Annotated in this window: 63 protein-coding genes and 8 pseudogenes; 26 read left to right on the top strand and 45 right to left on the bottom strand. The window is 60.4% G+C overall.

Annotated features, from left to right (window positions below; all coding sequences use genetic code 11):
- Positions 1 to 452: 452 nt before the first annotated feature.
- Positions 453 to 1295, top strand: a complete 843-nt coding sequence (locus AC2W7L_RS10815; RefSeq protein WP_486004472.1) for a formate/nitrite transporter family protein — start codon at positions 453 to 455, stop codon at positions 1293 to 1295.
- A gap of 9 nt (positions 1296 to 1304) precedes the next feature.
- Here the strand turns inward: AC2W7L_RS10815 and AC2W7L_RS10820 are convergent, their stop codons facing one another.
- Positions 1305 to 1706 (bottom strand): YccF domain-containing protein, encoded by a 402-nt coding sequence (locus tag AC2W7L_RS10820; RefSeq protein WP_062862869.1) that lies wholly within the window; start codon positions 1704 to 1706, stop codon positions 1305 to 1307.
- A gap of 276 nt (positions 1707 to 1982) precedes the next feature.
- On the bottom strand, positions 1983 to 3269 hold the full coding sequence (gene tyrS / locus AC2W7L_RS10825) for a tyrosine--tRNA ligase (RefSeq protein WP_486004473.1): 1287 nt from the start codon (positions 3267 to 3269) through the stop codon (positions 1983 to 1985).
- Positions 3270 to 3443: 174 nt separating this feature from the next.
- On the opposite strand from tyrS, the gene AC2W7L_RS10830 reads away from it, so the two are divergent.
- Complete coding sequence (locus tag AC2W7L_RS10830; protein ID WP_486004474.1) at positions 3444 to 3698, top strand: hypothetical protein; 255 nt, start codon at positions 3444 to 3446, stop codon at positions 3696 to 3698.
- A gap of 53 nt (positions 3699 to 3751) precedes the next feature.
- Here the strand turns inward: AC2W7L_RS10830 and argH are convergent.
- The 7 genes and pseudogenes from argH to argC form a co-directional block, all read right to left on the bottom strand.
- Positions 3752 to 5172 (bottom strand): annotated as a pseudogene (gene argH / locus AC2W7L_RS10835) (argininosuccinate lyase).
- Between the two features lie 159 nt (positions 5173 to 5331).
- A pseudogene (locus AC2W7L_RS10840) lies at positions 5332 to 5854 on the bottom strand (arginine repressor).
- Positions 5851 to 6771, bottom strand: a complete 921-nt coding sequence (argF, locus tag AC2W7L_RS10845) for an ornithine carbamoyltransferase (RefSeq protein ID WP_486004475.1) — start codon at positions 6769 to 6771, stop codon at positions 5851 to 5853. Before argF ends, AC2W7L_RS10840 begins: the two are co-directional and overlap by 4 nt.
- Before the next feature lie 29 nt (positions 6772 to 6800).
- On the bottom strand, positions 6801 to 8081 hold the full coding sequence (locus tag AC2W7L_RS10850; RefSeq protein ID WP_486004476.1) for an acetylornithine transaminase: 1281 nt from the start codon (positions 8079 to 8081) through the stop codon (positions 6801 to 6803).
- Positions 8078 to 9106, bottom strand: coding sequence for an acetylglutamate kinase (gene argB / locus AC2W7L_RS10855; protein WP_486004477.1), 1029 nt, complete (start codon positions 9104 to 9106; stop codon positions 8078 to 8080). Before argB ends, AC2W7L_RS10850 begins: the two co-directional genes overlap by 4 nt.
- A complete protein-coding gene (argJ, locus tag AC2W7L_RS10860) occupies positions 9103 to 10281 on the bottom strand; it encodes a bifunctional glutamate N-acetyltransferase/amino-acid acetyltransferase ArgJ (RefSeq protein ID WP_486004478.1) in 1179 nt (392 codons plus the stop codon). The genes argB and argJ overlap by 4 nt, the downstream gene beginning before the upstream one ends.
- Positions 10278 to 11387, bottom strand: a complete 1110-nt coding sequence (gene argC, locus AC2W7L_RS10865) for an N-acetyl-gamma-glutamyl-phosphate reductase (protein WP_486004479.1) — start codon at positions 11385 to 11387, stop codon at positions 10278 to 10280. Before argC ends, argJ begins: the two co-directional genes overlap by 4 nt.
- 44 nt (positions 11388 to 11431) lie before the next feature.
- Here argC and AC2W7L_RS10870 point away from each other — a divergent pair, with 44 nt between their 5' ends.
- Positions 11432 to 12406 carry a quinone oxidoreductase family protein gene (locus tag AC2W7L_RS10870; protein WP_486004480.1) on the top strand — a complete coding sequence of 325 codons (975 nt, stop codon included), beginning with the start codon at positions 11432 to 11434 and terminating at the stop codon, positions 12404 to 12406.
- A gap of 81 nt (positions 12407 to 12487) precedes the next feature.
- On the opposite strand, the gene AC2W7L_RS10875 is transcribed toward AC2W7L_RS10870, so the two are convergent.
- Positions 12488 to 12985, bottom strand: coding sequence for a DUF6308 family protein (locus tag AC2W7L_RS10875; RefSeq protein WP_486004525.1), 498 nt, complete (start codon positions 12983 to 12985; stop codon positions 12488 to 12490).
- 481 nt (positions 12986 to 13466) lie between these two features.
- Here AC2W7L_RS10875 and AC2W7L_RS10880 point away from each other — a divergent pair, with 481 nt between their 5' ends.
- The 7 genes and pseudogenes from AC2W7L_RS10880 (at position 13467) to AC2W7L_RS10910 (ending at position 25127) form a co-directional block, all read left to right on the top strand.
- Positions 13467 to 13709, top strand: coding sequence for a hypothetical protein (locus AC2W7L_RS10880; RefSeq protein ID WP_486004481.1), 243 nt, complete (start codon positions 13467 to 13469; stop codon positions 13707 to 13709).
- Between the two features lie 803 nt (positions 13710 to 14512).
- Entirely contained in the window at positions 14513 to 15658 is a 1146-nt protein-coding gene (locus AC2W7L_RS10885) for a hypothetical protein (protein WP_486004482.1), read from the top strand.
- On the top strand, positions 15651 to 16079 hold the full coding sequence (locus tag AC2W7L_RS10890) for a hypothetical protein (RefSeq protein ID WP_486004483.1): 429 nt from the start codon (positions 15651 to 15653) through the stop codon (positions 16077 to 16079). Before AC2W7L_RS10885 ends, AC2W7L_RS10890 begins: the two co-directional genes overlap by 8 nt.
- Before the next feature lie 445 nt (positions 16080 to 16524).
- Positions 16525 to 19285 (top strand): annotated as a pseudogene (locus tag AC2W7L_RS10895) (type I restriction-modification system subunit M).
- On the top strand, positions 19286 to 20497 hold the full coding sequence (locus AC2W7L_RS10900; protein WP_486004484.1) for a restriction endonuclease subunit S: 1212 nt from the start codon (positions 19286 to 19288) through the stop codon (positions 20495 to 20497).
- Positions 20494 to 23757 carry a type I restriction endonuclease subunit R, EcoR124 family gene (locus tag AC2W7L_RS10905; protein ID WP_486004485.1) on the top strand — a complete coding sequence of 1088 codons (3264 nt, stop codon included), beginning with the start codon at positions 20494 to 20496 and terminating at the stop codon, positions 23755 to 23757. Before AC2W7L_RS10900 ends, AC2W7L_RS10905 begins: the two co-directional genes overlap by 4 nt.
- 878 nt (positions 23758 to 24635) lie before the next feature.
- Positions 24636 to 25127: a helicase associated domain-containing protein gene (locus AC2W7L_RS10910; RefSeq protein WP_486004486.1), complete on the top strand. Its 492-nt coding sequence runs from the start codon at positions 24636 to 24638 to the stop codon at positions 25125 to 25127.
- A gap of 320 nt (positions 25128 to 25447) precedes the next feature.
- Here the strand turns inward: AC2W7L_RS10910 and AC2W7L_RS10915 are convergent, their stop codons facing one another.
- The 4 genes from AC2W7L_RS10915 to AC2W7L_RS10930 are packed head-to-tail and all read right to left on the bottom strand — an operon-like array spanning position 25448 to position 33526.
- A complete protein-coding gene (locus AC2W7L_RS10915; protein ID WP_486004487.1) occupies positions 25448 to 28843 on the bottom strand; it encodes a UvrD-helicase domain-containing protein in 3396 nt (1131 codons plus the stop codon).
- Complete coding sequence (locus AC2W7L_RS10920; RefSeq protein ID WP_486004488.1) at positions 28840 to 30768, bottom strand: PD-(D/E)XK nuclease family protein; 1929 nt, start codon at positions 30766 to 30768, stop codon at positions 28840 to 28842. Before AC2W7L_RS10920 ends, AC2W7L_RS10915 begins: the two co-directional genes overlap by 4 nt.
- Positions 30687 to 31688 (bottom strand): hypothetical protein, encoded by a 1002-nt coding sequence (locus AC2W7L_RS10925; protein ID WP_486004489.1) that lies wholly within the window; start codon positions 31686 to 31688, stop codon positions 30687 to 30689. Before AC2W7L_RS10925 ends, AC2W7L_RS10920 begins: the two co-directional genes overlap by 82 nt.
- Before the next feature lie 44 nt (positions 31689 to 31732).
- Positions 31733 to 33526 carry a GmrSD restriction endonuclease domain-containing protein gene (locus AC2W7L_RS10930; RefSeq protein ID WP_062861891.1) on the bottom strand — a complete coding sequence of 598 codons (1794 nt, stop codon included), beginning with the start codon at positions 33524 to 33526 and terminating at the stop codon, positions 31733 to 31735.
- A 379-nt stretch (positions 33527 to 33905) separates the two neighbouring features.
- On the opposite strand from AC2W7L_RS10930, the gene AC2W7L_RS10935 reads away from it, so the two are divergent.
- The 3 genes from AC2W7L_RS10935 to AC2W7L_RS10945 all read left to right on the top strand — a co-directional run bounded on the left by AC2W7L_RS10935 (position 33906) and on the right by AC2W7L_RS10945 (position 38839).
- Positions 33906 to 36692 (top strand): sigma-70 family RNA polymerase sigma factor, encoded by a 2787-nt coding sequence (locus tag AC2W7L_RS10935; protein ID WP_486004490.1) that lies wholly within the window; start codon positions 33906 to 33908, stop codon positions 36690 to 36692.
- A 174-nt stretch (positions 36693 to 36866) separates the two neighbouring features.
- Positions 36867 to 37331, top strand: coding sequence for a hypothetical protein (locus tag AC2W7L_RS10940; protein WP_486004491.1), 465 nt, complete (start codon positions 36867 to 36869; stop codon positions 37329 to 37331).
- A gap of 320 nt (positions 37332 to 37651) precedes the next feature.
- Positions 37652 to 38839 carry a PD-(D/E)XK nuclease family protein gene (locus tag AC2W7L_RS10945; RefSeq protein WP_486004492.1) on the top strand — a complete coding sequence of 396 codons (1188 nt, stop codon included), beginning with the start codon at positions 37652 to 37654 and terminating at the stop codon, positions 38837 to 38839.
- A gap of 46 nt (positions 38840 to 38885) precedes the next feature.
- On the opposite strand, the gene AC2W7L_RS10950 is transcribed toward AC2W7L_RS10945, so the two are convergent.
- The 8 genes from AC2W7L_RS10950 to AC2W7L_RS10985 form a co-directional block, all read right to left on the bottom strand.
- Positions 38886 to 39776: a patatin-like phospholipase family protein gene (locus AC2W7L_RS10950; RefSeq protein ID WP_486004493.1), complete on the bottom strand. Its 891-nt coding sequence runs from the start codon at positions 39774 to 39776 to the stop codon at positions 38886 to 38888.
- A gap of 17 nt (positions 39777 to 39793) precedes the next feature.
- On the bottom strand, positions 39794 to 41809 hold the full coding sequence (locus AC2W7L_RS10955) for an ABC1 kinase family protein (protein ID WP_486004494.1): 2016 nt from the start codon (positions 41807 to 41809) through the stop codon (positions 39794 to 39796).
- A gap of 183 nt (positions 41810 to 41992) precedes the next feature.
- A complete protein-coding gene (locus AC2W7L_RS10960) occupies positions 41993 to 43255 on the bottom strand; it encodes an AbiH family protein (RefSeq protein WP_486004495.1) in 1263 nt (420 codons plus the stop codon).
- Between the two features lie 246 nt (positions 43256 to 43501).
- On the bottom strand, positions 43502 to 44779 hold the full coding sequence (dctP, locus tag AC2W7L_RS10965) for a TRAP transporter substrate-binding protein DctP (RefSeq protein WP_486004496.1): 1278 nt from the start codon (positions 44777 to 44779) through the stop codon (positions 43502 to 43504).
- Positions 44780 to 44917: 138 nt separating this feature from the next.
- Complete coding sequence (locus tag AC2W7L_RS10970; RefSeq protein ID WP_486004497.1) at positions 44918 to 45613, bottom strand: TRAP transporter large permease subunit; 696 nt, start codon at positions 45611 to 45613, stop codon at positions 44918 to 44920.
- Positions 45610 to 46524 carry a TRAP transporter large permease subunit gene (locus AC2W7L_RS10975; protein WP_486004498.1) on the bottom strand — a complete coding sequence of 305 codons (915 nt, stop codon included), beginning with the start codon at positions 46522 to 46524 and terminating at the stop codon, positions 45610 to 45612. The genes AC2W7L_RS10970 and AC2W7L_RS10975 overlap by 4 nt, the downstream gene beginning before the upstream one ends.
- Positions 46521 to 47027 (bottom strand): TRAP transporter small permease, encoded by a 507-nt coding sequence (locus AC2W7L_RS10980; protein WP_486004499.1) that lies wholly within the window; start codon positions 47025 to 47027, stop codon positions 46521 to 46523. Before AC2W7L_RS10980 ends, AC2W7L_RS10975 begins: the two co-directional genes overlap by 4 nt.
- On the bottom strand, positions 47024 to 48055 hold the full coding sequence (locus AC2W7L_RS10985; RefSeq protein WP_486004500.1) for a LysR family transcriptional regulator: 1032 nt from the start codon (positions 48053 to 48055) through the stop codon (positions 47024 to 47026). The genes AC2W7L_RS10980 and AC2W7L_RS10985 overlap by 4 nt, the downstream gene beginning before the upstream one ends.
- Before the next feature lie 11 nt (positions 48056 to 48066).
- On the opposite strand from AC2W7L_RS10985, the gene AC2W7L_RS10990 reads away from it, so the two are divergent.
- Positions 48067 to 48879: an aspartate/glutamate racemase family protein gene (locus AC2W7L_RS10990; RefSeq protein ID WP_486004501.1), complete on the top strand. Its 813-nt coding sequence runs from the start codon at positions 48067 to 48069 to the stop codon at positions 48877 to 48879.
- Between the two features lie 365 nt (positions 48880 to 49244).
- On the opposite strand, the gene AC2W7L_RS10995 is transcribed toward AC2W7L_RS10990, so the two are convergent.
- On the bottom strand, positions 49245 to 50186 hold the full coding sequence (locus AC2W7L_RS10995; RefSeq protein ID WP_486004502.1) for a GlxA family transcriptional regulator: 942 nt from the start codon (positions 50184 to 50186) through the stop codon (positions 49245 to 49247).
- A gap of 107 nt (positions 50187 to 50293) precedes the next feature.
- On the opposite strand from AC2W7L_RS10995, the gene AC2W7L_RS11000 reads away from it, so the two are divergent.
- Both AC2W7L_RS11000 and AC2W7L_RS11005 read left to right on the top strand, forming a co-directional pair.
- The gene (locus AC2W7L_RS11000) at positions 50294 to 50605 is read left to right on the top strand and encodes a putative quinol monooxygenase (RefSeq protein ID WP_486004503.1); all 312 of its coding nucleotides are present in this window, start codon (positions 50294 to 50296) and stop codon (positions 50603 to 50605) included.
- A 558-nt stretch (positions 50606 to 51163) separates the two neighbouring features.
- Positions 51164 to 51724: pseudogene (locus tag AC2W7L_RS11005) on the top strand (transposase); the annotation flags it as partial.
- 24 nt (positions 51725 to 51748) lie between these two features.
- On the opposite strand, the gene AC2W7L_RS11010 reads toward AC2W7L_RS11005, so the two are convergent.
- The 6 genes and pseudogenes from AC2W7L_RS11010 to AC2W7L_RS11035 form a co-directional block, all read right to left on the bottom strand.
- Positions 51749 to 52570 (bottom strand): aminotransferase class IV, encoded by an 822-nt coding sequence (locus tag AC2W7L_RS11010; protein ID WP_486004526.1) that lies wholly within the window; start codon positions 52568 to 52570, stop codon positions 51749 to 51751.
- Entirely contained in the window at positions 52567 to 54993 is a 2427-nt protein-coding gene (pabB, locus tag AC2W7L_RS11015; protein ID WP_486004504.1) for an aminodeoxychorismate synthase component I, read from the bottom strand. The genes AC2W7L_RS11010 and pabB overlap by 4 nt, the downstream gene beginning before the upstream one ends.
- A 350-nt stretch (positions 54994 to 55343) precedes the next feature.
- Positions 55344 to 56282 (bottom strand): hypothetical protein, encoded by a 939-nt coding sequence (locus tag AC2W7L_RS11020; protein ID WP_486004505.1) that lies wholly within the window; start codon positions 56280 to 56282, stop codon positions 55344 to 55346.
- Between the two features lie 253 nt (positions 56283 to 56535).
- Positions 56536 to 57417, bottom strand: a complete 882-nt coding sequence (locus AC2W7L_RS11025; protein ID WP_486004506.1) for an SDR family NAD(P)-dependent oxidoreductase — start codon at positions 57415 to 57417, stop codon at positions 56536 to 56538.
- 179 nt (positions 57418 to 57596) lie between these two features.
- Positions 57597 to 60181, bottom strand: a pseudogene (gene pheT, locus AC2W7L_RS11030) (phenylalanine--tRNA ligase subunit beta).
- A 1-nt stretch (position 60182) separates the two neighbouring features.
- Positions 60183 to 61224: pseudogene (locus AC2W7L_RS11035) on the bottom strand (phenylalanine--tRNA ligase subunit alpha).
- Positions 61225 to 61405: 181 nt separating this feature from the next.
- Here AC2W7L_RS11035 and AC2W7L_RS11040 point away from each other — a divergent pair.
- The 4 genes from AC2W7L_RS11040 to AC2W7L_RS11055 are packed head-to-tail and all read left to right on the top strand — an operon-like array spanning position 61406 to position 64971.
- The gene (locus tag AC2W7L_RS11040) at positions 61406 to 63037 is read left to right on the top strand and encodes an acetolactate synthase large subunit (RefSeq protein ID WP_486004507.1); all 1632 of its coding nucleotides are present in this window, start codon (positions 61406 to 61408) and stop codon (positions 63035 to 63037) included.
- A gap of 46 nt (positions 63038 to 63083) precedes the next feature.
- Positions 63084 to 63497: a hypothetical protein gene (locus AC2W7L_RS11045; RefSeq protein ID WP_486004508.1), complete on the top strand. Its 414-nt coding sequence runs from the start codon at positions 63084 to 63086 to the stop codon at positions 63495 to 63497.
- A gap of 43 nt (positions 63498 to 63540) precedes the next feature.
- The gene (locus AC2W7L_RS11050; RefSeq protein ID WP_486004509.1) at positions 63541 to 64611 is read left to right on the top strand and encodes a DNA polymerase III subunit beta family protein; all 1071 of its coding nucleotides are present in this window, start codon (positions 63541 to 63543) and stop codon (positions 64609 to 64611) included.
- Between the two features lie 54 nt (positions 64612 to 64665).
- Positions 64666 to 64971: a hypothetical protein gene (locus tag AC2W7L_RS11055; protein ID WP_486004510.1), complete on the top strand. Its 306-nt coding sequence runs from the start codon at positions 64666 to 64668 to the stop codon at positions 64969 to 64971.
- Between the two features lie 189 nt (positions 64972 to 65160).
- Here AC2W7L_RS11055 and AC2W7L_RS11060 read toward each other — a convergent pair whose 3' ends face one another.
- A complete protein-coding gene (locus AC2W7L_RS11060) occupies positions 65161 to 65820 on the bottom strand; it encodes a pentapeptide repeat-containing protein (protein ID WP_486004511.1) in 660 nt (219 codons plus the stop codon).
- Between the two features lie 95 nt (positions 65821 to 65915).
- Between AC2W7L_RS11060 and AC2W7L_RS11065 the strand changes: the two genes are divergently transcribed.
- From AC2W7L_RS11065 to AC2W7L_RS11080, 4 genes are all read left to right on the top strand, one after another.
- Entirely contained in the window at positions 65916 to 66290 is a 375-nt protein-coding gene (locus AC2W7L_RS11065) for a hypothetical protein (protein ID WP_486004512.1), read from the top strand.
- A 38-nt stretch (positions 66291 to 66328) separates the two neighbouring features.
- A complete protein-coding gene (locus tag AC2W7L_RS11070) occupies positions 66329 to 66745 on the top strand; it encodes a VOC family protein (RefSeq protein WP_486004513.1) in 417 nt (138 codons plus the stop codon).
- A 72-nt stretch (positions 66746 to 66817) separates the two neighbouring features.
- The gene (locus tag AC2W7L_RS11075) at positions 66818 to 67198 is read left to right on the top strand and encodes a hypothetical protein (protein WP_486004514.1); all 381 of its coding nucleotides are present in this window, start codon (positions 66818 to 66820) and stop codon (positions 67196 to 67198) included.
- Complete coding sequence (locus tag AC2W7L_RS11080) at positions 67195 to 67656, top strand: MarR family winged helix-turn-helix transcriptional regulator (RefSeq protein ID WP_458311096.1); 462 nt, start codon at positions 67195 to 67197, stop codon at positions 67654 to 67656. Before AC2W7L_RS11075 ends, AC2W7L_RS11080 begins: the two co-directional genes overlap by 4 nt.
- 799 nt (positions 67657 to 68455) lie before the next feature.
- Here AC2W7L_RS11080 and AC2W7L_RS11085 read toward each other — a convergent pair.
- From AC2W7L_RS11085 to infC, 4 genes are all read right to left on the bottom strand, one after another.
- Positions 68456 to 69277 (bottom strand): TrmH family RNA methyltransferase, encoded by an 822-nt coding sequence (locus tag AC2W7L_RS11085; protein WP_486004515.1) that lies wholly within the window; start codon positions 69275 to 69277, stop codon positions 68456 to 68458.
- Between the two features lie 190 nt (positions 69278 to 69467).
- Positions 69468 to 69857, bottom strand: coding sequence for a 50S ribosomal protein L20 (gene rplT / locus AC2W7L_RS11090; RefSeq protein ID WP_025779787.1), 390 nt, complete (start codon positions 69855 to 69857; stop codon positions 69468 to 69470).
- A 128-nt stretch (positions 69858 to 69985) separates the two neighbouring features.
- A complete protein-coding gene (gene rpmI / locus AC2W7L_RS11095; protein ID WP_039206667.1) occupies positions 69986 to 70192 on the bottom strand; it encodes a 50S ribosomal protein L35 in 207 nt (68 codons plus the stop codon).
- Positions 70193 to 70292: 100 nt separating this feature from the next.
- Positions 70293 to 70943, bottom strand: a complete 651-nt coding sequence (infC, locus tag AC2W7L_RS11100; protein WP_229664191.1) for a translation initiation factor IF-3 — start codon at positions 70941 to 70943, stop codon at positions 70293 to 70295.
- Positions 70944 to 71221: 278 nt separating this feature from the next.
- Here infC and AC2W7L_RS11105 point away from each other — a divergent pair, with 278 nt between their 5' ends.
- Entirely contained in the window at positions 71222 to 71593 is a 372-nt protein-coding gene (locus AC2W7L_RS11105; RefSeq protein ID WP_039206663.1) for a DUF1844 domain-containing protein, read from the top strand.
- A gap of 159 nt (positions 71594 to 71752) precedes the next feature.
- On the opposite strand, the gene AC2W7L_RS11110 is transcribed toward AC2W7L_RS11105, so the two are convergent.
- The 3 genes from AC2W7L_RS11110 to AC2W7L_RS11120 all read right to left on the bottom strand — a co-directional run bounded on the left by AC2W7L_RS11110 (position 71753) and on the right by AC2W7L_RS11120 (position 73407).
- On the bottom strand, positions 71753 to 72115 hold the full coding sequence (locus AC2W7L_RS11110) for an ArsR/SmtB family transcription factor (protein WP_486004516.1): 363 nt from the start codon (positions 72113 to 72115) through the stop codon (positions 71753 to 71755).
- Entirely contained in the window at positions 72112 to 72585 is a 474-nt protein-coding gene (locus AC2W7L_RS11115) for an SRPBCC domain-containing protein (protein WP_025779778.1), read from the bottom strand. The genes AC2W7L_RS11110 and AC2W7L_RS11115 overlap by 4 nt, the downstream gene beginning before the upstream one ends.
- Positions 72586 to 72720: 135 nt before the next feature.
- Positions 72721 to 73407, bottom strand: coding sequence for a TetR/AcrR family transcriptional regulator (locus tag AC2W7L_RS11120; RefSeq protein WP_486004517.1), 687 nt, complete (start codon positions 73405 to 73407; stop codon positions 72721 to 72723).
- Positions 73408 to 73514: 107 nt separating this feature from the next.
- Here AC2W7L_RS11120 and AC2W7L_RS11125 point away from each other — a divergent pair.
- Positions 73515 to 73904: pseudogene (locus AC2W7L_RS11125) on the top strand (NAD(P)H-binding protein); the annotation flags it as partial.
- A 596-nt stretch (positions 73905 to 74500) separates the two neighbouring features.
- On the opposite strand, the gene AC2W7L_RS11130 reads toward AC2W7L_RS11125, so the two are convergent.
- The 8 genes and pseudogenes from AC2W7L_RS11130 to AC2W7L_RS11165 all read right to left on the bottom strand — a co-directional run bounded on the left by AC2W7L_RS11130 (position 74501) and on the right by AC2W7L_RS11165 (position 82247).
- Positions 74501 to 76150, bottom strand: coding sequence for an AbgT family transporter (locus tag AC2W7L_RS11130; protein WP_486004518.1), 1650 nt, complete (start codon positions 76148 to 76150; stop codon positions 74501 to 74503).
- Positions 76151 to 76199: 49 nt separating this feature from the next.
- Entirely contained in the window at positions 76200 to 77546 is a 1347-nt protein-coding gene (locus AC2W7L_RS11135) for an amidohydrolase (RefSeq protein ID WP_486004519.1), read from the bottom strand.
- A 46-nt stretch (positions 77547 to 77592) separates the two neighbouring features.
- A complete protein-coding gene (locus tag AC2W7L_RS11140) occupies positions 77593 to 78534 on the bottom strand; it encodes an SseB family protein (protein WP_486004520.1) in 942 nt (313 codons plus the stop codon).
- A pseudogene (priA, locus tag AC2W7L_RS11145) lies at positions 78416 to 79359 on the bottom strand (bifunctional 1-(5-phosphoribosyl)-5-((5-phosphoribosylamino)methylideneamino)imidazole-4-carboxamide isomerase/phosphoribosylanthranilate isomerase PriA). The gene AC2W7L_RS11140 and the pseudogene priA overlap by 119 nt, the downstream one beginning before the upstream one ends.
- Positions 79254 to 79886: an imidazole glycerol phosphate synthase subunit HisH gene (hisH, locus tag AC2W7L_RS11150; protein WP_486004521.1), complete on the bottom strand. Its 633-nt coding sequence runs from the start codon at positions 79884 to 79886 to the stop codon at positions 79254 to 79256. Before hisH ends, priA begins: the two are co-directional and overlap by 106 nt.
- On the bottom strand, positions 79883 to 80485 hold the full coding sequence (locus AC2W7L_RS11155; RefSeq protein ID WP_486004522.1) for a hypothetical protein: 603 nt from the start codon (positions 80483 to 80485) through the stop codon (positions 79883 to 79885). Before AC2W7L_RS11155 ends, hisH begins: the two co-directional genes overlap by 4 nt.
- The gene (gene hisB, locus AC2W7L_RS11160; RefSeq protein WP_486004523.1) at positions 80482 to 81078 is read right to left on the bottom strand and encodes an imidazoleglycerol-phosphate dehydratase HisB; all 597 of its coding nucleotides are present in this window, start codon (positions 81076 to 81078) and stop codon (positions 80482 to 80484) included. The genes AC2W7L_RS11155 and hisB overlap by 4 nt, the downstream gene beginning before the upstream one ends.
- A complete protein-coding gene (locus AC2W7L_RS11165; protein WP_486004524.1) occupies positions 81075 to 82247 on the bottom strand; it encodes a histidinol-phosphate transaminase in 1173 nt (390 codons plus the stop codon). The genes hisB and AC2W7L_RS11165 overlap by 4 nt, the downstream gene beginning before the upstream one ends.
- Between the last annotated feature and the right edge of the window lie 105 nt (positions 82248 to 82352).

Here is an 82352-nt window from a genome sequence, read left to right on the forward strand (position 1 = left end):
TAAATGTTCTGGCATCACAACTTGTTCAAACAAACACGCTATTGGATTCTCAAACCACAAACACACACCCATCACCACCACCCGAAAAAACGAGCGTGTTCACTGGGGGTATCAGTTCCTACTTATGTGTCACCCACCCGGTGTCCTGACGCTTGGACCAAACCGTGTTTGTCCTGGTCAGACCCGGTGGAAACGGTGTTCCGTGAACCTCGTTTCCGGCGGGGCAACGAGATATAACTCTAGACCACTCCATCCGCACCGTGCAACTCCAAACCGGAAATTGCGCTGTGACACCCGTCACCGGGTGCAAAGACCCGGGTCTACGCCCAACTTCGCTGGCACAGCCGCACGCTTCTCGATCCCCACCAGACGCTCGCCCGTTGAAGTCGTCTGCCATCACTGCGCAGGTGATTCCCAGCGTTTCAGCACGCCCCGGCCCCTACACTGACGGCATGACTCAGAAAGAGCAGCGAGAACGACTCGGCCGGAACGATCTCGATCTCGAAGACGCCCTCATCGACGAAGCGGCCAACACAGTCACTGAGGGTGCCAAGCGGCTCAATCGGAAGTGGCCGGAACTGATAGTCACCGGGCTCTTCGGCGGCATCGATGTCGGGCTCGGCATCTTGGCCATGGTGCTCGTCAAGCAAACGACCGGGTCGGAGATTCTCGCGGGGATGGCGTTCGGCATCGGCCTATTGGCTTTGAAGCTGGCGCATTCGGAGCTATTCACCGAAGAGTTCTTGCTGCCGATCAATGCCGTCATCGCAGGCCAGGCGAATTGGATACAGGTCTTTCGGCTCTGGTCGGTGACTCTCGTGACCAACCTGCTCGGCGGCGCGGTCTTCGCCTGGTTGATCGTCATCGCCCTCCCGGATTACCACAAGACGATTGCGGATATGGCGCTCGGCTATATCAACCAGTCGTCGCTCATCGTCATGCTCGCCCTCTCGCTTCTTGCCGGCGCAACGATCACATTGGCGACACGCATGCAGCAGGGAACAGAGAACGACACGGTCAAGGCGATCGTCTGCATGATCACCGGTCTGCTGGTGATCGGAGCCAGCATGTTGCATGGAGCCATCAATGCGATTCTCATCCTTGCTGCAATGATGACGGGCGCAGACATTTCGATCCTCGACTTCCTGCAGTGGTTCGCAATCGTGATCCCGTTAAATATGCTCGGTGGCCTGCTGATCATCACCTTGCCCCGAATCGTGCGCACTCGCCGCGTGCTCTGGGCAGTGCGCAGAGGCCGCATCTCGCTCGAGGAACTCGAGGAGCAGAGCGCTTGAGTCGTTGAGTCAGGCTCCGCGGTAACCGGGCATCATCCGGTCGCTGTCGACGATCTGTTTGCCCAGCGGCATGAGAGAGACGGGGATGAGCTTGATGTTCGCCCAGCCGAGCGGGATGCCGATGATCGAGATGAACAGCGGGATCGAGGTGACGACGTGTCCGATGGCGAGCCAGACGCCGGCGACGATGAGCCAGATGATGTTGCCCAAGGTGGTCGCCACTCCGGCCGGGCGGGTTTCGATGACCTCGCGGCCGAAGGGCCAGAGTGCGTAGTTGCCGATGCGGAAGGACGCGATTCCCCACGGGATGGTGACGATGAAGATGCAGGCGATGATGCCGGCGGCCCAGTATCCGAGTGCCAGCCAGAGGCCGGAGAAGATGAACCAGATGATGTTGAGCAGGGTGCGCATGTTCTCCTCGTGCGTTCTGTCGGTTGCTTTCGGATATCCGTCATCTGCCAGTCTGCTCGATCACCCAATGCTTTTCCATGGTGCTGGCCCCATGGTGCCGATCAGGTTGACCGCACGAACCCGCCGCCGAACCTCCCACAAACTATTTGCTTGTATTCGACGATGACAAGGATTCCCGTTGTCGCGCGGGCTCAGTCGCCCCGGACCGTGCACTTTGGAAACGACAATGCCGCGCCCTCCGAGAGTGGACGCGGCATTGTCTGAGTCTGTCGTTGATCAGCCGACGATGTCGACGGCGCCGAGGGTCTTCTTGCCTCGGCGCAGGAGGACGACTCCCCCGGCTTCCGTGGAGAGCACATCGTCTGCGGTCAGGGTCTGCTCCTGGTCAGCGACCTTGACGTTGTTGATGTAGGCGCCGCCGTCCTTGATGGCACGGCGGGCTTCGCCCTTGGACTTGACGATGCCGGCGGTGACGAAGGCGTCGGCGACAGGCAGGCCTTCGGCCAGCTGGGTCGCGGACGCCTCTCCGCGGGGCAGCTCGGAGGTTGCGGCACCGAGCGTGGAAGCGTCGAGGCCGGCAAGCTCTCCCCCGCCGAAGAGGGCGGAGGCCGCGGCGATGGCCTGTTCGTAAGCCTGGCGTCCGTGGACCAAGGTGGTGACATCCTCGGCGAGGGCCTTCTGCGCTACACGGGTATGCGGGGCAGCAGTGAACTCGGCTTCGATGGCGTCGATCTCGTCGAGCGGACGCAGCGAGAACACCTTGAGGTACTTCACCACGTCGCGGTCGTCGGCGTTGAGCCAGAACTGACTGAAGGCGTACGGGCTGGTCAGCGACGAGTCGAGCCACACGGTGCCGGATTCGGTCTTGCCGAACTTCGTGCCATCGGCCTTCGTGATCAGCGGGGTGGCCAGGGCGTGAACGGACTTCTGCTCGACGCGGCGGATGAGGTCGACGCCAGAGGTGAGGTTGCCCCACTGATCGGAGCCGCCGGTCTGCAGGGAGCAGCCGTAGCGGCGGTTGAGCTCGAGGTAGTCGTTGCCCTGGAGGATCTGGTACGAGAACTCGGTGAAGGAGATGCCGGCTTCGCTGTTGAGGCGCGCGGAGACGGATTCCTTCGCGAGCATCCGGTTGACCGGGAAGTGCTTGCCGATGTCGCGGAGGAAGTCGATGGCCGACAGCTGCGAAGTCCAGTCGAGGTTGTTGACGATCTGGGCGGCATTGGGTCCGTCGAAGTCGAGGAACTTCTCGACCTGGGTGCGGATCTTCGCCACCCATTCCTCGACGACTTCACGCGGGTTGAGCGTCCGCTCCCCCGACATGCGGGGGTCGCCGATGAGACCGGTGGCGCCGCCGACGAGGGCCAGCGGGTTGTGCCCGGCCTGCTGGAGGCGGGCGGCGGTGAGCAGCTGGACGAGGTTGCCCATGTGCAGGCTCGGGGCCGTCGGATCGAAACCGACATAATAGGTCAGCGACTCCTCGGCCAGGGCTTTCTGCAGGGCGGTCTCGTCAGTAGATACTGCGACGAGCCCGCGGGCCTTGAGTTCGCTGAAGATGTCGGTCACTTCGGTCCTTTCGAATCTTTGGTCTGTGCCGGCGCGGAGCCGACGGGGTCAATTCTACGTGCTCGCCGAGGCGGCACTTCCCTTGCCTGCCATCTGAGCAACAGCGACGGACTGAACAACCCACGGTTCGCCATCTCGTCCTCGGCGCAGGAGCACTATCCCTGCACCTGCGCCGTGGCCAAGGCCGTTCATGCGTCCGAGCAGAACCTTGCGGGAATCGTCTGGCACTCTCGCCAGACTGAGATCAGCCACCAGCCAGACGCCGAAGTCCTTGTCCTGTTCGCCGACCGATTGGCCAAAGGCCGTGATGGGCTGGTTCCCACACAGTCGCTGACGGCGGTCGGTTCGATCGGCGAAGGAGCCGGACGCATCGTATTGGACGAGCTGCTCGAGGATCTCGGCGTTACCGTAGTCTCGCCACTCAGCTGAGGCCGCATCCCGACTCACCGGCATTCCGAGGAGTGTTTCCTCAACCGAACCAGTCACACGCTGCGGGCAGACCCCGCGAACTCGCGCAGTCGAACAACCTCAGCCTTCGCGTTGGCGATCTGCTGATCGACAGCCGAACGCGCCGTGCCGCCCTTGGCGTTGCGCGAATCGATCGAACCGAGCGTCGTGAGCACTTCACGAACGGCCGGAGTCAAATGTGAAGAGATCCCCGCAAAATCGTCATCGGACAGATCCCACAGTTCGACATCCCGCGATTCGGCCAACTGCACGCATGCGCCGGAGAGTTCATGAGCCACACGGAACGGCACGCCTTCACGGACGAGCCATTCGGCGATGTCCGTGGCCAGGGCGAATCCGCGCGGAGCCAGGTAGGCCATCCGCTCGGTGTCGAACTTCAGGTCGCGACCATCCCGGTGAACGCCGGCAGCAGCAGCTCGAGGGTGTCGGTGGCGTCGAAGACCGGCTCCTTGTCCTCCTGGAGGTCCCGGTTGTACGCCAACGGCAGCGCCTTGAGCGTCGACAGCAGACCGGTGAGATCACCGATGAGACGACCGGACTTGCCGCGAGTGAGCTCGGCGACGTCCGGGTTCTTCTTCTGCGGCATGATCGACGACCCCGTCGAGTACGCATCGTGGAGGGTGACGAACGAGAACTCCTTCGTCGCCCACGCGATGACCTCCTCGGACAGACGCGAGAGGTCGATGCCGATCATCGTCGTGATGAACAGGTACTCGGCGAAGACATCGCGCGAGGCGGTGCCGTCGATGGAGTTCTCCACCGAATCGGTGAACCCGAGGTCGCCGGCCACGGCCTGCGGATCGAGCCCCAACGACGACCCGGCCAGAGCACCCGAACCATAGGCAGAGACACCGGCTCGCGCATCGAAGTCGACGAAGCGAGCGACATCACGCAGCAGCGGCCACGCATGAGCGAGCAGATGGTGAGCCAGCAGCACCGGCTGAGCGTGTTGGAGGTGGGTGCGTCCGGGCATCGGCGCCTCGGGGTGCTCTTCGGCCTGAGCGATGAGCACCTCGACGGTGTCGAGCACGAGACCGGCGACCTCACGAGCATGGTCACGCAGGTACATCCGACCCATCGTCGCGATCTGATCGTTGCGGGACCGGCCAGCACGCAGCTTCCCGCCGAGCTCGGGCCCGGCGATCTCGATGAGTCCGCGCTCGAGCGAGGAGTGCACGTCCTCATCGGACTCGGCGGCGACGTATTCGCCGGCTTCAACGCGACGCAGCAGCTCGTCGAGCGCCGAGTGCATTCCGGACAGCTCGTCATCGGAGAGCAGTCCCGCGTGGTGGAGGACCTTCGCGTGGGCCTTGGACCCGGCGATGTCGTACTTCGCAAGGCGCCAGTCGAAGTCCGTGGACTTGCTCAGCGCGGCCAGCGCATCGGCCGGACCGTCGGAGAATCGTCCGCCCCACAGGCTCAGTCGTTCGCTCACAGATCGTCCTTTCCCACCAGCACGGATGCGCCGGTCCGTTCATTGAAATGATGAAGCTCAGTTGTCATTGTTCCAGTTTTCCCTCGCCGAGGCGGCCGTCCGTCCCGTGGATTCCCCACCGAGACAACCGGCCCAGTTCCAGGCCACACCGACAGAAGTTCACCCTTCGGACAGCCCACCGGCCGCGTATTCGAGGAAGGTCTCGGCCAGTGCCGCTCCCCCGACCGCGGCATCGGCGATGACGAGCACGGTGTCGTCGCCGGCGAGCGTGCCGAAGATGCCGACCATCGACGACCGGTCGATCGCCGAGGCCAGGTACTGTGCGGCCCCGGGCGGGGTGCGCAGCACGACCGTGTTGTCCTGGGAGACTGCGGAGACGAGCAGCTCTTCAAGAATGCGCGGCAGCTTCGCGTCGAGGCTCTCCCCCGTCGACTGCTGCAAGGAACGGTCCCCGCCTTCACCGGGAACGGCGTACACGGATCCCGCTGTGGATCGGATCTTCACGGCCCCCACTCGCGAGGTCGCGCGACAGGGTCGCCTGGGTGACGGTGATGCCCTGCGTCGCGAGCGCCTCGGCGAGTTCGATCTGGGACCGCACGGATTGGCGGGTGATGAGATCGATGATCTTCTGCTGTCGGGCCGTCTTCGTCAGCGGCGCGCTGTTGTTCGTCTCGGTCATCATCGCTCCAGGAGGAAGGTCATGAGGGCCTTCTGCGCGTGGAGGCGGTTCTCGGCTTCGTCGAAGACCACCGAGGCGGGGCCGTCGATGACTTCGGCCGTGACCTCTTTGCCGCGGTAGGCGGGCAGGCAGTGGAGGAAGATCGCGTCGTTGCTCAAGCTCATGAGTTCCTGGCTGACCTGGAACTTCGTGAACGGAGAGGCCTCGTCGTCGCGTCCGGCAGAGTCCTGACCCATGGATACCCAGGTGTCGGTGACGAGGACGTCGGCGCCGGTGGCGGCGGCAACGGAGTCGTCGGTGACGGTGAGCGATCCCCCGGTCTGGGCGGCGAGTGCCTCGGCTTCGGCGACGATTGCGGCGTCGGGCTGGTAGTCAGCGGGGGCGGCGATGCGCACGTGCATTCCGGCGTTGACTCCGCCGAGGGCGTAGGAGTTCGCCATGTTGTTCGCCCCGTCGCCGAAGTACGTCATGGTCTGGCCCTTCACGTCGCCGCGGTGTTCGCGGATGGTGAGCAGGTCGGCGAGGATCTGGCACGGGTGGAAATCATCGGACAGGGAGTTGATGACGGGCACAGAGGAGTGCTCGGCCATCTCTTCGAGGCCTGACTGGGCGTAGGTGCGCCAGATGATCGCCGAGACCATGCGCGACATCACCTGGGCGGTGTCGGCGATGGATTCCTTGTGCCCGAGCTGCGCCTCACCGGGGTTGATAATGAGTGGCTGTCCGCCGAGCGCGGCGATGCCGGCGGCGAACGAGACGCGGGTGCGCGTCGAGGTCTTGTCGAAGATGACGGCGGCGGTCTGCGGGCCGGCCAGCGGGGTCCGCGAGTAGGGGGCGGCCTTGAGTTCGACGGCGAGGTCGAGGACTTGCGTCTGCTCGGCCGGACTGAGGTCCGTGTCCTTGAGGAAGTGGCGTGTCATGAGGTGTCCTTCGAAAGTCTCGGTGGGGCTCAGCCGGTGATGAGGCCGGGCAGGGCCTCGATGAACGGAGTGAGCTCGTCGGTGGTGATGGTCAGCGGCGGGGCGAGGCGGACGCGTCCCGGTGCGACGGGGTTGATGATGAATCCGGCCTCAAGCGCGCGAGCAGCCACGGCCTTCGAGTCCGGAACCTGAGCGTCGGCCGCTCCTGTTGCGCTGTCACCTGACGCACCGCCTGTCAGTTCGAGCCCGAGCAGCAGTCCCTTGCCGGTGATCTCTCCGATGCCGTCGACCTCCGCCAGCTGGGCCTTGAGCCAGTCGCTGACCTCGGTGACGTGGTCGAGCAACCCCTCCTTCTCGATGGTCTCGAGCACCGCAAGTCCGGCGGCGCAGGCGATCGGGTTGCCGCCGAAGGTCGTGCCGTGCTGACCGGCCTCGAGCAGCTTCGTGTTCGCATCGCCGACGGTGATGGTCGCGCCGATCGGCATGCCGCCGCCGAGTCCCTTCGCCGAGGTGATGATGTCCGGGGTGACGCCCTCGCCGATCTCGGGATCCTGGTGGGCGAACCAGGAGCCGGTGCGGCCGATGCCCGACTGCACCTCGTCGAGGACCATGAGCGCCCCGACCTTCTGCGTCAGTTCCCGCACCGCCGTGAGGTAGCCGGCGGGATGCGTCCGCACGCCGACCTCGCCTTGGACCGGTTCGATGAAGACGGCTGCGGTGTTCTCATTGATGGCCGCTTCCAGCGCTCCGACGTCGCCGTAGGGCACGTGGACGACTCCGGGAACGCCCGGGGCGAAGGGTTCGCGGTAGGCTTCCTTCGCTGTGAGCGCGAGCGCTCCCATGGTGCGGCCGTGGAAGGCACCGTCGATGGCGATGATGAAGGGCCGTCCCCCACCGGCGGCGCGGCGGGCCATCTTGAAGGCCGCCTCGTTGGCTTCGGTTCCCGAGTTCGAGAAGAACACGGCCGACCCATCAGGCAGGTCGAGGATCTCGTGGAGTTTCTCGGCCAGGCCGATCTGGGCCGGAGACGTGAAGAAGTTCGAAATGTGGCCGAGCGTCGAGGCTTGCTCGGTGATGGCGTTGACCCATGCGGGGTGGCAGTGGCCCAAGGCGTTGACGGCGATGCCGGCGAGCAGGTCGAGGTACTTCGTGCCCGCCGCATCCCACACGTAGGAGCCTTCACCGCGGACGATGTCGAGCTGCGGGGACCCGAACACCGGGGACAGCACACGGGAGAAATCGTCGCGCCACGTCTGGGCCTGGTCGGAAGCCTGCCCGGCCGAAGCCTGCGTACCCGTCTGATCACTCATGAACGTCCTCCGTTGCTGTCGTTGCTAGCGTTCAAACCGTCCGTCGGGGCCGCCTCGGCAGGGTTCGCCTGGTGGCCGTCGCCCAGTGGTGCGGGTTCGACGATGGTGTCCTCGACCATGGTGCCGATGCCCTCCGAGGTGAAGACCTCAAGGAGGAGGGAATGCGCCATCCGGCCGTCGATGATGTGGGCCTGCTTGACCCCGTGCTCGATCGCCTCGAGCGCCGCGGTCATCTTCGGGATCATCCCCGAATCGAGCGACGGCAGGAGTTCGCGCAGCTTGCCCGGATCGATGCGGGAGATGAGCGAGGACGTGTCCGGCCAGTTCGCGTAGAGGCCGGGTACATCAGTGAGCATGATGAGTTTGTGTGCCTTCAGTGCCTTCGCCACCGCCGAGGCGGCCAGGTCCGCGTTGATGTTCAGCGGCTTCCCTGCCTCTCCCCCGATCTCGGAGGCGATGGAGCAGATGACGGGGACTCGGCCGGCGTCGAGGAGTTCGGTGAGCACGGTGGTGTTGACCTGGGCGATCTCGCCCACCCGGCCGAGGTCGATCACTTCGCCGTCCACCTCGGCGGTCGTTTTGTTGGCGAGGAGGAGGTCGGCGTCTTCACCGGACAGGCCGATCGCGGCGTCGCCGTTCTGGTTGATCCGGGACACGATGTCGCGGTTGACCTGGCCGGACAGCACCATGCGGATGACTTCGGCGGCTTCCTCGGTGGTCACGCGCTGTCCGGCTTTGAACTCGGATTCGATGCCCAGACGTTTCAGCATGGCCGATATCTGGGGGCCGCCGCCGTGGACGACGACGGGGCGGATGCCGGCGAAGCGGAGGAACGCGATGTCGTCGGCGAAGGACTGCTGCAGCTCCGGGGAGACCATGGCGTTGCCGCCGTATTTGATGACGATCGTGGCGCCGGCGAAGGTCTTGATCCAGGGCAGTGCCTCGGTGAGCGCCTCTGCCTTGACTTGGGCGGCGGCGAGCCGGGCGGCCGTGGATTTCGTGGACATGTCTACGGGGGTGTTCATGAGGAGTAGGCGCTGTTCTCTTCGACGTAGTCGTGGGTGAGGTCCGAGGTCCACACGGTGGCGATGTCACTGCCTGCGTGGAGGTCGATGGTGACGTCGACGGTGCGATCGAAGGTCACTTTCGCGGGGTCTTCGTCGGGGCCCGACGCCGTGCACACTTGGACGCCGTTGATGATCACATCGATCTGGGTGGGATCGAAATCCGCCGAGGTGGTTCCCACCTGAGCGACGACACGACCCCAATTCGGGTCCTCCCCGAAGATCGCGGCCTTGAACAGGGCCGACCGTGCCACCGACCGGGAGACTTCGACGGCGTCGGCTTCGCTGGCGGCACCTCTTGTGGTGATGGCGATGTCGTGGTGGGCGCCTTCGGCGTCGACGTGGAGTTGGTGCATGAGGTCGAGGCAGAGTTCGCGCAGCAGGGTGGTGAATTCGTCTGCGTCGACGGCGGCGTCGTGGGCGCCGGAGGACATGAGGATGACGGTATCGTTCGTCGACATGCAGCCATCGGTGTCGAGGCGGTCGAAGGACTGGCTCGTCGAGGCACGCAGAGCCTGGTCGAGTGTGGTCTGGTCGAGTTTCGCGTCGGTCGTGATGACGACGAGCATCGTGGCCAGCCCCGGTGCGAGCATCCCCGCGCCCTTGGCCATGCCGCCAATGGTGTATCCGCTGGAGCCGGTGCGGGTGGAGGTCTTCGCGACGGTGTCGGTGGTCATGATCGCCTCGGCGGCGGACTGTCCGGCTTCGACACTTGTGTCGGCCGCGGCGACGAGTGGGGCGAGGTTGTTCACAATTGCGTCGCGGAAGTCCTGTCCGCCGACCCCGATCAGTCCGGTCGAGCACACGAGCACATCCTCGGCGGGGGTGTCGGTGCCGGCGTCGGTGAGGAGTTCGGCGGTGGTCTGCGCGGTCAGCGTCGTCGTCTCGTAACCGAAGTCGCCGGTGTAGCAGTTTGCTCCCCCGGAGTTGAGGACGACGGCGCGGGCTTGCCCGTTTGCCGAGGCTTTCTGGGACCAGAGGACGGGGTTGGCCTTGCACCGGTTGGAGGTGTAGACGGCGGCGACTGCGGTGTCGGGTCCGTTGTTGACCACGAGAGAGAGGTCTTTGGTGCCGGAGGGTTTGAGGCCGGCGGTGAGTCCGGCGGCGGTGAAGCCGAGTGGGGCGGTGACGCTCATGGGGCGACTCCTTCGAGGGGAAGGGCGGTGGTCTCGTCGAGACCGAGGGCCAGGTGGATGGATTGGATGGCTTGTCCGGCCGTGCCGCGGACGAGGTTGTCCAGTGCCACGACGACGAGGATTGTTGAGGCTCGTTCGTCGACGGTGAACTGGAGCTGCGCGACGTTCGATCCGGTCGTCGCCGCGGTCTGCGGCCACTGGCCCTCGGGCAGGACGCGGACGAAGGGTTCGTCGGCGTAGGCCCGGTCGAATGCAGCGGCGAGCTGCTCCTTGAGTGCGGCGGCGTCGAGGAGTCCTTCGGCATTTCGCGGTGCGGCTTCGCCTGCGTCGGCGGTGATGGTCGCGAGGATTCCGCGGGCCATCGGCACGAGCGTCGGGGTGAAGGAGATCCGAGTGGGACCGTCGGCTACGTCGGCACCGAGGACTCCGTTGAGGTTCTGTTCGATCTCTGGCACGTGCCGGTGAGTACCGCCGGTGCCATACGGCGAGGCATTGCCGAGGACCTCGGCGGCGGTGAGGTGCGGCTTGAGCGCCTTGCCCGCGCCCGAGACGCCATTGGCAAGAACTGCATTGAGCCCGGCCGGTGCAGCAAGGCCTGCTTGAATAAGTGGTGCAAGGCCGAGGGTCACGGCGGTGACATTGCACCCGGGCACGGCGATGCGCTTCGTGGACTTGAGTGCTTCGCGCTGCTTCGCGCCGGCGGCGGTGAGGAGTTCGGGCAACCCGTACGTCCAGGTGCCCTGGTGTGCGGAGCCGTAGAACTTCTCCCATGCTGCTGCGCTGATGAGGCGGTGGTCGGCGGCGAGGTCGACGATGAGGGTGTCGGGGCTCGTCTGTTCGAGTTCGGCGGCGATCTGTCCGGACTGGCCGTGTGGGAGCGCGAGGATGACGACATCGTGGCCGGCGAGCACCTCGGCGGTGGACTCCTGGACCACGAGGTCAGAGAATCGGGGAAGATGGGGTTGATGTCGGCCGAGTTTCTCACCCGCGGTGGAATGTCCGCACACCGTGGTGACGTTCAAGTGGGGGTGAGTGCTCAGCAGCCGGAGGACCTCTCCCCCGGCGTATCCGGTGGCACCGGAGACGGCAACCGTAAGATCGTTCATATGTATAACCATACCAGGCAATTAATTTATATGCAGGAGGCGTCATGACCCAGGCAGTTCGTGCGATGCAGGCCGGTGGACCGGAGGTTCTTGAGTTCGGTGAGATCGAGACTCCGAAGCCCGGCCCTGGTGAAGTGCTCGTCAACGTCGAGGCGGCGGGCGTGAACTTCATCGACACGTACCGTCGTTCCGGTGTGTACCCGATGGAGTACCCACATGTCGTCGGCGTTGAGGGCACCGGGTACATCGCCGAGGTGGGCGAGGGCATTGAGAGCTGGTCAGTTGGTGACCGTGTCGCGTGGCATGAGGGTCCGGGTTCATATGCGACGCAGGTCGTCGTGAAGTCTGATTTCCTTCTGCGTGTACCGGAGGGTGTGTCCGCTGATGTGGCTGCGGCGATGCCGCTGCAGGGTCTGACGGCGCAGTACCTCGCGACGAGTTCGCATGAGATCAAGCCGGGCCAGACGGCGCTCGTGCACGCCGGTGCTGGTGGAGTCGGATTGTTGCTGACGCAGATCATCAAGCACTTGGGTGGCAATGTCATCTCGACGGTGAGCACCGAGGAGAAGGCAGAGCTGTCGCGCAAGGCCGGCGCCGATGAGGTGTTCCTCTACGGTGAGGGCGTCGACATCACGGCGAAGGTCCAGGAGCTCACCGACGGCGAGGGTGTCGATGTCGCGTATGACGGTGTCGGCAAGGACACTTTCGATGCGTCGCTGGCATCGATCAAGCCGCTGGGGTCGATGGTGCTCTTCGGTGGGGCTTCGGGTCAGGTCCCGCCGTTCGACATTCAGCGCCTGAACTCCTCGGGCGGAATCTTCCTGTCCCGCCCGTCCCTGGCCTGGTTCGTTCGCAGCTCGGAGGAGCTGGCGAAGCGTTCGGCGATGCTCTTCAACGGCATCGAGCACGGCTGGCTCAACTTCCGCGTCGGCGCCACGTTCCCGCTGGCCGATGCGGCGGATGCGCATCGTGCGCTGGAGGGCCGTAAGACTACCGGCAAGGTTGTGCTGACTGCCTGATACAGACACGCAGACTGAATGAGGTCGGGGTTCTCCAAAATTGGAGCGCCCCGGCCTCACTCAATTGATACCGGCCCCGAGTCATGCGGACGGATTGGCTTTGCCCCACATCCACAGCATCACGTCAAAGACTCTCAACGTTGAGAGTTCGGGACGACCGATCTCAGCACGAAGCTTCGTGGCCCGCTCCTCAAGATAGTCGCCCTCAGCCTGGAACACTTCCCACCAAAGCCGCCACGAATCGCCTCGTCCAAGCCCAATCACTCGGTTCACCACTGCGTCTTCAATTGGGATGAGGTGAGGACGTTTGCGTGCCATAATTTTGCTCGTGGTCGTCGGCCCGATCCCCCACCGGCTGTCGCCCGGCCGATTACGTCGGAGAAGGTCCCACAAATCCATCGCTTTGGACTTCAAGCCCAGATGCTTTTCAAACTCTGACTTCGAGAGTGCACCAATGGCGACATTCGGGATTTGTTTAAGAACTCCATTGAAGACCGAAGACTCTCCACTGAGGATGGCGATACCGGCACGCGCTGGAACTCTGACAGCTAAAGTTTCAACTGAGTACAGATCCGCAATAGAGGGATGAGTCTCGCACGACCACTATGAAATGCTGTCCCAATTGCGTATTCTCGAAGCACCAGATCTTCAATTTCCTGATTGAGTCCGTCAAGCTCCTTCCGGTTCGCCACGGTGGCTTGTGAGATTGTCTCAACAGCGCCTCGCGTCTCCCGAACTTCGTCCAATTCCGGGAGACATCCATAGACGTTCGTACTTTCCGCGTGAAGATTGGCAGCCACTCGCCAGATTGGTTCATTTTGCATGGCTACTCCTCTGACAAAAACACAGGATCTAATCTCGCACCCGACAGCTAGTTTGCATTTTATGAGTCGGCACTGACACAGCTGACCATATGGAAATCATCCCGTACAAAATACGCTGACATGGAGTGAGTTTCGTTGACACAGTTTCGCTGGCTCGAAGCTGCTTTCTACACAAGTACACCGAGGCATATGCTCCGAAGCCAGGTCCTGGCCACGCGCTAGTCAACGTCGCAGCCGTGGGCATGCATTTCATCGACGCGCATTGTCGCCCGAGCCTCCATCCGATGAAATACCCACCTGTCATTGGAGTCAAGAGCACAGGATCCATCGCCGAGTTTGCCCCGGCGATGCCGTTGCAAGGCATTACACCGCTGAGCATCGCGACGAGTTCAGACGAACTGAAGCAGGACATACAGTACTCCTCCGCGCTGATGTTGACGGTGCCGGTCTTCTGCCGACCAAGATCAGCTGTCACCTGAGCAGGAATGCTTTCTCTGCGGTATGCAGCTACGAGAAGAGTGGTTGTCACGCATGGCCAGTACGAATGATTCGTTTCTCCATGACGAGAACGTCGACATCACAGCACTGGTCAAGGAGTCCTACTAACGGCGAGGTTGCGTGGCGCGTACGATGGAGTCATAAAAACGATCGTCGACGCGTCTCTCACGTCGTTCATCCGGCTCGCACTCATCGGCCAACTCGGTTGGACTACAAATTGGTTCCGCCCTTCGCCGTCCAGGTACTCAACTCATCGGGCCGCACCTTCCTCTCCTGTGCGTCGCTGGCATAGTTCGTCGGTTGTTTGGAAGAGTTAAAGAAGCGCTTGGGAATACCCTCAATGGACGTCGGACACGGTTGGCGCAACTTCGACCTCGGGGCGACGCTCGCGTTGGCTGAAGCCGCGAACGCGCTCTGAGCGTTGGAGGTAACCCAGATCCCCGGCAAGGTGGTCTAGACAGCGTGAACTCAAAATCTCCTCAGTCGCCAGTAAACAGAATGAACGCCAGCCAGCCACCACCTGACGATCGCACCTGCAACCTTTGCGACAGAAGGCGTAACACTTGGGAACCAAACGGGTAAAGACCGATGCGACACGTAAAAGAGTAGAGGCCAAGTAGACGATTTACTCCTGACACGCACTGGACCAGGGCATGTACGGTAAATATGGACCTGCCGGTTGGCGACAGCACGCATTTCATGGAGGCGGCTCAGAGTCCAAAGAGCTCCCAAAACCCCGGGTGCCCTAATTTGGTTACCCACCTTTCGTACCTATACTGCAACTATGACAAGAGAAGAGGTAGCCCCATTTGGGCACATGAGGCTCGCGGGCGGAAGATTCGAGAAAGCCGACGGACTGCCTGTCTCATCTGCAGCCGAATTGGAGCGGTACTCGAACCTCATAGGCGAAGTCGCCAGAGGCCTCTTCCTCAATGCGCATCCAGGCCGGAAACGTGTGCCCCGCGGCTTCGATGATTCTTTTGAACTCAGGCTCACTCGAATCACCCGCGGGAGTCAGATACCCGAGCTCGTGCGCCCAATTGACCCAAACCAAGCTACTCTGTTTGCCGAGATTGCCGACACCGATTGGCACGAAGAAGCGCGCAGACTGATAAACAGTGCCCTGGGAAGCATCACTGACGAAGACACGCTCCCTCCAGACTTCCCTCCCTCGGCATTAAAGCGCCTTGCACAGTTCGGCCGTGGCCTTCAAAAAAATGAAAAAATAGAGCTTGCGAATTCAGCGAACGATGAGCCGCTCGCGGTGCTCACAACTGAAACACGAAAGCGCATCCAACGTCTTGCTCAGCTCGACGAACTAGAAGTCGAAACTGTGCTGGTCGGCCAGGTGACTGGCCTGTCCTCAACTCCTCCAAGTGTCGACGTGACTACCAGCGACGGGCCTCACCAACGGACCATCAATGCGACTTTTTCAGACGACTCCGTTTGGGACGCACTGCGGACCCATCTTGGCTACGCATCCAAAGCACCATCGGTCGCGCTAAGCGTAATAGCAGTGCAAAATCGCTCCGGAGACATTGTCAAAATTACAGACATTATCCATGCCGAACCAGCACTACCGCCCTCATGGAATGATCGCCTCCAGCACCTCGCGGCTCTCAAAGCAGACTGGTTGTTTCCAGGTTCCGAAGCGCCTACTCCCAAAGTTATCGAACGAGTCGAATCGATATTACTAGCGATTTTAGACGCGGAGCTCACTGGCCCAGCAATCTATCCTTCTGGCGATGGCGGCATCCAACTTGAATGGCGCACCTCAACTCGAACCGCCGAAATTGAGATTCTCAACTCCGGAGTAATTGAAGCGATTTGGTACGAACAGACGCACGATGAAAACGGAGATGAGCTCACGCTGGACACCAACGATCCATACGCGGTAGCCGATTTCGTGAAAGGGGCAATTGATGAATGACGGCGGAGAAACTTTGGACGATGAAACTATTCTGACCGTGCAAAGTGAACTTCTATGGAGAAATGCACATCCAGACTGGATCGTCGACGGCAATTTGACCTCACAAGCTTTCCGTCCGACCCCAAAAGATCAGAAGAAACTTTCCAGTGCCAGAGAGTCCAAAGTGACTGTTGAGGACAACTACGAAGAGTACACTGAACGCTTCGGACTCACCTCTGCAGGAGTTTGGGCAGTCTCCGTTGAAGAGGTTAGTCAACAACGACTTCGCTCCATCTACGACGAACACTCTGATTCTTCGCCGTCTCCATGTTTAACTGGTCACACTTCAATAGATTTCACCTCTCTGACCGGCAATCAAGCGAAGCGGGTGGCAGGTCGACTACGGGACCAGGCAGAAGAACGAGGGAAACAACATCCTTGAACCAACCCCTCAGTGCCGAGAACCCAAGTGCCATTGAAAGCTAACAAAAAACGATTCGAATGTAAGTTACAGGACGTTCACAAATTGAACCTGAATTCAAGTCTCTCGCCGACCCTACCTACCGTACAGTTTGAGCTGACCAGCATTCATTTCAAAAGGCCTCCAAGTGATAACTGCATATCAAGCGGATCCTAATTCACTGTTTCAATTGGACGCATAAACCTACAAATCATCTCTGCTCAACAGCGACCGATCCCTCCAGTCATGACGACGCATTAGCAAAATACCCCCCCTAACGCCAATTCCGTCTTCTACCCGCATAGTGACTAGCGAACGAACGTGAAAACTGCTGCCATGTAGCAATATACGTCACTGGTTCTAGATTCAAGTACGTCAGGCTAAAGGACCTCGGACTCTTCCGAGTCGGACAATCAAGGAGTGCTACATGGACAAGCAAGATCTCGCGTCCAAGGTGTGGGCGATGGCCAACAAAATGCGCGGAAGCCTGGACGCCAACGACTACAAAGACTTCATCCTTGGCTTCCTGTTCTATAAGTTCCTCTCTGACCGCGAAGTGAACTTTCTTGTCGAATCGGGTCTACCCAAAGACCGAGTGGAAGAGGAACTTTCCGACCCAAAGAGCTTCGGTGCTACAGAAGTCAAGGACGAATTACACTATTTCATAGCACACGAGGATCTATTTACTACATGGCTGTCTAAAGGCAGCGATCTGCTCGCAAGTGATGTAGCCAACGGACTAAAACACTTCGATGAAAATCTCCACGGCAGCGGCAAACTACTATTCAAGAATATCTTTAAGTCTTTCCAAAATAGCATAGACAAACTTGGCGAAAACGCGTCAGTACAAGCAAGGAAACTCCGCCAGTTAATGAACATTATCAAACTGGTGCCGACAGGCAATAAGCAAAACTACGACGTCCTTGGTTACGTATACGAATACTTGATTGGTAAATTCGCGGCCAACGCTGGACGATCTGACGGAGAGTTCTATACTCCGCACCAAGTCGCCCTAGTGATGGCCGAGTTGGTAGCTGACCATCTTAAAGATCGTCAAAGTATCGATGTCTACGACCCAACGTCAGGGTCTGGCTCCCTGCTACTCAACATCGGAGAATCGGTGTCGCGTCAGACAAGCCGAAGCGATTTCATATCCTACTATGCCCAAGAACTGAAGGAAGACACATACAACATAACTCGAATGAATCTGATCATGCGCGGGATTGCCCCCGACCGTATCATTACCCGGCAGGCGGATTCCCTAGACCAAGACTGGCCCATCTTCGAAGACATAAAGAATCCGTCAACCTATAAATTGTTGCATGTCGACGCGGTAGTTTCCAACCCGCCTTATTCAGCTGAATGGGACCGCAACAGCAATTCTAGTGATCCACGTTTTGCCTACGGTCTTGCTCCCGCGAAAAAAGCTGATTTTGCTTTTCTATTGCACGAGCTTTATCATTTAAAGACCGACGGAATTCAAACTATAGTTCTTCCCCATGGCGTTCTTTTTCGGGGCGGTGACGAGAAGTCAATTCGTAGCAACCTCATTGAGAACAACCACATCGAAACAATCATTGGTTTTCCACCAAACATATTTTACGGTACTGGTATCGCAACCATCGTCGTGGTGCTTAAAAAATCCCGCGGCGATAGTCGTGGCGTATTATTCGTTGACGCTTCAAAAGGCTTCAAGAAGGTCGACAATAAAAAACGAGCTACGTGATCGTGATGTACGCAAGATTGTCGATACCGTTATAGCTCGACGGAGCGAACCTGGATATTCACGCCTGGTCGATCTTGATGAAATACGCTGCAATGACTACAATCTGAATATTCCGCGCTATATCGATAGCGCGGAGACGGTCGATTCCTGGGACCTATACGCCACAATGTTCGGTGGCATCCCGCAAACTGAAATTGATGAATTGGCGAATTTTTGGCAAGCGCTGCCTGGATTACGAGAAGCCCTCTTCGTTTCTGATAGCAACCCATACACAGAACTTATCGATGCCAACCACATTGGTGAAATCGTTTGTGAGCACGAAGTCACCCAGATGTTCCTTGCAGACTTTGAAAACGCGTTTAAGGGATTTAATGAGAAGCTTCGAGAAGATATAATTGACGGCGCGCTTTCTGTCGATCTGCATGTGTTCCAAGCCCGTTTGCGGGAAGACCTGTTCGCAAGGCTAAATCCAGTCCCAATTATCGACGACTATGAGGTTTACCAAATTTTCGCCGATCATTGGCAGATTGTTCAAGCTGATTTGGAGATCATACAGTCAGAAGGCTGGGATGCCACGCGTGTTGTGGACGAGCACCTAGTCATTAAGAAGAAGAATGGACAAGAGGAAGAAATTCCTGATGGTTGGAAAGGGCGTATCCTGCCTTTCGAAATAGTCCAGAGAAGTCTCCTTGCCAACGACTTAGCCGAGCTCAACCGTTTAAAGACTGCGCTGGACACAGCTGTGACTGCTCGAGATGAGCTTTTTGCTTCAATCAACGAAGACGACTATATCGCTGGAAATGTGTCTATCACCAACAAGGACGGTACAGCTTTCAACTCGACTGGTGTCACAAAGCGTTTGGATAATTTACTAGTCGACGTAACTTCACCCGAGATTGAAGCTCTGGAGGAGTATCGAACTTTGACCAAGGTCAAGGAGAGGAGACAGTTCGTTCAAGACCATCCTGAAGTCGATTGGTCGTCCCTTGAGTCAACGCAGAGTGGTTATCGGAAGGCATCTATCACCGCTCGAATTGCTGGATTGAAGAAACAGACTGAATTTGAAGAAGGATCACTTGAAGCCACGTTACTAGCTGCTGATGAAGCGCTGGCAGACATCTCGATCCTCAAAAGACAGGCTAAAGCGGCCGACGTTGCTCTACACGAAAAAACCAAAAGCACGGTCGAGAATCTGACCGATACCCAGATCAAGGATCTTCTGTACAGAAAATGGATTCTAGACTTCCGCGATGCGGCCAATGATGTCCCGGAACGTATGATCAGCCACCTGATCGATGCAGTCTCCAATCTCGGATCCAAATACGCAACCACGATGACTGACCTCAATGATGCTGTAAGTACATCAGAAACCCGATTGTCACATATGTTGGATGAGCTTACCGGCAGTGCACACGATAAGTTGGGGATGAACGCACTTCGCGAGTTACTGGGGCAAAAGTAGATGACACTGCCTGAGATTCGGTTCGGTGGATTCGAACGTAAATGGACTCGGCGCACGGTCCGAGAAATAGCCGGTGAAGTACGTGGCGGAGGCACCCCAGCTACTTCGGTGCCCGAATATTGGCAAGGAGAGATTCCTTGGATTCAATCCTCTGATACGAAAGAGGGCCAGCTATTTGGTCTCATTCCCAAGAAGGGCATCACAGCCGCAGGGATGGCTGCATCCGCTGCAGTGCGTGTACCTGCCGATTCAATCGCGGTAGTCAGCCGAGTTGGCGTCGGCAAACTGGCTCTCATGCCGTTCGAATATGCAACGAGTCAAGACTTCGTCAACCTATCTGGTCTGGGTGCAGAGCCAGAGTTCTTAGCTTACTCGCTTCAGTTGGCCCTCCGACATGCAGCCGCAAGTGCCCAAGGTTCCGTAATTAAAGGACTCACAACATCTGAAATACTCGATCTCGATTTGCTACTTCCCGAAATCACCGAACAACAGTACATCGGATCCTTCTTACGCGGACTCGACACTCTTATCGATGCACAGCGCAGCGAAACAGTGAAGTTGTTCAACGTCAAGCAAACGATGACGATCAAAATGTTCCCTCATACGAACGAGGCCGAACCTGAGATTCGGTTCGGTGGATTCGAACGTAAATGGACTCGGCGCACGGTCCGAGAAATAGCCGGTGAAGTACGTGGCGGAGGCACCCCAGCTACTTCGGTGCCCGAATATTGGCAAGGAGAGATTCCTTGGATTCAATCCTCTGATACGAAAGAGGGCCAGCTATTTGGTCTCATTCCCAAGAAGGGCATCACAGCCGCAGGGATGGCTGCATCCGCTGCAGTGCGTGTACCTGCCGATTCAATCGCGGTAGTCAGCCGAGTTGGCGTCGGCAAACTGGCTCTCATGCCGTTCGAATATGCAACGAGTCAAGACTTCGTCAACCTATCTGGTCTGGGTGCAGAGCCAGAGTTCTTAGCTTACTCGCTTCAGTTGGCCCTCCGACATGCAGCCGCAAGTGCCCAAGGTTCCGTAATTAAAGGACTCACAACATCTGAAATACTCGATCTCGATTTGCTACTTCCCGAAAGGACCGAACAACAGTACATCGGATCCTTCTTACGCGAGCTCGACACACTCATCACTCTCCGTCGCCAATTTCTGATTAAACTCGAGAATATTAAAAGCACGTTTCAGTCATTGATCTTTGCTTGACACGAAAGGCCCAATCGTTGAAAGGAAATCCGATTCAGTTCCGCGACGAGTCCGAATTTGAAGACGCTGTTATAGAAGCATTGACTTCGCGCCACGGTTGGAGCCCAGAGGTATTAACTAACTATTCAGAACGCGATTTAGTTCAAAATTGGACTCAGATCGTTTTCGAGAATAATATCCATAGAGATGGCTTGAATAACGTACCGCTCAACGAAGACGAGACGCGCCGGCTGGTCGACCAGATCGCACAAATGCGAACTCCAAGTCAAGTCTATGAGCTCATCCAGGGTAAAGAAATACCACTGAAGCGCTCCAACGAAGCCGATACAAACAACTGTGGGCAGATTGTTTATCTCAAGATCTTCGACCCTCGCCAGGTTGCTGGAGGAGCCAGTACCTACCAGATTGCCAAACAGCCCCGTTTCAGCAAACGCAGCATCGTTCAAAAAGACCGCCGAGGCGACTTCCTTCTGTTGATTTGGGGACTTCCCCTAATTCACGTCGAACTCAAAGGATCTAATCACGACACCACAGAAGCGATCGTCCAAGTACAAAAGTATATGAGCGAATCGGTCTTTTCTGGGTTCTTTAACGCCGTCCTTGTCTTTGTGGGCATGACCCCCGATGACATGCGATACTTCGCTCGCCCGAACAGCTACGAAGACCTCAAGACAGACTTCCAGTTCCGCTGGGCAGACCGCGAGAACGAGTGGTACCCGGATTGGACAGGCTTTGTTGCCAATTTCATCGGCATACCGCAGGCCCATCGCCTAATTGGCGACTATCTTATCGCCGACTCCGCAGACCATACCTTGAAGGTCATGCGGCCCTATCAAGCCCACGCTATTAATGCGATCTTGGACCGTATGTATTCGGTCAACAAGCTTCACCCAGATGAGTGGACCCGCAATACCCAGAAAGGAGGGTACATTTGGCACACAACAGGGTCGGGGAAGACAATGACTTCCTTCAAATCTGCAGCTCTGCTTCAACGTGACGATCTGTCCGATAAAGTCATTTTCGTGCTTGACCGAATTGATCTTTCAAAACAGTCGGCTGACGAGTACCTCGGATTCGCTGATGATTCGGTAGACATTGAACAACCGCGTAATGCTTTTCAGCTTCTTAAGTCGATGAAGAATGATCAACGCCTGTTGATTGTGACTTCACTTCAAAAATTGAACGTCTTGTGTAGCGAGGATTCGACTGTCAGCGAGTCTGATTTTTCGCACGTTCGCAATCAACGCCTACTTTTCGTCATTGACGAAGCCCACCGTTCGACGTTTGGCGAAATGTTTGCCAACCTCAAGAGGCGCTTTCCACATGCCATGTTTATCGGGTTCACCGGGACCCCGATTCAGGATGAGAACAAACGTAAGAATACCGTGACTGCCGAACTTTTCGGAAGCGAGCTTCATCGCTACTCAATCTATTACGGGTTGCGCGACGCCAATGTTCTAAAATTTGATACGAAACCCGTCGCTACCCTCAATTACGACCACTTACGCCGTAACATAGCGTTGGAGCGCGCGAGGGCTGCGAGCATCGCCGATGCTTTAGAGAACGATAAAAAGCGGGAGATCTATTTTCGTTACAACGACCCAAATCAAGTACCGTGGGCAGGATATTATAACCGTGACAGCGAAGGCAATAGAATCGCCTATGTTAAGGGTATTGAAGATTTGGCTGGGACTGAACCTTGGGATACCCAAGATCACCGGAACACGGTTGTGGCAAACATTATTAATGAGCAGTGGCCATCTCGTTCGTCGGGGGGAAAGTTTCACGCGCTCTTTGCAGTCAATTCTATCGAAGCTGCTATAGATTATTACAGAAAGTTTAAACTGCATAATCAGCAAGTCTCTGGCGTAAAGAGATTGAACGTAACTGCAGTCTTCACCGACGCAGACGAAAATTCGGAATTCAGCGTCGATCGCGGCTTGAGCGTGACAGAGATTCTCGAAGACTACAACGCCACATTCAATAAACAGTTCAGTCGTGAACGTTTTGATGATTTCCGAGATGACGTACGTAAACGACTGGCCCACAAAAATCCGTATCGCAGTATAGATTTCGACAAATCACAGCAATTAGACATCGTTATTGTTGTAAACCAGCTTCTAACCGGCTATGACTCCAAATGGGTTAACTCGCTATATTTGGACAGAGTGATGGCATACGACAACCTGGTCCAGGCCTTTTCTCGTACTAACCGTATCTTCGGTAAAGATAAGCCATTCGGATCGGTGGTTTACTACCGGCAAGTTCGAACGCTTGAACGTAACATCGAAGATGCTTTTGACCTATATTCTGGACACCAGGAGCAAGGGGTCTTTGTCGACTCGCTTCCAAGAACATTGCTCCAAATCAACAATGCTTTTATGGTCATTGACCAGGTTTTCCGTGCCGCGCGTATTAAGAATTTCTCTGAGTTGCCCACAGGTCTGGAGGAGCGTAGGCGGTTCGCAGTCGCATACTTGGACTTGGTTCATTCGCTTGACGCGGCTTTGATTCAGGGATTCAGCTGGGACACTTTGGCGTACGATTTTCCAGATAGCGGCAATGATACGGTTACGGTCGCACTGGACCGGGACATCTTCTCCGCCTTACAAGCTCGCTATGCCGACCTCGTAGATCAAACTGAAGTTGATCAGGAAGGTCAAGGGAACGACTCAGGACCAATCGCGTTCGACCTTGACTACGCGGCAGCGGCGCGGGACAGTCGACGTATTGATTTCAACTATCTTGATAAGAAGTTTGCGGACTACCGAAAGCTGCTAGCCTCTGACGCGATTGATGATGAGAATCGCAGGGCACTATTGGAAGCGATTCAGAGCTCATGGGCGAGCTTGCCCGCACAAGACCAAGAATTGTCTCGACAGATCTTGCGCGATCTTGAGGCTGGCAGGCTCGACATGCACTCAGATAAGACGTTACGCGAATATCTTTGTGACTATCAGGCTGACACTCGCGACGAATTTATCAGCAAGTTGAGTATTGCCACAGGTATTGAGTTCGACAAAGTATTGTCCCGAGTCACAACAGTCAACGGGAACGATTCGAGTCAAATAGATCAAGCTATGCGATATCTCCGTGATGCTGCTGATCTCTCTGTTTTCACAGAATGGCTAGAGATAGAAAAGGGCATTTTTACAACCCTGTTTGAAGCACGAGTTTATCTCAAGAGTCTCTTACGAACATTTCTACGTCAACCATTTGATGTCGAGTTTTGGCAAACTACTAACTTCGACCGTGACTAGTTCGGAACGTTCACGAATGTTTCTGGCGGATCTTCGAACGTACGCTGTGACGCTCTCCGCCGGTTGGGCCGCGGACACCACACTATCGCGGAATTTTGGAGCTCGTCGATGGCCCTTTCATGGATTTGTTCGGTTGGAGGAGCTGGGCATCGCTGGCCCAATGAACGGCCAGCGGCCGCGAGCCCCAAAACAATACGATGTGACGACCAAGCCGGTGTCGAGGGCCAAGGGATACTGTGCCATTCGGTCTTTATGTCTAAATGCAGTGAGTCTGGGAGCCAGTAACACCTCAGTGGCCACTGTGTACGATGGCCGAAGTACCTTGTGAAGTCCTGGAGAGGGCTACACAGAAGTCCTCCCACTGGTAACGAGCACTCACCGGGTGACGCTAACGATGTCTGGTTCTTTGCGTTCAAAGAGACGTTTGGGACTCACTTGTCCGTTCCAGGGCAGTTCTTGGGCATTAATTTGGATTAGGCTTCAGGCGTCCGTACTAAGTCGCACAAATATTCTGGACTGCCGTTGACAGCGTCCATCGGACTACTCGACTTCACCGTCTGATCGCAATTGGTTTGCTGAACGGGTTTTTGTGATCGCGCGCTGGAGAGGCGGCGACGATCCTTTGATTCTCTCAATCAGTCGGAGTTCCTCTGAACGTTTGGTGAAAGGAACAAGCTACTAGTTGGCAAATTGAATAGTTTAATTCGCCAGGTAGACGTGGTCCGATCTGAGCAAAACCGAGCTTGCTTTGCAGGCACCTAGTACTTGCATAGTTACTACAATTACGTGCTACGAGTGCTGCCATCGGTTCTTACGTGCCAATATTGCTGATTCCCGGATCCCTACACACACAACGGCATGTTAGCTACCATATATAGATGGGGAGAGGACGTGTCGACTTTGACCGCGGTATCGCTCGCTTGGCGTCTTATGCCCGGTATCATGGTCATGCCAACCCTAAGAACGTCGAGATTTGGCTCGGCTGGAGCATCGGACTTTGGGTGTCGAATTTGCGAGCAAAATTTCGTTCCGGTAAGTTGACTGACAGCCAGGTGGCAGAGGCCAAACGACTTGGTGTGAGATTTAGTCCCCCGTACCACGCGCTGAAACCAAGGCCACCGACGAGAGCCGAGCGTCGAGAACGCGACTATCTCAATTGTCTTAGTAAGCTTGAAGACTATTATCGCCAGCATGGACACATCAACGTCCCTCAGAATGAAGGCACGAACGATTGGCCCACCGCTGGCCGTTGGATCGCTCGCCTGCGTAGCGCTTATCGGCTGGGCACTCTGCCTACAACTGTCGTACGCGAAGCCACGAGATTGAACATCAATTGGAATCCGGGACGAGGCAAGCGCGTGTCAGGATGACGGGACGCTGTCACTTACTACTTCCTTGACGTCTGCTCGACCTCAGCCATAGCGATAAATGCCCGTGGACCTCATCTGGTCTTTTGCGTCATCCACCAGTGAGGATGTTTTGTCGCGTCGACACACATTTCGTGTTGTGAGTGACTCGAAAACGGCCCCGGAACACTCATGTAAGTGGGTGGCTCAGCGACTGGTGACGAAGTCTCGAACAAATGGACTGGTCTCGACACCTACCCGACCTTCGTCCATCAGGCGTCGCGAGTTTCCAATACACACATAGACGGGGCATCGTGCACCTTTGATTGACGGGCCACGTCTTCTCATTTGATTGTCCCTTGCATCATAGGACGCTGGACTTCGTAGATGGCACCCACTAGTGGCAGGTGGATGAGCACCTGGATCGGGGCAGTGCCGGCGGTCATTTGCAGTGCCTGATGGTAGACGGCCATCTGCCCGAGGTACTTGTCACGAATATGGTCGATCGGATCGGTTCCGGGGTAGGACTTGTGATCGACGAGAATGTGTTCTCCGTTGGGCAGCAGAATACGCGCGTCGATCCATCCTTGCATCACCTGTGCATCATCGTTGCGCAACGCGATTGGGGACTCCGTGACCACCTCCGCGCCGGGGTACGTCGTCTTAACCCATTCGTTCCATCGGTTGCCGACCTCGATGAGCAGATCCGCATTCAACACACCGTCGGCATCCCAGCGCGAGAGGATCCTCTCAGCTGCCGCACCCCTCAACTCATCCGTCAGCTTCGCCAACGGCAATCCCAAGTAGGCGTGGACTGCATCGCCGACCCGGTCCCAGTCCTTGTCGCCCCTCGCCACCAGCGGCTCCCCCAACTCGGCGAGAATCTTCACGTCCGCCTCAACTCCGTCTGAGGGCACATTGCTCGCGGTGAACCGTGCTGGCAATCCAGCACCTGTGGGCGCGGAGTTTCTGACGGGAATGTCTGTGCGGGCGAAGAATGAACGCGGCGGGCCAGCCGTATCAGTTGCCGATCTCTCTTCGACGTCAGTCGGGAAGGCACTGATCCGCATCGGCAGATCATGCACCGTGGTTCCGCCACCGTGGTCGCGCCGGTTGGCGATGCGCAGGATGCCATTCTCCTCGGTCGCTCCGACACTCTGGTCAGTGATCGTCGGCAGGTCCCACTCAAGGAGGTCTTCAGAAACAGACTTGGTGAGGACGTTGTCCTTCCCTGCAGGATCTCCGAACGCCACAATGCTGTACGTTTCAGCACGAGTGAGCGCAACGTAGAGCAGTCGCGCGGTCTCATCTTTTTCTGCCTGATTCGCGCGACTGACCGCGTCGAGGTGCCGCAATCGGTCCTTCAGCGGGTCGTAGCCTTTGAGCACGCGAGGCAGATACCGCAGAGCACGATTCGCCAAGGGGTACCGCGCGTCGAAGACAGATGCCTTCTCCACGGTGATCTCTCTGTGCCCATAGTCCTTATCTACAGGTACACCGACAATGACAACTGGCCACTGCAGACCCTTCGACTGGTGCATCGTCGTCACGAGCACGGCGTCATGGGCCGTCGTCTGCTCATAGGATCCGGCCGCCTCGGTGAGGTGATCGAGCAGGCCTGCCGGAGTGACCGGCGAACGCGTCTGTTCCGAAACGTCCGCATATTCACCGGCGATCTGGCACAGGGAATCAAGCGTTGCCAGACGGTTCTCCGGTGTCGTCCACGCTTTGATCCGCTGCGGCAGGTCGAGGGCATCGATGATGCCGAGCAGTAGGTCGACCGGTGAGTAGTGAGCAGCGTTGAGCGCCAGTTCAGATAGCGCTGCTAATGCCGGGTCGTTCCACCAAGTCTGGGGATGGTCACGCCGTTCTTTCTTGTCGACGATCCGTGCCGCGTCTTCGAACCAAGAGTCGTGACTGCCGTGGTCGGGCATGAGAGTGACGAGCTCGGCGAGCGCCACCGCATCGTTCTGGTCGACGACCGCGGCCAATCCGGCAGCGACAAACTGTCCTTCCCGCGTCGAGAGCAGATCGTTCGTCGAGCCTACCGCGCGAATGCCTCGTTCACGGAGTTGGTCGACGACCCTGGCCACCTGCGAATTCGTGCGGACGAGGACCGCGATATCGCCCTGTTTGACCTCACCGTCAGGCAGTTGGGGCGAGCGCTGGAGGAAGTCCTCGACTCCCGCGGCGATGGCTTTGCCCATCCGAGTGTCCGCAGAACGCGCCCCGCCCGTGGTTGTGGTCGGTACCCAGAGTTCGCGGCTGCCGATGTGGCGCAGGTGCTCCCGCTGTTCGGGGATCATCAGCTCCACTTCGTTCTTCTTCTGGTCGGCGAATACCGAGCTGAAGATCGTGTTCGACAGCTCAAGTGCCGGCTCAGTGGAACGCCAGGACGCCCCGAGGTTCTCCGAGGTGGCGGTGCCAAGGTCGGTCTTGCCCTCGATGAGTGCTGAGAAGACATCGTTCATCAGTTCAGGGTCGGCCCCGCGGAAACCGTAGATTGCTTGTTTGCGGTCCCCCACCCAAATGACTTCATCGACGAGGCCGGCGAGCTCCATAAAGATTGCCAACTGGATGGGTGAGGAGTCTTGAAACTCGTCGACGGCGAGCAGTTTGTACCTGGATGCCACCGAGTCTCGGACTCGATCATTGTTGCGCAGCAATTCCAGGGCGCGGACTTCCTGGTCGACGAAGTCCATGACGCCGAGGCTGTTCTTGTGCTCCTCATATGCCGACAGTGAGGTGATGGCTGTGTCGATGACGAGACTGATGAGTGCTTCGATGTCCGCATGGAGGGCGGAGTTGGCCAGGAGTTCGTCGGAGACGAGGCAAGCGCTCGAGTCTTCGAGGATCTGTTTCGGCACTGCGCCGGGGGCTTTCCCACCAGGCACAGCCGAGTACTTCGCATTGGCAATCTTCGCCCACGTTGACCAGGGGATCCGCGTGAAGGGGTCGGCCTCCTCGGTGCCGGTGTCGAGGTCCCGGAGGAAACGGTCGAGGGAGACGAGACTGCCTTCGACGTTCCCCTCACTGCGTTTCGTCACCTTGAGTCCCTCGGCCGGCGGTTCCTCACCGGCCTGGAAGCTCCGCAAAGCTTCGCGGAGCTCTTCGATGTCACTAGCCAGGGTGTCACGCCATTTCTGCCGTCCGTCCCCATCACCTGCGGGGAGGGCGGAGAGGAAAAGTGTCGCTGATTCGCGAGCCGATTGTTTGAGTTCTGCGCGAGTGTCGCCGCGCGTCTCTGCCACGGCCCTGACCAATTTGGACCAGATTTCAGGGCCATGACCGAATGAGTTCGCGTCATCGAGGCTGCCATTGTGACTGGTCCGGGCGAGCAGGTCACGGTGGGTGGCTTCCACCCCAGCGACGACCTCGTCGACGGCTGTGGTGAAGACGATCTCCTGTTCTTGCTCCTCGAGGACGCGCAGCTCGGGCGAGTATCCCGCGTCGATGGCGTATTCGGTGACCAGGCGGCCGGACATCGAGTTGATGGTGCCGATGAGGGCGGTGCTGATCTCCTCGGCGGCTGTGATGTTCCCATCGTCGAGGAGTCGCTTCTGCGTCTTTTCGACGAGGTCGGCTGCTGCGCGGACGGTGAAGGTGGTGGCGATGACTTCGCTGGCTCGCAATACGGGTTGACCGTCGTCTGTTGTCTGGGACAGTCGTTCGGAGAGCACTTCCGTCAGTCGGTAGGTCTTTCCTGAGCCCGCCGAAGCGGTGATGACGTGAACGCTCATGAGTGGTCCCCCGCGATGCCATAGATGAGGTTGAAGTTGCTGTAGGACTGGTTCTTGACCACAAAGAGTCGGCCCTCATCCAACTCATCCGCTTTGAGGGTCTTGAGCGCTTTGTCGACCTGTGTGTTCCTGGATTGGGGATTGGCGCCGAATTCGGCGTGAACGTCCGCATTCAGTGAGTCGAAGTGACCGGTGGCGATGGCCGAGAGTGTGTGTTCGATCGAGGATTGAATGAGCGGCCATAGTCCGGCAGGATCACCGCCGAGGCCGTTACCGTCATCGTCGAAACTGTCGGCTGCTCCGGCATTGTAGTTCTCGTCGAGGCCGGAGTCGGTCGAGATGAATCGTCCTTGTTTGAGCATGAAGTACGAGGTGAGTGGGTTGGCACCCGTCGGGGAATCGATGGTGCGTGAGTAGACGCTCAACTGGACGGCTTCACCGTCATCGATCATCGTCCGATAGCGCTTCTCATAGTTCGCCCACTTGAGGTCGATGATTGCCGGTCGACTGTCGCTGAACGCGCCTTCAAGATCGCGCTGTCCTCTCAGCCGAACGGTCATTGCTTCGCCAGCGACGGTCAGTACCCAGTCGTGGTCGAAGCCGGTTTCGGCGCCGACGATCGTAATGCCGCGATTACTGAGCGTGGTGAACAGATGAACCAACGACGCGGTTGCGGTGGACCTGATCGTGTTTTTACGTGCCAATTGCCCCGGCAGGAGCAGCTCGGAAGCGAACCGTGGGACTAAGCGGTCGAAGGTCTTCGCGATGTCGACGGGTGTGGTCGCCGAGTTGTCGCTGTCGTTCCTGGCCTGCACGAGGTATTCGACTACGGCGTGAACCAAGTTGCCGATCATGCGGTTGTCTGTGGGGATGTCGAAAGTGAACCCGCGGCTGAGGCCGAGGCCGCGTTCGAGTGTCCAGCCCAACGGGTCGGAGAGCAACTGGTCGATCTGACTGAAGGACAGCGTCTCCGGCAAGAGGTGGCGGAAGTCGCCTTCGAGGACGCGTGAGACTCTGTTCGGGGCAGTGAACTGTTCGAGGCTGTCCGTCGACGTCGGAATCGCCACGTCATCCAGTTGCCATGTCCCGTCTGTGATGAGATCCGCGACGGACCGAGCGACCGTCGGGTCGGAAAGCACAGTGTCGACCGATCCATTTGGAAAACGGTCGCCATCTGCTACGGCAATGTCTTCTGCCAGTCGTGAAAGTACGGGGTGAAGGGTCACCGGTTCGCCTCGGCTGGTTTCGGGGCAGAAGCAGATGAGGTTTGCAGCGGCGCGGAGACCGTCGAGTTCGGCGGCTTGTCTCAGTCGTTCTTTCTCTGTCGAGGTGGAGATCCGGACTCCTGATTGCGCCAATGCGTCGATTTCGGCTGGGTCCCAGGTCTCGTTCGCTGAGGTGGCTGAGCGCTGTGAGCACCACCAGACGACGGTATCCGAGCCTTCCGGGACTTCTGCGGGGCTGGTGACGACAGTCCAGTAAGCCGCTTGGGCATGGGCGTCGGAACGAGTCGCAATCGGTGCACTAGATTCTGCGATGTCGAAGAGCTCGCGGACTCGGATGGTGTTCGTACCGAGCCGGGAGATGGCGGCGCGGAAGGACGCGAGGTGGGTGGCCGCCTCGGCGATCAATGCGGTGGTGTCGTCCCGTGCTGTGTCAGCGATGCGGTTGCCGTTCAGTCTGCGCAGGCGTGTAGCCAACCAGTCCAATGCGGGGTTGAGGGAGCCGAGGTCGAGCTCTTCTGAGTCGATCGCTGGCGGCCTGGTACGCAGGAAACCGTCAAGTGCTTGCGCGGTTTCCCACGCTCGGGTGGCGATTTCGGAATTCTCGGCTGTTCGGCTCTTCAACTGGTCGAGAGCGCGCATCCACGCGGACTCAGGATCGTTGGAGATACCCGGTTCTTCGGTGAGGGCTTGCAGGAGCACCGACGACACTCCCTGCGGAACGAGCGACGTGGCGGGGGAAGTTGCGTCATTTGTGCCGAAGGAGAGATGCAGGAACTCGGCGACTCGACGGATATCGGTCGGGGGCAAGACAGCGCCGAGGAAAACAGGGAGTATCTGTGCGGACGGGTTTGCTGCGTTGGAGTCGGCGATTCCGAGCGTCGGCGCCTGTCGTCGTGCCAGCTGTTGGTCGAGGACAGTGGTGGCATCGCCGGCATGATGCAGATGCGCTCTCGGTCGTTCACATTTTCGAGGTACCTAGCGGCCGCCTCGGCGGTGGACCAGGTATCGGGGCCGCGCACGATGGTGAGTTGCGGCGTTTCCGTTGGTGCTGCGGACTCCGTGACGGTCACGCCTGCAGCTTCTACCGCGCCGATGATGTCCTGCCACACCTGCGGGAGAGTGTCCCTCTTGTCGCGCAGTTCGATCGAGTCGATTCCAAGCGGCCAACTAACTCCGTGCAGCCGAAGCAGCTCGAGCGTCTCGCGCACGTCGTCAGCACGACCGGGTGCCAGAGTTGCGGTGGTGTCATGTGGCGGACCGACCACGACGAGACTTTCGACTGTTGCCAAGGCGTCGAGTCGTGGGTGTTCGGAGTAGTCCTGGCCGTCCTCGTGCGGTTTCCAGCCGGCCTCGATCGCGTCGTCGCGCAGCTCGAGCAGGTGGTGGGCGGTGTTCCAGGGGTCGTTAGCGAACGACCGGCGATACCAAGGATGGTCAGCTTGTGCGAGCAGCGACCGGTATTGAGCGATGCGAATGGGGCGGTCGATGGTGGGTCGGGTCGTGCCCAATCGAGTCTGGAGGATGCCGAGCAAGCCGAGCGGTCCAGTGACCACGGTTGTGCTGGTGGTGCCGGTCGACCACGGTGCCCGATCGAGGTTCCATCCGAAGACGATGCGCATGTGTGGTCCTTCCCTCAGCCCATCCACGGCTCATTGCAGTTTCTTCACAGAGCGAAGTAGTAATCCCGGATGTACTGTGACATCAGCGCCCGACGCTCGTTGAGGAAATGCGAATAGTTCTCAGCGGAGGTGTTTCGAAGAGACTGAGGGACCGCGTTCTCTGCGAACGACGCTTCGAGTTCAGTTTCAGTGGCGATTTCGCCGAGAGTCAGGTTCCCCGACTGGATCTGTTGGTCGACTCGTTCGATGTACGACGCTGGTTCAGAATCTTGAATAGCGATGTTCACAGGCGTTTCGGTGATCGCGAAGTTCGCGATCTGGTTGTACTGATTTCGGTCTGTGATTCCAGATCTGACGAGGTAGTTCTTCGGGACCAGATGGTGGATGTCTCCACTTTCCTCGGTCATCTGGCGCACGGTGATGTGCTTGGACAGGAAGCCTTTGGCGTTCTTGTGGATCTGTGCGGCTCTGAACGTGTTGAAGTAGGGGCTGCGGGTGCTCGTCGTAATCATGTTCGACGGCAGCTCCACATTCCAGAATCCATCGGTGAGTTGTCCCCGTTCGATCTCGTCCAAGAGAGCAACGGCGCCCGTCTCTGCGATCTTGCGGATGTCTGCTTCGAAGCGGGTTTCGAACGACCCCGAGTACCTTCCAGTGAGCATCGACATGACGAACCATCGTCGAACGATCGACTTGACCTCTCCGTCGGTCAAGGTGCCTCCGGCCTTCAACTGGATGAACAGCGCGTAGGCGAAGTTGAGGGCGTTCTTGGAGCTGATCATCTTCGCAACGGTGAAGCCAGACGATTTGATGGTGAGCAGAAACTGCTGATAGCTGTACTGGTTGACGATTTCGAGGAGCACTTTCTCAAGTGTTTCGAACGACCGCCGGCCAAGTTCGTCGCTGAAGGTCCGCGTGTCGAAGTCACGGCCCGACAGCAAGCTGACCAGGGACGACATCCGGCCCCGGCCGAAGCCGCGCAGTCCGGCAACTCGAATGACATCGGTATAGTCCGGGTCGTACAGGTCGGACGTGTCATTGCGGAGCCAGGCAATCTTGTCCAAATAGCCAGATTCCGCAAATGTCTGATCGTTCTGCGCGATCTCGGTGTAGGCGTGGGGGTGTTTGGCCAAGTGGCAGAAATAGTCGATCAGCTTCCGCAGATTGGACCCGAATTCGCCGTGGCTGGAGATCTTACTCATCGCGAAGTCAGCGCCTGAGAGTGTCACCCCCTTGGAATTGATGCGGATGAAGATCTCTGTGACCGTGTTGATATCGAGGTCGTCAGCCAGCGTGATGATGCCGACCTGGGAATTGTGTATACCGGCCAGCTTCTCAAACGACTTCACCACTGACGTTTCGTCTGCCTCGGGGTTCCGCGACAGGTAGTGGTTGATCGAGCCGAATGTCGTTGCCGATGAACTCATGAATTCCGCGATGTCCGAGACCCATGCGTCATCACGGTCGAGGAACGGAGTCAGCGTCTCGAACTTCTCGGTCTGGGGATTGAACGCGATCTTGATTCGCTTCTTCGCATAGTTCTTATCGACGACTTCATGGCCGACGAGGGCAGCGGTCATTGCCGTAATGCGCTGTTGGCCATCGATGAGGATCTGTTTGAACCCAGAAGTCGAACCGTCTTTCAATCCGACATCCTGGCTCTGCCAGGTGATGAGGTAGCCGACAGGGTACCCGTTGTAGAGGGAGTCGAGCAGATCTCTGACTTTGGTTGACGACCATACGAACGGACGCTGCAGCTCCGGGATCGCGATCTGCCCACTTTTGACCCAGCTGAGCAGCGTATCGACCTGTTCCTGCCGCACCGTATATTTGGCCACTTTGGCTCCCTCGTTCCCCTAGCGGACTTGTCGTGTAACGCCTCACTCACACTACAACAGCGGTGATTCGACGGTGTTCCAAGCGGGTTGAAAGTGGACCGTGCCGATTGAACAATCACCTTTGGGCAGAGCCCCTTTCCACGTTGGGATTCGGGCGGCGATTCAGCGAAATGCTCAGGATTGCACATCAACTGCAATCGGCTCGGCAGCTGGCATTTCTGCACTTGAGCCGGACCCGAAACTGACAGGATTCGAAGAGCTTTTGTGCCCTGTCATTTCGATTTCGTGCCTGACAGCGTGAACAAAGTCAGACCCCAGCATCCCTTATGTCAGTGCTGACATCTACTGTTGTTTCAAACACCTGAAAAAGGAGCCAGCGATGGATGTTCGTGCTGTTAAGCAGACACCTGTTCGGACGTTGATCAACTCTGCTCACAGCATTGATGACCCGAGCGCCACACTGTCGCCCAGCGGCAACGGAGCCGTTGCAGCCAACGTGGTCAATGCTGTGCAGCCGACTCCCCCGGCCAACGATCATTTCATCAATATCGTCGTTTCTCGGCCAAGCATCGAAGTCAATCCTCACCTCTGGGCGTGGCAGGCCGAAGCGCTGGACGCCTGGCACCAGTCACGATGCCGCGGCGTTGTCGAAGCTGTGACCGGCGCGGGTAAGACGATGATCGGTATCACGGCAGCGTTCGAGGCGTTTCGTCAAGGGATCAAGGTTCTGGTCCTCGTACCGACCGCAGATCTGCAGACTCAATGGCAGCGCCGGCTGATGGAGACGCTTCCCCAGGCAGATGTTGGGACGCTTGGAAATGGGCGGAAGGATTCGCTCTCTTCTTGCGACATTCTGGTGGCCATCATCAATTCGGCTACTCGTGGCGATCTGCTGAAAGAGCATTCCGAAGGCCTGCTCATCGCCGACGAGTGCCACCGATATGCGGCACAGTCATTTTCAAAGGCGTTGCAATCTGACTTCTGCTACCGCCTTGGTTTGACGGCAACCTACCAAAGACCCGACAAAGCGAACACAAAAGTGCTTGATCCCTATTTCGGCAGCGTCGTATTCCAGATGTGGTACGACCGAGCGCTGTCAGACGCTGTCATCGCAGAGTTCGACATTGCGTTTGTCGGGGTCACTCTAACCAACTCGGAGCGCGGCGACTATCAAGTGGCAAGTTCTGCCATCAGCAAGTTCGGCATGTCGCTGAAGAACAAGCTGAATCTCCAAGACGTTTCGTTCGATCAGTTCATGCTGACAGTCCAATCCTTGGCCAAACGCAAGAACGATCCATCTCCCGTCGTGTTCATGGCTCGAAAGTATCTGGAAGCGGTCGTGAAGCGGCAGCAGGTACTTACCAATGCCAAGAACAAGATGAAGATACTTGAGGGCATTTCGCCGGTCATTGCCGAGTCGCAGGGAACTCTGGTGTTTTCGCAGACCGTCGATTCGTCGACTCAAGCGGCACACTTGCTTCAGCGTTCGGGTATCGAGACCAAGGCTGTCTCTTCGAACTCGAAGCCGCATGAACGGCGCGGTGCAATGCAGCTGTTTGCCAATGGATTGGCGAAGGTCCTGTGTGCTCCGAAGATTCTCGACGAAGGCATCGACGTACCTGATTCCGACCTCGCTGTCGTGCTTTCAGGAAGCAAGCAACCCCGCCAGACGATTCAGCGTCTCGGTCGAATCATCCGCCGCAAGTCCGACGGGCGTCACGGGCGATTCGTCGTCCTCTACGCCATCAACACCGTTGAGGACGAGACTCGGAACCGTGACCAGCAGTTCGGCGCGGTCATTCCTTCTGCGCGACGGGTCGCGGACTTCACCGAAACACAGATCCGCGAGCTGAGGAAGTTCCTGCGAGCGCCCGCACCTGAACGGCGGGAATATCCCACCTCGTCGGCTCCCGGAACTGATGAGTCGGGGGGCGAAGGCTCTTCGTGGAAGACTGCGGTGAGCATCGATGATTCGGTGCCCGACGCCGGCGAACCAAATTTAGTCAAAGCGCCTGAAACGCCCAACGTCGTCCCTCAACCGTTTGTCCTTCTCAAGGAAGTAGATGACGAGAGTGAACTGCCCGAGGTGCTTCGAACAGTACCCGATCCCGAGGATCTAGAGGCCCTGTATTTGAAGCAGATCGGACAGTATCCGCTGCTCAGTGCAGAAGAAGAGGCTGAAGTCGCGCAGCGAATCGAGGCAGGCTTGTACGCCGATCATCTCCTGGGGCTGGGTCGGTATTCAACGCGACGAGAACGCCATGAACTTGAGCGGGTTCGGGCCGATGGCCGCACAGCGTTCAACCAGATGGTCGCTTCCAACCTCCGCTTGGTCGTGTCGATCGCCAAGAAATACCCCCGTTCCAAAGTAGAATTTCTCGACCGCATTCAGGAAGGCAACCTCGGTTTGGTCCGAGCCGTACAGAAGTTCGACTATGCCAGGGGAAACAAGTTCTCGACCTACGCAACCTGGTGGATTCGTCAGGGTATCGAACGCGGCAATGCCGATTTCTCCAACACGATTCGCATTCCCGTTCACCTCGTCGAGAAGTTTCCCGAGTTCTGGGAATGTTGGAAGGACGACAAGTCACGTGCTGTCTGCGACCATGATCATTCGGCAGTTGAGCGGGCCCTTCGGATTCAGCCCCATTCGCTGGATGCATACCTCGATCTCCAGTGGGACGGGCACTACGCAGAGAGCCGAATGTCATTGGACGATCGCGTTGCCAACTCTGAGGTATTCACTGTTGATCCCGAGACGCGAGTCGTCGATCTAGAGTTCCTAGCAACAATCAACTCTATTGTGGACAAATTGCCAGCCCGCGAAGCCGATATTATTCGCAGTCGGTTCGGCTGGAACGGCAACCCCGTCCAGACGCTAGACGCCATTGGCATACGATTCAATGTAACGCGTGAACGGATCCGTCAATTGGAAAAGCTGTCGCTCAAGAAGCTAGGCGAAGAACTTGAGTCACATCCTTATCTCGAAGAAGTCAGAATCCCAGTTCCGACAAAGCCCAAACCTGTACTTCGACGAATCAATTCAGATGCGCCAATGGCGGAGGCTGATGGGCCATCGAATGAGAATGATCCAAACCCCGATCGCCTGGCTCCGGAAGGCCGCAAACCGCCTGAGCGCAACTTGTTGATGGTATTCGGCTCATAGCAGTTGCCCCGCTGCACCTTTCGACTTTTAGGTCTGGTACTTCAGGCAATGCATCCGCGATGGTGGTCCACGGCACTTCCTTTGAACCGCGCTGATTGGACGAACTTATATTTCTCCGGAGGCAAAGCTGTTCGTATGCTTGTGTCAAGGCCAAGAGACCAAAGGAGTGGCAAGGTGGCTGTTACCGCAGAAGAGATAAAGACCCTGGTCGAGTACTGCGAAACTCATCTCGGAGATCCAACACTGTGGAAGACTCCTGACGGGTATCCCCACAGCCTGGCGCTCTGCATCATCGATTCGATCTATTCGACCGGATCACACTATTCATCGGTCGTGAATGTCGTCGAACGGTACAAGAAGGCTGGTGGAGAACGACACGGCGCTCGAGATCTTGCCGAGTCTATTCGAGGCAAGGGTGATGCTCGCGCGTGGGCAACGACTGTTGCTCAGAATCTAAAACCTGCCCATACCAGACCCGGCGCACCGCTGAAAGCTGAAATTATTGAGCAGGCTGCCTGCCTCATGGTTCACCTAGTATCGATACCGTTCCCGACCTGGTCGACAGGGTCAGAGAGAAACCGCTCGACAACTGCGTGGTTCGCGGCTGGAAACGTCTACCGAGTCAAAGTTCCGGGGTGACCTACAGTTACCTTCTCATCCTGGCTGGCTTGCCCTCAGTCAAGCCTGATCGGATGATTTTGCGTTTCCTTGCAGACGCTTTGGGAGAGGCAACTGAGCTGAGTGTCACTAGAGCAAGAGTCCTGATGACTCAGACTGCGAAAGCGATGGATGTCGATCCCCGCGCGCTTGATCACATTGCATGGAGAGCCGCATCCGGTCGCGAGCTCGTCGACTAATAGGGCGAGCTGGAATTGCGCATCTACGTGGCAGACAGAATTCGAGTGAATTGATTGCACTATCGCATTTGTCGACGAAGAGAACGCCCCAGACGATAGTTTATGGATGTGCCTGAAATGAATGACTTTGTCACAGCCCTTCTGCCGTCACTGTCGAAGAGCCTGTCTGCAACTTTCAACATCTTTCGAGTGATGCATCACGGGACGCACGAGAAACAGCTGTCGAATGTATTTGCGTGGCTACTAGCAGCCGATGAGACCCATGGTCTGGGCGACAAGGTTCAGACTGCATTTGTGGAAAGAGTCAATGAACGCGCGCACAGCAGCGAACAACTACCGACTGCTGGATATCGTGTGGTGCAAGAAGTAGACACCCGCACGGGTGAGGACGGCGATCCCAACGATAGCATCGACATCGCCGATATTGTTCTATGGCGGGATGATGCGGCTCTCGTCATTGAAAACTACGGAACGTCCGATGGGCACGGGCATAGTTACCAGCAATATCTAGCTCACGGATCCGCAGGCGGGAGAAGTGCCGTGGTGGTCCTGCTCTGTCACCGTCACGAAGCTCACCTACAGAAAGGCGGCTGGGAACAAGCTTCCGTGGTGACTTACGCGGAAGTGCTGTCCGACCTCAAAGCTGGAGTCGATAGTGATTCGAAGTGGCGTCGCGAACACCCCGAGCAGATGTTCTTCATCAATCAGATGTACCAGCACTTCGTGAAAGGCCCGGAAACAGTGAATGTCACCGACCAAGTATCTTTCATCAAAGCCATGTGTGAGACCGGGGAATCAGCCCGGTACGGGTATCGACCGCGCGATCGAGCGACTCAAGAGTTTGCCGAATTGGTCGCCGAGCATGCGCGAAAGCAGTTCGAAGATAGCCGCGCGACTTTGGCCAGAGTGAAGGAGCGTTTACGCAACTACTCGCGATCGGTTCTCGTGGACCAGGTCAATGCTGCTCTTGAGTCTGGACTCGTAGAGAAGGTCGTAACTCGCTTTGTTGGACAGTGGGAATGGTGCGTTGAGTTGCAACGTACGGATTCTGAGCCGACTGTCTTTCTGGAGTTTGGGCCCACCGCGGTGGTTGAAAACAAGCGTGCCGATGAGGCAATTGATGAACCTGACTATTCACAGGTCTTCGTCACTCTCCACAACCCGGAAACGGGCGGGATTTCCAAGATTGCTCACACAGACGTGACCCTTGCTGAAGTAATAGCCGGCCTTGACCAGGATGACCTTCGTCTACGTGATGCTGTGTTGACGATCGCTCGAAGGAATACTTAGTCACGCGCTATATCGCGAGGACGGTAGACCATCGTCCTCACTGCGATCACGCTGACTGCGCACTAAGAAAATCGCGTATCGCAGGCAACTCACGCTTCGCCTGCGACAGCCCCATACGGTGAGCAGCCGCGAGCCGTGAGAGATCGCGAGTGCTGTTGTCGACCGGCATTCGGTCAGGCACGAAGACGTGCGCTTTGCCTTGCGCTTCGAGCTCGAAGATTCGCTCGCGGGTCTCGTTGTAACGCTTCCATCTTGTGAGCAATGCATCGGCTAACACCGGATACTTTCGGAAGATGCCACGATAGACGGCCGAAAACTTCTGCGGCTCCTTCTTGTAGTCACGTTCTTGGGTGAGGACGATGACGAACTTTTCGAAACCCTCGCGCTGGGCCTGGCTCAACGCGATTCCGCCGTCCTCCCCCATCGCACCATCAACATACACGTGCCCGTCCAAGTGAACCGGCGGCATGAGGCCCGGCATGGTCGAGGAGGCACGGACGCGGACCATGAGGTCATCGATATGCGGCGTGTCTTTCTTTGACCACACCACGTCTTCGCCGGACTCCGCGTCGAATCCGATGATCCTCATGTCCCCTGTGCTCGCCTCGTACGAGTCCCAGTCGAAAGGCAACGCCTCGTTCGGGCCACCAGCCTGCTGGTAGATGTACTCAGCGTTGAACATGCCCTGACCGCGAGCAAAGTACCGGAAACCACCAAATTGCTCGTCGGCAGCGAATTCGACGAACGAGCGGCGCGCCCTCCACACATCGCCTGACAGGTAGTTCACCGTGTTCGATGCTCCGGCGCTGATGCCGGCGACCCAGTCGAACGACAGTCCTGCTTTGAGCAGTGTGACGACCATGGCGCTGGTGAGCGAAGCCCGCATCCCACCGCCTTCGAAGATGAGTGCGGTATCGCTGATTCGCGTCGTCTCCACTGGCTCCGTCACTTGGCCTACCCGAGCCCTTCCCAAGTCATCCTCTGCCTAAGCGCCGGCGCAAGAACCAACGCTGCAATCACACTACCAGCAAGTAACATCCAGGCGCCGAAGTACGTGAAGAGTTTGAGCTCAGGGGCCAGGGCAGGTCCGAAGTCAGCGGCCATAAGGATCACTCCACCGAGGATGAGTGCGGTCGAGACGATCACCTGAATGAACTGCTCGACGGTCGAGACCAGCAGATTCTTGATCGTCGCAATGTTCAGCCCACTCGTTCCGACGTCGAGCGTGCCGTCCTGCAGGTGACCGGCAATTCGAGAAATCTGCCCGGGCAGCTCGGCGATCTGGGGTGCGGTCGCTGCCGCGTAGAGCGTCATCTCGTGCCGGTCGACTCCCAGTCCCCCGACCTCGCGCAGCAACGTCTTACCGTTCTGAGTTACCAGCGCCAGCAGGTTGAGTTCGGGTACCAGACGGGTGATCGAACCTTCGAGGGTGCTGATGGCACGGAACGCCGTCGCCACTGAGGCCGGCATCGGGAAACCGAAATCGACGACGAAGTCGATGAGTTCACCGAACAGTGCCGCCGAGGTCGAACCAGGAGCCCCGTCTCCGTACTTCAGCATAATCTGCCCGATCTCACGCTGCAGCTCCCGCAGGTTCACCTCACTCGGCGTGCCGAGCAGCTCGAGGATTGCCGCGGTCGCGGCTTGCGAGTTCTGCGAGTCGAAGGCCATGAGCAGTAGGGCGATTGCTCGGCGGTCGCGTTTGTCGATGCGGCCGACGGCTCCGAAGTCGACGAGGCCGGCACGACCCGCGCTGGAGACGACAATGTTTCCGGGGTGGAGGTCGGCGTGGAAGATGCCCTTTCCGAGCACCTGGCGGACGACCATGAGGAAGAGGTCCTGGGCGATCTCTCTGCGCGCGATTTCCGAGAGGTGGTCGACCACCTCGGCGCCGTGCGACAGAGGGGAACCCTCGACAAGGTCCATGACGATGACGAACTGGCCGGAGAGCTCCTTGTAAACGTGAGGGATATTGACGACCGAGTCGGTCTGCGTCGTCGACCGGCCGTTCTCATCGGCGAGGCGGAGCGCTTCGATGTGGGCGAGCTCGCCGCGGTAGTCGAGTTCACCCTGCAGGGAATCGACGAAGCTGCGGGCGAGCTTCGCGATGCCGACCTTGTTCGCCCAATCGGTGGTGCGATCGAGACGGTCGGCCAGGGTGAGGACGATATCGCAGTCTGCCCGGACCTGTTTGCGGATCTTCGGTCGCTGCACCTTCACCGCGACCACGTGCCCTTCCCAGGTCACGGCGCGGTGGACCTGGGCGACAGAGGCACCGGCGAAGGGTTTCTCGTCGAATTCGGCGAACACCGCGGCGACGGGACGGCCCCATTCGGCTTCGAGTTGGTCCTTCACCTCGGCGAAGGGAACGGGCTTCACTCCGGCTTGGAGGGTTGAGAACTCCTCGACGAATTCGTGCGGGATCATGTCTCCGCGAGTGGCGATGAACTGGCCGAGCTTGATGAACGTGACTCCCGAGGCGGCCAAGGCGTCGCGGGTGGTGGCGGCGATCTCTCGGAGGGAGACACGGAGGGTGGGGATTCTGGGTCGAAGGTAGCGGGAGAGGCCGAATTTGATCAGGATCTTCTGGATCTGGGCCAGGCGGTTGACGCGGCGGTACCAGGTGGGGATCTTCGGTGCGTTGCGGATGAGTGAGCTCAGAGTGCCCGAGGGCATGATGAGTTCGATCGCCAGGAGGACGAACATCTGGATGACGATGAACCAGGCGAAGAGCAGCAGGAAGACCATGATGGCGGGGAAGCTCATCGACAGGTTCGGGTATTGGTCGGATTCGGAGATGCCGAGGAGTTTGTACGCCTGGAGGGTGATAGGCCAGATGGAGAGGCCCATGATGAGGGAGACGATGGTGTTGCGGGCGGCTCCGGTGCCGGTGAGCATCATCCGCCGGACGAGGAATCCGACAATGAGCGCGCTGAGGACACCCAGTCCGATGGTGTAGAGGATCGTCACCCGTCAGCCCTTCCGTTGACTTTGTCCCTCGCGATCACCAGCCTAGTTGATCAGGATGCGACGTGAATCAGAGTTTGCGATGACTCAAATGGCTCGGTAGAGCTGAGGCGGAGATGAATCCACCTTTTCCGAAAGTCTTGCGCCCTTGGTTTGAACCAACCTAGAACGACCGTCGGCATCGACTCAACCAGGTGACTCTGGAGATCTTGTGTTCAGAAAAGTTCTAGGTGTTTCATCATCATAGATAATTACCCGTATACGTTCTGCAAGTTCCCTCCGGTCGCCAGCTTCCTCTCCAACCGACGCAACATCAAGAAAGCGATCCCGCACCGATTCAACAGTGTGCTGGTCAGCATCCTGGCGACGGTAAATAATCAGTTCGGCGCGTTCTTCGACCACTTCCCCAGGAGAAACCGAATGATCTTGAGAGTATGTCTGCCGTTTCGTGGCCCGCAATGAACGAACAATGTTTCGCCACCACCATCCATCGCTGGCCCCAAGCGAACACCCAAAAATGATAAATAGATCAGTTTGCATAAACTGATTGCGGAACAATGCGTGAGCCTGAGACCAATATGGCTTACTAAATCGGTCGAGAGGATTGCGCCTATTCTTGTAATTGTCGGGCGCGTCTATACCAAAGAGAAGTGAGCGAGGTGTACTAAGGATTCCGTGCGGGTGAACCACATTGCTAACCACGTAGCTCGAATATCCATAATCGGGCGGATGACCTGGCGCCCAATGACTACGAGGATCATTTTTAAATAAAAAGCTCGTATCTACGGTCCGGTGCTTCAATGGATCAAACTGCGCCTGGTCGAGATAAATGCAGTTGTCGAGCAAAGTTGTGTAGTTAAAATTGATAAACTGGAAATTGAAAAGATCGTAGTGATTGACCCTTTTAGGGAATTCCAGGGCCTTGAAATCCTCAGGATCAACGATATCGGCTAAAAATTCCGATAAACTCGAACTTCCCCACGAGTACCTCCGCGCATCTTCACCAATCTCATCCAGGAGGGCACTCGGCGCAACCATTTGTAGAAACTGGGCAAAAGCTGTCTGGATTTCCCTGAGGTCCTCAGCAACGCTTTCAATACGTCCCGGATTCCGTTCGAGGGCAACTGACAGAGCGTTTTCGATATCACTCCAGTTGGCATATCCTCCGTATTGACGGTGGCAGGCGAGAGCTTCCTCCATGCACTTAAGAATTTCATTGCCTGATCTGAAGTTCCGCATCTTCAGATAATGATAAAAGGGCTCATAACGAGAATCCGTCGGTCGCGAATAATCATGAAGAGCTTGAATATCAAAGCCATTTCCGACGAGGACCATAATATTATGTTGTCGAGACAGTCGGTCGAACTCGTCACAAGAGTATCTAGTAAATCCAGGGCCAAGACCACCTAGTTTAAGATCCTCATTCGTAGCGCCGGTGATCCATGACACGACAGTTTCCTTTCAGTTGACCGACCACCCGACATAAATCATACACTTCATTCTTAGATGAAACTAAAATGTCAGATGTTTTTCGGACGTCGCTCCCACCGTGGACTGTTTCGCTATTTGACATAGCTGTAGACACTTTCACTCGTTCTTCAGATACTGAAGGCTGCAAAAAACTGCCAGACAATGAAGCAAGGGACTGCAAGAATCACAGTTAAGCTTAAAAACTACCGTTAGTGAGGAACCCATTCACTCCGGCCGATGCTCGGCCATGACCTTCTCGAACAGTTCGTCGCCGAGCTTGTCGTACGAGGCGTCCTCCGGGTACCACTCGTCGAGTGAGGCGAAGTCACCCTTGTCGTCGTAACCGAGCTCGGACACGGACTTTGCCCATTCGGTTCCAGCGGTGCCCAGCGTCTTCGGCGCATCCGGAATCAAAGCCTTCTCGGCGGTCTTGTCCGACAGCGTCTTCGCATAGGTAGCCATCTGCTTCTGCACGTCATCGTCGAAAGGCTTGACCGAACCGTCGTTGTCCTTCGCCTGCTCGACCGCCTGCGCCTTCGCTCCAATGACGACCTCCATCATCGTGGAGAACGTCGTCGACATCGAATCGAAGATGACCTGCTGGTAGGCAACCGGCAGCTCCGAATACTTCTTGCCCGCCGTGATTGCGCCAGCCGACCGAGCGATGCCCGCGTCTGAGGCCACACCGATGTTCGGGGCGACCTCGAAAGTACCGGCCTCAACGTTCGGCGCCAGCTGTCCGAGGTCGCAGTCAACGGTTCCGCGCTGCAGCGCCTCATAGGTCTCCGGGAACGACAGCGACACCGGAGTCGCACCCAGATCGGTCACCTGCTTGCCCGCCGCGGCCGAACCGACACGCACCTGCTTGCCCTTCCAGTCATCGAGCGAGGTCATCGGCTTCGAGCACATCGTCGAATACCCACCGGCGGCGAGCATCGGGATGAGCGGGACGAGGTTCTTCTTCTCGAATTCCTCGAGCACCTCGGGTGTCTCCCACGCGGCCTGGACTCCGGCCGCGTTCGCCGCCAGATCGCTGGCCACCGGTGAGGACGGCAGCGTCGACATGGCCGTGCCGATCGCGTCGAAGGCTGGGTACTCGGCCGGGGTGTACGACGGCAGAGTGAACGCGAGGTCGACTCGGCCATCGGCCAGGGCGTCATCGACGTCTTCGTAGCTGGCGATCGCCTGTCCCCAGACGATGTCGACGGTGATCTTTCCGCCCGAGCGTTCCTCGATGGCCTTCTTCACGTCGAGGCCGTTGGGTGCAAGGATCGACTTCTCCGACATCGCCGACGGCTGGAACTTGATCGTCACCGGGTCAAGGTCGGCCAGAGCCTCATCGATTTCATCCTGGGAAGCGTCATAGGCGAAGCCCTCCCCCGCGGAGTCGCCCGAACCGGATCCGTCGCCGCCGACGGATCCGGCGCATCCGGCCAACAGTGCCAGCGAGGCGACGGCCGCAATGGCCTGAACGGGACGAGCAGCCGATCGGATGCGCTTCATGGGTCTCCTTTGAGCAAACGCTGAGAATTCCCTCCAATCATATGCCTGAATGAGGTGAACCTAACCATGAGTCCGCTCACACCCTGCGGCAGCCCCAGACGACACAGGGCACGGGTGGACGGGCCGCCTCGGCGAGGTCTATCCGGACATTCCCCCGCTGGTGCGGCTCATGAGGTCGGGCAGCCATTCGGTCATTCCGGGCACGGCGACCATGAGGACGAGGAAGATGACACCGACGGGCAGGAACGACAGCAGGGAGATGAAGATATCGCGCAGCGTGACCGTGGCACCGAGGTTGACCTCGGGGTTCTTCGCGATCGAGTGGACGATGTAGGGGATGATACCGACCGGCGGGGTGACCATCGCGAACTCGCCGAGGAGGACGACGAAGACTCCGAACCACAGCGGGCTCACCCCCATCGTTTCGAGGGTGGGCAGAAGGATCGGGATGGTCAGCAGCATCATCGACAGGGTGTCGAAGAACATGCCCATGACGATGTAGAGGACGATGAGGACGAGCAGGAATCCGATCCGCGAGAGTCCGAGGTCCGTGATGAGGCCGGTGAGGATGGGCGCGAGTCCGGTGATGGCGAGAAGGCTGGTGAGCATGGTCGCGCCGATCATGATGAAGAAGATCGCCGAGGTGGCCGCCACCGTATCCATGGCCGATTCCGCAACCTTACGCCACGGCCCATCGCCGCGTTTTTCCCACAGGCACAGCAGGAGTGAGCAGAGTGCGGCGGCGGCTCCGGCCTCGGTGGGGGTGAAGATGCCGGAGAACATGCCGCCGAAGAGGACGACGAGGATGACCGCGAAGCCCCAGATCCCGGTCAAGGAGGTGAAGCGGTCGCGCCAGGTTGTTGTGGGGCGGGTGGCGTTGCCTGGGCTATCCGTGGCGTTCGTTGGGTTCCGGGCGCCGGGCCGCGGCCGACGAGCCTCGGGGCGATGACGCCGAGGGCGAAGATGAAGGCAGCGAAGCACACTGCGAGCAGGATTCCGGGGACGGCTCCGGCCATGAGTGCGGGGCCGACGGGCACGGAGGCGATGCCGGCGTAGACGACCATGAGGATCGAGGGTGGGATGAGGTTGCCGGTCATGCCGGAGACCATGATCGTGCCGACGGCCATCCGTTTGTCGTAGCCGGCTTTGAGCATTTCGGGAATGCCTGCGCGTCCCAGGGCGTAGGTCATGCCGATCGTCGACCCGGTCACTGCGGACAGGCCTGCGCCGGCGAAGGTGGTGCCGATGCCGATGCCGCCGGGCAGCCAGGAGAACCAGTGGTCGGCGACGCGGTAGACCTTGGCGGAGAGTCCGGATTGGGTCAGCAGCATGCCCATGAAGATGAACATGGGGAGTACGCTCATCGTCCAGTCCGAGACGGCACTGAATGGGGCGGTGGCCAGGATGTTCATCGTCGCCGGGATCCCGGACACGGCGTAGACGCCGATGATCGACGGCACCGACAAGGCGATGGCCACGGGCACGGAGAGGAAGAGGAGGACGAGCATCATCCCGATGCACCAGACACCTCCGATGGCGGCAGTTGGGCTGGTGAAGAGGCCGACCAGGCAGACGGTGACGAGCCCGAACCCGACGGTCAAGACGAGTGCGCCGGGGCGTTCGCGACGGGAGCCATTCGGGAAGAGAGCCGTGGTGGGTTTCTGGGTGATGGCGCCGGTGATGCTCGCTGTGTTGGAGTCTTCTGGCGGCAAGGGTGCGCCGGTGAGGTCGGTATTCGCGTTCACTGCCCCTCCCCTGCTTCGGTGTTGCTGGTGTTGCTGCGTCGGAGGATGGCAACGGCGTCGAGGATGTAGAGCACCGCGAGGAGGACGAACACGATCGGCACGAGAAAATACACGGGCCAGGTGATGACGGCGGAGACGTCGGCGGTCGATCCGATTGCCGTGTTCTCCAGGGCTTTCATCAGCCCGAACCACGCGAAGGCCGCGGACACAAGAGCGCCAAGGATGCACGCGAAGACCGTGAACACTGCAGCAGTCGCAGGTTTCGCTCGTTCGACGGCCATGGTCACGGTGATGTGTTCCTTCTGCAACTGCGCAGCCGGGATCCCGAGGAGGGCGACGATCGGCAGGTACCAGTATTCGACGATCTCATTGGTGCCGTAGAGCGGGGCGTGGAAGAGCGACCTAGCTAGGGCGTGGGTGACGATGTGGAGCATCATCACGATGATCGCCGCGGCCGTGGTGATCGTCAGCCATCTATCGAGGACTTTGGTGAACGTGCTCATCGGGAGTCACTGTAGCCGTCGGTCAAGGTGCCGGTGGCGCCTGCACTGTTTACGGCTGGGGCGATGCCATCCGCGCCTGCCCCACCGCCGGTGACGTCGGAAGCTCGCAACGCATCGATCAGGTCGACGACTTCGGAGGCGTCAGCCAGACCGTCGGGGATCATCGCGGTGACGCGACGGGCGCCGGCCTCGGCGAGGGCGATGGGGTCGATACCCGGAATCTGAGAATAGCGGCGGGCACTTCGAGGGAGCAACGCGACACCGAGTCCATTGGAGACGAGTGATTGGATGGCGCCGGGGTTGTCGGTGATGTGCCGGGTTCGGGGTTCGAAGCCGGCGGTGCGGCAGAGGCGTTCGGCGGTGGATCGGCATCGCACGCACCCCATGATCCACGGCAGTTCGGCAACATCGTTGAGGTGTTGGATCTGTCCGGCTCGGTTCCAGCGTTCGGGTACGAGCAGGTCGAGGTGGTCGGCACTGAGGTCGACAGTCATATGTCCGGCCAGCTCAGGCGGGGCTTCGTCTTCGTGATGAAAGAGGAAAGCGATATCGATGGCACCGTCGTCGAGCATCCGCAGTGCTTCGGGCGGTTCGGCCTCGGAGACTTCGTAGGAGTGGTGAAGCGGTGAGTCAGCCTGTGTGCCCGCGTTTGCTTCCAGCCTGCCGAGTGCTGCGGCCAGTGGACCGATGACGAAGCTGGGGAATCCGGCGAGCCGGACATTGCGTCCGCCGAGGCCGAAGGCTTTCGCAAGGTCACTGCGCAATCCCGTCACCGAGGCGGCCACCTCGCCTGAGCGAATGCGAGCGAGTTGGCCGGCAGTGGTGAGTCGGATGCCGCGTGGGGTGCGATCGAAGAGGGTGACGTCGAGGTCCTTTTCCAGCGCATTCATGTGTTGGGACAGTGCTGGTTGGGACCAGCCGAGTTCGCGGGCTGCGGCGCCGATGCTGCCGGATTCGGCGATGGCGCCGAAGATGAGGAGGCGTTTGGGCTCGCCGAGGTCGAGAGCCTGCTCGAAGACATTAGCCATAAGTCCAGCTTATGTCAGAGCAGAGCGAACTGGGTCTACCGGAGGCAGATGATGCGCACCACACTGGAAGTAGTCGTCGTGAATTAACTGCTGATTTGAGGAGTGGGAGTATGCGCAGGATCGGTCTGCTGGGTGGAATGAGCTGGCATTCGAGCATCGAGTACTACACGAAGATCAATGATGCGGTGGCGAAGCAGCTCGGCGGTCATCATTCGGCGCAGATCCTCCTCGACTCGTGCGATTTCGCGGATATCCGGGAGCTGCAGGAGGCCAACGATTGGGCAGGTAATGATGCATCCCTGACGGCGACGGCGCAGCGTTTGGTCGATGGCGGCGCCGAAGCTGTCGCGATTGCCACCAATCTCATGCATAAGTGCGCCCCGGCGATCGAGGCCTCAGTCGATGCGCCTCTCATTCACATGGTCGATTCGATCGCGACGATGGCGAAGCGACAGGGATACTCAACTTTGGCCGTTCTGGGCACCCGATGGACCATGCTGGAGGATTTCTACACGGGCCGGCTCGAAGCGCAGGGTATCAAGACTCTGGTACCCGATGAGGAGACGTGCCTTGAGGTCGACCAGATCATCTGGGATGAGCTCACCCAAGGCATCTTCACGGACAAATCGCGCGCTCGCTATGTCGAAATCATGAACGACCTCAAGGCTCGTGGCGCTGACGCTGTGGCCCTGTCGTGCACGGAGATCGGCCTGCTAGTCCCACCGGAGACCGCTCCCCTACCGGCCCTCGACTCGGTCGATGCTCATGTTTCCGCAATCGTCGAGTGGATAATGGCGGACGAGCCTGTAACCATTCGGCATTGAACATCGGAGACTGCGACGATCGGAACGGTGATCGCCACGAGCCAAAACGCATCGGTCAAGAACGGTGCGCCTTCAAATGGAGTGTCCGACGCTGCCCCGCCGGCCGGCTTCGGCCGCCCTGACCTAACCTCCTTCGCGTTTTATCCCAATCGACTCTGATCGGGTCTGCTGATCCTCTCGACGAGAACGCAGCGACATCACAGCCACCCGACCCCGACCGTCCGGGAGGCCGGGACACGTCACATGGCCTGTGCTGCGGGCGTGTCGAGTGGGTCGTCCAGGGGCGACGCAGGAGCGGCTACGCGACGTGCTGAGAGGTGGTTCCAGTCGAGCACTAGCACACCGGCTACAGGCATGGCGATAGGTCAGGAACGGCGTCGCTCCCTACGCAGGAGGGAGCGCAGAGTCTCGGCGTTCGCGTAGCCGACCCGTAGCGCGATCTCGGCGGAGGTGAGGTCCGTGGTTGCTGAGAGGTGCCGAGCTCGTTCGATGCGAAGCCGTTGGACGAAGCCGAGCGGAGTGAGGTTGAGCGCCGCACGGACTCGTCGTTCGAGTGTGCGCCGGCTGGTGCCGAGCGACTGCGCGACGAAGGCGACGTTGAACGGTTCGTCCAGGCGGGCGCGCACGAAGCGTTCGAACTCGACGACGATCGGGTCCTCGTGCCGGAGATGTTCGTAGGCGACGAAGGCCGCCTGCGACGGACGCTCGTCGATGATGAGGAGCTTGGCGACGTGTTGGGCCAGGTCGGGGCTGATCGATCGCACGAGTGAGAGCGCGAGGTCGATGTGGGCGAACGCGGCGCCGGCGGTGACGAGGTTCCCGTCGGCCACGACCATGGTGTCGAGATCGAGGGCGACGGTCGGATAGCGCTTCAGGAACTCCGGCCCCAGGAACCAGCTGGTCGTCGCCCGCCGATGATGCATCCGTCCGGTCTCGGCGACAGCGAACACGCCGGTGCACGCCGCGGCGATCCGGGTGGTCGCCTCGTCGAGGCGCCCGAGCGAGGCGATGACCGAACGAGCATCTCGGCTCTGGAGGGCGTCGTTGGTAGCGGCGGCCGTAAGGGTTCCAAGCGCAGGGACGACGACCACGTCGAATTCTGCGGACTCCGACAGCGGGTGGTCCACCGACAGGGTCATCGATGCCGTCGTGGCCACTCGCCGTTTCGGTCCGAGGATGGCGAGTTCGATCGGGTCGATCCGCGGGTCGACATCGCCGCGGGCTCCGTCGGCCACCCGCACGATGTCGATGATCGACGCGATAGCCGAACCGAAGCAGCCGTCAATCGCGATCAGTCCAATACGCATGACGTAAACAATAGCAATACTGCCGTATACGCCACTACCCACCGGCCCTTGCTCGTCATAAGCTGAACTCGTCACACGAAGAAACACGACTTCAAGGAGAGTCCCTCATGTCAACACCCGCATCACTTCCGTATGCCTTCGTCGCCAAGATCGTCGCGGCCGATGGACAGCACGACGCGGTCGCCGATCTGCTCGCCGACGCTGTCGCACTCGCCAACGAAGAAGTAGGAACGATTGTCTGGTTCGCGGTCAGGACCGACGCCGACACCTTCTGGATCTTCGATGCATTCCCCGACGAGGCCGCTCGCGACGCCCACGCCAACGGCGCCATCGTCGCAGCTCTGATGGCCAACCAGCACCTCCTCAGCGCAGCACCCGAGATCCTGGCTGCCGACGTCCTCGCGTCCAAGCTCCCGTAGTCCGCCAACGCACGAGACGATCGCGCCCCGCCGAGCCCGTCGCCAGGTCGCGACGCAACGCCATGCTGCGTTGCCGAGCGGTGCGAGGCCTATCGGCACACGCACAGGATGGCGGCCGCGAGCGCTCAGCCGGCGAGGGGTCCGTCGCAGAGGAGAGCGACGTCGGTGTCGGGCAGAGCCGTGAGGCCAGCGCATCGCTCGACCACCAGAACAGAACAGCCCCTGCCTTGCGTTTCCGCAGGTCAGGGGCTTTTCGCCGGAGCCGCCTGTCGGAATCGAACCGACGACCTAATCACGTCGGCTTTGCGTCTATCGCTTGATGCGTCCACTGGGCGAACGAGCCGCTGACCTGCGCACACGCCGAGCGTGGGGGACGCTGCCATCCGGTGGTGACCGACGAAGACCGACCAGTACCGATCGTTTCACCGGAGCTTGCGGCGGCGTCGAAGCCGAGCAAGCTCCATTCCTCTAGCTCACCGCGCCCTCCTCCTCGCCGGTCCCGTCGTCGAAGACGTTTCAGGGGTCTTCTCAGATGACGGTGTAGGTCGGCCGGGCGCATCGGCCGCCGCGGCAGAGGAGATCCCGGACGCGGTCACGGTGATGGATCCCTTCCACATCGTGCGCCAGGCCGGTGACGCCCTCGACAGGTCGCCGCGCGGTCCAACTCGCAATCCACGGGCACCGTGGGTTCAGGGACGACCCGCTCTAGAAGTCGCGGCGCACGCTGCACACCGGCACGGACCTGCTCACCGACAAGCAGAGAGACAGGCTACGCACGCTGTTCGTTGATGACGCTCACGTCGAGGTCGAGGCGGCCTGGGGTGTCTACCAGCGCATGATCGCTGCCTATCGCCACGAGGACCGGCAACGTGGCCGCGAGCTCATGGAGAAGCTGTCACCGACCTCAGCGCCGGCGTCCCCAAGGTGCTCACCGAGCTCACCACCCTGGGCCGGACCCTGAAGAAGCGAGCCGCTGACGTGCTCGCCTACTTCGAACGACCCGGCACCAGCGACGGGCCGACCGAGGCGCTCAACGGACGGCTCGAACACCTGCGCGGCTCCGCACTCGGGTTCCGCAACCTGACCAACTACATCGCCCGGAGCCTTTACATGCCCGGAGCGACCCTAATCGTTTCCAACCATTCACGCACGCCAACGGCCGAGCCGGACCGCATCCGCATGGGGCCCGCCTCGATGCCCAGCCCAAATCTGATTCGGCTCATCGCCGCGCTGCACGCTGTCGTGAAGGTCACGCCCGTCAACGAGTTCGCTCACTCGCCGAATCCCGTGGAGCGCGTTGACGAGCCATGCTTCGTGCTCGATAAGCTCCTCGGGCCGCACTCGACGCAACTCGATCGGAACCGACCGAGCGCGAGCCTCCTCGAGGATCACCGCCGAGGTGACTCCCGGCAGTGCGCCCAACTCCGGGTCCTGTGCACAGAGCGTCTCTTCATCCCACCACAGCAGGCTCGTCGTCGCTCCCTCGATGACGTACCCGTCCCCATTGATGAGCAATACCTCGTCACAGCTGTACTGCTCACCGGCGTCCTCCCGCACACGCTCAAGCAATGCGATGTCCGGGCCTTTCCGATTCGGAGTGATTCGCGGGTCGGAATATGGCGGGATGAGAACCTTCAACTCCTGCGTCCGAGTCGGTGCTGGTCGCAACCGGAATGCCAACTCACGTTCGGCGTCAGGAGAAACGTCGAGGACATCTACGCGCGGGAACCACTCCCCCTTCGCCGGGATCTTCTCGACCACTGCCGCCCAGAAATCGTCGGTGATCACATCACCCATCCCCACCTGCGCAGCAGCATCACCGAACCGTGTCCGATGGAGGTCGAACGCTCGTACCCGCCCGTCTTCAACAAGCCACGAATCGGCGGCCATCAGTTTCGATGAGCTGATGTCCGTCGTAGGCTCCTCGAAACGGTGATCCTGTTGATTCCACAGCCACACGTTCATCGCTCAACTCCACCCGAGTATTCGGCCACAGCGGTATCGGTCGGTCCGGCCTCCTCGGCGGGAATCATGGTATGAAAGCCACCATCGCATACTTGCTCAGTCGAACGGATGCGCGTCCCCCACGCGGACGGATCCTCCCCATGAACGACCACTTCGCCGGGGAACTCCACTCCACCGAGCAGCCTCAGCACCGGAGCCGCCTTCACCACTGTCTCCTCGTACTCCTCCTCGGAATCCGAGAGCGCAACGATCGCTCCGCCGACCCCGTAACTCAGAGTCTCACCCTGAACGACGAGCGTGCGGATGACGACGCTGAGATCGACGGCACCGCCGAGCGAGAAATACCCGACTGCTCCGCTGTACACCCCACGCGGGCCGGCCTCGAGCTCTTCGATGGTCGTCATCGTCCGCAGCTTCGGCGCCCCAGTCATCGACCCTGGTGGGAACGCCGCCCGCACACACGCCACCGGACTGGCGTCCTCAGCCAAGCGTGAACTCACTGTCGAGACCATCTGATGCACCGTCGCATACGACTCGATCCCGAACAGCGTGTCCACCTGCACCGATCCAAGCTCGGCCGTGCGCCCGAGATCGTGCCGCACGAGATCGACGATCATGAGATTCTCCGATCGATCCTTCACCGAGGCGGCCAGCTCCGCCTTGATCGCTTCGTCCTCGTCCGGGTTCGCTCCCCTGGGGCGAGTGCCCTTGATCGGCTTCGACTCGACCCGACCGTCGGCACCGATGCGCAGAAACCGCTCCGGCGACGTGCTGAGAATCGCCGCTTCACGCGTGCGGATGAACGCCCCGAACGGCGTCGGATTGTCTTCGCGCAGCCGCAGATACATATCCAGCGGAGTTTCGTGCGGGTTGGCGGTGCCTTCGAGCATGTTCGTCAGGCAGACTTCGTAGGTCTCGCCATCGGTGATCTTCCCTTGCACTTGGTCGATGAGGTCGAGGTAGTCGTGCCGACTGTGCCGTGCCTCGAGGGCTGGATTGCGCCGTTCCTCTGGGGTTGCGGTGTCGGCCTTCGCCGAGGTGGTCCGGCGTTGGTCAGCATCCCTGACTTCATCGGTGGGGATCGATGCGATCCGTGTGCGTGTGTGGTCGAGCCAGACCTGGTTTGCGGCGTGGCCAGTTTGGTCGTCGGCCTGACGCAGTGCCAGAAGGTGAATGCTATTGGTGTCGTGGTCGATGACCAATGCGCGATCAAGGAACATCATGACGGCGTCAGGCAGGTCGGAATCGTGCAGGTTCGGCGAGCCGACCTCGGTCTTGAGCTCGTAGCCAAGGTAGCCGACCCACCCGAGTCGGAATTCGAACGGCAGATCGTGGCTTAAGGCGCTCAAGCCGGGAAAAGTGGATTTGATGCCTTGCGCTTCTGTTCTTTCGCCGGTCACCGCAACGGTCGCGCTTGCGAGTTCGGCTTCGAGCCAGTCAAAGAATCCGGACGACTCAGTCACATTCTCTGACTCGTCACCGGCCGAACGCACTTCGACTACCCCTTCCGGCACAGAGCCAGTCGCTACTCTGCTCAGCGGACCGGTCGGCGCACCCATGATCGAGAACCGGGACGAGTCATTGCCAGGTAAATTCCCGTCGAGCCAAACGGCCTCAGGTTCGTCACCGAAGAGCTCGGCGAAGAGACGTTCGTCGGTGAATGTCTGAGGGAGAACATCGGTGTCGAGAATGTAGTGGTGCCGATCGTCAGCAGGGTGGGGAGTCGCTTCGGACCGATTGAGCGCTGCGCACGTCCCTGCAAGGAGGTCAGATTTCGAGACAATCTCCTCGCCATCCCACGCCTCATTGACCGAACCGTCATCCTGATGCTCAGTCCCCCGGTTCCATGCCGCAGTAAGCTCGGCGAATTTCCGCAGCAGGGTCCGAGCCTCATCGGAGGCGATCGATTCCGGATGGAACTGGACTCCCCATTGTGGCCTGGACCGATGCCGGAGCGCTTGGATGACTCCGTCTTCGGACCACGCTGTTGCCTCCAAACAATCGGGCAAGTCGGTCACTGCGAGGGAGTGGTACCGCACCGCCGAAAACGGCGAGGGGATCCCGGCGAACAACTCGGTCTCGGTATGCCGGATCGCCGAGACCCGACCGTGTCTAGGCTCCGGAGAGTGCACCACGGCTCCCCCGTGCACATAAGCGATGCCTTGATGGCCGAGGCATACGCCAAGTACCGGGATCGTGGAATGCTCGATCACCTCGGCGCAAATGCCGAAGTCTGCCGATCTTTCTGGTGTTCCTGACCCAGGCGAGATGACAACATTGTCGAATTCGTCGAGCACGCTCATCTCGAACTCAGCCCAGTCATTGGGCACAAGCGTCGGCGCGCACCCGTTCACCTCTGCGAGGAGGTGGAAGAGGTTGAGCGTGAACGAATCCGCATTGTCGATGAGCAACGTACGAACCACAAGGGCCTCCTCGACAGAAACTGATCGCCATTGCGACAACTCAGAATTGGACTCAGGCTCGAACAATCGATGCGAATATTGACCTCAGTCTGGTTAATCGATTTCGACCAGCGTTCTGGTTCTCAGCCCCGAGGCGCAAATCGCTTAAGTCATTCTCTGAGTATGGACGATAACGGGTCAATTCGAGCGTTGCCCGCTCGACCAGGCACCGAGCCTGCCGAACAACATGCCCATCTGATTCTTCGTAATACTGCTGAACATTCAAAAGGGATCGGTGCCGCACTTGTGCGGCACCGATCCCTATTGGATTGCGCGTCGGGCAAAATGTGGTCTAGTCGACGCGTGTTGAACTACTTGACTTTGACGAATACCTTGTCGGCAAACATGTCAGGGCTCACTGCGAGCACGCCTGACTCAGCGTCCTCGCTCGGTATCTTGATAGCGATGGACCCCTCCGTGGACGCGCCTTTGTAAAGCGTCTCGGCCTCGTCTAGCGCATTCGGCGCTATCACCAGGTCGTCGAGACCGTCGAAGGTGTTTCCACCTGCCGATACGTATTCAACGGTCGACATCGGCATTGACCCGCCCGGCTCGTCGCCCTGATAAGTCAGCTTGACGTCGATCACCATGTACTGGTTCCCCGACTCCGGCTTCTCATTGAACTCGTCAGCAGCGAGAACCTCGTCAGTGGCGTCCAGCGTCACATCGGTGATCGTCATATCCCACTCATCGGAGCTGATCTTGGTGCCGATTGCATAGGGGTTTTCCCTAGTGCCTTCTTCGGCCGAGTCATCTCCTTCTTCGACTACCGCGTTGTCAGCTTCCTGCGCAGGCGCTTCGGCGGAGACATCATCGCTGAACGCTTCGTCGAACGATGATGCCACTACAAAAAAGAACACGAGGATTCCGACAATAGTTCCAACCACCGAAATGATCAGAGCAGCAATAGAGAATCCCTTCTTGCCTTTCAAAAAGAAGGAAATGATCGAAAGCAAGAAAGCAATCGGAAGGAGGATCCATCCGACAATGAGCGCGCCTGGAATACAGGCAAAGATGAAACCGATCAACGCAAGAACAAAAGCGATGATGCCCATCACATTCTTGCCGCGCTTTCGCCTGGTCTGGTCGGTCGCGGGACCCTGACCACTACCATTGCCATAGGCGTAGGTTCCACCCTGATGTGGGTAGGCAGGCTCAAATGCAGCGCCCGACGGCTGGGCGTACTGAGGCTGCTGAGCATGAACGTTCTGCTGGTGCGGCCTATTATCTGGGGATGGGTTCTGGCTCATGTCACCTCGACACTAGAAAGTTGAAACTAGAACCAGAATAGAGGACGGCCGAGGTGACAATTGACCAATCGGATACCACTACTGCAATGGTTACGCAAACGTTATCAATCTACTACAGACAAGACTGAGAAAGTTTCACAAACTTGCACGCGGTGAATGTTTCCGTGAATTTAACTCCCGCAAAGGCGCAAGGGTCAACTACAGCGACTTCGCCTGTTTCCACCGCGCCTAACTAATTGGGCACGGCGCTTCGTCAGCCGAGTACGAGGCGACGATCCGGATCTGACAGACCATCGGCCGCCTCGGCGAGCAGCGACTCCTCCGAATCCGCACCGGCGCGGATGTACCGTCCAGTGAACGCGTCCAATGTCCCCGAGGCCAGAGCCAAGGCGAGACCCGTGACCTGTTCGGGCGAGGTCCAGTCATCGCCCTGACGGAAGTCGTGGACAGGCATTGACTTCGTCATCGCGGTCTCGACGACACCGGGTGCCATTTCGAAGATGCGCAGCCCCTTGTCGTGACCAAAGTGAACAACCGAATCGGCGATGCGGAACAGTGCCGCTTTCGACGCCGAATACACGGCGTACGCGGGAGTCCCCTGCGCTCCCGATCCCGAGTTGAGGTCGATGATCCTGCTGGGACGTCCGGTCGCCTCGGCGCCCGCCATCAGAACGGGTGCAACGACATTAATCATGAGCGCAACCCCGGTGACGTTAGCGTCGACGACGCCCTTGAGGCTCTCCGGATCGGCATCCCACAGTGGCCCTTCGGTCGACTCGATGCGCCCGGCATTATTGATGAGCACCTGCAGACGCTTCCCCGTCGATTTCTCGAGTTCAGCGACAGAGTCACGCAGCTGGTTCACCACAGTGATGTCATCAGTGCGCAGACCGACACCGGTCACCGTTCCCCCGGTCGATTCAGCGATCTCTTCAGCCGCAGCTTCCGCCTTCTCCGCCGAGGTGGCCGTGACGATCACGTCATACCCGGCCTTCGCGAACGCCTCCGACAGGTGACGCCCGATTCCGCGGGCACCGCCGGTGATGAGCGCGATCGTCTCGGACGGAACCGCTGTCGCTTCAGAGGCTCCGCCGGTCGTGGGCATGTTGGTTCCGTAGGGCAGCTTCTCGGACATGATCGGGACTCCTCGGTGTTGGTCGGGTGCGGGTGGTCAGTTGTCCAGGTGCGCGGAACAGGTGCTCACGCCCGCGCGTTCGGTTGCTCGCGTGCTCGCTGCTGCGATGCTCGGAGCGAATACAACAGAACCCGGTCGAACCACTGTAACGGTCGACCGGGCTCTGTTACGCACTGTTCTCAGCTGCGGACTTCAGCGCCGTGACGCTCGGCGGCCAATTTCGTCGCCGCTTCACGCATCGCCGAGGCCTCATCGGCCTTGAGCGTACGATCCGGGGCGCGGAAGGTCAGGCGGAACGCCAGCGACTTCTTGCCCTCGGGCAACTGGTCGCCGGTGTAGAGGTCGAAGGTCTCGAGCAGTTCGAGCTCCTCCCCTGCACCTTCGCGCAGCGTCGCAGCCAGAGTCTGCGTCGCAGCTCAGCATCGACGATGAGCGCCACATCCTGACGCGACACAGGGTACGTCGACAGCGCACCGTCCCAGGCGCGCAGATCCTCCTGAGCCAGCAATGCGTCAAGATCGATCTCGAATCCGACCGTCCGTGCCGGAAGGCCAAGGTTCTCGCACACCTTCGGGTGCAGCTCACCGGCATGGCCGAGAGTCTGACCGTCAGCGAGGATAAACTTCGCGGCCCGTCCCGGGTGCCAGGGAGCGATCTGGTCGGCTTCGACGGTGACCTCGAGGCCGTTCGTTTCAGCGATCCGGCGGACCGTGTCGATGACATCCGTCGCCTCGGCCTTACGGCCCTTGCCCCAGACGCCGGGCATCTCGGCATTGCCGGAGATGATGCCCGCGTAGTGGTAGGGCTGGTGCGGCACCGAGGCGTAGATCTTCTCGAGTTCCGCCTCGGTGGGGTGGTATCCGGGCAGGTGACGCGGCCCGGGGCCCTCAGGCAGACCGGCAGAGGTGGACACGAGTCCGGCCTCGAAGAGTGCGACGTCCTTCGCTCCGCGGCCCTGGTTGCGAACCACGAGGTCGACCAGCGTCGAGAGCAGGTTGGTGCGCATGAGCGGCAGGTCTTCGGACATCGGGTTGGCCAGGCGCACGTGCTTGCGACGCACATCATCGGCCTCGAGCCGCAGCTGATCGTCCCGTTTTTCGTTCGTGAACGGGTACGACAGCACCTCGGTGAACCCGTCGGCGGCCAGCAGGTTCGAGATCCGACGGCGGGTCTTCTGCGCCACTGTCAGTCCCTTGCCTGCCCTGGCGGCAGGCTGGATGGATGGGATGCGGTCGTAGCCGCCGGTACGGGCGACTTCCTCGATGAGGTCGACAGCGTCGGTGATGTCCGTGCGCCAACTGGGCACGGTCACGGCCAGACGGTCCTTGCCGATGACATCGATGGTCGCGCCGATGCCTTCGAGCAGTCCGGTCACCTCGGCGGTCGTGTACTCGACTCCGACGAGCGAGGCGACGCGCTCGACCGGAAGTTCGATGACGGTCGGCTCGGGAGCCTGCCCGACCTGCGTGGTCGCAGGGCTGAGCGTTCCGCCGCCGAGTTCGACGAGCAGGTCCGCGCACCGACGTGCGGCCACAGGCCCGAGCCTCGGGTCGACGCCGCGTTCGAAGCGACGCGAGGCCTCAGAGGACAGTTTGTGACGACGTGAGCTGCGGGCAATGGAGATCGGGTCGAAGTGTGCGGCCTCGATGACGACGTCGGTCGTTCCCGAGTGAACCTCGACGTCGGCGCCGCCCATGACTCCGGCCAGGCCGATGATCTTTCCACCCTTGCCAGAAGCACCAGCACCGCGGTCGGTGATGAGCAGATCCTCGGCATCGAGCGTGCGCTCGACATCGTCGAGGGTCGTGAACTTCTCCCCCGCACTCGCACGGCGGACGACGATTTCGTCACCGAGCAGCGCAGTGTCGTAGGCGTGCAGAGGCTGGCCGAGTTCGAGCATGACGTAGTTCGTGACATCCACGGTCAGACTGATCGGACGCATTCCCGCCTGCTGCAGGCGACGCTGCATCCAGAACGGAGTCTTCGCCTGAGGATCCAGACCGGTGACCTGCAGCGCGGTGAACTGATCACAACCGGCCACCTCGTTGATGGGGTTGTTGTCCTCGATCGCAACCGGGAATCCATCGTCGGTGGCAGCGTTGGTGGGAGCCACCTCGGCGGATCCGATATCGGTGAACTTCTGCCCCTTCATCTGCGCATATTCGCGTCCGATGCCGCGCATCGACAGCTGGTAGCCGCGGTCGGGGGTGACGTTGACGTCGAGGGTCACCTGATCGAGGCCGAGCAGCCGGATCGCATCATCGCCGGGCTCACCGGTCAGGCCGAGGTCAGTCAGGACGATGATGCCGTCGTGGTCCTCGCCGAGGCCGAGTTCCTTGGCTGAGCAGATCATGCCATCGGACTTGTGACCGTAGGTCTTGCGAGCAGCGATCTTGAAGTCACCGGGCAGGACGGCTCCGGGCAGGCAGGCGACGATGAGGTCGCCGGGCACGAAGTTGTGCGCACCGCAGATGATGCCGCGGCTCGGGCGCTCCTCGCCGGGCTGCGGGTCCTTCGGATCGTCGAGATCCTCGTTGTGTTCGGGGCCGACGTCGACGCGGCACCAGTTGACGGTCTTGCCGTTGGAGTGCTCTTCCTTGACGAGTTCGAGCACGCGACCGACGACGAGGGGCCCGGTGATCTCGGGTCCGAAGAAGTCCTCTTCCTCGAGTCCGATGGACGCGAATTCGGCGGCGAGGGCATGGGGATCGGTCTCGGCTGGGAGATCGACGTAGTCGGCCAGCCAGTTCAGTGGGACGCGCATATCAAGCCTTCATTCCGAAACGGGCCGAGAAGCGCACATCGCCTTCGACCATGTCGTGCATATCGTTGATTCCCTCGCGCAGCATCAGGGTGCGCTCGATGCCCATGCCGAAGGCGAAGCCCTGGTAGACGTCGGGGTCGATGCCGGCGGCGCGCAGCACGTTGGGGTGGACCATTCCGCAGCCGCCCCATTCGATCCAGCCGGGGCCGCCGACCTTGTTGGGGAACCAGAAGTCCATCTCCGCGCTCGGTTCGGTGAACGGGAAAAAGCTCGGGCGCAGACGGGTCTTCGACTCGGGGCCGAACATCTCGCGGGCGAATCCGTCGAGGGTGCCCTGCAGGTTGGCCATGGTCAGCCCCTTGTCGATGGCGATGCCTTCGATCTGGTGGAAGACCGGAGTGTGCGTGGCATCGAGCTCATCGGTGCGGAAGGTCTTGCCCGGACACACCACGTAGAGCGGCACACCGCGCTCAAGCAAGGAACGCGACTGCACCGGTGAAGTGTGGGTGCGCAGGACGAGGCCGCTCGGGTGGGTCGACGAAGAACGTGTCCTGCATCTGTCGAGCCGGATGGTCGGGCCCGAAGTTGAGCGCATCGAAGTTCAGCCACTCGGATTCGATCTCGGGACCTTCGGCGACCTCCCAGCCGAGGCCGACGAAGTAGTCCGCGGCCTGTTCCTGGATGAGGCTCAGCGGGTGGCGAGCGCCGAGGCGGCGACGGTCGGTGGGCAGGGTGACGTCGATGGCCTCTTCGATGAGCACGGCCGCATCGCGTTCGGCTTCGAGCTCTGCCAGACGTGCGTCGTGGGCCTGCTTGACCGCTCCCCTGGACTTGCCGACGATCTTGCCGGCGGCGGCCTTATCGGCCTTGTCGAGTGAGCCGATGGCTCGGTTGGCGAGCGCCAGAGGGGCTTTGTCGCCGGTGTGGTCGATCTTCGCCTGCTTGAGCTCGTCGAGAGTCGTCGAATCCGCAAAAGCCTTCAGTGCCGCGTCGACGGCCTGCTTCACGGCCGACTCGTCCAAGGGGTCGAGTTGGTCTGTCATCAATGTCCTTTTGTCCGTACTTGCCCGTAGCTGCGGGGACGTCGTTTCTCTTCGCCTGCCAGTCTATCGCTTCCCCTGCCGGGATCTGGGGCGGCGTCCGCTGGGTGGGTGGGCCGCCTCGGTGCCGGTTGTGTGCGGTCGGTCATAGGGTTCGAGCCGACAAAAGCGTAGTGTCGGGCACATGACGACACAACGTGCATCAGATGTCATGGTCAGAGCCCTGGAGAACGAAGGCGTCGAGCGGATCTTCGGCCTTCCCGGCGAGGAGAACCTCGACTTCGTCGAATCCCTGCGGAACTCATCGATCGAACTCATCCTCACCCGGCATGAGCAGGCGGCCGCGTTCATGGCCGCCACCTACGGTCGGCTGACCGGCAAGCCCGGGGTCGTGCTTACGACTTTGGGGCCCGGCGCGCTCAACCTGGCGACCGGGGCCGCGTACGCCCACCTCGGCGGGATGCCGGTCATCATGATCACCGGCCAGAAGGGCATCCGCACGGCCGAGCAGGCGGCGTTCCAGATGGTCAACACGGTGGCGACGATGGATCCGCTGACGAAGGTGAGCAAGCAGATCAGCTCGGCGGCGATGATTCCGACGATGGTCCGGGAGGCGTTCCGCGCCGCTCAGGCCGAGCGTCCGGGACCGGTGCACCTCGAACTGCCCGAGGACATCGCGGGGATGCCGGTCGACGGGTTCGAGCTCATCGAACCGCATACGAACAGTCGGCCCGTCGCTGGGGACACGGCGATCGCGAACGCCGCGAACGTCATCAAGGAGGCGAAGCACCCGCTGCTCATGCTCGGTGCGGATGCGTCCCGGGCCTCGTGCGGTGAGGCTCTGTCGCGTTTCGTCGCCGAGATGCGCATCCCCTACGTCACCACGCAGATGGGCAAGGGATCGGTGTCGGGGTCGTCGGATCTGTACATGGGCACGGCGGCCCTGACCTCCGGTGACTATGTCCACGACGCGATCGATGCGGCCGACGTCATCGTCACCATCGGTCACGATACGACCGAGAAGCCGCCGTTCACGATGGATGAGACCGGGCCGACCGTCGTCCACATCGGGTACCGTCCCGCCATCGTCGAGCAGGTGTATTTCCCGCAGTTCGAGGTCATCGGAGACCTGGCGCCGTCCCTGGACAAGCTCGCCGAGGTGCTCGGCGGTCCCGTACCCACCGCCGAGGCGCTCCTGCCGATGCGCGATGAGATCCTCATCAAGATCCACGAGGGAGCCGATGAGGAACGGTTCATCCCACAGCGGATCGTCCAAGAGGTCCGCGACGTGGTCCCGACCGATGGGATCGTGGCCCTGGACAACGGCATGTACAAGATCTGGTTCGCCCGCAACTACCGCACGACCAGGGCGAACACCCTGCTACTCGACAATGCACTGGCGACGATGGGAGCCGGGCTGCCCTCGGCGATCGGGGCGAAGCTGACCTACCCGGAGCGTCGTGTCATGGCCGTGGTCGGCGACGGTGGGTTCATGATGAACAGCCAGGAATTGGAGACCGCTGTCAGACTCGGTCTGGACCTCGTCGTGGTCATCCTCGAGGACAACGCCTACGGCATGATCCGCTGGAAGCAGGCCGCGGACGGATTCCCCGACTTCGGGCTGACCTACGGCAACCCCGACTTCGTCAAGTACGCGGAGTCGTATGGGGCCACCGGCACCCGCGTCGATGATGTCGACAACATCAGCGATGCCCTGGAGGATGCGTTCGAGTCCGGAGGAGTGCACGTCGTAGTCGTGCCGATCGACTACTCGGAGAACAAGCGCGTGCTCATCGACGAGTTGGGGAAGCGGTGAAGCGCTGTCTTTTGGTGCTTCCGACCCTGATCGGCCAGTAGGTCAATTGGTACGGTCACGGCTCTTCACGATTCTGCTAGGGATCTCCACGCTGTGCGCGTGGGGATCCCTCGGCGAGATCGTCAAGGCACTCCTGCGGGACCGGCCGATCGATTCACTGCTCTGGGCCATGTTCGGGGTGGCGGCAGCCTCGGCGATCGTGGTCTGGTCTGTGTTTCGGGCGCGCGGTGTCAGGCTCGAGGTCAGGAGCTTCATCGGCAGCGTTCCGTTGGGAGTTGTGCTGCTGTGCTCGCTGGTGGGCGGGTTCGTTCTGCCATCGCTGTTGGTCGGCAGAACAGATGTCATCGACGTGGCAATCACCGCGATCGTCATCGCTGCGATCTGCGGTGGAGCGATGCCGTACCTGCGCAGGACCTACTTCACTCCCCCGGATAGTCCCGAAGGGTTGGACGACAAGTGACAGGGGTTGACCTTCAAGTCGGTTGAGACCGGACAATGTTCGAGTGACTGATTCTGACTTGATGCCGATCGGCGCCTTCGCCCGAATAGTGGGTCTGACGGCGAGCGCGCTGCGATTCTACGACGATGCCGGCATCCTCCGCCCTGACCACGTCGACGCCCAGACCGGATATCGCTTCTACAGTGAGGAACAGGTAGTCACGGCACAGCGACTAAGGGAGCTTCGTGAGCTCGGAATGCCGCTGTCCGATGTCTCTCGGTTCTTCGCGGCCGAAGCTGCGTCCGATTCTGCGGAATCGCTGCGGCTGCTGAATGACCATATGCGCAGGGTCTCGGCTGAAAACGCGCGATCGCAGCAGGTGGCCGCACGGCTCACCGAGTCATTGCAATCGAAGGCTTCGGCATCGTTGTGCGCTCTTCCAGGGCCCATCTTCGCCGCAGCAGTCGACCAGCTTCTGGCGACTACCACCGACGATCCCAGCTTCCCCGTCCTCAACGGTGTTCGCCTCTGCGTCGAACCGGACGCGCTCACATTGGCGGCGACGGACCGCTACCGATTCACCAGTCGTACCCTGGTGCCGAGCCGGTCTGCAGGAACGACGTGGGCAGGCACCGTATCAGGCGCTACCCTTCGGAACACCGTTTCAGTGATCCGCAGAAGCCCGACAATGACTCTCGCTGCAGGCGACGGCTTCCTGCGCGTCGTGCTCGAAGATGGCACCGTGTGCCAGTGCACGTTGATAGAAGAGCCTTTTCCGGACACTTCCGACTTCTTAGAGTCCCTACCGTCAGCAATCCACCGCTGCATGGTCGACCGCAGGCAGCTGTTGCGGACGATGGAACAGCGGCCGCTGGAAAAGCTCGGTTTGCGACTCACCTCGAGCGGGATACAGGTTCTGGCTCCTGATGACGTCCCCGATCTCGAAGGCACGGGTGATGACTCTGAGCTGACTCTGTGGTTCGAACTCACGACACTGCATCCGGCGATGACCAATGCGCTCGGAAACGATCTCATCCTCGACGTCTCTGCGTCGGATCAACCCGTCATCCTGCGCTCAGCTGATGACGGAGACTTCACCACCATCATCATGCCGTGCCAGGCGCCCGCCCACTGATACAGACAGGAACAGACCACCATGACCTCTACACCAGCCGCACCAGATCCGACGATGGAGACGATCGGCCGAGCCGTCGAACTCGGGAGAGCAGGTGACGTGGACACGGCTCGGCGCCAGCTAGCCGACCTCTGGCAGGAGGTCGGCCCCTCCGGCGATCCCTTCCATCGCTGCACACTTGCGCACTATCTCGCCGATCTCTACGATCACCCAGCCGAGGCACTCATCTGGGACATTCGAGCTCTCGACGCCGCTGCTTCGCTCAGTGATGAACGCGCGCAGGCACATCACCAGTCGCTTCAGGTCGCCGGCTTTATCCCAGCCTCCACCTCAATATCGCCGACAACCTCCGTCGGCTGAGTGCATTCGATGCCGCACAGGAGCACATCTCTCGCGCCGAAGAACGCAGTGTCGCATTGCCCGACGATGGTTATGGACGAATGATCCGCACCGCGATCGAGGAAGTAGGTGCTGCCATCGACCTGCGCGATACCGCTCGCCGCGACTCGGCGCCCGGCGGTTCGTAGAACGACCGGCTTCGGGCCCTCCTCACTCCACGGTGATGCCGAGTTCTGAGGCGAAGAGTTCGGCAAAGAGCATGAGCTGGGTGTCGTCGATGGTCGCTCCGCGCAGAGAGTGCACGCCGGAGATCTTGTGCGGTTCCAGTCCCCGGATATCGACGTTGCCGAGCGTGGCGCCTTCGCACTGGAAAACGCCGACGTTACTTCCCGGAAATGCGACCCGGCTGACCTTCGCTCGGGCGAGGTCGATCTCGTCGATCTTGCAGTCGCGGAACTCGACATCGGTGAGCTTCGACCCACGCAGGTTGAGGTAGGAGATACGGCAGTTGGTGAATCGCACCTTCTCCCACACGCTGTCGTAGACAACGCCGGCACCGATCCGAGTTCCAGAGATCTCAGTGTGCAGCAGATTGCCACGGGGCATGTTCCAAGTGTCGGCGCGGCAGTCCGTGATAGCCGTGCCGGAGAACCTCGCTCCGGTGAGATCGACCGGCGCGTCGACATCGCCGAAATTGACGTTCGACAATCGGCAGTCGAGGAATGTTGCTTGAGTGGCGGCCGCCTCGGCGAGATTGAGGTCGATGAACTCCATCCCTTCGAGGAAGTCCTCTGGACCAATATCGCCGAGGTAGCACTGGGCAAGCTCGCCGAGGCTGATTTTCGATGGGCGGGGAGTGTCGGTGGCCATGGTGTCACCCTAACCGCATCGTGTGACACGACCAGGATTCGCTGGACTCGTGCCGATTCACTTTGGCGAAAACTTCCCTTGCTACAGTCCGGCGCATGGATCCACAGCTACGACAGCCCTCCGATAATGACAAAGGCGGCCCTTACGCGATTTCATTAACAGCTGGCGCCCTGCTTTCGCTCGTCTATTTCGGGATCCGCCAAGTTCACCTACAGTTCTTTCCCTGCGGTGAGTACGAGGAGGCCTGCAATGACTTCAGCGATCTGTTCTTCGGCTGGAACGGAATCTTCCTCGGGTATCTTGTGGTCTTTGGCTGGGCGGCTACCTCACTGATCGCACCCTCGGTGCTCAAGCAGCTCCGACCGCAATCTTCATTGTGGGTCCGAGGACTCATGTCTGCAGGATTCTGCGTACTCGTCACGTTCCTGATCATCGTTGTGTTCGGCGGAATGTGGACCTTCTTGCCATAGGAACGATTGATCGACGTCTCCCCCACTAGACTGCAGGCATGAACCCACTGACAACGATCCTGTCATTGCCCGTTGCCGACCCGCAGGCCACCGCGAACTTCTACGCCGATGGGCTCGGCCTCGAAACCGACGGTGTGGAGGACGGCATCGTCGCCTTCGAACTGCCGAACCTCTCCATCTTCTTCATCACCGCAGACGAATACGGTCAGTACCTCGAGCTCTCCGGTCAGCCCGGTTCGAAGAATCCGGTTCCAGGAGCCAGCATCATCTCGTGCGCCTTCGCCACTAAAGCCGAGATCGATGAGACCCTCGATCGTGCTGTCGCCGCCGGCGGATCAGCCGACTCTGGTCAGGACGTTGATGGTTCGTACATGGGTTACTTCGCTGACCCGGACGGATACATCTGGGAGCTCGTCGCCAACGAACAGACCGCAAAGGCTGCTGTGGCCGACTAGTCGCCGTGAGGCAAAAATCGCAGTCGCACTCTGCCTCGCCAATATCTATGCGAATCACATATAATTGCCATCATGGAACCCAATCTCGAAGAAGCGATCAATGAGTGGCACGCGAGCGTCAATGCCGGCGACTTGCAGCGTTCTGCACGAGCGGTTGGCGATCCGGTCGTTGTACTCGGACCGAAGGGCGCCGGCCCAATCACGCCTGCACAGTTTGCAGCGTGGGTGGAGCGCTCGGGAATCAGGCTAGTTCCACGATCTTGGCATCCTGTCAGTGCGCGATTGATGGTAGTCGAAGAGGACGCTACCTGGCCCGCGAGCGTGGAATCCACGAGGGTAGCGACGGTATTCCGCGCAGACGCAGGAAAGATCACCGCCGCGCTCAGGCTGCCGGACCTGAAATCAGCTCTCGAACTGGCCTACATCTGCCGCGAGATGGCGGCAACCGAATGACAAGACCTGGTCCCGGACAGGCTCTGTTTCATTTCGTCAGGCATTGGTCACGCCGGTCCGTCGGAGCCGACACCGGCGGTGAGCAGGGCCGGCTGGTGATCGCTTGCGAAGCAGTCTCTGCACTGGAAATGCGCACAACTCCGGCAACGGTGAATTCGATCGCACAAGAGATCGGAATCGACCAAAGCGGCGCGTCACGGTTGATCAAGAATGCCATTGAAGCCGGGTATCTCATAGTGGCTGCATCCTCAACAGACGGCCGTCGACGCGAAGCATCACTCACCCCTGCCGGCCGGTCGATGCTGAAACAGGCACATCGCTGGCAGGAGGAAGTGTTCACCGAGCTGACCAGCGACTGGAACGACAAGAAGCGCCGTGACTTCCAGCAGGCAATGACCGACCTGATCGAGCGCTCCTACGAAATGGAATCATGGGTCGGGTCAACGCCAGTAAGCTAAACGGCGTGAGCAACGGCGCTGGCAAGCGGTCACCAGTGTTTTAGCTCCGGGCAGCTTCACTAACGTTCAGTCTGCATATGCTTAGTCCTCGAATCCGCTGGTTGCGAGCACTCTCATAGATGCACACGGCAGCAACGGTGCCGAGTGTGAGGCACCCCCGCAGATCCGTAGATGGGAACGGCAACCGACGAGTCGCACAGTTCCAAGACTCCGACGCTGATCACCCATGCTTCGTTACCGAAGATCGACGTAGCGCGGTGGGTTCGAGTTCAGTGACAACGGGGTTGCGGAAGAGCGAGCCGGCAGTCGAGCGCACCGCCTTGTCGTTTACAGTCGACTAGTCGCCCACCTGGCCAATGACAAGGTCACTCCGCTTGAGTTGACACGCCTGCCATCGATGTTTTCGGGGACATCGATGAGGCCGAGTCTCTTCACCGCAGCGGCATAGACTAAATACTCTTTGAGAAGTAGCACAGGTACCGACACCGTGATCAGCAGTCGCGGTACCGACGGCGAGGCATCAGTGCCAAAACCAATGGCCCAGAATACGAACGCGCCAGCTGAGAAGAAGACCACTGTTTCGAAGGCTTCCTGGAGGTGATGAATACGCAGCGCTGTCAGAGATTTCGGCCTGCTAGTTGCCTCAACCACGCCCATCTCACCGCCCTGACTACCACTGCTCAATGACTAGGTTACTTGCCGTTACAGTATCGCAGATCGAGAAAGTTCGGAACCAGTTCCGCAGTTCGTCAAAGAACACGAGAAGACCGGCCCAGAGCCGGCGAAGTCACCAGGACAGTCACATCCGTTGGTTGCGGGCACTCTCGTAGATGCACACTCCGGCGGCGGTGCCGAGGTTGAGGCTCTCGGCCGAGCCGTAGATCGGGACGGCGACGGATGAGTCGCACAGCTCCAGATCCTCGGGGCTCATCCCCCAGGCTTCGTTGCCGAAGACCCAGGCGGTCCGTGCGGTGAGATCCAGACCCGTCTCCCATGGATGGTGAAGATCGTGGGCTTCGTCGTTCGCGTCGGCGGCGAGCACCTGCAGGCCGCGCGCACGGGCCAGTTCGGTCACCTCCGAGAGTCCGACTCCGGTGACGACAGGAATGTGGAAGAGCGAGCCGGCGGTCGACCGCACGGTCTTGTCGTTGTAGACATCCACCGACGACGACGTCAGCACCACGGCATCGGCGCCCGCGGCATCGGCCAGCCGGATGATCGTGCCGGCGTTGCCCGGATCGCGCACTTGCGACAGGACGACCACGAGCTGCGCTTCCTTGTCGAGCACCGAGGTCAGCTCCACGTCGAGCGCCCTGCACACGGCCACGACACCCTGGGAGTTCACGGTCGAGGCGAGCTCAGTGAGCACCTCGGGGGTGACGGTGCTGCACTGCATACGCCCGTGCTTGGCCGTGGAGACGAACGAGGGATGCTCCTCGGCGGCCTCCTCGGTGATGAACAGCTCGACGACGGAGCCCTTTCGCGCCAGAGCCTCACGGACGGCCTGCGGACCTTCGACGAGGAACTGCCCCGTGGCCTTGCGATCACGACGTTTGAGCAGTTTCGCGGCATTCTTGATCCGCTTCGACTGAGGTGAGGAGATGACGTCAGGGAGTTTCATGAAACCGTGTTCTCGATCCGTTGAATGCTGAAGTGGAAAAGTGGGACCCGAAGGGACAGGAGCTGATATGGGGACCATGCGAGTCCGAGCGAAAAGACCGACGGCCCCGAACCTGCAGTTCGGGGCCGTCGTCGATCACCGAGGCGATCGGTCAGTCACTTAAGTGACCGGAGTTTAGATAAGACGCTGCTCAGGCGGCGTCGGTCTTCGCTGCGTTGACGTCAGCAGGAAGAGCATCCTTGGCGACCTTGACCAGGTGCGCGAAGGTGGCCGAGTCGTTCACGGCGAGCTCGGCGAGCATGCGACGGTCGACCTCGACTCCAGCGGCCTTGAGGCCCTGGATGAAACGGTTGTAGGTCATACCGTTGGCGCGGGCGCCGGCGTTGATGCGCTGGATCCAGAGACGACGGAAGTCGCCCTTGCGCTTGCGACGGTCACGGTAGCTGTAGACCAGCGAGTGGATGACCTGTTCTTTGGCCTTGCGGTACAGGCGCGAGCGCTGTCCGCGGTAGCCGCTTGCCCGGTCGAGGATGACCCGGCGCTTCTTGTGAGCGTTGACCGCTCTCTTCACACGTGCCACGTGTTACTCCTTTAGAAAGTTCGTATCTGCCGGCGGTGCCGGACTCTGGTTCAAGCTGTGGGAGCCGCTTTCGACTGCCCGTGGGAGATCCCGGAGACTGTCCGGGAAAGAAAGACCCGAAAGGGGTCTCACCTGCCCTTGAGCTTGCCCAGAAGCTTGCGGGCCATGGCGCGGTCGCCGCCGGTGAGTTCCTGGTCGGTGGACACGCGGCGCTTACGAGCCGAGGACTTGCCCTCGAACTTGTGCTGGTTGTTCACGCCTTCACGCATGATCTTGCCACTGCCAGTCACGCGCATACGCTTCTTGGCGCTGCTGTTCGTCTTCTGCTTCGGCATAGTGCCGTTCTCCTTTGCAATTCGTTGCCCGCGTCAACCGCTGGCAACTACTTCACACGCACAGACCAGGACGGACCTGGAACGCGACGTACTTAATTTCTCACGCGTCCGGGCGAGCTGCGTTCTTCTCTGCAGCGACCCGATCGCGACGGGACTTCACCTCAGCGGACTTGCCCTTGGCATCTGCCGATGCCTTCCGGGCCTCCGCCTTGGCGTCAGACTTTGACTTGTGCGGGGCGATGACCATCACCATGTTGCGTCCGTCGACTCGCGGTGAGGATTCGACGGAGCCGAGGTCGGACACATCTTCGGCCAAGCGGTTGAGCAGCTTGATGCCCATCTCGGGACGGGACTGCTCACGTCCGCGGAACATGATCATGACCTTGACCTTGTCGCCGCCTTCGAGGAAGCGGGTGACGTGGCCCTTCTTCGTCTCGTAATCGTGTTCGTCGATCTTGAGACGGAAGCGGATCTCCTTCAGCGCAGTGTTCGCCTGGTTCTTCCGGGCTTCTCTGGCTTTCTGGGCAGATTCATATTTGAATTTTCCGTAGTCCATGAGCTTGGCTACGGGTGGCTTCGCCTGCGGGGCTACCTCGACGAGGTCGAGGCCAGCTTCGCCGGCGAGATCGAGTGCCTTGCGAATGGCAACGATACCGACCTGTTCACCGTTGGGTCCGACCAACCGGACCTCGGGAACCCGAATCCGGTCATTGATGCGCGTCTCGCTGATGTGTTCACTCCTTTTGCTCAAATGTGGTCGTGACAACGAAAAAGGCTCCCGTTGACACATGCCAAGGGAGCCTGCACACACGAGCAGTACGGTAGACGTACGTTCAGTGAATACACCTCGATCTGGACCCGATCAGACTTTGCCTGACGGACAGATCTTCGGACCCGATCGCTCTTCGCGATCAAGGTGGGAGTCAGACTCCGCTTCGCACCAGCTACCAGTGTACTACGCTTCATGACTCTTCGCACATCGAGGCCCTGGTGTGATCGCCGCATTGATTTATATGTCAAGCTTATGGCATGAGTTCTGAAGAATCCGTTCCCGCCGAGGCGATCGCCGACGTTACGCGCGACATCGCCGAGGTCCCCGCTGTCGAGGTCATCACCTCCAGCGCCGTCCACCTCATGTCCGCCGCTGCCGTCAAGTGCGGCCTGGCCGAGGACACCGCCGAAGGCCGTGGCGCCGACCTCCAGGACCTCGACGAGGCCCGCAAGCTCATCACCGCACTGGCCGGCTTCGTCACCGGTGCCGCCACCGTGATCGGCGACCACCATGCCCGCCCGCTGCGCGATGGACTGCGCAGCCTGCAGCTGGCATTCCGCGAGGCTTCGGAATATCCCGACGCCCCCGGCGAAGGCCCCGGAGAGAAGTTCACCGGCCCCGTCCGCTGACACATCCGTCACCGAGGCGGCCCCCGACCATTCGTCGGGGGCCGCCTTCGTCTGTGGTTCAGCCGTTCGCCGGCGAGGATGGCCCACCGGGTCCGCCGAACCCCCCGGTGCAGCGTCTCGGCTGAGAGGCGGCTTCGAAGGCGAAGCACTGTCGACGGATCAGGGATCCTCACCTGCTCGCTCCGCCTGCGCCTTGATGCCGCGCAGGCGACGATCCCATCCGTGGGCGACGATACCGAGCAGATCGGATACTTCGCGGATCTGCGACGGACTCACCGAGTGCACGCGGCGGGATGATCGGGTCGTCGAACTCACGATCCCTCCGCTCTCGAGAATCCGCAGCTGCTTGGCCACAGCCTGTCGGCTCAGCCCGAGATCACGCGCCACGGCGCCGGCGTCATCGGGCGACTGGGACAGCCGAACCAGGATGCGGCGTCTCGTGTGGTCGGCCAGCGCTTTGAAGACGAGATCCGCCTCGTCCGACAGCAATCTGTGCTGAACGGAGTCGTCTGCAGAACTCATCTCGCCGACACGGCGAGTCCCCTCGCCACCGCGAGCTCTTCGACCCAGCCTTCGGCATTCTCCTCAAATCGCCGGCGTCGCTCGGCGGCATCGTCGCTGAGCCGGGCGAATCCACTCTCACGGACGGTGAGCAGGACGCCCTGACCCTCTGGCTCGATGGTGAAAACGATCGTGTTGCTGGGAAAGTCGTCCAATGATCCGGGCGTCCCGCCGAGCCAGCGGAAGACGGCACGACGAGGCGGATCGAGCTCCTCCGTGCCGATGGTGAATTCGCCGACGTTCGGGTCAATCACCCGAGAGACACCGTCCTCAGAGCTGATGTCATGCTCGGTGTAGCTGCCGTCATTGATGAACCAGCCGGGTTCGCTGATGATGTCCCACACCGTTTGTGCGTCGGCGTCGATGTGGATGCTGCGGACGATCTCGTCGGGCACATCATCCGCAGTGGTGGGTACGTCGTCCTCGGTCACGATGGTTCCTCTCGTCGGTGAGATCGGCACTGGGCCGCGTTGGCGACGACTCTATCTCGCACCCCGCCAAAGTGCAACCATTCAGTTGCACCCTCGTTCATCGATCTGCCGCCGATTCCCACCCCGCCCCGCGGTTCATTCGCCGAGGCTGCCGATGACTCCGCGCATGAGTTCACCCTCGATTTCGTCGAATCCCGGACCGAATTGGCCGAAGCGAAGACCGTTGATCAGACCGATGACAGCGACCCAGATGGTCACGGTTCTCAAGATGGTCTCGTCCGAGTAGTCGAGGCCGAGCTCCTCGAGGCCCGCACGCAGCGGCGCAAGTGCGCTCTCAGGACCCTGAGTCACCGAACCGGTCTTGCCCGACTGGGGCACGGATGCCCGTTCCGACGCTCGATCATCCTCTGCCACCAGCTGCGCGAGCGCGACCATGATCCGCGTTCCCGGGACCACGGTCTCCTCTCGCGGAGCCTCATAGTCAGCGATCGGGGTGCCGTAGATGAGCGCCCACCGATTCGGGTGCGCGCGCGACCATTCGAGCATGGTCAGCGCGAGGGCCTCCACGCTCCGCTCCCCCGCCAGCGCTTCATCGACGGCATCGGCGATCTGCGTGAAGGCATCTCGGATGAGAATGGTCAGCAGCTCATCACGGCTCTTCACATAGCGGTAGACCGCGCTGGAGACGACCCCGAGCTCTCGCGCGATCGCCCGCAGCGACAGCCCGTCGACTCCGTCGTCGTCGACCATCCGGTTGCCGATCGCGGTGATCTGGGCTTCCGTCTCGATTCGGGCTCGCTGTCGTGGGGTCGTTTCTGTCATGACTTCACCCTACGGTCCGAGAGCAAAGATAACAATAGTGAGCACTGCTCTTGCATTGTCGACGCATGCGGCCTACGCTGAATTCCGAGAGCACCGCTCTCTCAATCATGAGAACATCATCGGAAGGACTCGCTATGAGAACAGCACTCATCATCGGAAACGGACAGATTGGTTCGGAGATCGCCGCCCGACTCACGGACGTCGGAGTCACCGTCCGCATCGCCACCCGCTCCGGCAGCAACTCATCCGGCACCCCCACCCACATCAAGGCCGATGCGAGTGATCGCGCCCAGCTGGCCGAGGCCGCTGCCGGAGTCGATGCGATCTTCGCCTGCGCCCACGCCGCGTACGACAGCCGCAAATGGGAGCAGATCCTCCCCCGCCTCGATGCGGCGGTCCTCGACACGGCGGCCGAACTCGACATTCCTGTGGTCTTCCCGGAGTCGGTCTATGCCTTCGCCGGCCTCGACTCCCCGATCACCGAAGACTCCCCTTTCGCCCCGGTCGACGACAAGGGACGGATTCGGCAGCGGTTGGTCGAAGCACGGGAAACCCATCCGGCGACGTGTGCAAGCGTCATCGCCGGGGACCTGCTCGGCAGAACTGCCGAGAAGTGGTCATCGGTGGTGCGCATGTGCATCACGGACCCGATCGGTCAGGGTCGACGGGTCTATGTGCCCGCACGCACGGACGTGCCGCATGGCATCACCGTCATCGCCGACCACGCGGCCGCCATGATCCAAGCGGCAGAGGATCTGAATGACGTCCCCGCGGGACGCACCAGCTGCGGATCGCCCCGGCGTCGAACCCGACTCTGGCCGAGATCGCCGATTTCACCGCGGATGCCCTCGGGCAGAAACACAAGCGTCCGGCCACGGTGCCGCGCTGGGCCACCCGTGCGGCAGGAGTGTTCGAACGCTCCTTCTACGAGCTCAACGCTCTGGCCCCGATCTGGTACGAACCCTGCGTCATCTCCTCCAGCGATTTGGCCGAAACAGTCGGCACAACCGATTGGCGGGAGGGCGTGCGGCAGATGCTCGACGCGGGAACGTCTGAGACTCCTGCACGGCAGCCTCGGTGAGCGAACGAGGCCTCACAGCCGGATCCCGTTGCCCGGACCCAGCGGCAGGTCGAAGACGAACCAGATCGTCAGCAGCACGGCCCAGGCCAGCCAGAACGGGATGACGAACGGGAACATCCGCGAGATCACCGTACCCAGTCCGGCATTGGGTTCGTAGCGGCGAACGAGGCCGAGGAGGACGATCATGTACGGGTTGAGCGGGGTGATGACCTGGGTGGCCGAGTCGCCGACGCGGAATCCGGCCTGGATGAACGCCGGTTCGTAGCCGAGCAAGGCGAAGAGCGGAACGAACACCGCGGCCATGAGCGTCCACATCGATGACCCGGAGATGATGAATAGGTTGAGCACACTGGCCAGGAGCATGAACCCGATGACTGCAGCGAGCCCGGTCAGGCCGATCGCCTCAAGCCCCGAGGCTCCGGCGACGGCGATCCACGAACCGATTCCCGTCCAGTTGAACAGGGCGATGAACTGGCCGAGGATGAACGCGAGGATGAGGAAGGACATCATGTCGATGATCGACTGGCTCATCATCCTCACCAGGTCGTTCATCGACCGCACGGTGCGCACGACGAAGCCGTAGACGACGCCCATGAGCATGAAGTAGGCGAAGACGATGAAGACGATCGACGACAGCAGCGGTGACTTCGGGAGGAATCCGCCGTCCTCATTGCGCCATGGCGAGGCTGGGAGGAGAAACGCGACGAGGAACACCGCGGTGAGGACGAGCGCCGCGACGACCGCCCAGATCAGCCCCTTCTTCTCCTCCGGCTCGAGTTCCGCCTTGATCTCGGTGGTCTCGGACTCATGGGACTCACCCGAGGACTGCTCCTCTGATGTCGCCGAGGCGTCCCCATAGGGACTGTCGGGAGCCCGGTATTCCCGCGCCAGGCCGCTCCCCGAGGCGCTCGCATACTCACGCGGCACACCCTTGCGCACCATGTTCGGTTCGATGAGCCGGTCGATGATGAAGCCGGCGATGATCGCCAGCACGATCGACGAGGCGATGTTGAAGTAGTAGTTCGACACCGGGTTGACCGCGGTGTAGTCGGTGTTCGGCAGCGTATCCATCACCGAGGTGGTGATGCCCGCGAACAGTGCGTCGAGACTGGTGGGCACGATCGACGTCGAATAGCCGGCTCCGGTGGCGGCGAACCCGCCGATGAGCCCGGCCATCGGATGCCGTCCTGCCGCTTTGAATACGAGCGCGGCCAAAGGCGGGATGATGACGAACGCCGAGTCGGCCATGATCGACCCGACCACCCCGACGAAGCCGACGGCATAGGGCAGCAGCCACTTCGGGCTCTTGCCGAAGGCGATGCGCACGGCCGCGGCGAGCATTCCCGACTTCTCGGCCACACCGACGGCGAGGAGAATCGGCAGCACCGTCGCCAAGGGCGGGAACCCGATGTAGTTGTCGCCCATCGTCGTGGTCAGCCACGACAGGCCCTCCCCGGTGAACAGTCCCTTGATCGCGATGGTCTCGTCGCCGCCGGGGATGGCCACGGTGACATCGGCCATGGCCATGGCCGTGGAGACGAGGCCGGTGATGATGAAGAGCCCGAGGAACAGTGTGAACGGTTCGGGCAGCTTGTTTCCGATGCGTTCGATCCAGTCCAGCGTGCGCTGGCCGAAACCGACTTTCCCATCTGTCGTCGACATGAGCGGTCCTTCTCTTCGATGGCGCGGGTCAGGGTGCGGCGGGACGATCTCAGTCGAAGAAGTGCTCGACGTCGATGGCTCCCCCGTCGCGGGCGAACTCTTCGGTCACCTCGGCGGCGAGGGCATCGTCGGCGAGGAAGTCCAGGGCGGTGCACGCAAGACCATAGGCTCCGTCGAGTGCCGCGGTTTCGGCGGCAGGGGTCTTTGCGGCTGCGGCGAATTCACGGGTGTGAAGGGCCACCTCGGCGTCGGCGGTCTTGATGAGCGGATGGATGCCGGGAATCCGGTAGGAGACGTTGCCGAAGTCCGTGGACGCGGCGATCGATTCGTCGAGGACGCCGGCGGGAAGCGGTTGGCGCCCGCGGGTCTGTTCGTGTTCGGCCCAGCGGGCGGTCAGCGCCTGGTTCGTGCGCACGGGCAGCGAGGGCGGGTGGTCGTCCCAGTCGACCGTGACGCCGGTTCCGGTCATGAGTGCGGCGCCCTTCGCCGCGTCCTCGACCCGGTCGGAGAGCTCTTTGAGCGTTTCGGGGAACTTCGAGCGGACGTAGCACTGCACGGTGGCGGTTTCGGTGATGATCGACGGTCTCGTTCCGCCGTCGGTGATGACCGCGTGCAGGCGGGAGATCGGCGGCATCTGCTGCCGCATCAGGCCAAGTCCCTGGTAGAAGAGGTTCGCCGCGTCGAGGGCGTTGCGTCCCATGAAGGGCTGCGCCGAGGCGTGGGCGGCGACCCCTGAGTACGTGACCTTGAGCAGGCGGCGTCCCAGCCACACCTGGTCGGCGCAGTCGTACCCGTAGCCGTGGACCATGATGGCTGCGTCGATTCCGTCGAAGGCACCGGCCCGGGCCATGACCTCTTTGCCCGAATGACCTTCTTCCGCTGGGGTACCCAACAGCACGACGGTGCCCGGCACGGCGTCGGGGTCCTTCTCGTATAAGGCATGGAGGGCCAGGAACGCACCGACTCCGGCGGTGGCGATGATGTTGTGCCCGCACGCATGCCCGATCTCGGGCAGGGCATCGTATTCGGCGAGGATCGCGATCGTGCGACCGTGGCCGGATCCCGTCGTCGCCCGCAGTGTGGTCTTCACACCGTAGAGGCCGGTCTCGACGTCGACTCCGTGATTGTCCAGCACCGAGGCGATCGCGGCGACCGAATCGAACTCTTCGAAGGCCGTCTCGGCGAGATCATGGATGGTGTGGAGCAGGTCCGTGAGGTCGCCCTCGGCTGCGTTAAGGCCCGCAGCGATGCCGGACCGGTTCGTCTCCGGGGCGCCGGTGAAGTCAGAGGCCCACTCGGCGGCCTGCTCGGCCCGGGCCCTGGTCTGTCTGGCCATCTCGTCGAGGTAGCTGTCGTCCGGTGCGGTCGAGTGGCTGAGGTCACGGATTTCGCTCATGGGTCATAAGCATAGGGGCCTTGCCGATCTGACACGCCCGGAACGCTCAGACTTCGACGAGGCGGATGGCCAGAGAGTCGATCTTCGCGACGAGGTCCTCGTCACCGGCGACAGTTTCCTGGAACCGGCGCACTTCCTCCGGCGGCACATCGGAGTCGACACCGAGTGTGATGCCGAGCTCCGGCCCACCGAGGTGGACACTGTTGCTGCCGGGGCTCACACCGATCCGAGCCAGCCAGGGGAAGGACTCGGCGATGGCACGCAGACGCTCGGCCACCTCGGCGTCGGCCCAGGACGGAGTCCAGGGCTGGGACTGCACGAACGCGAACATGGCCGGGCGGCGCAGCAGGAATGAGGACTCGGCCCCGGGGTCGAGGACGACGAGCTGGGATTCGGCCTCGATCGCCCCGAGGACGAGCCGTTCGGATTCGATCGGCACGGGACGGGCGTCGGAATGCCACGCCGTCAATGGTGGGATTCCGGAGAACCCTGGAGTGCACTCGCGTCCGTCCTCGGCTTGGAGGCGGACCATCGCCATCTCCGAGGAGTTGTCGGCCATGAGCCCGTTCTCTCCGACCTCCTGGTCGAGAGCCATCGGCACGATCGGGGCGTAGAGCCTGGCCCCGGACAGTGCCGCGACGACCTGCTGGTGTGCGGCGGGATCCAGGGGGGCCTGAGCGACCTGGGTCATGGCCTCCAGCAGTGCCGCATCCGCCAGCCCGGTGTCACCGGAGAACGGGTTGGGTTTGAGGTCCCGGCCCGCCCACGCCTGTCCGGCGGAATCCGTCGGGGCCTGGGCGTCACCTGCTTGGTCGGCAGATGCGGCGGACCGGGGCTCGTGAGGCTCGGGCGAGTGCGTGCTCACCGGCTCACCGTCCTGCGACGTCGAGGGCTTCTTCCAGGGTGAACTTGCCGGCATAGAGTGCCTTGCCCACGATCGCGGAGTCGACGCCGAAGGGCACGAGCTCACGGAGGGCACGCAGGTCATCGAGGCTCGAGACTCCGCCGGAGGCGACGATCGGTGAGTCGGTCTTCTGCGCGAGGTCCTTGAGCAGTTCGACGTTGGGTCCTGCAGGGTGCCGTCCTTGCGCACGTCGGTGACGACGTAGCGGGAGCAGCCGGCTGCTTCGAGGGTGGCGAGGACTTCGTAGAGGTCGCCGCCGTCCTTCGTCCAGCCGCGGGCGGCCAGGGTGGTTCCGCGGACATCGAGGCCGATGGCGACCTGGTCGCCGAAGCGCTTGATCATCTCGGCAGTCCACTCGGGGTTCTCGAGTGCCGCGGTGCCGATGTTGACGCGCTCGGCTCCGGTGTCGAGTGCGCGTTCGAGGCTTTCGGTGTCACGGATTCCGCCGGAGAGTTCGACCTTGATCCCCACGGCCTTGACGACCTGGTTGAGCAGGTCGGAGTTCGATCCGCGTCCGAAGGCGGCGTCGAGGTCGACGAGGTGGATCCATTCGGCTCCGCGGTTCTCGAAGTCCTGGGCGGCATCGATGGGTGAGCCGTAGTCAGTTTCGGTTCCGGCTTCGCCCTGGACGAGGCGGACGGCCTTGCCGTCGGCGACGTCGACGGCGGGGAGGAGGACCAGCTTGTTCGAACTGTCTGTCATTGTGACCTTTCTGCCTGGGTGCCACGGGGTTTGCGGGCAACCATAGTCGGTGTGCTCGGTCAGGAGCTGAGTGCGTCGGTGGTGTTGGTTCCGGTGCTGCGTCAGTCGCTGCCCGGGCTGCTGTCGGCGGCGAACGAGGCGAGCCAGTTGCGCAGCAGCCTCGCACCCGCCTCGGCGGACTTCTCGGGATGGAACTGTGCGGCCCAGGTGGTGCCGTCTTCGACGGCGGCGATGAAATCGCTGCCGTGGCGGGCGGTCGTCACCACCGTGTTCGGCGGCGGTTCGGCAGCGGCATAGGAGTGGACGAAGTAGAAACGTTCGTCCCCGATGCCGTCGAACATGGCCGAGTCTGCAGGTGCATCGACCTTCGACCAACCCATGTGCGGGATGACCGGGGCGTCGAGTCCGATGACGGCGCCGGGCCACAGGCCGATGCCGTCGGTCTTGACTCCGTGCTCCTCGCCGCGGGCGAAGAACACCTGCAGGCCGACGCATATGCCGAGCAGCGGTCGGCCCTGTTCGTGTCGGGCACGGATGAGTTCGACTCCCCCGACGTTCTCCAGTCCGGCCATCACGGCCGAGAACGCACCGACGCCGGGGACCAGCAGTCCGTCGGAGTCGTTGATGACATCGTGGTCGGCCGTGAGCGTGACTTCGGCACCGGCTGCGGTGACAGCACGCACGGCGGAGCGTACATTGCCGGCACCGTAGTCGAGGACGGCGACCGTCGTCATTTTTTCGCTCCCTTGCTCAGCACCGACCAGATCCTCCACAGAGAGAATCCGAGGACGATGACGCCGAGCGCGGCGACGACCCAGGCGACGGTGTTCCCGCCCAGGGCCAGGGCAATGCCGAATGCGGTGACGAGTCCGGCGAGGACGGCGGCGATGATCCACAGCAGTGCCGTCCGCGCCATGGCGGCGCGGCCCGGGCTCATCGTGGCGGCGCTGGCCTGCAGCTTCGTCATCGAGTCGGTTCTGATGCTGCCTTCGACGTCGTCCGCGGAAACGGTTTCGAGCAGCAGTCCTTCGAGCACATCCGGCAGGTTCTTCAACGCCAGTCCGGCCGGCACATCGGATTCGCGACTGCCGTGGCGGTAATGGCCGGCGTCGATCTGCTCTTCGCTGCGCACGAGGAGGAGGACCTCGTGTTTGCCGGCGAGCTTGGAGATCGCTGCGGCCGCCTCGTTGCCGGCTTTGACATCGGTGTCGGCGAGGACGATTCCGCTGAATTCGCCGATCGGCACGATGGTGCCGGAGATGTTCGACAGCACGCAGGCGGCGGCCAGCTGCTGGGCGACCCCGAACGGGGTCACGATGACGGTCGTGCTCACAGGACTCCCTTGGTGCTGGGAACGGAGTTGCTTCGCGGATCGGTCTCGACGGCCTCGCGAAGGGCGCGGGCGAAGGCCTTGAACTCGGCTTCGACGATGTGGTGCGGGTCGCGGCCGCGCACCAGGTCGAGGTGGACGGTCAGTCCTGCGTTGAAGGCGATGGATTCCAGCGAGTGGGAAGTCATCGACCCGGTGAAGTGGCCGCCGATGAGGTGGTACTGCTGGCCTTCGGGTTCGCCTTCGTGGACGAAGTAGGGACGGCCGGAGACGTCGACGACGCACTGTGCCAGTGCTTCGTCCAGCGGCACGGCGGCGAAGCCGTAGCGGCGGATGCCGACCTTGTCGCCGAGTGCTTCGCGCAGGGTCTGGCCGAGCACGATGGAGGTGTCTTCGACGGTGTGGTGGACGTCGATGTGGGTGTCGCCGGTGGCGGTGATGTCGAGGTCGATCATCGAGTGCTTCGACAGGGCGGTGAGCATATGGTCGAAGAACGGCACGCTCGTCGAGATGCTCGAGGTGCCGGTGCCGTCAAGGTTGACGGACACGGACACCGTGGACTCGGACGTGGTGCGCGAGTTCTGGGCCTGCCTCATGGAGTGCCTTTCGTCGGGGCGGCTGATGACGGGGTCTGCGGACGGTCCGCGAGGATGTCCGGGGATTCGGCGACGATCTCGTCGATGGCGTTGAGGAACGCTTCGGTCTCTGCCTCGGTGCCGGCGTTGACGCGGGCGTGGCCGGTGATGCCGATATCGCGGATGAGGATTCCGCGATCGAGCAGCTTCTGCCACAGCTCGGCCGGTGAGGCGATGTTGCCGAAGAGGACGAAGTTCGAATCGCTGTCGTGGACGGTGAAACCCGCCTCGGCGAGGTGGCTCGACATGCGGTTGCGCGAGTCGATGAGTCGGTCGACGTTGCCCAGCAGCAGCTCCGCGTGTTCGAGTGCCGTGCAGGCGAGCACCTGAGTGACCTCGGACAGGTGGTAGGGCAGGCGGACGAGGCGGAGGACGTCGATGAGCTCGGGGGCGGCGATGGCGTAGCCCAAGCGCAGGCCGGCACAGGCGAAGGCCTTGCTCATGGTCCGGGAGACGACGAGGCGGGGCCGGCCGTCGAGCAGAGTCATCGCCGAGGACTTGGCGGGGCGGGAGAATTCCGCATACGCCTCGTCGACGATGACTATCCCTGCGCAGTTGTCATAGGCGGCGTCGATGACGTCGAGGCCGATCGAGGTGCCGGTCGGATTGTTCGGGGTGCACAGGAAGACGATGTCCGGATTCGCACGAGCCACCTCGGCGGCGACCGTCTCGGCATCGAGAGTGAAGTCGTCTTTACGTTCGACATGCTGCCATTCGGCGCCGGTGCCCGTGGTGATGAGCGGATGCATCGAATAGGAAGGGGTGAACCCGAGTACGGTGCGGCCCGGCCCACCGAACGCCTGGACGATATGGCTGAGCACTTCGTTCGAACCATTCGCGGCCCAGATCATGGAGGGATCGAGGTCGACGGTGTCTCCGGCGCGTTCGTTCACACCATTCAGGTAGGTGACGAGGTGTTCGCGCAGTGCGGTGAACTCGCGGTCGGGGTATCGGTTGAGTCCTGCGAAGTGATCATCGACGGCGGCGCGCATGCTGTCGACGACGACGCCCGGAAGCGGATAGGCGTTCTCGTTGACGTTGAGCTGGACCGGCACATTGAGGTGCGGAGCCCCGTATGGCTTGAGGCCGACGAGGTCTGAACGCACTGGCAGAGAGTCGATGTTTCCCACGGCAATCATTCTACCGAGAGGCTCCCGCGCCGGCGGCGGGTCTGGCATCGAGATCGGCCGTCGCTCACCGATCGGACGGGTCACGCGCGCGTGCCGGTCGGCCGG

This window comes from Brevibacterium sp. LAARM3_SD1, from assembly GCF_057364765.1.

Excerpts from the sequence above, each read along its gene's own strand:
- AC2W7L_RS10890 (WP_486004483.1), top strand. The coding sequence starts at position 15,651 with ATGAATGACGGCGGAGAAACTTTGGACGATGAAACTATTCTGACCGTG.
- AC2W7L_RS11135 (WP_486004519.1), bottom strand. The coding sequence starts at position 77,546 with ATGAGCGAAATCCGTGACCTCAGCCACTCGACCGCACCGGACGACAGC.
- AC2W7L_RS10925 (WP_486004489.1), bottom strand. The coding sequence starts at position 31,688 with ATGCGCATCGTCTTCGGATGGAACCTCGATCGGGCACCGTGGTCGACC.
- AC2W7L_RS11025 (WP_486004506.1), bottom strand. The coding sequence starts at position 57,417 with ATGTCCGAGAAGCTGCCCTACGGAACCAACATGCCCACGACCGGCGGA.
- AC2W7L_RS10815 (WP_486004472.1), top strand. The coding sequence starts at position 453 with ATGACTCAGAAAGAGCAGCGAGAACGACTCGGCCGGAACGATCTCGAT.
- argB (WP_486004477.1), bottom strand. The coding sequence starts at position 9,106 with ATGAACACCCCCGTAGACATGTCCACGAAATCCACGGCCGCCCGGCTC.
- AC2W7L_RS10915 (WP_486004487.1), bottom strand. The coding sequence starts at position 28,843 with ATGAGCGTTCACGTCATCACCGCTTCGGCGGGCTCAGGAAAGACCTAC.
- AC2W7L_RS11140 (WP_486004520.1), bottom strand. The coding sequence starts at position 78,534 with ATGACCTGCGTGCCCTCCGTGAGCTCGTGCCCTTCGGCGTCGACTCCG.
- AC2W7L_RS11010 (WP_486004526.1), bottom strand. The coding sequence starts at position 52,570 with ATGAACGTGTGGCTGTGGAATCAACAGGATCACCGTTTCGAGGAGCCT.
- rpmI (WP_039206667.1), bottom strand. The coding sequence starts at position 70,192 with ATGCCGAAGCAGAAGACGAACAGCAGCGCCAAGAAGCGTATGCGCGTG.
- AC2W7L_RS11080 (WP_458311096.1), top strand. The coding sequence starts at position 67,195 with ATGACAAGACCTGGTCCCGGACAGGCTCTGTTTCATTTCGTCAGGCAT.
- AC2W7L_RS11040 (WP_486004507.1), top strand. The coding sequence starts at position 61,406 with ATGACGACACAACGTGCATCAGATGTCATGGTCAGAGCCCTGGAGAAC.
- AC2W7L_RS11130 (WP_486004518.1), bottom strand. The coding sequence starts at position 76,150 with ATGTCGACGACAGATGGGAAAGTCGGTTTCGGCCAGCGCACGCTGGAC.
- AC2W7L_RS11055 (WP_486004510.1), top strand. The coding sequence starts at position 64,666 with ATGGAGACGATCGGCCGAGCCGTCGAACTCGGGAGAGCAGGTGACGTG.
- AC2W7L_RS10850 (WP_486004476.1), bottom strand. The coding sequence starts at position 8,081 with ATGAGTGATCAGACGGGTACGCAGGCTTCGGCCGGGCAGGCTTCCGAC.
- AC2W7L_RS10980 (WP_486004499.1), bottom strand. The coding sequence starts at position 47,027 with ATGAGCACGTTCACCAAAGTCCTCGATAGATGGCTGACGATCACCACG.
- argJ (WP_486004478.1), bottom strand. The coding sequence starts at position 10,281 with ATGAGCGTCACCGCCCCACTCGGCTTCACCGCCGCCGGACTCACCGCC.
- AC2W7L_RS11075 (WP_486004514.1), top strand. The coding sequence starts at position 66,818 with ATGGAACCCAATCTCGAAGAAGCGATCAATGAGTGGCACGCGAGCGTC.
- AC2W7L_RS11085 (WP_486004515.1), bottom strand. The coding sequence starts at position 69,277 with ATGAAACTCCCTGACGTCATCTCCTCACCTCAGTCGAAGCGGATCAAG.
- AC2W7L_RS10945 (WP_486004492.1), top strand. The coding sequence starts at position 37,652 with ATGGATGTGCCTGAAATGAATGACTTTGTCACAGCCCTTCTGCCGTCA.
- hisH (WP_486004521.1), bottom strand. The coding sequence starts at position 79,886 with ATGACGACGGTCGCCGTCCTCGACTACGGTGCCGGCAATGTACGCTCC.
- AC2W7L_RS10820 (WP_062862869.1), bottom strand. The coding sequence starts at position 1,706 with ATGCGCACCCTGCTCAACATCATCTGGTTCATCTTCTCCGGCCTCTGG.
- AC2W7L_RS11000 (WP_486004503.1), top strand. The coding sequence starts at position 50,294 with ATGTCAACACCCGCATCACTTCCGTATGCCTTCGTCGCCAAGATCGTC.
- AC2W7L_RS11105 (WP_039206663.1), top strand. The coding sequence starts at position 71,222 with ATGAGTTCTGAAGAATCCGTTCCCGCCGAGGCGATCGCCGACGTTACG.
- AC2W7L_RS10990 (WP_486004501.1), top strand. The coding sequence starts at position 48,067 with ATGTCAGAGCAGAGCGAACTGGGTCTACCGGAGGCAGATGATGCGCAC.
- AC2W7L_RS10900 (WP_486004484.1), top strand. The coding sequence starts at position 19,286 with ATGACACTGCCTGAGATTCGGTTCGGTGGATTCGAACGTAAATGGACT.
- AC2W7L_RS10885 (WP_486004482.1), top strand. The coding sequence starts at position 14,513 with ATGACAAGAGAAGAGGTAGCCCCATTTGGGCACATGAGGCTCGCGGGC.
- AC2W7L_RS11065 (WP_486004512.1), top strand. The coding sequence starts at position 65,916 with ATGGATCCACAGCTACGACAGCCCTCCGATAATGACAAAGGCGGCCCT.
- AC2W7L_RS10995 (WP_486004502.1), bottom strand. The coding sequence starts at position 50,186 with ATGCGTATTGGACTGATCGCGATTGACGGCTGCTTCGGTTCGGCTATC.
- AC2W7L_RS11060 (WP_486004511.1), bottom strand. The coding sequence starts at position 65,820 with ATGGCCACCGACACTCCCCGCCCATCGAAAATCAGCCTCGGCGAGCTT.
- hisB (WP_486004523.1), bottom strand. The coding sequence starts at position 81,078 with ATGAGGCAGGCCCAGAACTCGCGCACCACGTCCGAGTCCACGGTGTCC.
- AC2W7L_RS10935 (WP_486004490.1), top strand. The coding sequence starts at position 33,906 with ATGGATGTTCGTGCTGTTAAGCAGACACCTGTTCGGACGTTGATCAAC.
- AC2W7L_RS10870 (WP_486004480.1), top strand. The coding sequence starts at position 11,432 with ATGACCCAGGCAGTTCGTGCGATGCAGGCCGGTGGACCGGAGGTTCTT.
- AC2W7L_RS11110 (WP_486004516.1), bottom strand. The coding sequence starts at position 72,115 with ATGAGTTCTGCAGACGACTCCGTTCAGCACAGATTGCTGTCGGACGAG.
- AC2W7L_RS11020 (WP_486004505.1), bottom strand. The coding sequence starts at position 56,282 with ATGAGCCAGAACCCATCCCCAGATAATAGGCCGCACCAGCAGAACGTT.
- AC2W7L_RS10985 (WP_486004500.1), bottom strand. The coding sequence starts at position 48,055 with ATGGCTAATGTCTTCGAGCAGGCTCTCGACCTCGGCGAGCCCAAACGC.
- AC2W7L_RS11070 (WP_486004513.1), top strand. The coding sequence starts at position 66,329 with ATGAACCCACTGACAACGATCCTGTCATTGCCCGTTGCCGACCCGCAG.
- argF (WP_486004475.1), bottom strand. The coding sequence starts at position 6,771 with ATGACACGCCACTTCCTCAAGGACACGGACCTCAGTCCGGCCGAGCAG.
- dctP (WP_486004496.1), bottom strand. The coding sequence starts at position 44,779 with ATGAAGCGCATCCGATCGGCTGCTCGTCCCGTTCAGGCCATTGCGGCC.
- AC2W7L_RS10910 (WP_486004486.1), top strand. The coding sequence starts at position 24,636 with ATGGGGAGAGGACGTGTCGACTTTGACCGCGGTATCGCTCGCTTGGCG.
- AC2W7L_RS11120 (WP_486004517.1), bottom strand. The coding sequence starts at position 73,407 with ATGACAGAAACGACCCCACGACAGCGAGCCCGAATCGAGACGGAAGCC.
- argC (WP_486004479.1), bottom strand. The coding sequence starts at position 11,387 with ATGAACGATCTTACGGTTGCCGTCTCCGGTGCCACCGGATACGCCGGG.